The organism is Roseateles sp. GW821-FHT09G03 (genome assembly GCF_059416045.1).
Genome location: NZ_JBWKOK010000010.1, coordinates 1 through 115,343, shown reverse-complemented (window position 1 = coordinate 115,343; position 115,343 = coordinate 1). Strand labels below are relative to the sequence as shown.

93 protein-coding genes and 2 tRNA genes (1 of these 95 running past the window's edge) are annotated in these 115,343 nt (G+C 68.0%); 44 read left to right on the top strand and 51 right to left on the bottom strand.

Annotated elements, in window-relative coordinates; genetic code table 11:
• The 3 genes in view from fliP to fliR are tightly spaced (at most 50 nt apart) and all read left to right on the top strand, a layout consistent with a single transcriptional unit that may run on beyond the window.
• Nucleotides 1-641 carry the 3' portion of a flagellar type III secretion system pore protein FliP gene (fliP, locus tag AC07OZ_RS27205; protein WP_495470163.1) on the top strand. 172 nt of this gene lie to the left of the window's left edge, so the window shows 641 of its 813 coding nt (coding positions 173-813); its start codon lies beyond the left edge, outside the window; it ends in the stop codon at nt 639-641.
• A 50-nt stretch (nt 642-691) separates the two neighbouring features.
• Nucleotides 692-961 carry a flagellar biosynthesis protein FliQ gene (gene fliQ, locus AC07OZ_RS27200; RefSeq protein WP_377161290.1) on the top strand — a complete coding sequence of 90 codons (270 nt, stop codon included), beginning with the start codon at nt 692-694 and terminating at the stop codon, nt 959-961.
• A 22-nt stretch (nt 962-983) separates the two neighbouring features.
• On the top strand, nt 984-1,748 hold the full coding sequence (fliR, locus tag AC07OZ_RS27195; RefSeq protein WP_495470162.1) for a flagellar biosynthetic protein FliR: 765 nt from the start codon (nt 984-986) through the stop codon (nt 1,746-1,748).
• Between the two features lie 55 nt (nt 1,749-1,803).
• On the opposite strand, the gene AC07OZ_RS27190 is transcribed toward fliR, so the two are convergent.
• The 6 genes from AC07OZ_RS27190 to AC07OZ_RS27165 all read right to left on the bottom strand — a co-directional run bounded on the left by AC07OZ_RS27190 (nt 1,804) and on the right by AC07OZ_RS27165 (nt 8,264).
• Complete coding sequence (locus AC07OZ_RS27190) at nt 1,804-3,120, bottom strand: ABC transporter permease (protein ID WP_495470161.1); 1,317 nt, start codon at nt 3,118-3,120, stop codon at nt 1,804-1,806.
• A gap of 2 nt (nt 3,121-3,122) precedes the next feature.
• Nucleotides 3,123-4,292 carry an ABC transporter permease gene (locus tag AC07OZ_RS27185; RefSeq protein ID WP_495470160.1) on the bottom strand — a complete coding sequence of 390 codons (1,170 nt, stop codon included), beginning with the start codon at nt 4,290-4,292 and terminating at the stop codon, nt 3,123-3,125.
• Between the two features lie 27 nt (nt 4,293-4,319).
• On the bottom strand, nt 4,320-5,015 hold the full coding sequence (locus AC07OZ_RS27180; RefSeq protein WP_495470159.1) for an ABC transporter ATP-binding protein: 696 nt from the start codon (nt 5,013-5,015) through the stop codon (nt 4,320-4,322).
• 64 nt (nt 5,016-5,079) lie between these two features.
• Nucleotides 5,080-6,297, bottom strand: a complete 1,218-nt coding sequence (locus AC07OZ_RS27175) for an efflux RND transporter periplasmic adaptor subunit (RefSeq protein ID WP_495470158.1) — start codon at nt 6,295-6,297, stop codon at nt 5,080-5,082.
• 162 nt (nt 6,298-6,459) lie between these two features.
• Complete coding sequence (locus AC07OZ_RS27170; RefSeq protein ID WP_088403375.1) at nt 6,460-7,107, bottom strand: response regulator; 648 nt, start codon at nt 7,105-7,107, stop codon at nt 6,460-6,462.
• Nucleotides 7,104-8,264 (bottom strand): hybrid sensor histidine kinase/response regulator, encoded by a 1,161-nt coding sequence (locus AC07OZ_RS27165; protein ID WP_495470157.1) that lies wholly within the window; start codon nt 8,262-8,264, stop codon nt 7,104-7,106. Before AC07OZ_RS27165 ends, AC07OZ_RS27170 begins: the two co-directional genes overlap by 4 nt.
• Before the next feature lie 282 nt (nt 8,265-8,546).
• On the opposite strand from AC07OZ_RS27165, the gene AC07OZ_RS27160 reads away from it, so the two are divergent.
• From AC07OZ_RS27160 to AC07OZ_RS27120, 9 genes are all read left to right on the top strand, one after another.
• Complete coding sequence (locus AC07OZ_RS27160; protein WP_067276237.1) at nt 8,547-9,005, top strand: hypothetical protein; 459 nt, start codon at nt 8,547-8,549, stop codon at nt 9,003-9,005.
• 121 nt (nt 9,006-9,126) lie between these two features.
• Complete coding sequence (locus tag AC07OZ_RS27155) at nt 9,127-9,489, top strand: response regulator (protein WP_067068294.1); 363 nt, start codon at nt 9,127-9,129, stop codon at nt 9,487-9,489.
• Between the two features lie 19 nt (nt 9,490-9,508).
• Nucleotides 9,509-11,650: a chemotaxis protein CheA gene (locus AC07OZ_RS27150; RefSeq protein ID WP_495470156.1), complete on the top strand. Its 2,142-nt coding sequence runs from the start codon at nt 9,509-9,511 to the stop codon at nt 11,648-11,650.
• A 71-nt stretch (nt 11,651-11,721) separates the two neighbouring features.
• Nucleotides 11,722-13,632 carry a methyl-accepting chemotaxis protein gene (locus tag AC07OZ_RS27145; protein WP_495470155.1) on the top strand — a complete coding sequence of 637 codons (1,911 nt, stop codon included), beginning with the start codon at nt 11,722-11,724 and terminating at the stop codon, nt 13,630-13,632.
• 21 nt (nt 13,633-13,653) lie between these two features.
• Nucleotides 13,654-14,199 (top strand): chemotaxis protein CheW, encoded by a 546-nt coding sequence (locus AC07OZ_RS27140; RefSeq protein ID WP_297531341.1) that lies wholly within the window; start codon nt 13,654-13,656, stop codon nt 14,197-14,199.
• A gap of 146 nt (nt 14,200-14,345) precedes the next feature.
• Nucleotides 14,346-16,451, top strand: coding sequence for a methyl-accepting chemotaxis protein (locus AC07OZ_RS27135; protein WP_495470154.1), 2,106 nt, complete (start codon nt 14,346-14,348; stop codon nt 16,449-16,451).
• A gap of 139 nt (nt 16,452-16,590) precedes the next feature.
• Nucleotides 16,591-18,654 carry a M3 family metallopeptidase gene (locus tag AC07OZ_RS27130; protein ID WP_495470153.1) on the top strand — a complete coding sequence of 688 codons (2,064 nt, stop codon included), beginning with the start codon at nt 16,591-16,593 and terminating at the stop codon, nt 18,652-18,654.
• A gap of 141 nt (nt 18,655-18,795) precedes the next feature.
• Nucleotides 18,796-20,808 (top strand): hypothetical protein, encoded by a 2,013-nt coding sequence (locus AC07OZ_RS27125; RefSeq protein ID WP_495470152.1) that lies wholly within the window; start codon nt 18,796-18,798, stop codon nt 20,806-20,808.
• Between the two features lie 323 nt (nt 20,809-21,131).
• Nucleotides 21,132-22,568, top strand: coding sequence for a C80 family cysteine peptidase (locus AC07OZ_RS27120; RefSeq protein ID WP_495470151.1), 1,437 nt, complete (start codon nt 21,132-21,134; stop codon nt 22,566-22,568).
• A gap of 27 nt (nt 22,569-22,595) precedes the next feature.
• Here AC07OZ_RS27120 and AC07OZ_RS27115 read toward each other — a convergent pair whose 3' ends face one another.
• The 3 genes from AC07OZ_RS27115 to AC07OZ_RS27105 form a co-directional block, all read right to left on the bottom strand.
• The gene (locus tag AC07OZ_RS27115; RefSeq protein ID WP_495470150.1) at nt 22,596-25,793 is read right to left on the bottom strand and encodes an EAL domain-containing protein; all 3,198 of its coding nucleotides are present in this window, start codon (nt 25,791-25,793) and stop codon (nt 22,596-22,598) included.
• 11 nt (nt 25,794-25,804) lie between these two features.
• Entirely contained in the window at nt 25,805-26,479 is a 675-nt protein-coding gene (locus tag AC07OZ_RS27110; RefSeq protein WP_495470149.1) for a FecR family protein, read from the bottom strand.
• Between the two features lie 83 nt (nt 26,480-26,562).
• Nucleotides 26,563-29,703 carry a CHAT domain-containing protein gene (locus tag AC07OZ_RS27105; RefSeq protein ID WP_495470148.1) on the bottom strand — a complete coding sequence of 1,047 codons (3,141 nt, stop codon included), beginning with the start codon at nt 29,701-29,703 and terminating at the stop codon, nt 26,563-26,565.
• 181 nt (nt 29,704-29,884) lie between these two features.
• On the opposite strand from AC07OZ_RS27105, the gene AC07OZ_RS27100 reads away from it, so the two are divergent.
• Nucleotides 29,885-30,853, top strand: a complete 969-nt coding sequence (locus tag AC07OZ_RS27100) for a hypothetical protein (RefSeq protein WP_495470147.1) — start codon at nt 29,885-29,887, stop codon at nt 30,851-30,853.
• A gap of 45 nt (nt 30,854-30,898) precedes the next feature.
• Here AC07OZ_RS27100 and AC07OZ_RS27095 read toward each other — a convergent pair whose 3' ends face one another.
• From AC07OZ_RS27095 to AC07OZ_RS27060, 8 genes are all read right to left on the bottom strand, one after another.
• Nucleotides 30,899-32,101 (bottom strand): MFS transporter, encoded by a 1,203-nt coding sequence (locus AC07OZ_RS27095; protein ID WP_495470146.1) that lies wholly within the window; start codon nt 32,099-32,101, stop codon nt 30,899-30,901.
• Nucleotides 32,098-33,504: a DNA recombination protein RmuC gene (locus AC07OZ_RS27090; protein WP_495470145.1), complete on the bottom strand. Its 1,407-nt coding sequence runs from the start codon at nt 33,502-33,504 to the stop codon at nt 32,098-32,100. Before AC07OZ_RS27090 ends, AC07OZ_RS27095 begins: the two co-directional genes overlap by 4 nt.
• Nucleotides 33,505-33,517: 13 nt before the next feature.
• The gene (locus tag AC07OZ_RS27085) at nt 33,518-34,501 is read right to left on the bottom strand and encodes a 2-hydroxyacid dehydrogenase (protein WP_495470144.1); all 984 of its coding nucleotides are present in this window, start codon (nt 34,499-34,501) and stop codon (nt 33,518-33,520) included.
• A 109-nt stretch (nt 34,502-34,610) separates the two neighbouring features.
• A complete protein-coding gene (locus AC07OZ_RS27080) occupies nt 34,611-35,330 on the bottom strand; it encodes a nitroreductase (RefSeq protein WP_495470143.1) in 720 nt (239 codons plus the stop codon).
• On the bottom strand, nt 35,327-35,773 hold the full coding sequence (locus AC07OZ_RS27075) for an acyl-CoA thioesterase (protein WP_495470142.1): 447 nt from the start codon (nt 35,771-35,773) through the stop codon (nt 35,327-35,329). Before AC07OZ_RS27075 ends, AC07OZ_RS27080 begins: the two co-directional genes overlap by 4 nt.
• A gap of 80 nt (nt 35,774-35,853) precedes the next feature.
• Nucleotides 35,854-38,166, bottom strand: a complete 2,313-nt coding sequence (locus AC07OZ_RS27070; RefSeq protein ID WP_495470141.1) for an ATP-binding protein — start codon at nt 38,164-38,166, stop codon at nt 35,854-35,856.
• A gap of 434 nt (nt 38,167-38,600) precedes the next feature.
• The gene (locus AC07OZ_RS27065) at nt 38,601-39,056 is read right to left on the bottom strand and encodes a cupin domain-containing protein (protein WP_495470140.1); all 456 of its coding nucleotides are present in this window, start codon (nt 39,054-39,056) and stop codon (nt 38,601-38,603) included.
• 26 nt (nt 39,057-39,082) lie between these two features.
• The gene (locus tag AC07OZ_RS27060) at nt 39,083-40,021 is read right to left on the bottom strand and encodes a histone deacetylase family protein (protein WP_495470139.1); all 939 of its coding nucleotides are present in this window, start codon (nt 40,019-40,021) and stop codon (nt 39,083-39,085) included.
• 231 nt (nt 40,022-40,252) lie between these two features.
• Here AC07OZ_RS27060 and phaP point away from each other — a divergent pair, with 231 nt between their 5' ends.
• Entirely contained in the window at nt 40,253-40,810 is a 558-nt protein-coding gene (gene phaP, locus AC07OZ_RS27055; protein WP_088403355.1) for a TIGR01841 family phasin, read from the top strand.
• 219 nt (nt 40,811-41,029) lie between these two features.
• Here phaP and AC07OZ_RS27050 read toward each other — a convergent pair whose 3' ends face one another.
• Nucleotides 41,030-41,758, bottom strand: a complete 729-nt coding sequence (locus AC07OZ_RS27050) for a TetR/AcrR family transcriptional regulator (protein ID WP_495470138.1) — start codon at nt 41,756-41,758, stop codon at nt 41,030-41,032.
• 179 nt (nt 41,759-41,937) lie between these two features.
• Here AC07OZ_RS27050 and AC07OZ_RS27045 point away from each other — a divergent pair, with 179 nt between their 5' ends.
• Together AC07OZ_RS27045 and AC07OZ_RS27040 are read left to right on the top strand one after the other, a co-directional pair.
• Nucleotides 41,938-43,476, top strand: coding sequence for a methyl-accepting chemotaxis protein (locus AC07OZ_RS27045; protein WP_495470137.1), 1,539 nt, complete (start codon nt 41,938-41,940; stop codon nt 43,474-43,476).
• An 83-nt stretch (nt 43,477-43,559) separates the two neighbouring features.
• Nucleotides 43,560-44,129, top strand: a complete 570-nt coding sequence (locus AC07OZ_RS27040; RefSeq protein ID WP_495470136.1) for a YdeI/OmpD-associated family protein — start codon at nt 43,560-43,562, stop codon at nt 44,127-44,129.
• Between the two features lie 47 nt (nt 44,130-44,176).
• Here the strand turns inward: AC07OZ_RS27040 and AC07OZ_RS27035 are convergent, their stop codons facing one another.
• Nucleotides 44,177-45,160 (bottom strand): patatin-like phospholipase family protein, encoded by a 984-nt coding sequence (locus AC07OZ_RS27035; protein WP_495470135.1) that lies wholly within the window; start codon nt 45,158-45,160, stop codon nt 44,177-44,179.
• 106 nt (nt 45,161-45,266) lie between these two features.
• On the opposite strand from AC07OZ_RS27035, the gene AC07OZ_RS27030 reads away from it, so the two are divergent.
• On the top strand, nt 45,267-47,660 hold the full coding sequence (locus AC07OZ_RS27030; RefSeq protein ID WP_495470134.1) for a penicillin acylase family protein: 2,394 nt from the start codon (nt 45,267-45,269) through the stop codon (nt 47,658-47,660).
• Nucleotides 47,661-47,720: 60 nt separating this feature from the next.
• Here AC07OZ_RS27030 and pncB read toward each other — a convergent pair whose 3' ends face one another.
• Nucleotides 47,721-48,935: a nicotinate phosphoribosyltransferase gene (gene pncB, locus AC07OZ_RS27025; protein WP_495470133.1), complete on the bottom strand. Its 1,215-nt coding sequence runs from the start codon at nt 48,933-48,935 to the stop codon at nt 47,721-47,723.
• Between the two features lie 74 nt (nt 48,936-49,009).
• On the opposite strand from pncB, the gene AC07OZ_RS27020 reads away from it, so the two are divergent.
• Nucleotides 49,010-49,843, top strand: coding sequence for a hypothetical protein (locus AC07OZ_RS27020; protein ID WP_495470132.1), 834 nt, complete (start codon nt 49,010-49,012; stop codon nt 49,841-49,843).
• Between the two features lie 21 nt (nt 49,844-49,864).
• On the opposite strand, the gene AC07OZ_RS27015 is transcribed toward AC07OZ_RS27020, so the two are convergent.
• Nucleotides 49,865-50,290 carry an Lrp/AsnC family transcriptional regulator gene (locus AC07OZ_RS27015; RefSeq protein ID WP_377161224.1) on the bottom strand — a complete coding sequence of 142 codons (426 nt, stop codon included), beginning with the start codon at nt 50,288-50,290 and terminating at the stop codon, nt 49,865-49,867.
• Between the two features lie 181 nt (nt 50,291-50,471).
• Here AC07OZ_RS27015 and ocd point away from each other — a divergent pair, with 181 nt between their 5' ends.
• On the top strand, nt 50,472-51,551 hold the full coding sequence (gene ocd / locus AC07OZ_RS27010; protein WP_495470131.1) for an ornithine cyclodeaminase: 1,080 nt from the start codon (nt 50,472-50,474) through the stop codon (nt 51,549-51,551).
• A gap of 93 nt (nt 51,552-51,644) precedes the next feature.
• On the opposite strand, the gene AC07OZ_RS27005 is transcribed toward ocd, so the two are convergent.
• A complete protein-coding gene (locus AC07OZ_RS27005) occupies nt 51,645-52,661 on the bottom strand; it encodes a hypothetical protein (RefSeq protein WP_495470130.1) in 1,017 nt (338 codons plus the stop codon).
• Between the two features lie 168 nt (nt 52,662-52,829).
• Between AC07OZ_RS27005 and ybiB the strand changes: the two genes are divergently transcribed.
• The 9 genes from ybiB to AC07OZ_RS26960 all read left to right on the top strand — a co-directional run bounded on the left by ybiB (nt 52,830) and on the right by AC07OZ_RS26960 (nt 61,727).
• Nucleotides 52,830-53,750 (top strand): DNA-binding protein YbiB, encoded by a 921-nt coding sequence (gene ybiB, locus AC07OZ_RS27000; RefSeq protein ID WP_495470129.1) that lies wholly within the window; start codon nt 52,830-52,832, stop codon nt 53,748-53,750.
• 211 nt (nt 53,751-53,961) lie between these two features.
• Complete coding sequence (locus tag AC07OZ_RS26995) at nt 53,962-55,659, top strand: nitrite/sulfite reductase (protein WP_495470128.1); 1,698 nt, start codon at nt 53,962-53,964, stop codon at nt 55,657-55,659.
• 13 nt (nt 55,660-55,672) lie between these two features.
• Nucleotides 55,673-56,173, top strand: a complete 501-nt coding sequence (locus tag AC07OZ_RS26990) for a DUF934 domain-containing protein (RefSeq protein ID WP_495470127.1) — start codon at nt 55,673-55,675, stop codon at nt 56,171-56,173.
• Nucleotides 56,174-56,175: 2 nt separating this feature from the next.
• Nucleotides 56,176-57,042 (top strand): phosphoadenylyl-sulfate reductase, encoded by an 867-nt coding sequence (locus AC07OZ_RS26985; RefSeq protein WP_495470126.1) that lies wholly within the window; start codon nt 56,176-56,178, stop codon nt 57,040-57,042.
• A complete protein-coding gene (gene cysD / locus AC07OZ_RS26980; protein ID WP_495470125.1) occupies nt 57,039-57,998 on the top strand; it encodes a sulfate adenylyltransferase subunit CysD in 960 nt (319 codons plus the stop codon). The genes AC07OZ_RS26985 and cysD overlap by 4 nt, the downstream gene beginning before the upstream one ends.
• The gene (locus tag AC07OZ_RS26975; RefSeq protein ID WP_495470124.1) at nt 57,998-59,317 is read left to right on the top strand and encodes a sulfate adenylyltransferase subunit 1; all 1,320 of its coding nucleotides are present in this window, start codon (nt 57,998-58,000) and stop codon (nt 59,315-59,317) included. The genes cysD and AC07OZ_RS26975 overlap by 1 nt, the downstream gene beginning before the upstream one ends.
• A 35-nt stretch (nt 59,318-59,352) precedes the next feature.
• The gene (gene cobA, locus AC07OZ_RS26970) at nt 59,353-60,147 is read left to right on the top strand and encodes a uroporphyrinogen-III C-methyltransferase (protein WP_495470123.1); all 795 of its coding nucleotides are present in this window, start codon (nt 59,353-59,355) and stop codon (nt 60,145-60,147) included.
• Nucleotides 60,148-60,242: 95 nt separating this feature from the next.
• Nucleotides 60,243-60,566 (top strand): ferredoxin FdxA, encoded by a 324-nt coding sequence (gene fdxA, locus AC07OZ_RS26965; RefSeq protein WP_067276314.1) that lies wholly within the window; start codon nt 60,243-60,245, stop codon nt 60,564-60,566.
• A 57-nt stretch (nt 60,567-60,623) separates the two neighbouring features.
• Nucleotides 60,624-61,727 (top strand): NAD(P)/FAD-dependent oxidoreductase, encoded by a 1,104-nt coding sequence (locus AC07OZ_RS26960; RefSeq protein ID WP_495470122.1) that lies wholly within the window; start codon nt 60,624-60,626, stop codon nt 61,725-61,727.
• Nucleotides 61,728-61,862: 135 nt separating this feature from the next.
• Here AC07OZ_RS26960 and AC07OZ_RS26955 read toward each other — a convergent pair whose 3' ends face one another.
• Nucleotides 61,863-62,501: a hypothetical protein gene (locus AC07OZ_RS26955; protein ID WP_495470121.1), complete on the bottom strand. Its 639-nt coding sequence runs from the start codon at nt 62,499-62,501 to the stop codon at nt 61,863-61,865.
• Nucleotides 62,502-62,769: 268 nt separating this feature from the next.
• Here AC07OZ_RS26955 and AC07OZ_RS26950 point away from each other — a divergent pair, with 268 nt between their 5' ends.
• From AC07OZ_RS26950 to AC07OZ_RS26940, 3 genes are read left to right on the top strand one after another with little or no spacing between them, the layout of a single operon-like run.
• Nucleotides 62,770-63,519 carry a hypothetical protein gene (locus AC07OZ_RS26950; protein WP_495470120.1) on the top strand — a complete coding sequence of 250 codons (750 nt, stop codon included), beginning with the start codon at nt 62,770-62,772 and terminating at the stop codon, nt 63,517-63,519.
• A 16-nt stretch (nt 63,520-63,535) separates the two neighbouring features.
• Nucleotides 63,536-64,540, top strand: a complete 1,005-nt coding sequence (locus AC07OZ_RS26945; RefSeq protein WP_495470119.1) for a hypothetical protein — start codon at nt 63,536-63,538, stop codon at nt 64,538-64,540.
• A gap of 2 nt (nt 64,541-64,542) precedes the next feature.
• Nucleotides 64,543-65,052 carry a DUF7716 domain-containing protein gene (locus AC07OZ_RS26940; RefSeq protein ID WP_495470118.1) on the top strand — a complete coding sequence of 170 codons (510 nt, stop codon included), beginning with the start codon at nt 64,543-64,545 and terminating at the stop codon, nt 65,050-65,052.
• Here AC07OZ_RS26940 and AC07OZ_RS26935 read toward each other — a convergent pair.
• From AC07OZ_RS26935 to AC07OZ_RS26895, 9 genes are all read right to left on the bottom strand, one after another.
• A complete protein-coding gene (locus AC07OZ_RS26935; RefSeq protein ID WP_495470117.1) occupies nt 65,041-65,250 on the bottom strand; it encodes a hypothetical protein in 210 nt (69 codons plus the stop codon). The genes AC07OZ_RS26940 and AC07OZ_RS26935 overlap by 12 nt on opposite strands.
• 16 nt (nt 65,251-65,266) lie before the next feature.
• Nucleotides 65,267-66,820, bottom strand: a complete 1,554-nt coding sequence (locus AC07OZ_RS26930) for a DHA2 family efflux MFS transporter permease subunit (RefSeq protein ID WP_495470116.1) — start codon at nt 66,818-66,820, stop codon at nt 65,267-65,269.
• Nucleotides 66,821-66,842: 22 nt separating this feature from the next.
• Nucleotides 66,843-68,039, bottom strand: a complete 1,197-nt coding sequence (locus AC07OZ_RS26925; RefSeq protein ID WP_495470115.1) for an HlyD family secretion protein — start codon at nt 68,037-68,039, stop codon at nt 66,843-66,845.
• 82 nt (nt 68,040-68,121) lie between these two features.
• Nucleotides 68,122-69,561 carry an efflux transporter outer membrane subunit gene (locus AC07OZ_RS26920; protein WP_495470114.1) on the bottom strand — a complete coding sequence of 480 codons (1,440 nt, stop codon included), beginning with the start codon at nt 69,559-69,561 and terminating at the stop codon, nt 68,122-68,124.
• 200 nt (nt 69,562-69,761) lie between these two features.
• Entirely contained in the window at nt 69,762-72,683 is a 2,922-nt protein-coding gene (locus AC07OZ_RS26915; RefSeq protein ID WP_495470113.1) for an ATP-binding protein, read from the bottom strand.
• A gap of 158 nt (nt 72,684-72,841) precedes the next feature.
• Complete coding sequence (locus AC07OZ_RS26910) at nt 72,842-73,093, bottom strand: hypothetical protein (RefSeq protein WP_495470112.1); 252 nt, start codon at nt 73,091-73,093, stop codon at nt 72,842-72,844.
• Nucleotides 73,094-73,299: 206 nt separating this feature from the next.
• Entirely contained in the window at nt 73,300-73,632 is a 333-nt protein-coding gene (locus AC07OZ_RS26905) for a DUF4148 domain-containing protein (RefSeq protein WP_495470111.1), read from the bottom strand.
• 258 nt (nt 73,633-73,890) lie between these two features.
• Nucleotides 73,891-74,142: a hypothetical protein gene (locus AC07OZ_RS26900; RefSeq protein WP_495470110.1), complete on the bottom strand. Its 252-nt coding sequence runs from the start codon at nt 74,140-74,142 to the stop codon at nt 73,891-73,893.
• A 205-nt stretch (nt 74,143-74,347) separates the two neighbouring features.
• Nucleotides 74,348-74,680, bottom strand: a complete 333-nt coding sequence (locus AC07OZ_RS26895; RefSeq protein ID WP_495470109.1) for a DUF4148 domain-containing protein — start codon at nt 74,678-74,680, stop codon at nt 74,348-74,350.
• A 175-nt stretch (nt 74,681-74,855) separates the two neighbouring features.
• Between AC07OZ_RS26895 and AC07OZ_RS26890 the strand changes: the two genes are divergently transcribed.
• Nucleotides 74,856-75,443, top strand: coding sequence for a hypothetical protein (locus AC07OZ_RS26890; protein ID WP_495470108.1), 588 nt, complete (start codon nt 74,856-74,858; stop codon nt 75,441-75,443).
• Between the two features lie 147 nt (nt 75,444-75,590).
• Here the strand turns inward: AC07OZ_RS26890 and AC07OZ_RS26885 are convergent, their stop codons facing one another.
• The 4 genes from AC07OZ_RS26885 to AC07OZ_RS26870 form a co-directional block, all read right to left on the bottom strand.
• On the bottom strand, nt 75,591-75,842 hold the full coding sequence (locus AC07OZ_RS26885) for a hypothetical protein (RefSeq protein WP_495470107.1): 252 nt from the start codon (nt 75,840-75,842) through the stop codon (nt 75,591-75,593).
• A gap of 205 nt (nt 75,843-76,047) precedes the next feature.
• Nucleotides 76,048-76,380, bottom strand: a complete 333-nt coding sequence (locus tag AC07OZ_RS26880) for a DUF4148 domain-containing protein (protein WP_495470106.1) — start codon at nt 76,378-76,380, stop codon at nt 76,048-76,050.
• Between the two features lie 259 nt (nt 76,381-76,639).
• Nucleotides 76,640-76,891, bottom strand: coding sequence for a hypothetical protein (locus AC07OZ_RS26875; RefSeq protein WP_495470105.1), 252 nt, complete (start codon nt 76,889-76,891; stop codon nt 76,640-76,642).
• A gap of 205 nt (nt 76,892-77,096) precedes the next feature.
• Nucleotides 77,097-77,429, bottom strand: a complete 333-nt coding sequence (locus tag AC07OZ_RS26870) for a DUF4148 domain-containing protein (protein ID WP_495470104.1) — start codon at nt 77,427-77,429, stop codon at nt 77,097-77,099.
• A gap of 485 nt (nt 77,430-77,914) precedes the next feature.
• Between AC07OZ_RS26870 and AC07OZ_RS26865 the strand changes: the two genes are divergently transcribed.
• From AC07OZ_RS26865 to AC07OZ_RS26840, 6 genes are all read left to right on the top strand, one after another.
• Nucleotides 77,915-80,158, top strand: coding sequence for a TonB-dependent siderophore receptor (locus AC07OZ_RS26865; RefSeq protein WP_495470103.1), 2,244 nt, complete (start codon nt 77,915-77,917; stop codon nt 80,156-80,158).
• A 36-nt stretch (nt 80,159-80,194) separates the two neighbouring features.
• Nucleotides 80,195-80,270 (top strand) — tRNA-Asn (locus AC07OZ_RS26860).
• 103 nt (nt 80,271-80,373) lie between these two features.
• A tRNA-Asn gene (locus AC07OZ_RS26855) sits at nt 80,374-80,449 on the top strand.
• A gap of 195 nt (nt 80,450-80,644) precedes the next feature.
• Nucleotides 80,645-81,487 carry an ankyrin repeat domain-containing protein gene (locus tag AC07OZ_RS26850; RefSeq protein ID WP_495470102.1) on the top strand — a complete coding sequence of 281 codons (843 nt, stop codon included), beginning with the start codon at nt 80,645-80,647 and terminating at the stop codon, nt 81,485-81,487.
• Between the two features lie 167 nt (nt 81,488-81,654).
• Complete coding sequence (locus tag AC07OZ_RS26845; RefSeq protein ID WP_495470101.1) at nt 81,655-82,239, top strand: hypothetical protein; 585 nt, start codon at nt 81,655-81,657, stop codon at nt 82,237-82,239.
• Nucleotides 82,240-82,330: 91 nt separating this feature from the next.
• Nucleotides 82,331-82,960 (top strand): DUF4124 domain-containing protein, encoded by a 630-nt coding sequence (locus AC07OZ_RS26840; RefSeq protein WP_495470100.1) that lies wholly within the window; start codon nt 82,331-82,333, stop codon nt 82,958-82,960.
• Between the two features lie 25 nt (nt 82,961-82,985).
• On the opposite strand, the gene AC07OZ_RS26835 is transcribed toward AC07OZ_RS26840, so the two are convergent.
• The 3 genes from AC07OZ_RS26835 to AC07OZ_RS26825 are packed head-to-tail and all read right to left on the bottom strand — an operon-like array spanning nt 82,986 to nt 84,869.
• Nucleotides 82,986-83,615 carry a hypothetical protein gene (locus tag AC07OZ_RS26835; protein ID WP_495470099.1) on the bottom strand — a complete coding sequence of 210 codons (630 nt, stop codon included), beginning with the start codon at nt 83,613-83,615 and terminating at the stop codon, nt 82,986-82,988.
• 42 nt (nt 83,616-83,657) lie between these two features.
• Nucleotides 83,658-84,419: a YoaK family protein gene (locus AC07OZ_RS26830; RefSeq protein WP_495470098.1), complete on the bottom strand. Its 762-nt coding sequence runs from the start codon at nt 84,417-84,419 to the stop codon at nt 83,658-83,660.
• A 57-nt stretch (nt 84,420-84,476) separates the two neighbouring features.
• Nucleotides 84,477-84,869 carry a response regulator gene (locus AC07OZ_RS26825; RefSeq protein WP_495470097.1) on the bottom strand — a complete coding sequence of 131 codons (393 nt, stop codon included), beginning with the start codon at nt 84,867-84,869 and terminating at the stop codon, nt 84,477-84,479.
• A gap of 141 nt (nt 84,870-85,010) precedes the next feature.
• Between AC07OZ_RS26825 and AC07OZ_RS26820 the strand changes: the two genes are divergently transcribed.
• Together AC07OZ_RS26820 and AC07OZ_RS26815 are read left to right on the top strand one after the other, a co-directional pair.
• Complete coding sequence (locus tag AC07OZ_RS26820) at nt 85,011-86,060, top strand: LacI family DNA-binding transcriptional regulator (protein WP_495470096.1); 1,050 nt, start codon at nt 85,011-85,013, stop codon at nt 86,058-86,060.
• A 500-nt stretch (nt 86,061-86,560) separates the two neighbouring features.
• Nucleotides 86,561-88,942, top strand: coding sequence for a TonB-dependent receptor plug domain-containing protein (locus AC07OZ_RS26815; protein WP_495470095.1), 2,382 nt, complete (start codon nt 86,561-86,563; stop codon nt 88,940-88,942).
• A 105-nt stretch (nt 88,943-89,047) separates the two neighbouring features.
• Here the strand turns inward: AC07OZ_RS26815 and AC07OZ_RS26810 are convergent, their stop codons facing one another.
• Nucleotides 89,048-89,470 carry a cold-shock protein gene (locus AC07OZ_RS26810; RefSeq protein ID WP_495470094.1) on the bottom strand — a complete coding sequence of 141 codons (423 nt, stop codon included), beginning with the start codon at nt 89,468-89,470 and terminating at the stop codon, nt 89,048-89,050.
• Nucleotides 89,471-89,673: 203 nt separating this feature from the next.
• Nucleotides 89,674-91,662: a S9 family peptidase gene (locus AC07OZ_RS26805; protein ID WP_495470093.1), complete on the bottom strand. Its 1,989-nt coding sequence runs from the start codon at nt 91,660-91,662 to the stop codon at nt 89,674-89,676.
• Between the two features lie 253 nt (nt 91,663-91,915).
• On the opposite strand from AC07OZ_RS26805, the gene AC07OZ_RS26800 reads away from it, so the two are divergent.
• Together AC07OZ_RS26800 and AC07OZ_RS26795 are read left to right on the top strand one after the other, a co-directional pair.
• A complete protein-coding gene (locus tag AC07OZ_RS26800) occupies nt 91,916-96,022 on the top strand; it encodes an RHS repeat-associated core domain-containing protein (protein ID WP_495470092.1) in 4,107 nt (1,368 codons plus the stop codon).
• Nucleotides 96,019-96,594, top strand: coding sequence for a tetratricopeptide repeat protein (locus AC07OZ_RS26795; RefSeq protein WP_495470091.1), 576 nt, complete (start codon nt 96,019-96,021; stop codon nt 96,592-96,594). The genes AC07OZ_RS26800 and AC07OZ_RS26795 overlap by 4 nt, the downstream gene beginning before the upstream one ends.
• A 30-nt stretch (nt 96,595-96,624) precedes the next feature.
• On the opposite strand, the gene guaD is transcribed toward AC07OZ_RS26795, so the two are convergent.
• Both guaD and AC07OZ_RS26785 read right to left on the bottom strand, forming a co-directional pair.
• Complete coding sequence (guaD, locus tag AC07OZ_RS26790; protein ID WP_495470090.1) at nt 96,625-97,950, bottom strand: guanine deaminase; 1,326 nt, start codon at nt 97,948-97,950, stop codon at nt 96,625-96,627.
• An 83-nt stretch (nt 97,951-98,033) separates the two neighbouring features.
• Nucleotides 98,034-98,993, bottom strand: a complete 960-nt coding sequence (locus tag AC07OZ_RS26785) for a LysR family transcriptional regulator (RefSeq protein WP_495470089.1) — start codon at nt 98,991-98,993, stop codon at nt 98,034-98,036.
• A gap of 96 nt (nt 98,994-99,089) precedes the next feature.
• Between AC07OZ_RS26785 and xdhA the strand changes: the two genes are divergently transcribed.
• Both xdhA and xdhB read left to right on the top strand, forming a co-directional pair.
• Nucleotides 99,090-100,613, top strand: coding sequence for a xanthine dehydrogenase small subunit (gene xdhA, locus AC07OZ_RS26780; protein WP_495470088.1), 1,524 nt, complete (start codon nt 99,090-99,092; stop codon nt 100,611-100,613).
• Nucleotides 100,610-103,033: a xanthine dehydrogenase molybdopterin binding subunit gene (gene xdhB, locus AC07OZ_RS26775; protein ID WP_495470087.1), complete on the top strand. Its 2,424-nt coding sequence runs from the start codon at nt 100,610-100,612 to the stop codon at nt 103,031-103,033. Before xdhA ends, xdhB begins: the two co-directional genes overlap by 4 nt.
• Before the next feature lie 72 nt (nt 103,034-103,105).
• Here xdhB and AC07OZ_RS26770 read toward each other — a convergent pair whose 3' ends face one another.
• From AC07OZ_RS26770 to AC07OZ_RS26735, 8 genes are all read right to left on the bottom strand, one after another.
• A complete protein-coding gene (locus tag AC07OZ_RS26770) occupies nt 103,106-103,633 on the bottom strand; it encodes a YbjN domain-containing protein (protein WP_495470086.1) in 528 nt (175 codons plus the stop codon).
• An 11-nt stretch (nt 103,634-103,644) separates the two neighbouring features.
• Entirely contained in the window at nt 103,645-104,481 is an 837-nt protein-coding gene (locus AC07OZ_RS26765; RefSeq protein ID WP_495470085.1) for a hypothetical protein, read from the bottom strand.
• A gap of 13 nt (nt 104,482-104,494) precedes the next feature.
• Complete coding sequence (locus AC07OZ_RS26760) at nt 104,495-106,279, bottom strand: putative porin (protein WP_495470084.1); 1,785 nt, start codon at nt 106,277-106,279, stop codon at nt 104,495-104,497.
• A 42-nt stretch (nt 106,280-106,321) separates the two neighbouring features.
• On the bottom strand, nt 106,322-107,038 hold the full coding sequence (locus AC07OZ_RS26755; RefSeq protein WP_495470083.1) for an energy transducer TonB family protein: 717 nt from the start codon (nt 107,036-107,038) through the stop codon (nt 106,322-106,324).
• Between the two features lie 10 nt (nt 107,039-107,048).
• The gene (locus tag AC07OZ_RS26750; protein WP_495470082.1) at nt 107,049-107,459 is read right to left on the bottom strand and encodes an ExbD/TolR family protein; all 411 of its coding nucleotides are present in this window, start codon (nt 107,457-107,459) and stop codon (nt 107,049-107,051) included.
• 2 nt (nt 107,460-107,461) lie between these two features.
• Nucleotides 107,462-109,258: a DUF2341 domain-containing protein gene (locus tag AC07OZ_RS26745; RefSeq protein ID WP_495470081.1), complete on the bottom strand. Its 1,797-nt coding sequence runs from the start codon at nt 109,256-109,258 to the stop codon at nt 107,462-107,464.
• Nucleotides 109,259-109,310: 52 nt separating this feature from the next.
• The gene (locus tag AC07OZ_RS26740) at nt 109,311-110,951 is read right to left on the bottom strand and encodes a ShlB/FhaC/HecB family hemolysin secretion/activation protein (protein ID WP_495470080.1); all 1,641 of its coding nucleotides are present in this window, start codon (nt 110,949-110,951) and stop codon (nt 109,311-109,313) included.
• Nucleotides 110,952-111,199: 248 nt separating this feature from the next.
• On the bottom strand, nt 111,200-115,343 hold a 4,144-nt coding region (locus tag AC07OZ_RS26735; protein ID WP_495470079.1), incomplete at its 5' end, for a filamentous hemagglutinin family protein.

Genomic DNA, 115,343 nt, shown 5'->3' with positions numbered 1-115,343 from the left:
CGGGCGGCAACAGCTACTCGGTACCGATCCAGACGCTGCTGTTCTTCACCGCGCTCGGCTTCCTGCCGGCAGTGCTGCTGATGATGACCGGCTTCACCCGGATCGTGATCGTGCTGTCGCTGCTGCGTCAGGCGCTGGGCACGCAGGCGGCGCCGCCGAACCAGGTGATCGTCGGGCTGTCGCTGTTCCTGACCTTCTTCGTGATGAGTCCGACGCTGGACCGCGTCTACGCTGAGGCCTGGCAGCCCTACCAGGCCGGGCAGATCGGCTTCGAGGTTGCCCTCGACCGCGCCCAGGTGCCGATGCGCGCCTTCATGCTGAAGCAGACGCGCCAATCGGATGTCGCGCTGTTCGCCAAGCTGGCCAAGCTCGAACCCAACGTCGCGCCCGAGAACGTGCCCTTCCGCGTGCTGGTGCCGGCCTTCGTGACCAGCGAGCTCAAATCCGCGTTCCAGATCGCGTTCCTCATCTTCATCCCGTTCCTGGTGATCGACATGATCGTCTCCAGCGTGCTGATGAGCCTGGGGATGATGATGCTGTCGCCAGTGCTGGTGTCGTTGCCGTTCAAGCTGATGCTGTTCGTGCTGGCGGACGGCTGGAACCTGCTGCTGGGATCGCTGGCGGCCTCGTTCGCGCAGTAGCGGCACGCCCGTTCGACAGCGATTGGAACAGCGACTCCAAGGACAAGCTCATGGATGCTCAACAGGTTTTCTCCATCGGTCAGCAAGGGCTGTATGTGCTGCTGATGGTCGCCGCCCCCATCCTGCTGACGGTGCTGGCGGTCGGGGTGCTGGTGTCGGTGTTCCAGGCGGCGACGCAGATCAACGAATCGACGCTGTCGTTCGTGCCCAAGATCGTCGCCGCAGTGCTGGTGCTGGCGGTGGCCGGCCCCTGGATGATCACCACGCTGGTCGAATACATCCAGCGCACGCTGCAGAGCATCCCGCAGGCACTGGGCTGAGTCTTCCGCCGCCTCGATCCCGATGATCTCTTTCAGCGAAGCGCAACTGCTCGCCTGGATCAGCCCGATCCTGTGGCCGTTCATCCGCACGCTGGCGCTGTTCGCCGGGATGCCGGTTTTCAGCCAGCGTCAGGTGCCGGCACGCGTGCGCATCGGGCTGGCGCTGTTCATCGCCGTGGCGGCGCAGCCGTCGCTGCCAGCCATGCCGGCCATCCCGCTCGATTCGCTGCCGCAACTCCTGACGGTGACGGCACAACAGTTGCTGATCGGACTGGCGATGGGTTTCGCGGTGCGAGTGGTGTTCGCGGCGCTCGAATTCGCCGGCGAACTGATCGGCCTGCAAATGGGCTTGAACTTCGCGGGCTTCTTCGATCCGTCGACCGGCTCGCAAGGCACGTCGACATCGCGCTTCCTCGGCTCGATGGTGGCGTTCCTGTTCGTCGCGATCAACGGACATCTGATGCTGATCAACTCGCTGGTCGAGAGCTTCCAGGCCTTCCCGGTCGGCGAGGAACCCTTCCGCTTCCTGCGCATCGCGCAGCCGCAGGTGTGGGGCGCCGAGATCTTCCGCATGGGGCTGTGGATCGCGCTGCCGCTGATCACGATGCTGATGTTCGTGAACCTCGTGCTCGGCATCATCTCGCGCGTGGCGCCTCAGCTGAACGTGTTCTCGGTGGGTTTCCCGCTGACGGTCAGCATCGGCCTGGTCGGTCTGGTCGCGACACTGCCGCTGATGCATCAGCCGTTCATGATCGCGCTGGAGCGGATGCTCGCGGCGTTCAACTGATCACCGCGGCACTGCCGCCGGCCGATGCTTCCCCGCATCGACCGGCACTTTCATGTCAAAGCTCGCGCAGTGCCGTCGTGACCGGCAGGCTCGCCGCCCGCACCGCGGGGAACAGGCCACCGATGAAGCCGATGGCCAGGGCCCACTTCAGGCCTTCCCACAGCAGCTGACCGGAGACCCGCAGCTCGAAGCTCAGCTTGCCCACGGACCCGGCCGCCATCGTCGACGCCGCATGCCCGTTGAAGATCAGGTAGGCGATCCCGCCGCCGATGATGCCGCCGATCGCGGCCAGCAGCATCGTCTCCAGCATCACCGCCACGACCACCGGCAGTCCGGGGAAACCGATCGCGCGCAGCGTGGCGATCTCGCGGGCCCGCGTCGCAACAGCCGCGAACATGGTGTTCAACGCGCCGAACACCGCGCCAACCGCCATGATCGACCCGACCACGATCCCGATGATCCGCAGGATCTTGGTCATCTGCTCCGACTGCTTGGCGAAGAACGCCAGCGTCGTCGTGGCATCGACCTTCAACTGCGGATTGGCTTCGAGCGCCGCCTTGAACTCCTTGAAGGCCTTCGCATCGGTCAGCTTCACCGTCACCGAATTGCGGCTCGCGCCGCGCCGGTAGGTCTCGGCGACAACCGGCGCATCGGCCCACAGCTCCGATTCCATCGAGTCTCCCGACGCGAACACGCCCGTCACGGTCCACATCTGGCTGCCCAGGCGGATCTGCTTGCCGGGCTCCATGCCCTCGAACTGGCGCGCCGCGCCCTGGCCGACAATCAGTTCCTTCAGCCCCGGCTGGAACTTGCGCCCGGCGACGATCTTGACCTGCGGCCGCACCGCGAAAGCCTCGTCGCCGACACCACGCATCTGGACGCTGCCCTCCTCGTCGGTCTTCGTTCCCTTGACCGGCAGGTTGGCCGCGACCACCGTCTCGGCGGACAGCAGCGGCTCGCCCTTCGCGGACTTCGCGACGCCTGGCGCCTGCCCGATCTGCGTGATGTCGTCGCGCGTCATGACGGAGGCCACCTCCGCCGCCGAGGCGCCGCGCAGCACGATGGCCGTGTCCTCGCTGCCGGACTTGCGCAGCGTCTCCGAATAGCCCTCGGCCATCGCCAGCAGCGCCACCAGCACGCCGACGACGCCCGCGATGCCCACGACGATCACCGCCGACGAGCCGATGCGCTGCGGCAGCGTGCTCACGCCGACGCCGGTCACCGAGCGCGCCTGCGCACCACGTCGCGTCAGGAACATCCACAGCGCCAGCAGCACCGCCAGGCCGAGCGCACCGGCCCACGGCAGCATCACCCACGCCACCAGCACGAGCACCAGCAGCAGCACCAATCCCAGGTTCTTCAGGAATTTCATGGTCAGGCCCTCCCCGCCAGCGCATCGGTGATGTTCAACCGCATCGCATTCAAGGCCGGCAGCGCGCCGACGATCACGCCGAACAGCACCATCAGTCCGACGCCCGTGGCCCAGCTGTTCAAGCCGGCCGCCGGCAGGTTCAGCGTGCCGCCGCTGCCCGCGCTGACCGCCGGTCCGATGACGCTCGCCAGTCCCAGGCCGATGACACCGCCGATCACCAGCAGCAGCACCGACTCCGCCAGCACCATCGCCAGCACACTGCGGCCGGAGAAGCCGATCGTCTTCAGCACCGCGATCTCGCTGGTGCGCTCGCGCACGGCCTGCATCATCGTGTTGCCCGACAGCAGGAGCAGCGTGAAGAACACCGCCCCCATGATCGAGCTGACGATCAGTCCGATGTCGGCCACCTGCTTCATCCACGAGGCCATCGCCGCCTGCTCGGTCTGCGTGCGGGTCTCATGGTCCGAGTTGGCCGAGATCGCGTCGATCGCCTTGGCCACGCGGTCCGCCTGGTTCGCGTCCGCGACCCGGGTCACGTACCAGCCGACGGCGCCCTGGTTGTAGGGCGTCGTGTCGTCGAAGTACTTCCAGTTCAGCAGGAACATCTGGTCGTACCAGCCGCCGGACTTCTTGTCCGCGGCATGGATCAGGCCGACGATCTCGAACTGCCAGTTCTTGCTGCCGTTGCGGTCCGGGAAGATCGTCGACTGCAGCGGGATCTTGTCCCCGACCTTCCAGTTGAAGCGCTTGGCGAGGCCCTCGCCGACCAGCGCGCCGATGCGCGTCGTCGCGAAGGCCTGCCTGGCCTGATCGGTGACCTGCATCTCGGGATACATGTCGAGATAGTTCGGCGCGACGGCGAAGCTGAAGACCTGGTTGTGCGGATCCTGGTACGCCCCGCCGAACCAGTTCGCGTGGGTCACAAGCTTGACGCCGTCCACGGACTGGATGCGCTGCGTCAGCGCCATCGGCAAGGTCTGGATGAATGACAGCCGCGAGCCGGTCTGCAGCCGCGACGCGCCGTTGGCCGACTGGCCGGCCTGGTCGAAGGAGGTACGGACCGCGTCCAGCAGCCCGAACAGCAGGAACGCGGTGATGATGGACACCAGCGTCAGCACCGTCCGGAGCTTGCGCCGGAACAGCGCCGCCCAGATGAGATGAAGGTATTTCATGGCGAGCCTCTTCTTGGCGCCGCGGGGTCAGGCGGTCGCGGACACGGTCTGCTCGACCAGCGTGCCCTTGTCCAGGTGCAGCGTCTGGCGGGCACGCTCGGCGGCCTTCGGATCGTGGGTGACCATCACGATGGTCTTGCCATGGTCGCGGTTGAGCGCCTGGAGCAGCGCCAGCACGTCCTCGGCCGATTGACGGTCCAGGTCGCCGGTGGGTTCGTCGCAGACCAGCAGCGTCGGATCGGACACGATCGCCCGCGCGATGGACACGCGCTGCTGCTGGCCGCCGGAGAGTTCCGTCGGCTTGTGGCTGGCGCGGTCCGACAGACCCACCAGCTGCAGCGCGATCGCGGCGCGCTTCTTGCGCTCCGCCGCGGAGAGCTTGGTCAGCAGCAGCGGCAGCTCCACGTTGCGTTGCGCCGAGAGCGTCGGCATCAGGTTGTAGAACTGGAACACGAAGCCGACCCTGGCCGCGCGCCACTTCGCCAGCGCCGCGGAATTGAGCTGGTCGATGCGCTCGCCGCCGATGGCGATGCTGCCGCCGCTGGGCTGGTCGAGCCCGCCGATCAGGTTCAGCAAGGTCGTCTTGCCGGAGCCCGACGGGCCCATCAGCGCCAGGAACTCGCCTTGCTGCACGTCCAGGTCGATGTGGTGCAGCACCTCCACCTTCTGCTTGCCGCGGGTGTAGACCTTGGACAGGTCACGGATCTCGATCAGATTGCTCACGGTGACTCCTCGCTTCGGTTTCCAGGTACTCCGGCAGGGACGCTGCGTCCCCGCACTGTCGGCTTCACTTGCCGGCCGCCGGCTTGATCTCGCCGCCATCGCGCAAGGCTTCGGGCGGATTGAGGACGACGGTCTCGCCGGCTTTCACGCCGTCGAGCACCACCGCCTGATCGCCGACCGGCGTTCCCTGGCGCACCTTGCGCTGGGCGACGGCCTGGCCGTTCACGACGAACACGATGTCGCCGCCGTCGCGCGACGCGACGGCCGACTTCGGCACCAGCACGCCAGGCGGCGGCGCGGTCTGGGCACTTTCCTTGGCGGCCAGGAAGGACACGCGCACGCCCATGTCGGGCACGACGCGCTGGTCCTTCTGTTCGAGCGCCACGCGGACCTTGACGGTCGCCTTGCCGCGGTCGGCCGAGGGCACGACCGCGATCACGTGCGCCGGGATGCGCCAGTCGGGATAGGCGTCCAGCACGGCCTGGGCCGACATGTCGGCCTTGACCTGCCCGATATAGGCCTCGTTGACGTCGACGTCCACCTCCAGCGAGTCCATGTCGACGATGGTGCCGACGCCGGTCCGTGTGAAGCCGCCGCCGGCGGACAGCGGAGAGACGATTTCGCCGACCTGCGCGGCCTTGGCGGTGATGACGCCGGAAAACGGCGCCTTGACGACCGTGTAGTCGAAATTGACCTGGGCCTGCGTGGCCTGGGCGGCCGCGGCGTCGGCTTCGCGCCGGCGCGCTTCCAACTGCGCGGCATAGGCATTCACCGCCGTGCGGGCCTGTTCGGCGGATTGCCTGGTGGTCATGCCGCTGAGCGCCAATTCGTCCTGGCGCTTGAGATCGGACTGTGACTGCAGCCACTGTGCGCGCGTCGCCTCGATGTTGGCCTGCGCGCTCTTCACGTTGGCCCGGGCCATGTCCAGCGCGGCACGCAACGCGTGGTCCTCGAGCCGTGCCAAGACCTGACCCTTCTGGATCTTGTCACCTTCCTCGAACAGCACCTCGGTCAGTGTGCCGGTGATCTGCGTCGACACCGTCGCGGCACGACGCGCCGTCACGTAACCGGTCGCCTGCAGCACGGCGGTGCCGCCAGCGCCGCCACGCGCCTGCGCCGAGGCCGTCTCGACCTCCGGCACCTGCGACTGCCGCCACCACCACCAGCCGCCCGCGGCCAGCAATGCCAGCACCACCAGCGCCGCCAGCAGCCCCCAGACCCACCTGGGCGGTCCGCCGCCATGGTCGTCGCGCTCGTTCCCCTGGATGCGCAGCTCTTTCAACAGTGCGGTATCGATGACGGCCCCCTGTGTGTCAGTACGGGGCGCATTCTCCGAGGCGCCCCCTCCTCGTCAATGCTGACTTGCGATGAATGGCGGCTGGCTGGCGTGAACGTCCCCGGATGACGACGAACGGGGATGGCGGATTTCGACTTCGCCCCTGATTCAGCTTTCGACCAGTCCGTTGCGGATGGCGTAGACGGTCAGCTCGGAATTGTTGGACAGCGCCAATTTCTCCAGCACCCGCGCTCGATACACGCTCACCGTCTTCGGGCTGAGCATCAGTTCCTCGGCGATGTCCGACAGGCGCTTGCCGGAGGCGATCATCACCAGCGTCTGCAACTCGCGATCGGACAACTTCTGATGGGCCTGCTCCGGCGCCGGCGCGGTCAGGCTCTCCACCAGCATCTGCGCGATCTCGGGCGTCACGTACTTGCGACCCTGCGCCACCGTGCGCACCGCCTGCACCAGCAGTTGCGGATCGCCGCCCTTGTTCACGTAGCCGAAGGCCCCGGCGCGCAGCGCGCGGATCGCGTACTGGTCCTCGGGATACATCGACACGATCAGCACCCGCGTCGTCGTGCCCTCGTCCTTGAGCACGTGCAGCACGTCCAGGCCGCTGCGTCCCGGCATGTTGATGTCGAGCACCAGCACATCGCACTGCTTGTCGACCGGCAACGTGCGCATCAGGCTGCGCAACTCGCCGTAGTCGCCGGCCTCGCCGACCACCTCGATGTCGGGCGCATCGGACAAGGTGTCGCGGATCCCGCGGCGGATCAGCGCGTGGTCGTCGCAGAGGATGACTTTGATCATAGGGCGCCCCACGAGGAGGGATCATGCGCGGCACCGGTCGGGATCGGCTCCCCGTCGTCATCGAATTCGAAGTCGCCGATCATGCCGCGCAAGGGCACGGAGAGGATCAGTGCCGTGCCCTGCAGACCGCTGCTGAGATCCACCCAGCCGCCCACCGTCGCCGCGCGTTCACGCAAGCCGCGGATGCCGAAACTTCTGGCCTTGCTCAGGTCGCCCGGCGCGACGCCGTGACCGTTGTCCTTGATCTCCAGCGTCAGCACGCCGCCCTCCATGCTCAATTCCACGTCGACCTTGGTCGCCCCGGCATGCTTGGACACATTGGTCAGCGCCTCCTGCGCGCAACGGTAGGCCACCAGCGGGACGCCCGCCGGCAGTTGAAACTGTTCGCCGACATGCCGCACCGCGGTCGCGATGCCGGTCCGGCGCTCGAAGCGCGCCGCCAGCCACTGCACTGCTGCCAGCAATCCTTGTTCCAGGATGGCCGGCCGCAGGTTGTGCATGATGCGCTGGCTCGATTCGATGGCGCTGGTCACCGTCTCCAGCGCCGACTGCACGCGCTGCTGGACGTCGTCGTCCTTGCTGTGCCGCGCGATCCAGGCCAAGTCGAACTTCAGCGCCGTCAACGAGCCGCCCACGTCGTCGTGGATCTCCCGGGCGATCGCCGCCCGCTCCATTTCGACACTGGTCTGCAGGTGGCCCGCCAGCTCGTGCAGTTGCTGCTTGGACTTGAGCAGTTCGCGGTCGGCTTCCTGCCGCGCGAGTTGAGCCTCGCAGGACTCGATCGCGTGCAGCAGCGCCGGCGCCAGGCGCGCCAGGTTGTTCTTGAGCAGGTAGTCCGACGCACCGGTGCGCATTGCCGCGACCGCCGTGTCCTCGCCGATCTCGCCCGACACCAGCACAAACGGGAGCACCAGTTGCCGCTGCTTGATCATGTCCAGCACGACCAGGCCCGAATACCCCGGCAGGTTGTAATCGGAAATCACCGCATCCCAGGTCCGGTCAAGGGCTGCCTCAATATCGGGCAGCGTGTCCAGCCGCGTGATCTCGAATCGCAATCCGGCCCGTTGCAACTGGGCCAGGATCAGTTGGTGATCCAGGTCGGAATCCTCGATATGAAGCAGGCGCAGAGAGCGCTCGGCCAGGGGGAGAGTCGGCATGGCCGGGAGTATGCCAAGTTTGTCGCGTATCCCTCATCTATGCAGGGAGCCCCCACGCTTTATTCATCTGGAAACCGTAGAGTCTTGGGTTTACCCTTATCGAGATTTGTCACGGTCAAGTCGATGACCCACCGATCTGACCTATTGGGACGACTTTGCACGGTTAGTCCCGTCGACAGATGCGTGGCAAAAGCCGAAGATTCTTGCCAGCCGACAAGTCCGGGCGCATGTCTGAGTTGGGCAGACATGAAGACGCACCAGGACACCCTAAGTGGAGCCAAGATGCAAATCGATGAGACGTCGGTCGAGCCGGAAGGCACAGGACTGATGCCGCTGCTCGCCGCTGCCGAGCTGCAGGACCATCTGATGACGGTCAACAACGATCTCGAGCGCCTGCAGCGCCTGCTCGACGACGCCTGCGAGGCGTTGTCGACACATTTCTTCGGCGCGTCGAGCCTGGTGGACCAGATGCGCGAGCGTCTGCCGGAAGCCAAGGATCAGGATGCGCTTCAACAGCTGATGCTGCATCTGGCCGGTGCGATCACCGCGCTGCAGTTCCAGGACATGTCGACGCAGTTGATCGCGCACACCAGCCAGCGGCTGCGCAACTGTTCGGACCAGCTCGCCCGCGACACTTTCGGGGACGACGAGGACGGCATGGCCGTCGTCGAAACCGCGCCCCTGCGGCCCAATCCCGTCACGCAGGACGAGATGGATGCAGGTTCGGTCGAACTCTTCTGAATGTTCCCTCGATCCGTCCGTTAGGTCACGAAATCACCGGGCACCGTCACCAGACCGCCCTCAAGGTCCTCAAGAATCTTCAGGTCCACCCGAAAACCGCTTGTCATCCGGAGAACTCAAAATGCCCTCGATCCTCGCCGTAGACGATTCGGCCTCCATGCGCCAGATGGTCTCGTTCACCCTCAAGAATGCGGGTTTCAACGTCGTGGAGGCGGTGGACGGGCAGGATGCCTGGGAGAAGTCGTCTCAACGCGATTTCGACCTGGTGCTGACCGACCAGAACATGCCCCGGATGGACGGCATCAGCCTGACCAAGAAGCTGCGCGACAACCCCAAGTTCAAGACCACGCCGATCCTGATCCTGACCACCGAGTCCAGCGATCAGATGAAGCAGGCGGGTCGCGCGGCGGGCGCCACCGGCTGGCTGGTGAAGCCTTTCGACCCGGCCAAGCTGATCGAAGTGATCGGCAAGGTGATTCGCTGAAGGCTAGCTGGAGAGATTCATGGGAGATATGACCTCCGAGGGCGCAAACCTGGGCGCAGGCATCGACCTGAGCCAGTTCTACCAGGTCTTCTTTGAGGAAGCCGGGGAGAACCTCGACAACATGGAACAGCTGCTGCTGAATCTGGACATCGAGAATCCGGATGATGAGCAGATGAACGCGATCTTCCGCTGCGCCCACTCGATCAAGGGTGGCGCAGCGACGTTCGGCTTCAACGACGTGGCCGAACTGACGCATCAGATGGAGACGCTGCTGGACAAGCTGCGTCGCCATGAGCTGGCGCCGACCTCGCCGATGGTGGACGTACTGCTGCAGTCCGGCGACGCGCTGAAGGCGCAACTGGCCCGGCATCAGGGCTCGGGCGCCGACGCGGTGGACACCTCCGCCCTGCTGAGCAGCATCCGCACCCTGGTGGAAGGCGGCACACTGGATGGCACCCGTGCTCCCGCACCCGCTCCGGCCGCCTCGGCCGCGCCCGCCGCAGCCCCCGCGGCTCCTGCAGCGGCGCCGCTCAAGTCGAACGTCCGTCAGCTCGAGTTGCTCGTCGGCCCCCTGAGCAACACGGAACAGGCGGACAACCTCGTCGAACTGTTCAAGGAAATCACCGACCTCGGCACGATCGAGCCGCTGGACGGCGGCATCTCCGCCGACGGCATGCGTCGCTTCAAGGTGCTGACCAGCAGCACTGACAACGACCTGCTGGATCTGTTCACGTTCCACGTCTCGCGCGAGCAGGTCAAGCTGCTGCCGTTGAGCGAAGGCTTCGGCTTCCATGAAGGTGCGCCCGGCGCGCCGGTGGAAACCAAGAAGGACGAGGACCCCGGCTACGGCTTCTTCGACGACGCCCCCGGTGTGCCGGAAGCGACCGCCGCAGAAGCCAAGGCCGAAGCGCCCAAGGCCAACGTGCCGGCGCCCACCGCCAAGCCGGCCGCGCCCGCGCGCACCGACGTCGCCCCGCGCGCCGGCGGTGCAAGCCCGGACCAGTCCACGCTGCGCGTGTCCGTCGAGAAGGTCGATCAACTGATCAACCTGGTCGGCGAGCTCGTCATCACGCAGGCGATGCTGGCGCAGAACAGCCGCAACCTGGACCCGGGCCTGTACCAGCAACTGGCCTCCGGGCTGGCCGACCTGGAGCGCAATACACGCGACCTTCAGGAATCGGTCATGTCGATCCGCATGATCCCGATGTCGGTCGTGTTCAACCGCTTCCCGCGGATGTTGCGCGACCTGGCGGCCAAGCTCGGCAAGAAGGTCGAGCTGGTCACGCAAGGGGAAGCCACCGAACTCGACAAGGGCCTGGTCGAGAAGATCACCGATCCGCTGACCCACTTGGTGCGCAACAGCTGCGACCACGGCATCGAGTCACCCGCCGACCGCGTCGCCAAGGGCAAGCCCGAACAGGGCACGATCACGCTGGTCGCCTCCCACCAGGGCGGCTCCATCGTCATTGAAGTGCGCGACGACGGCCGCGGACTGAACCGCGAGAAGCTGATCCGCAAGGCCCGCGAAAAGGGCATCGACGCGCCGGACACCATGACCGACCAGGAGGTCTGGGGTCTGATTTTCGCGCCGGGCTTCTCGACGGCCGATCAGGTCACCGACGTTTCCGGCCGCGGCGTCGGCATGGACGTCGTGAAGAAGAACATCACCTCGCTCGGTGGCACGGTGGAGATCGACTCCGCCGAGGGTTACGGCATGAAGGTCTCGGTCCGCCTGCCGCTGACGCTGGCCATCATGGATGGCATGAGCGTGGGCGTCGGCGAAGAGGTCTACATCCTGCCGCTGTCGTCGGTGGTCGAGTCCTTCCAGGTCCAGTCCGACACGATCAAGACGGTCGGCGGATCGGGCCGCGTGGTCGAAGTCCGCGACGAGTACATGCCCGTCGTCGAACTCGAACAGGTGTTCAACGTGCCACGCTTCGACTTCGAGCATGTCAGCTCGATCATGGTCGTCGTCGAGGCCGAGGGCGGCCGCGTGGCGATGCTGGTGGACGAACTGCTCGGCCAGCAGCAGGTCGTGGTGAAGAACCTCGAGGCGAACTACCGCAAGGTGACGGACGTTTCCGGCGCAACCATCATGGGCGACGGTCGCGTGGCGCTGATCCTGGACGTGGGCAGCCTGGTGCGCCGCTCGCGTCATTGAGATTCCCGGGCGTTTTTGAATCAGGGCGGACGTCGGCCGGAAGGCCGGCGTTCAACGTATAAGAGGTAGACATGAATTTCAGCGCGTTGATGCGTCAATTCAGCATCCGGACTCGCATGATCGGCGCGATCGGCATCGTGCTGGCGCTGCTGATGGTGGTCGGCAGCGTGGGCCTGTTCGGCATGCAGTCGATGCGCGGCCAGACGCAGGAGTTCCTCGAGAAGTCGACCGCTCGCGGCAATCTGCTCGGCGACCTCGCGGGCACGATGGGCAAGCTCCGTGTCCACGAGAAGGACATGATCATCAACTACGAGAAGCCCGAGGTGGTCAAGGATCGCCACGCCAAGTGGGATGCCGCCCGCAAGAAGGCTTCGGAACAGTTGGCCGAGCTCGCCAAGCTCAGCGGCGCCGACGATCAGGACGCGATCAAGAAGCTGCAGACCGCGTTGGAAACCTACGCGGCGAAGTCTTCGAATGTGGTGACGCAGTTGGAAGCCGGTGCGTACGACCACGCCGCAGTGGCCGACCGGCTGCTGCAGCCGGCCAAGGACCAGGTGGTCGAGGCCGAGAAACAGCTCGATGAACTGGCGACGCGCCTCGAGGCCCAATCGGAATCGATGCGCAAGGGCATGGAAAGCACTCAGGGCGGCGTGCTGTGGACCTTCGGCCTGGTGCTGGTGTTCGCGGCGATCGTCGTGGTGCCGCTGACGCTGCTGAACATGCAGACGATCTGCGCCCCGCTGGCCGACGCCGAAGCCCTGGCTGCCGCGATCGCCGAAGGCGACCTGTCGCGCACGATGAAACCGGTCGAAGGCATCGATGAGGCCTCCAAGCTGATGCGCTCGCTGCACCACATGCAGGAAGCGCTGCAATCGATGGTCGGCCAATTGCGCACGGCCGCCGATTCGATCCGCACGGCCTCGGTCGAGATCGCCACCGGCAACCAGGACCTGTCCAGCCGGACCGAGCAGACCGCCTCCAACCTGCAGGAAGCCGCATCCTCGCTGGTCCAGCTGACCGGCACCGTCAAGCAGACCGCCGACTCGGCACGCACCGCCAACCAGCTGGCCTCCTCCGCGTCCGGCGCGGCGGCCAAGGGCGGCGAGGTGGTGAGCCAGGTCGTCTCGACGATGGACGAGATCAACGCCAGCTCCAAGCGCATCAGCGACATCATCGGCACGATCGACGGCATCGCGTTCCAGACCAACATCCTGGCCTTGAACGCTGCCGTGGAAGCCGCGCGCGCGGGCGAACAGGGCCGCGGCTTCGCGGTCGTGGCCGGCGAGGTCCGCTCGCTGGCACAGCGCAGCGCCGAAGCCGCCCGCGAGATCAAGACCCTGATCGGCGCCAGCGTCGAGCGTGTCGAGACCGGCTCGCGGCTGGTGCAGGAAGCCGGCAGCACGATGAGCGACATCGTCTCCAGCGTGCAGCGCGTGACGGACATCATCGGCGAGATCACCGCCGCGTCCAGCGAGCAGAGCGACGGCATCAGCCAGGTCAACCAGGGCGTCAGCAACCTGGACCAGATGACGCAGCAGAACGCCGCGCTGGTCGAGCAGTCCGCCGCTGCGGCCGAAAGCCTGAAGGACCAGGCCGAGCGACTGGGTGGCGTGGTCGACCGCTTCCGCGTGTCGGGCCATGCGCCGGCGCTGTCGGCGACGGCATTCACGGCCAAGTCCGACATCGCGACGAAGCCGGCCGCAGAGTCGACGCCGACGGCGCACACCGCCACGACCACGATGGCACCGGTCAAGCCCGCCGCGAAACTCGAAACGAAGGCCGCGCCGGCCAAGCCCGCTGCCGCGAAGACCGCGTTCAAGGCCAAGCCAGCCGCGACCACGGCCAAGTCCACCACCAAGACGGCGGCCAAGCCGCCCGTCGTCAAGCCCGCAGCCTTGCCCAAGGCCGCGCCCGCACCGTTCACTCCCAAGCCGGCAGCCCCGGCCACCACCGCCGACGACGGCGACTGGGAAACCTTCTAATCAGCCGCACGAGGTCAACACATGGAAATCGTCCAACAAACCGGCACGCAAGTCGTGCAAGCGAACTCTGGCGCGCTGGTCCCGCAAGGTGCCGCGAATGCCGCCCCCGCCAGCGGCGAGTACCTGACTTTCCGTCTGGGTCAGGAGGAATACGGCATCGACATCCTGAAGGTCCAGGAAATCCGGTCGTATGAGCAGCCGACCCGCATTGCCAACGCGCCCGATTTCATCAAGGGCGTCGTGAACCTGCGCGGCGTGATCGTGCCGATCGTCGACCTGCGCCTGAAGCTGGGCTGCGCGACGGCCGAGTACAACAGCTTCACCGTCGTGATCGTGCTGAACGTCAAGAACCGCGTCGTCGGCGCGGTGGTGGACTCGGTGTCCGACGTGCTGGAACTGAATCGCGACGTGATCCGCCCGGCGCCGGAACTCAGCGCCAGCACCGTCAATACCAGCTTCATCATGGGCATTGGCGCGGTCGCCGAACGCATGCTGATCCTGATCGACATCGAGGGTCTCATGTCCAGTGCGGACATGGGATTGATGGATGCGGTCACGATGGCCTGATCGAACGACGAAGACGCCCGGCCCGACCGGGCGTTTTTTCTGGTCGGTCCGCGCCGTGATGGCGCGTCAAGAGAGAGCGTGTTACGTGGGGGAATGGCGCCAGAGAGCGTGATGCCCGGCGCCGGCTACAGCCAAGGAGCCCGTTCATGTTCGACTCGATCAAGACCCGGCTGATCGCGCTGGGCGTCGGCATCGTCGCCCTGACGCTGCTGGCGATCACCGTCGCCAACTACGTGACCGTACGGGGCCACACCCGCCAGCAGGTCTCCCAATCCCTCGACGAACTGGCCGCGGCGCGCTCCGATGCGATCCGCCAGTGGGTCCGCTCGCAGCGCGACATCGTTGCGTCGCTGCAGCCGGCCGTCGCTGCCGCCGACCCGGTGCCGCTGCTGCAACAGGCGGCGAAGTCGGGACGGCTCGAGGCCGCCTACGTCGGCTTCGCCGACAAGAAGATCGTCTTCAACACGCCGCAGAACCTGCCGGCCGACTACGACCCCACCGCGCGCCCGTGGTACACGGGCGCCACCGGCGCATCGGGCACGGTCCTGACAGCGCCCTACATGGACGCTTCCAAAGGCAGGCTGGTCGTGACCTTCGCGGCGGCGGACAAGAGCGGCGGCGGCACCAAGGCCGTCATCGCGACGGACGTGTTCCTGGACGACGTCGTCGCGACGGTCCAGGCGATCAAGCCGACGCCCGGCGGCTTCGCCTTCCTGATGTCGAAGGACGGCAAGATCGTCGCGCACCCTGACGCCAAGCTGGCGCTGAAGGACGCCACCGCCATCTCCGGGCAGTTGACGCCGCAGGCGCTGGCCACGGCGCTTGACCCGGCGGCAGGCTGGGTGGAAGCGACCGTGGGCGACGATGTCTTCCTGGTCAGCGGCACGCCGATCGCGGACACCGACTGGCAGCTGTTCGTCGCCGCCAGGAAGGACGAGGCCCTGGCCTCGTTGAGCGCCCTGCTGCGCACGGCGGTGATCACTGCGCTGGTCATGATGGCGGTCGCGGCGCTTGCGATGACCGGCACGATCAGCGCGATGCTGCGCGGCGTGGAACGCGTGCGCGCCGCGCTCGACGACATCAGCGCCGGCGACGGCGACCTGACGCAACGTCTGCCCGCGGGCGGCCGCGACGAGGTCGGCCGTATCGCGGCTTCGTTCAACCTGTTCGCCGAGAAGATCCAACGCATCCTGCTGGACGTACGCGCCGCCAGCAACTCGATCACCACGGCTTCCAGCGAGATCGCGATCGGCTCGCAGGATCTGTCGCAGCGCACCGAGGAGACGGCGTCCAACCTGCAGCAGGCGGCATCGTCGATGGAAGAACTGACCGCCACGGTTCGCCAGACCTCCGATGCGGCCCAGACGGCCAACCAGCTGGCGTCGAGCGCTTCCAGCGCCGCGGCGCGCGGCGGCCAGGTCGTCGGTCAGGTGGTCTCGACGATGGACGAGATCACCGCGAGTTCGAGAAAGATCAACGACATCATCGGGACCATCGACGGCATCGCGTTCCAGACCAACATCCTGGCGCTGAACGCCGCCGTGGAGGCGGCGCGCGCCGGCGAGCAGGGCCGCGGTTTCGCCGTGGTCGCGAGCGAAGTGCGCTCGCTGGCGCAGCGCAGCGCCGAGGCCGCCAAGGAGATCAAGACGCTGATCGGCGCGAGCGTGACCAGCGTCGAGGCCGGTTCGCGGCTGGTGCAGGCAGCGGGCGAGTCGATGAACGACATCGTGGGCAGCGTGCAGCGGGTGACCGACATCATCGGCGAGATCACCGCCGCGTCGACCGAGCAGAGCAGCGGCATCGCGCAGGTCAACGATGCCGTCGTGCAACTGGACCGGATGACGCAGCAGAACGCGGCCCTGGTGGAGGAATCGGCGGCGGCCGCAGAAAGCCTCAAGGACCAGGCCCACCGCCTGACGGAGATCGTCTCGGTCTTCCGCCTGGGCGCGGAAGGAATGGCATCGATCGCGCGGCCTGCGAAGCCCGCACCGGCGTCCCGACTGGCGACGTCCGCCGCGTCATCGACTTCGTCGTCGAAGTCGCCGAAGTCCAGCGCGCCGATCGCGGCGCCGAAGCCGGCGTCCAAGGTCATGGCCACGGCCGCGGGCGGTGCCGTGCATGACGCCGTCAAGCCTCCCCCTTCTACGCCGAGGCCGGTGTCGAAGCCAAACCCGAAGCCCGCAGTGGCGACGGCCCCGCCGCCACCCCGACCGGCGCCGGCGGCCGACGACGGCGACTGGGAGACGTTCTGAGGCAGAGAATGCAGGTCTCGTCCGCGGCGCGTCCGGCTTGATAGCGCGGACGCCGCCCCCACGATAGAAACCTCCCGCGCAACCGCGCGCGAAAGGCTGAGACACTGTCCCGGCATTTCGTCAGACTCACGAGGCCTGCATGACCGACTCCACCGCCGCCGCGCCCTCCGCAGCGAACCCCCTGCTCTCCACCGCGCCGCTGCCTGATTTCGCCGCGATCGATCCTTCGCACATCCAGCCCGCCATTGCCGAGCTGCTGGCCGAGGCCCAGAAAGCCCTGGACCAGGTCACGGCCCCCGACGCCCCCGCCGACTACGACTTCCTGTCCCGCACGCTGAACATCGCCTCCGAGCGACTGGGCACCGCCTGGGGCGCCGTGGGCCATCTGAACGCGGTCGCCAACACGCCTGCACTGCGCGAGGCCTACAACGCCATGCTGCCCGCGGTCACCGAGTTCTACACCGCGCTCGGTGCCAACGAGGCGCTCTACGCCAAGTACAAGGCGATCGCCGCCCTGCCCGGCCTGACGCCCGAACGCGCCCAGTTGCTGAAGCACTCGATCCGCGACTTCGTGCTGTCCGGCGCCGAGTTGCAGGGCGAGGCCAAGGAGCGCTTCGCGAAGATCCAGGAACGCAGCGCCGAACTCGGCCAGGCCTTCTCCGAGCACGTGATGGACGCCACCGACGGCTGGAGTTACCTCGCGAAGGCCTCCGAACTGAAGGGCGTGCCGGCGGACGTGATCGCCAACGCGCGCGCCGCGGCGGAAAAGGACGGCAGCACCGATCCAGATACGCACAAGCTCACGCTGCACTTCCCCGTCTACATGCCGGTGATGCAATATGCCGAGGACCGCGCGCTGCGCGAGCGGCTGTACCGCGCCTACGTGACGCGCGCCAGCGAGCTCGGCGACAAGCCGGACTGGGACAACGGCCCGCTGATGCAGGAACTGCTGATGCTGCGTCAGGAAGAAGCCCGCCTGCTGGGCTTCGCCAGCTTCGCCGAAGCCTCGCTGGTGCCCAAGATGGCCACTTCTCCCGCGCAGGTGCTGGACTTCCTGCGCGACCTCGCCGGCCGTGCCCGTCCGTATGCGCAGCGCGATCTCGACGAACTGCGCGACTTTGCCAGCGCGGCGCTGCGCATGGACGACCTGCAGGCCTGGGACCTGCCGTTCGTGTCCGAGAAACTGAAGGAGGCGCGCTACGCGTTCTCCGCCCAGGAGGTGCGTCAATACCTGACCCTGCCGCGCGTGCTGGATGGGCTGTTCCGCATCGTCGACCGCCTGTTCGGTGTGCAACTGGTGCCGGCGCAGGCGTCGGTGTGGCATGAGTCGGTGCAGTTCTGCGAGCTGCGCCGCGACGGCCGACTGATCGGTCAGGTCTACCTCGACCTCTATGCGCGCAATGGCAAGCGGCCGGGCGCCTGGATGGACGAGGTCCGCAGCCGCTGGGCGCGGCCCGATCTGGCAGGCACGGGCACCGAGCAGATCCCCGTCGCGCACCTGGTATGCAACTTCCCGCAAGGCGCGGATGGCAAGCCGGCGCTGCTGACGCACGACGACGTCACGACGCTCTTCCACGAATGCGGCCACGGCCTGCACCATCTGCTGACGCGCGTGTCGGAGCTGGGCGTGTCGGGCATCTCGGGCGTCGAATGGGACGCCGTCGAGTTGCCGAGCCAGTTCATGGAGAACTTCTGCTGGGAATGGGAAGTGATCCAGCAGTTGTCCGCGCACGTGGACACCGGCGAGCCATTGCCGCGCGCGCTGTTCGACAAGATGCTGGCGGCGAAGAACTTCCAGGCCGGGCTGCAGACCTTGCGCCAGATCGAGTTCTCGCTCTTCGACATGCGCCTGCACGCGGAGCCGGGCACGGAGACGCGCGTGCAGGAGTTGCTGGACGAGGTGCGCGGCGAGGTCGCCGTGCTGCCGCCGCCGACATTCAACCGCTTCCAGCACAGCTTCTCGCACATCTTCGCGGGCGGATATGCGGCGGGCTACTACAGCTACAAGTGGGCGGAGGTGCTGTCGGCCGACTGCTGGAGCGCATTCGAGGAAGAAGGCGTGTTCAACCCGGCGACGGGTCGGCGCTATCTCGACGAGATCCTGTCCATGGGCAGCGTTCGCGACGCGATGGACAACTTCAAGGCCTTCCGCGGTCGCGAGCCGCAGATCGATGCGCTGCTGAGGCACCAGGGCATGGCCTGAGAGGTTGAAGCGGATGAGCAGGTGCGGGGCGCACCTGTTCGCTGATCGGTACGCAGCGTTCGACTCTCGGCCATCGACGTCGTCGAATGAACATCATCGCGTCGGTTCAGCACGCAGGCTCCCTTTTCCAAGGAGTTCTGAATGCCGCCTACCGTCTCCGCTTCATCACCGGCCGCGCACGTCGAGTTGGATCCAGACATCGACTTCGACTTCGGCGTCGACGCTGAAGGACCACCGATTCGCGGGAAGCTCAGCGGGGCCTGTGCCCAGGCCGTCCACGAGTTGACAAAGCTACAACTGGCCATCACGCGGTCCCTCAGTCGGGACGATGGCGATCCCCGCTTCGATCCGGGCTGGGTCCCGATCGACTGGCAGGCGGGCGTGGCGGAGTTGCTCGATGCTCGAGGCGACGTGCGCACGCAACTGTGCGTCGCACCGGCGGAGTCGGCGACAGACCCCGAGGCGATCGACAAGGTCGCGCGAGCCTTCACACGGTTGCTCCAAGGCGCTGCTGGCCCGTTGAGCCTGCGCGCTGTCTACGATCGGCAGTGCACGCTGTGGCCGATACCGTCGACGGTCACCCTGGACGGCGACGTGCTGCGGTTCGACCGTTTCGTGATCGGCCGAAGGCTCTCCAAGCCTGATCCCGAAGGACCCTTCTGGGCCATGCGTCCCGATGTCGGCGAGATCCAACACTTGATGTTGCAGCGTCCGGCGCGGGATGCGACATGGGTCGCCGCCAATGGCGTCGATCGGTATCCCCTTCCGACGTTCGATCATCAGGCCCCGGCATCGACGCGCAAGCCTGGTCGGTTCGATGAGACATGGGTGTTCGACATCGCGGGGGATGCGGATGTCGCGACGGTGCTGGCGAACTCGCGAGCGGAACCGACTCGGCTGTTCCGCCTCAGCCGTCAGCCGGCGCCAGTGCTCGACGAGATGGCGCTGCGGGAAATCCGGCGTGACGAGAACGCGTCACCAGCGGCGGCGGGAGATGACGCTGCCACTCGCGTGGCCCCCGCCGGACCCGCGCCAGAGCGCCGGGTCCGTGCCATGGTCCTGGGAGATTCAGCGCGGCACGAAGGCTCGGCGCAGCCTCGGGCCGGCGACTACGACGCGCCGTCATTGGCGCGAGCGCTGAAGACAGCCTTCGGCAAGATCGCCGACATGGACGCGACCGCGCCAGTCGTCCCGACGCACGTGTCGATCCTCAGTTCACACCACGAGTCGGAGGCCTTCCGATCCGACCCCGAGATCGGGGAGCCTTCTTTCGGCACGTCCTTCCTGAAGACCGCGGTCGAGCTGTTCGACGCCCCGGCGATGACCGCCTCCCTGCGCAGGGACGGCTTCCGCGTGGCGAGCCAGCGTCCTCGCCCACTGCTGAACAAGAACGGCGAGCGCACGCTCGAATTCGGCCACAACGTGGTCCAGACGTCCGTTCCCGATCTGGACGGCCGGAAGTTCGTTCGCAGTTCCGCCGGCGATTATCTGAACAAGGCACCCGGGGGCACGGTCAAGCTCTGGCGCGCGGACGATGGCTCGATCCGAAGCGCCGACAAGTACCCGGATCTCGGCCAGACCCACGTGAGAGACACCGGGCAAGACGCCAGTTCCTTGATCGCCTGGCTTCATCAACGATCGAGCTTGGCGGCTCGTCCGTCGGCAGGGACCTCGCCCGGACCGGAGCCCTTGCCTGGCAAGTCACCCTCGACACCTCCACCACCGACCCTGCCGCTCCTCCTGGGCGAAGTCGAGATGCAACGCTCGCTGCTACGGCGCATGGGCTGGCGCGATGACGGCCGGCGCCTGGACGTGCCGGATGCATTCCTGCGACTGCGTTTCGCCCCGGACGCGCTCATGGCACTCATCGACGGCGGCACTGCGCCTGAGCGCATCGCGGCGCTTCGTCTGCTCCGGCAGATGCTCCGGGCTGGCTTGTCGATGTCGACGATCTGCCAACCTGATGCAAGCAGTGCTTCAAAGGCGCAGATGCCCGCCGCCCTGAATCTGCTGCTGACGCTCAAGCTGGCGCTCGACGACGACCTGATGCTGCCGGTGTCGCTCTGGGAAGCGCTCTGGCGCGGCTCGCCGCCACCGCTGCCGCAGCGGGTGCCGGGAAAGGGAATGGATCTCAGGTCACCGCGTGTTCGTTGACTGGACGATGGGCATCAGCCGAACCTCCGTGGTTCGAGCGCGACTGATGGGCCTTCCGTTTGAAAGCCCGTCTCGTGCGCATCACAGAACTTCCCTCCCCCATCGCGAACGCCGATCCTGAGACCGCGGCGGCGGCGCCGGCTGAGCCCGCAGCGTTCACGGACCTCTGCCGCCATTTCGGTACCTCCGGCCGGATCGACTGGGGGACAGGCGTCGCCCAGCTCGACCGGGCCGCACACCGCGCGTCGTTGACGCTGCGGTTCACACCTCGCGGCGATGGATCGCCGGCAGATCAGGCTCGTCAGTCCGCGGCGCTCACCGGCTTGATCGACGGTCTCACCGACGTGCTTCGTCAGGCCAGGCATTGGAAAGCGCCTGACGACTGCAAGCTGCCACGCTCCTTCGAACTGGACGGCGACGTGCTGCGAGTCGAGGAACTCGTGCTGGCGCGCCGGGAAACGGATGGGACGGGATGGCGCTGTCATATCCCCCCGCAGGAACTCCACGCGCTGCTGAGCTATTTCGATCCGAACGGTGTGCGGGGCGACGGCGCCAGTCTGGGATACGAGACGGAACCCCTGCGTGGCGACCGGTCGGCCACGACCGCCGACGCGAGCATCTCCGCAGCCCGTCGCGTCATCTTTCAGCACTGGGGCCATGGCGGGGCTGCGGCCGACCTGGCCTCCAAGCACGCGGCGTCGTCGCGACTCCTGTCGCTGAGCCGACTCGGCAAGGTGCGGGAAGCAGAAAACTCCGGACCTCTGGCGCGGCGACCGGGGGAGGATCAACGCCCGCTGCGCGTGACCTGCGTCGGCGGCTCAACGCCGCTGAGCGGCGAGGCGAGCGAGATGACGATCAGCCGGATGACGCCCGAAGATCTCGTGCAGCAATTCTCCCGAGTGCTGGAGACGATGACTCCGGACGGCGAGACGACAGAAACACCGTCGCATGTGAGTCTCGTGAGTTGCTTCCTGGACTCTCCGCTGGTCGACGGGAACTACGGCGGCGACGTCGTTCGCGAGCTCTCCAGGAAGTACGGCCGAACAGACATCACGGTCAGCGTGCGGAGCGGCGCGTACGGCATCGACGTGCAAGGGCGAAAGTACGTCCGCACGGCCGAGGGCGACTTCATGCATCGCCGGCCGGGCTCCGTGGCGGTGCTCTCGCTGAATGCCGACGGCACGATCGCCCGCAAGGACAAGTACCCGGACCTGGGACAGGGCTGCATCTGGGACCGGGCGCCGTCACCGGCGCCGCTGCTGAGCTGGCTGGACACGCCGGGCCGCGGCGCGGAAGGCCCCGGCGATGCACAAGCCCCCGGGGCCGACACTTGGGACGCACAGGCGCAATGGCGGATGGGCGAGGTGCCCGTCTCGACGCTGCTGCTGGGACGGATGGGATGGCTCGCGCCGGGTGAACATGCCTCGGATCCGGCAGCGCTTCATCGCCTGGAGTCGTGGCGCGAGGCACGCTTCGACGCCGGCCGGTTGACGACCTTCCTGGCCACGGACGGCCACGCGCCGCAGCGCATCCACGCGATACGCCTGCTCAAGCAGTTGATGCGCAACGGCGCGACGTCGGACCGTCTGCTGAGGTCATCGGGATCGCCGTCGGCTCAGCACGCGGCGCGCCAACTGCTTCGCGCCATCGATGCCGCCGTGGACGCGGATCTGCATCTCGCACCCGCGTTGTGGCTGCGCTTGTGGGCCCCAGGGACCGCGCCAGCGTTGCCCCTGCGCACGATGGAAGCGTCCGCGTAGGCCGGGCAGACAGCCCCGGGCGGTGAATCAGCCCGGCTTCTTCCACGGCACCGTCTGGATGAGCCGCTTCGCGTCCTCGGGTGGCAGCGCCTTCGCGAACAGCCAGCCCTGCGCCACCTGCACGCCGAGTTCCTCCAGCAGCGCGGCCTGCGTCTCCTCCTCGACGCCTTCGGCCAGGGTCTGCTTGCCGAGCGCGTCGGCGAGGCCGACGATGGTCCGCACGATCTCCCGCGACTCGCGACCGGCGCCCAGTCGCATCACGAAGCTCCGGTCGATCTTCAGCGTGTCGAACGGGAAACGGTGCAGGTAGGCGAGCGACGAGTACCCCGTCCCGAAGTCGTCGATCGAGAGCTTGAAGCCCATCCGCGCGAGCTCCTGCAGCACCTCGGCGCTGCGCTGCGGATTGGCCATCGCCATGCTCTCCGTGACCTCGAGCTTGAGCTGCGCCGCCGGCACGTCGCCGAGCGCCTTGAGCGTCTTGCGCGCGTCGTTGAGCAACTCGTCGTCCCGCTCCAGCTGCACGCCCGACACGTTGACCGCGATCTCGCCCTTGAAGCCGATCTCGCGCCAGCGGCGCAGTTGCAGGGCGGCCTCGATCAACGTCCAGCGGCCGATCTCGACGATCTGGCCGCTCTCCTCGGCCACGGGAATGAAGTCGCCGGGCATCACCATGCCACGCGTCGGATGCTTCCAGCGGATCAGTGCCTCGAAGCCCAGCAGCGCACGGTCCGACAGCCTCACGAAGGGCTGGTAATGCAGCTGGAACTCGCCCGCCTCCAGGCCGCGCGCGATGTTCTCCTTCACCCAGCGCCGCGACTGCTCGACCAGTTGCTGCGCCGGATCAAAGAGGCGTGCGTGGCCGGCGCCGGCCGCCTTGGCGCGAGCCAGCGCGCTTTCCGCGGCGGACATCAGGTCGTCCGGACTGAAGTTGCCCTGCCCCGTGAACGCCCAGCCCGCGCAGGCGGTCAGGCGATGCGCGCCGGTGCGCGCGGCCGACGTCACCGGACTGACCGGCACCGCCGGGACGGCCGCGAGCGCCTCCGCGCCCGGACCCGCGTCGAGGTGCTCGAACAGGAAGGGCTCCTCGATGCGCGCCAGCGCCCACTCGGGCACGCGATCGACGAGCGCGCCAGCCTCGATGCGGGCCTCGAAGAGCACGCCGAACAGGTCCGCGCCCAAGCGCGCGACCACGCGGCCGGCACGCGCCGTGCGACCTGTTCCGCCGGCCAGTCGCCGCGCGCTCTCGACCAGCACGGCATCGCCGGCGATCAGGCCGTGGCGCTCGTTGAACGCGCGGAAATCGTCCAGGCCCACCATCGCGACGCCGATCGGCACGCCGGGCGTGGGATTGGCCAGCCGTTGCGCGAGCAGTTCGACGAACAGCGCGCGATTCGGCAGCCCCGTGAGCCGGTCGTGCAGCGCCTCGTGCGCGACCTGCGCCTGCAGGCGTTCGTTCTCGCTGATGTCGGTCAGCGAGCCGGCCATGCGCACCGGCTTGCCCTCCTCGCGCACCGCCACGCCGCGAGCCAGCAACGCGCGCGTCTGACCGCCCTGCTCGAAGTGCAGCACATGGTGGAACTGGAAACTCCGGCCTTGCAGGTGCGCGTCGAGATCGGCGCGGAACAGCCCCGCCGCCGCCTCGTCCAGCGGTCGCGTGAAGCGTTCGATGCTGCCGCGCGTCATGTCGGAGGAGACGCCCCGCTTCGCGCGATGCCAGAAGCGGCGCTTCGCGCCGCCCGGCGTCTCGTCCGGCGCCCGCGCGTCGCCCATCAGCGCGAGCCAGCGCGCCGACACGTCCAGCCGGTCCGCGGCGATGTCCCAGTCCCACAACCCGTCATTGGCGCCCAGCGCGGCCAGCGCATAACGCTCCTCGCTCACGGTCAGGCGGCGGAGTGCCTCGCGCCGGCGGGACTGGTCCGCGAGCGCACGCAGCGTCAACGCGGCGAGGCTCGCCGCGGCCACCGCCAGCAGCGGATAGGCGAGCGCCAGGACCAGGTGCTCTTCCTCGAAGGCCCACTGCGCCGCGTAGAGACCGCCGCCGACGAGCAGGACCACGACCGGCAGTCCGCGCCACAACGATCCGCGCGCCAGCAGCAACGCGCACAGCAGCGGCAGCGCCAGCAGCGCGGCCAGCTCGGCGAGCGAGGCCCACGACGGCCGCGTCAGCGTGCGGCCGGTCAGGAGGTTGTCCACGACCGTCGCGAGCCGCTCCATGCCGGGCAGGCCGGCGTCGAAGGGACTCGGGAAATGGTCGCCGGCGCCCAGCGCCGACACGCCGATGATCACGATGCGGTTGCGCAGCGCTTCCTCGGGCACCTTGCCGTCGACGAGGTCGGCCACCGTCACCGACGGGAAGGTACCCGCCGGGCCGTAGTAGTTGACGCCCTGCCGCGAGAGCAGATCCAGCGGCACGCGCAAGGAGCCCCAGCGCAGGTCGCGGCTCCAACGCAGCGTGGCCTCGGACCACGGCTGGCGCATCGCGTCGCCGGCGATGCGCACGGCCAGCGACGGATAGACCTCGCCGTCCAGCGGCAAGGCCGGCAGGTCGTGGCGCAGGGTGCCGTCGACCTCGCGCTCCGCCTGGACATGGCCGAGCGACTTCGCCGCCGACAGCAGCGGCTCCGGCGGGGCGTCGGCGCGCTCGGGCAGCAGCGCGCTGCGCGGTGCCCCTTCAGCGCGCATGAAAGCCTGCGCCAGCAGGCCCGGCGGCACGCTGGCGGAAGGCGCCGAGGCGGCACCGGCTGCGGCCCCGCCAGGGCCACTGCCCGGGATCGCATTCGCACCGCCGGCACCCGGCGGCATCGCGAACGGGAGCAGCACCGGCGCGCCACCGCGCATCGCGGCCGCGAGCAGCGCGTCGCTGTCCGGCTTCGCGTCCAGCAGCAGCATGTCGACGGCGATCAGGCGCGGCTTGGCTGCCTGCAGTTTCGTGATCGCATCGGCCAACAGCGGACGACCTGGGGCCATGCCACCGAAGCGCGCGGCGCTGGCGTCGTCGAACCGCACCAGCGTGACCGGATACGTCGTGCCCGGCGCGAGCCTGCCGCGCCACTGCGCCTGCGCGTCCTGGACGAGGCCGTCCAGTCGCGCCAGCGGCCCCGCCTGGAAGCGCGAGAGCCACAGCATCGCCACAGCCGCCGTGACCAGCAGCGCGACGATCATCTGCGCCCAGGCCCAGCGCGATGGCCAGTGCAAGGCGCCGCGCTGCCGGGAGCGGGAACTCATGCCCGACGCCATCAGACCCCCGACAGACGGTCCAGCGCCGCGCGGACCCGGTCCGCCGGCCACGTCGTCGCAGCGGTGCAGCCTTGCGACACCTCGCAGTCCGTGCCGCCGGCGCGGTCGACGACGACCGGCAACTGCGCCCCCAGTCCACGCGTGCGGCCTGCCGCGCGCGGTCCCGGCAGCACGGCGACCTGGCCGGACTGCACGTGCACCGAGGTCTGCTCGTTGTCGCCGACCTCCACGAGGAACTCGGTGCCGCGCACCGCGGTCACCGCCGACGGGGTGCGCACTTCCCACTTGCCCGAGCTCGACGGCGTGACCTTCTGTCCCAGCAGACCGCGTTCCAGCAGCAGCGATACATCGCGAGCGCCGTCCGCATAACCGGGCGTGCCGCCGGTGCCGAGGTTCAACTTCGTCAACGTCAGCTGGCTGCGGTCGCCGACGACCAGGCTCGACCCGTCGGGGCAGCGCAGCCGCACGCGGCCGCTGTCGCCGGTGCGCAGCTGGGCGCCCTCGCCCACCGGCTCGCCGAGCTTCAGCGGCTGCGCCCGGCCGGCGACGACGCGCGTCGCGTCCCCCGCCAGCGCGGCGACCTCGCAGGCCTGCGCCCGCGCGGCCAGCGAGACCATCGTCATCGCCGCGATCAGCGCGGCATCCCTCATCACGTGTTTCATCGTTGTCGTCATCGTTGTCGCCATCGTCGTGGTCGTGGTCGTGCTTGTTCTCGTTCTCGTGCGCCCATCGCGGGGGGATGCGGCGGGCGCCATCATCACTGCGCCGGGTCGCCGAACAGCGCGTAGGCCGCCCAATAGTACGGATGCGTCCAGCGGCCCTGCCCGTCCCCGCCATCGGCCAACTGAAGCTGCGCACGGCGAAGGCCGCCGGCACGCGTGTCGGCCGGCTGCAACGCGGCGCTGGTCAGCGCGGCGGCGGAAGCGGACTCCACCGCCCAATGCGTCGCCAGCACCGACCGCGCCCCGGCGAAGAAGAAGCCGCGCACCAGCCCCGACATCGCCGCGCCGCCCTGCTCGCCGGCCGCCGTGTTGCACGCGGACAGCAGCACCCACTGCGCGTTCATGCGCAGCGTCAGCACGTCGTCGAGCTCGAGCAACGGCGACGCGCCCGGGTCCGTTTCGGCCGCGAGCGCCAGCGCCGGTTTCGAAATGCCCGGCAGTTCGCCGGGCATCAGGCCGTGCGTCGCGAAGGCGAGTACGCGCCGGTCGGCCAGCGGCATCGCCAGCACGGCGCTTCGTGTGGCGGCAGCGCCCAGACGCAGATCGGCGACCGGATCGGCGCCGAGCGTGCGCGCGATCGCGAGCAGTTCCGCGCGCGTCTCCGGCAGCGGCGGGATGTCGGCGTAACGGAAGCCGAGTTGCGCGTCGTAGCTGCCGGCGGCGCGCGTGGGGGTCGGCGCGAGCAGATGGCGCGCGTTCGCGCCGGACTGGGTCTGCGGCGTCCGCGATGTCTGCGGGCCCGGCGAGGTCGGCGCGCTGGCGCCGCGATCGAACGCCGGATCGCCGAAACCGAGAAGCGCCTTCGGCGCCGCGGTCGGCGGACCGGCGCGGCGCAAGGCCTGCAGCGAGGCGCCCGACGGCAGTTGCACCACCGCGTGTTGGCGCAGCAGCCAGGGCACGGGCTGTCCGGCGGTGGGCGCCTCGGTCACGAGCGCCGCGAGCGGCAGGCCCGCCAGCGGTCCGTCGCCCGCGACGATCAGCGTCTGGATCCCCTGCCGGTTGAGCGGCGCCAGCAGGTCGCGATGGAGCGCCTGCAACTCCGGCAAGGCCTGCGCCAGCGGCGTCTCGCGCCCTGCCGGCATCGCGCTGAGATCGAGACGCTGACGCAGCGCCCTCACACGCCGGGCCAGCGCGGTGGCGCCTTCCGGCACTGCGCGGAACTGCGCCGGCGCATCGGCGCGCAGCAGCCAGACCAGCGTCTGGTCATCGAGCGCGTGCACCACCAGCAGTCCCTCGCCGGCGCGCAGCCGACCGCTCAGCGCGACCGCGCCGGGCGTCGCCGGCGTGATCAGGTCCGCGTACGCGGGATAGGCCGCGGCCACCTTCTGCCGCTGCGCCGCGAGCGACTCGCGCGCCGTGGCGGCCACGCCCTGCTGCGCTAGCAGTTGCTGGCGCAGCGCCTTCAGCGCGTCCTCGCGCGGCTTGCGCTGTTCCTTCGGCAGCGCCTTGAACGCCTCGCCCGACAACTCCTTGCGCAGCTTGTCCTCCTCCGCGATCAAGGCGGCCACCTGGCTGTACTGGCCGGACGCGGCCTTGCGCAGCGACTGCTCCTGGTCGAGCAGACCGCGCAGTTCAGGCGTCGCCGCCAGCATGCGCGCCGTGCTGTCGGCCAGCGCGCGTTGCGTGCTGCCGAGCTTGCGCCGGTCGGCGATCTGCAACGCGCGATCGACCATCGCCGGCGGCAGCGTCTCGCCCGCGACCGCGCGCCGCGCCGCATGCGCGAGGAACTCGTCGAAAGCCAGTCCGAGCACGAAACCGCGGAAGCCGCGCGCGTCCAGGTCCACCCAGCCGTCGCTGCGATCCAGCGTCGCGGCGAAGAGCTGCTCGTAGTCGCTCATCGCGCCGCCCGCGTCGCCGCGCAGCAGCCGCACGACGGCGCGCACGCCGGCGCTCTCGCGCGTCTGCGGGTGGTCCTGGCCGTAGATCCGCGTGCGGTAGCGCAGCGTCCGCTCGGCTGTCTCCAGCGCCTCGTCGAGCCGGCCGGCCTTGGCCGCCAGCAGCGCGCTCAGCCGGTTGTCCTGCGCCCGGCTGCGGGCGACGCCGTCGCCACCGAGCTCCTCGAGGAACTGGCGATAGGCCTGGTCGGCCTCGACCCAGCGCTTGAGGCCGAGCAGCGCCCGCACGATCTCCTGCCGCGCGAGCCAGCGCGTCTGGCTCGCCGCCGAGGCATTCGCCTTGGCGAGCATCGACTCCGACTGCCGCGCGGCGGCCAGCGCCTCCTCGTGCTGCTGCGACGCGTTGAGCGCCGTCGCGGCGCGGTAGTGCCAGCGCGCACCGGGACCGTCCTCGAGCTGACCGGCCCGCCACAGCGCCAGGTTGTCCTGCGCGACGTCGGCCGCCTCGCGCGTGCGCCCCTGCGCGACCAGCGCATAGACCAGCATCCCCTGCGAGCCGTCCAGCCAGCCTTGCCATTGCCGCAGCGTGTCCGGGGCGACACGCGATTCGCCGCCGGTCCGGAGCAGTTCCCGCGAGCGCGCGACCGCCTGCCGCAAGGTCGCGACCGCCGCCGCGCCATCGCCGGTCAGGCGCTCGACCTCGGAGCGCACCTGCAGCCGGTCGATCGTCAGCGGCAATCCTGGCTGCTGCTTGAGCGCCTCCGCGGCCAGCGCGTCGGCCCGGCTCCAGGCACGCAGCATCACGTTGCGGTCCTGGCCGCCGTTGGCCAGGAAGTAGGTCTGGCGCAGCGCGACGCCCGCTCGCGCGGCCGGGCTGAGCTGCCGGTCGGCCAACAGCGGCTCGCACGCCGCCAGCGCGGTGCCGGAGCTGCCCCAGGTGTACTCGGTGATCAGGTAGAGCCGGATCCAACCCTCACCGTCGGGCCGTCCGCGGCCCAGCGTCATCAACGCCTTCGCGATCTCGATCTGGCGGGCGCGGTCCTCGATCCGTCGCGCGGCCGGCCATTGCCGTTGCAGCAGCGCATAACGCGCGTCAGGCGCATCGGGCAGCGGCTCGGCGAGCAGGCGACGTGCCTCCTCCGCGCTGAGCCCGCTGGCAAGTCCGTCCTGCGCGTCGACGTCCTCGGCGGTCGCCGTGCCGGGCGCCTCTTCCTGCGCGAGCACGACGCCAGCCAGCGGACCGAGCACCGCGCAAGCGATCGCCCACGCGCCCAGCCGTCGTCCGAAAGATCGTGTCGGCGCGCATCGACGCCGCGTCGGTGTCCGGCGCGTTCCCAACATCTTGTGCGGCTCCTGCCCGGCCTGCGCCGGGCTGGTGAGCATCCTAGGTGAACGCCGGCAGGCGCCCAACACCGCGAGTGCGGTGTTGAAGCACGAGGGGACGCGGCCTTGTCCGACAGACCGTCTCCGCGCCCGGTCTTAAGGTGGATCAACGGCCCTAGCGCCAGCGATGGAGTTCGCCATGCGTTCGTTCCCGCACCTTTCCCATCCGCACCTCGGCCGGATGTTCCGGCAGTCGAAACACCCGGCACCGCATCATGGCGCGTTGTTCTGGCTCGCCCACGCGGCCGTGCTGCTGGGCCTGCTGCTGATCGCGACCGAAGTCTCCGCGCAACAAGGGGCCGGGCTGCGCGCGCAGTACGACCAGCTCTCGCCGCAACTGTCGAAGAGCCCGTTCCAGAAGCCCATCGTGCTGAGTTCCGCCGACGACACGGAGCGGCCCACCGGCGAGATGCACGCCGTCGTCGAGCATCCGTTCGGGGCGCTGTCCGGCGCGCTTCGAAACGCCGATGCCTGGTGCGAACTGCTGACGCTGCCGGCCAACGTCAAGCGCTGCGCCGTCGAGGACGATCCGGCGCCGGGCGCGACGCTGCACATGGCCGTCGGCCGCAAGTTCGACCAGCCCATCGAGGACGCCTACGCGCTCGATTTCCGCTTCCAGGTCCTGGCGGCTCAGCCGCAGTACCTGCTCGTCGAGATGAGCGCGAACAAGGGCCCCATGGGCACCAGCAACTACCGCCTGACCTTCGAGGCGGTGCCGCTCGACGCGAAGCGCTCGTTCGTGCGGCTGCGCTACGCCTACATGAACAACCTCGCGGCGCGCGTCGCCACCAGCGCCTACCTGTCCACCTCGGGTCGTGACAAGGTCGGCTTCACCGTCGTCGGACGCGACGGGGACGGTCAGCCGCGTTACGTCGGCGGCATCCAGGGCATCGCGGAGCGCAACACGATGCGCTACTTCCTGGCGATCGAGTCCTACCTCGACACGCTGCCCGCGCCGCCCGAGCAGCGGCTCGACCGGAGGCTGCGCGACTGGTTCGCGGCCACCGAGCGTTATGCGCGCCAGCTCCACGAGCAGTCGCTCGACGAGTACGTCGCGATGAAACACAAGGAAGCGCGCCGGCAGGTCGCCATCGCGCCGGGCGAATGAACGAATGAACGAATGAACGAATGAACGAGTGAGGCGCGTGAGGTCTCAGGGCGCGCCGCGCGCCGGCGACTCGATCTGACGCGCCGCCCACTGCGCGCCCACCAGGATCGACGCCATCAGCCACAACGGCGCGGCTGCGACACTGGCCGCGGCCAGCACGCCGAAGCCCAGCGGCATCGCGACGGTGGCGCCGTTGGCGGCCAGCATCCGCAGTCCGAGCGCCTGGCCATGGCGGTCCGGCGGCGTGACCTGATGCATCGTCGCGAGCACCATCGGCTGCACCGCGCCCAGCGCCAGCCCCAGCACGGCGGAACCGAGCATCAGTCCGAGCGTGCCCGGCAGCCACGCGTAGACGAGGAGCGTGAGGGTCGCGACGGCCATCGCGGCGCGCAGCGCCTTCACGTCGTCGATCCGGTGGGCCCAGCGGACGATGGCCAGCCGGACCAGCGTCGCCGCCGCCGCGAAGCTGCCCAGCACCAGGCCGATGCTCGAGGCCGACAGGCCCTTCGCATGGCCCACGACGGGCACGACGAAGCTGTGGGCGTCCCAGCACGAGGACATCGCGACATTGACGATCAGCAGGTTGCGCAGGCCGCGGTCCTTCAACAGGTCCCAGGCGGGACGCGGCTTGACGCCAACCTTGGCGGGCGCGGGCTCGTGACGCGGCACGCGCCGTGCGATCGCCCACGCCGCGAGCGGCAGCAGCGTAGCCAGCACCAGCGCGGCGGTGAATCCGGCCGTGTCGATGACGATGCCGGTGATGACCGGCGCGAACGCGTTGGACAACGCCGGACCGAGCGCCACCCAGCTGAACACGCGCTTGAGTTGCGAGGCGTCATGCGCCATCAGGCCCGCCTCGCGCTGGATCGCGACGGCCGCGACCGCCACGGCGCCGCCGCACAGGAGGCAACCCGACGCCAGCAGCCAGACCCAGCCCAGCACCTGCGCGCACAACGCCAGCACCGCGCCGGCGAAAGCCATCGCAACGCCTATCCCCACCGGGCGATGGAAACCGTGGCGGTCGGCCAGCCGACCGGCCCACAACGACAGGCCGAGCGGCGCGACCGCGAACAGGCTGAGCAGCACGCCGACGAATCCGCCACCGTAGCCCTGATGCAGCACCCACAGCGTGGCCGCGACGCGCGTCGTCGCCATGCACGCGTGCACCGCGACCAGCGAGGCGATGACGGCCACGAAGCCGGCATTCAAGCCGGTATAGCCCTTGGCCGCCGATGCGTCGTGGCTCATCCCGCGGCGCCCTCGTCGTCGAGATCGGACTCGCCGTCGGCACCGACTCCCGCACCGCCACCGGCAGCGTTCGCTGCGCCCGCACCGACGCCGACGCCGAGCTTCAGCACGCGTGCGGCCTCGTCGTCCGGCAATGCCTCGACGGACTTCAGCTCACGGGTCATGACGCGGGTGCGCCGCTCCGCGAGCTCGATGTTGTTGCTGGCCTCGTCGAGCTTCTTCTTCGTCTTGGCCAGCACGTCGCCGAACTTGCCGAACTCCGTCTTGACGGCCCGCAGCACGTCCCACACCTCGGCGGAGCGCTTCTCCAGGGCCAGCGTGCGGAATCCCATCTGCAGGCTGGACAGCGTCGCCAGCAGCGTCGTCGGACCGACCAGCATCACCTTGTGCTCGCGCTGCAGCGCCTCGCTCAGGCCGGGGCGTCGCAGCGCCTCGGCGTAAAGGCCCTCGGTGGGCACGAACAGCAGCGCGAAGTCGGTCGTGTGCGGCGGGCCGAGATACTTCTCCCGGATGCTCTTCGCTTCCAGACGGAGCCGGGTCTCGATCGCGCGGCCGGCCAGTTCCGCCGCGGGAGCGTCGGCGCGCTCCTGGGCGTCGAGCAGGCGCTCGTAATCCTCGCGCGGGAACTTGGCGTCGATCGGCAGCCAGATCGGCTGGCCGTCGTCGCGCTGGCCCGGCAGCTTGAGCGCGAATTCGACGCGGGCGCCGGTGCCGGGCACGGTCTCCACGTTCGACGCGAACTGCTCGGGCGTGAAGACCTGCTCCAGCAGCGCCGCGAGCTGCACCTCGCCGAAGATGCCGCGCGTCTTGACGTTGGTCAGCACCCGGTTCAGCGAGCCGACATCGCGCGCCAGCGTCTGCATCTCGCCGAGGCCGCGATAGACCTGCTCCAGCCGCTCCGCGACCTGCTTGAAGCTCTCGCCCAGGCGATGCTCCAGCGTGGCGTGCAGCTTCTCGTCGACGGTCGCCCGCATCTGCTCGAGCTTCTTCTCGTTGTCCTGCTGGATGGCCTGCAGGCGAGCCTCCACCGTGCGCCGCGTCTCGGCCATGCCGGCCTCGTTGCGTTGCGCGAGCGCCTGCAGCTGTTCAGTCATCACGGTCGTCATGCGGGACGCGGCAGCGTCCTGCGACTCGCGTGCGCGCGTCGCCTGCTGGCCCAAGGCCTGCTGGAACTGCGTCAGTGTCGCCAGCGTCTCCTGGCGCAGCCCGGCGTTGCCGCGGCTGAGCTCATCGCGCAGCGCGCGCTCCAGGCGCTCGAGTCGCTCGCCCGACTGCTGCATCAGCGGCGCCAGCGCCGCTGCCGTGTCCCCGTCCGAGCTCCGCCGCCGGGTGAGCAGCACCACGACAAGGAGGATCAGGATCAGCCCGGAGAGGGTCAGCTGCAGCAGGTCGGGAAAGGACATGCGTCCGATTCTCTCAGCGCTTGAGCACCTCGGGATTCAACGCCGTCGGCGGCACACCGCCGGTCAGCGCGGCGATCAGGTTGTCCACGGCCAGATCGCTCATCGCGCGCCGCGTGGCGATCGTGGCGCTGGCAATGTGAGGCGTGAGCACGACGTTCGTGCAGGCGAGCAGCGCCGGATGCACCGTCGGTTCGCCCTCGAACACGTCCAGGCCCGCGGCGGCGATGGTGCCGGCCTGCAGCTCGGCGGCCAGCGCCGCATCGTCGACCACGCCGCCACGAGCGATGTTGGTCAGCGTCGCGGTCTTCTTCATCAGGCGCAGCTCGCGCTGGCCGATGAGGTGGTGCGAGGACGCGCTGTACGGCACGACGATGACCAGGTGGTCGGCGCGCTGCAGCAGTTCATCCTTCTCGACCCATTGCGCGCCCAGCGGACCTTCCTGGTCGGCCGGCAGCTTCGAGCGGTTGTGATAGATCACCGGCATGCTGAAACCGAGATGCCCGCGCCTGGCGATCGCCGCGCCGATGCGGCCCATGCCGAGCACGCCCAGCGTCGCGCCATGGATGTCGGCGCCGGCGAACATCGTCACCGACCACTGCTTCCACTCGCCGCGGCGCAGGAAGTGTTCGCTCTCGGTGATGCGGCGCGCGGTGGCCATCATCAGCGCGAAGCCGAAGTCGGCGGTGGTCTCGGTCAGCACGTCCGGCGCGTTGGTCACCACGACGCCGCGCGCCGTGCAGGCTGGCACGTCGATGTTGTTGTAGCCGACGGCCATCGTGCAGATGGCCTTCAGGTCAGGACAGGCGTCGAGCAGCTTTGCGTCGATCTTGTCGCCGCCGGCGATGTACGCGCCGGCCTTGCCCTGCAGGCGCCGGATCAGCTCGTCCTGCGACCAGCCGGTGTCGCTGTCGTTGGTCTCGACTTCGAAGTGCGGGCGCAGCCGGTCGACGATGTCGTCGAAGGTCTTGCGGGCCACCAGGACGCTGGGCTTGCTCATGGACGCATCTCCTTGCAGGGAAGCGCCAACTGTAGGGTGGACGCTCCAGTCACCCGCTCGCAAATCGCCCATGGATCGCCCACGGGCATCGGACATCAGCCCCGGCGTGTCACTCCAGAAAGCGGGTGAACGACGCGACCGCGTCGCGCTCGGTGATCAGTGTGTTCTCGACTGCGGCCGGATCCGCGTACCCCAGCGACATGCCGCAGACCAGCTGCTGCTGTGGCGACAGGCCGAGTTCTTCCGCGATCACACGGTGGAACTGGGTGAACGCCGCCTGCGGGCAGGTGTGCAGGCCGCGGCCGCGCGCGGCGACCATGAGGTTCTGCAGGAACATGCCGTAGTCCAGCCAGCTGCCCTGCTGCATCACGCGGTCGATGGTGAACATCAGGCCGACCGGCGCGTCGAAGAAGCGGTAGTTGCGGCCGTGCTGCTCATGCATGCGCAGCTTGTCGCCCTTGGTGATGCCCAGCAGGCCGTACAGGTCCCAGCCGACCTTGCGGCGGCGGTCGATGTAGGGCGAGACCCATTCGCGCGGGTAGTAGGCGTACTCCTCGCCGTGGGTCGCGAGTTCCTCGGGATCGTCGTAGACCGCCTGGATGCGGTTCACCAGACGCTCCTTGGCCGCGCCGGTCAGCACGTGGACCTGCCAGGGCTGCGTGTTGGTGCCCGACGGCGCGCGGGCCGCGACGGCCAGCAGCTCCTCGATCAGCGCGCGCGGCACCGGCGTCGGCAGGAACGCGCGCATCGAATGCCGCGTCACGATCGCGGCCTCGACAGCGGCGGACTGCTCGGGCGTCGGCGGGACGAAGGGATCGGGGAAGGTCATGGCATCTCCAGCGCGCTCAGCGCTTTCACATAGGACTCGGGCAGTTGCGCCACCGGGCGGCGCGTCTCGCGATCGACATACACGTGGACGAAGTGCCCACGGGCCGCGCACAGCGGCTCGCCTTCGGCGAACAGGCCGATCTCGTAGCGGACGCTGGACCGGCCGCGCGTCGCGACCCGCAGACCGGCCTCGACCTGTTGCGGGAAGGCCAGCGACGCGAAGAAGTTGCAGTGGGTCTCGATGACCAGGCCGATGACCTCGCCATGGTGGAGATCCAGCGCGCCCTGCTCGATCAGGTAGCGGTTCACCGCCGTGTCGAAGAGGCTGTAGTAGACGACGTTGTTCAGGTGGCCGTAGAGGTCGTTGTCCATCCAGCGCGTCGGGACCGGGACGAAGTGGGCGAAGGATTCGCGTGGCTCGGGACTGGGGCGCTCGTTGCTCATGAACAGCGATTCTTCCATCTGGGTCGGGTAAAAGGCTGTCGCCTCTGGTATCCCATGCCATCGTACGTTCGAGCGTCCCATCAGGCCGTTTCGGCGACCTCAACCATCTCATCAAAGTGCTTCTTGTCCACCTCTTCAATCCACTGGAAGATGTTGTTCACAACACTATGACTCTCACCCGCAAGGTTCTCGGCTGACTCCTCGGTGATTTCAATCACATCGCTGTGAGAGTACTTGTTGATGAACCTGTAAATCTTCTCCTTAAGCTCCGCAGTGGTCACGGTGCAGCCAGCCAGACCCGCATCCATGAGAGCACTTACATCGCTCCGCCCCCTGGGGAACTTGAAGGTAAAGAATGACTCCAGCAGCTTTCTAGCAAGGTTGGCGGTCAAGAACGCCTCGTCGCGATTCAAGGTCGTTTGAGCTTTGTAGGCATAGAGCTTCTTGAAGATGTAGTGATACTCAGATCCGTAATTCTTAAGCGACTCGTCTGCATCAACGAGCGACGAATGACGGGGAGATCCTGGCGGGGCATCGAGCCTGTAGAAAAATGCGACCGGCGCCTTCGGTGGATTTTTTCTTGCCCTGTTCCTGTTCGTCGTCGCAAACCAATCCCTCACCAACTTGAAATAGGTGAAGTTGTGGGTGAGGACGAACAGTTGCTTGGCGTCAATACATTGTGTTTTAAGAAACGAATAGGCATGGAACAGGTGATTGGAGTCAAAGCTTGAAACAGGGTCGTCCACAACAACAATCGTGTCCGTGATGTTGTTCCCGTTCTCCCGCAGCTTTGTGATGAAGTAGACGAAGGCAATCGCGGTCTTCTCGCCTTCGCTCAGGTTTCCGTCATGCTCGCCTCCCCCATTGCGAATAATTTCGTAGCCCTTCTTCTCTTGATTGAAGCTCAAGCACAGTTCCGAGCGACCGATGAAGCGATGCAACACATCATTGAATTCCTTGGCTCCAACGGTTTCATTGGATAGTAGAGCCTCAAGGTCGTCGACCTTCAATTGAAGCTCGTTAATCGCCTTCTTATCGATGTTGGCGGCCTCCTGCAGATCCTTACACTTCTTCTCATTGCCCGCATAGTCAAACTCTTGAATTTCCGCCGCAGCAAAATGAAGCTCAAGTGCCTTTTTGGCCTTTGAGGTTTCCGCACTAAAGTTGTCGGTTTTATTGTTGTGCTTTTGGACGACGGCAACAATGGACGACAACACGGCATTGAAAGCCGCCACATCGCCCTCGACCACATCCGTTATCTGAATGTTGGTTTTAGCTGGGTCTGTAACTTTCGCTTTGAGGGCCTCCCGCCACCCATCAATCTGCTGATTTATTTTCTCAGCAGCGACTTTGTACTCGCCTTCCAGTTTGGTCGCATCAGCAGCAAATTCCTTATAGAAGCTGGTCGCTACAGGTAGCTCGTTGGCTGGCGCACCTTGGGATTGCATCCAAGTCGCTGCATCATTCAATCTCGTTTGGAAGGCGGTAAATTCCTTGCTGAAATGAGCCGCTAAAGCTTCAGCACGAGCCTCCGTGAACGGCTCGCCGCAGAATTCACACTTCTCCGAATGATGATGCTCATGGATTTCCAAGCCCTTCTGCACCCAGTCGCGGATATCGGGATTATCAGCAAGTCGCTGAATTGCCTGATTAACTGCGGTTGTGGCAATCAGGTCACGGATACGACCCGCAGCCTTCTTGAAGTAATCTTCGGGAATGAGCGTCGCAACAAATGTGATGATGGGCAGATGGTCGGGTTTGGCTGCATTAGTCAACTCAATGACCTTGTCTTCGCTTAGCACCGACTCTTTCTTTTCAACCGCTTCGCCGTTCCCCTCGATAAACTTTGAGAGCTTGCGGCGGTCATAGTTGAGGTAATAGCTATCGCTGGTGTCAATTGCCTGAAGACCAATCTTCATCTTCTTGGCAGCACTGGTCAGGAATTTCTCCAGTCCTTCAGTCTTGGTCTTTATGTCGTTCAGCTTGGCACTATAGGCAGTTTTCTTGCCACCAAGGTCAAGCTTCATCTTTTCCAAGGTTTGTAGGTCTTCGATCTTCTCCTTCGCAATCAGGAGAATGCTCTTGACCGACTTATCCCAGTCAATATTGTCGCGGATAAAACTTTGATTGAAGACATGGATGTTCAACTGCGAAGCTGCCAAGTTGACTTCCGTGATTGAAGAACCATCTTCAAGTGCGATATTGAACTGAGATCCTGAGAAGCGGGGAATCAGTGAACGACTTTCAAGACAAGAAAACACATGAGACAGGGTTGACTTCCCCGTTCCGTTCCAACCATAGATGAGGTTGAACTTGCCAAACTGCTGAATGCCTGAACCGTTGTAGTCGGCAAAGATGCCGAATTGCCGAAGGCGATTGATGCGATGAATCACTTTTAGAGGCTCCCTCAACCGTGTGCCCGTCAAGTGCAGGCATTGCCAAGTTGTGACCTCTATATGTAAGCGAGTGCAATGAGTTTGTGGCGACAGCCAAAGCTAACGTAAACCCTAGGCAATGGCTTCCTCTTGCCCCAGACCCAAGCACCGAGGGGAGAGGAAAACCTGCCCACCCCCTTTGGGCTACGAAAGGTGACCCCCGAGCATGGGCAGTAGCCCTGCGGCGCCTGGATCTTGTCCAAGGGCTCCGTAAGGTGTTGTTTTATAAAAAGATCAACACTTGTCCATCCAGCGCTTCGGGGCCGGGAGGAAAAGGGCGAAGGCCTCGCGCGGCTCGGGGCCGGACGTGTCCCGGCGTGGCGGCAGAGGAGGCGGTGGCATCGGCGCTTGCGCCGATTCTCGACCGCGGTGCGGGGTCAGGTGTTGCGCGGCTACTGGAGCGGGTCGAGGACCGTGTTGCCGCCCTGCCAGTCAGCCGGCACGACATCGAGCAGCTTCAAGAGCACGCGAGGTTCCCCGACCTTGACGCCGTAATGCCGCTGGAGGATGGATTCGGCAATCACCACTCCAGGCCCGAAGACCTGCTCTTTGCGCGTGCCGATTTGGACGACGCGAAGATGCCCCTCCACGACCCAGCCAAAGCGCGGAAAGGGATGGTGGTGCTCCGCCAGGGGTCTCGCGTCGGTGATCGCGAACGTCTGGGCGATGAGCCTGTAACGGTCGGGCCATGGCAGCGGCTGGCCGGTCCAGGTCCGCTCGATCTTCCTGGCCTCCTCGACCATCATGGCCTTCTCCGTTTCGGAGATCGGTGGCAATGCGTTGGCGGACGTCGCGTGGTAAGCCACACAGTCGTGGGGCATGGGAAGGCTGACCTCGGCTGAGAACATCGGCGCTCCTTGCAGTGGAAAACCCCTCAGTCGCTCTGCCACCGCTCCCAGGCACAAGCGGCAGCCTCCAACGTCCTCATCTGCACGTCGACGGTGACGTTCAGGTCCTCGCCGTAGCCGCCGGCCATGCTCAGCGCGACCGGGATGCGGCGCTCGAACAGCGCATCCAGCACGATGCGGTCGCGGCGCAGCAGGCCGTCGGCGCTGAGCTTGAGCCGGCCGAGCCGGTCGCCCTCATGCGGATCGGCGCCGGCCAGGTAGAAGGCCAGCCCCGGCGGCCAATCCTCCATCCGATGCCAGACCTCGGCGAGCGCCGTCTCCAGCGCGTCGAGATAGACCGCGTCGCCGCAGGCGTCGGGCAGTCCGACATCCAGGTCGCTGGACTCCTTGCGGAAGGGGAAATTCTTCTCGCCGTGGATCGAGAGCGTGAACACGCTGTCGTCGTCGCGGAAGATGCTCGCCGTGCCGTTGCCCTGGTGGACATCCAGGTCGACGACCAGCACGCGCAGGCCTCGGCGGTCCGGATGGCGGCGGTGCCATTCGGCCTGCATCAGCCGCGCCGCGACCGCGACGTCGTTGAACACGCAGAAGCCGCTGCCCTTGTCCGCATAGGCGTGGTGCGTGCCGCCCGCAAGACTGGCGGCGACGCCCTCCTCCAGGGCGGCGCGAGCCGCGGCGATGGTCGCTCCGACGGAGCACATCGAGCGCCGCGGCAGTCCCGGCGCCCAGGGGAAGCCGATCTCGCGCTGCGCCGCGGCGCTCAAAGTGCCGTGCAGGACCGCATCGATGTAGTCCGGCGTGTGGACCAGCGAGAGTTCCTCCGGCCCCGCCGCCTCCGCCACCTGGGGTCGCATCACGCCGGGTGCGCGCTCCACCCGCTCGCGCAGCATCTGGTACTTGGACTGCGGGAAGCGGTGACCCGGCGGCAGAGCCAGCGTCAAATGGTCGTAATGGAAGGCGAGCATGGTGGGCACCCTAGCAGAGCGCCTGCCGCCCCGCTCCAGCACGCCGGGAGGCGTTCCTGGAAGCCTTCACAGAGGACGGAACCCGAACTTTGCTGCGATGCACAAAAAGTGCTTGCAATCATCGCCGGCGGTCCTATACTGATTCCATGCTGCACCGCAACAAATGTGTGGCGACGGCGCTCAGCCCGCCGCGTTTTCCCCGGCTGACCTCATTCCTCAAGGAGATTTCGCATGCTGACTGCTGACCAAGTGCTCGACCAACAAAAGAACCTGCAAGCTTCGTGGTTCGGCCTGACCGCCAAGGCCTTCGAAGGCTATGAAAAGCTGGTCGAACTGAACCTGCAAGTCGCGAAGACTGCCCTCGGCGAAGCCGCCGAAACCGCCCAGCAAGCCATCACGGTCAAGGATCCGCAGGAACTGTGGGCCCTGCAGACCGCGCTGCTGCAACCGTCGGCTGAAAAGGCCGTGGCCTACAGCCGCCACCTGTACGACATCGCCACGTCAACCTCCTCCGAGTTCGTCAAGCTGGCCGAGTCGCAAGTGGCTGACGCCCAGGTCAAGTTCGGCGCCGTCGTCGACAACGCGACCAAGAACGCTCCGGCTGGCACGGAAAATGCTGTTGCTTTGGTGAAGTCGGCGGTGGCTGCGGCCAACAACGCTTACGAAAGCCTGCACAAGGCCGCCAAGCAAGCCACCGACATCGCGGAATCCAATTTCAACGCCGTGACCAGCACGGCGGTGAAGGCGACCCAGACCGCCGCCCGTAGCGCCAAGCGCGCCACGGCCTGAGCGAGCGAGTTGCCGTATCGGTTGTCTCCTCGGTACCCAAGGAAGTCAAGCTTCCCAAGTGCCCTTCAAGCCCAGCTTCATGCTGGGCTTTTTTTCGCCTGTACGACTCGGGACGCCGGTCGGAGCGCTGAGGGCTCGCCCCACTCGGCATCAGGAGCACCGGCGCGGTGCTCCGGCAATCGCCCGGATGCCCGGAGCGCGGGCATCCCAACCGGAAGCTCAGTTCGAGCCCGTCGGCGACGCATCCGAGGACGCCGTCTCCACAGAGGTAGGCCGGACGCCCGACGCATGCTGTGCGAACTGGTCCGCCACGTCGCGCAACACGCCCTGCACGGTGAACTCGCGCAGCGCCTCCCGGTCGTAGAGCGGGTAGCGGGGCAGCCCGATCGTCATCATCATGAAACCCATGGTGCGCACCGACATCTGGTCGCACATCGACCGGATCACCGTCTCGCCCGGCTCGAAGCCGGCCGGCGCGCAGGCCGCGACCCGCTCCCGCATCAGTCCGAGCAGCCGGTTGTAGACAGGCTGCTGCGCCTGGCCGATCTCGTCCAGCGTGCCGGTCTGCGTCAGCGACATGTAGATCATGCGGAACTGTTCCGGGTGCCGCTCCCAGAAGTCGAGCAGGCAGCGCGTGTGCGCCTCCAGCACCTTGCGGGGACCGCGCTGGTCCTTGGAGGCATCCAGCAACTCGTCGGTCAGGGACTCGAACACCTCGATCCACAGGCCGTCCAGCAGGGCCTTCTTGCTCTCGAAGTAGCTGTAGATCGCCATCGTCGAGATGCCGAGCTCCTGCGCCAGCCGGCGCATGCTGAGCGCCTCGACGCCTTCGTCGCGGTAGATCTTGCGTGCACGCTCCAGCATCTCGCGCTTGAGCGCGGCCATCTCGGCCGGACCGCGGCGCAGCCGGGGCCGCTCGCGGTCGGAGTCCTGATCGGTGTTTCGCACGGCGTTCCTGTCCCTAGAAGTTATTGTCGGCGTACGTTATCTCATACCAAGGGTCACGTTAAATACTAACGAACCCTGGTTGTTAAGCAGCATTGCTGCTTACGTACAAGTACGAAAATAGCTGCAAACGGCATGCCCGCGCCTCTTTGCGGGTTTCTCCACCTGCAAAGAGTTCCCTCATGCTCGACCGCCTGTCCGTGGGCGCCAAGCTCAGCTTGGCATTTTTCTGCGTTCTCCTGATCACTGCCCTGCTGGGCGTCCTGGCCCTGTTCCAGCTGGGCCGTGTCAACGACACCGCCACCGACATGGCGTCCAACTGGCTGCCGTCGTCCCGCGCGGCGCAGTCGATCAACCAGGAGGTCACGCGCCTGCGCACCCGGGAGTACCGGCTGCTGCTGACGGAGGGCAATGCGCGCGCCACCTACGCCGAGAAAGTCGCGCAAGGCCGCCAGGGCATCGAGCAGCGCCTGAAGGCGTATGAGCCGATGGTCTCCTCGCCGGCCGAGGGGGAGAAGCTGCGGCAGATCCGCGCGCTGTGGACGACCTACGACGCGCACAACGTCAAGCTGGTCGAGGCCGCGGTCCGCGGCGATGATGACACGGCCAAGCGCCTGCTCGCCGTCGACAGCCTGCCGGTCTATGAAGCCATGGGCAAGGCGGTGGACGAGCTGGTCGAGATCAACACCACCGGCGCCGCCGCGGCCGACGCGCTGGGCGACCAGATCTACGACCGCAGCCGCTGGATGATCATCGGCATGACGCTGCTGGCCGTCGTGATCGGCGCGACGCTGGGCTTCGCCATCACCCGCAAGATCACGCGGCCGTTGGCGGCCTCGGTCGCGATCGCCGAAGCGGTGGCCTCGGGCGACCTGACCCGCACGCTGCGCGTGCAGGGCCGCGATGAAGTTGCGCAGTTGCAGACCGCGCTGATGCGCATGGTCGGCCAGTTGAAGTCGGTGGTCGCGCAGGTGCGCGACGGGGTCGAATCGGTGTCGAGCGCCTCCTCGCAGATCGCCGTCGGCAACCAGGACCTGTCGGCGCGCACCGAGCAGACCGCGGCCAACCTCGAGGAAACCGCCTCCAGCATGGAGCAGCTGACCAGCGCCGTCGGCCAGTCCGCCGACACCGCGCGCCAGGCCAACCAGCTGGCCGGCAGCGCCGCCGAGTCGGCCGCGCGCGGCGGCAAGGTCGTCGGACAGGTCGTGTCGCGGATGCAGGAGATCAGCGCGTCCTCGACCCGCATCGCCGACATCATCGGCACCATCGACGGCATCGCGTTCCAGACCAACATCCTGGCGCTGAATGCGGCGGTCGAAGCCGCTCGCGCGGGCGAGCAGGGCCGCGGCTTCGCCGTCGTCGCGAGCGAAGTGCGGTCGCTGGCGCAGCGCAGCGCCGAGGCGGCCAAGGAGATCAAGACGCTGATCAACCGCTCCGTGGAGACGGTGGAGGCCGGCACTTCGGACGTCGCCGAGGCGGGCCGCACGATGGACGAGATCGTCCACGGCGTGCGCCGTGTCACCGACTTGATGGGCGAGATCGCCGCGGCCGCCACCGAGCAGCGCGACGGCATCGCGCAGGTCAACCAGGCCGTCTCGAACCTCGACCAGATGACGCAGCAGAACGCCGCGCTGGTCGAGGAATCGACCGCCGCCTCCGGCTCGCTGCGCGAGCAGGCGCAACGGCTGTCGGAAGTCGTCTCGGTCTTCAAGGTCGCCTGACGGCGAACGCCGCTGGCCCTCGCCCCGGCCCGCTTCCGCAAGCGGGAGAGGGGGCAAGAAGGCGCGGGGCATACTTCCGGCCCATGGCCACCCGCACCCCGATCTTCTTCGCCAGCGCCGCGGCGTTCCGCGCCTGGCTCGACGAGCACGCCGCCACGGCCACCGAGGTCCTGGTGGGCTTCCACAAGCGCGCCACCGGCGAGCCCAGCCTCGCCTGGCCGGAGTCGGTCGATGAGGCGTTGTGCCACGGCTGGATCGACGGCGTGCGCACCCGCATCGACGACAAGCGCTACAAGATCCGCTTCACGCCGCGCAAGGCGGTGTCGATCTGGAGCGCCGTCAACATCGGCCGCGCCGAGGCGCTGATCCAGGAAGGCAGGATGAAGCCCGCCGGCCTCGCGGCGTTCGAGCGGCGGCAGGAGGAGCGCTCGCGCGTCTATGCCTTCGAGCAGCCCAAGGAACTGGTCGAGTTCTCGCCGTCGCACGAGGTGATCTTCATGCGCGACGCGAAGGCCTGGGCCTTCTTCCAGGCCCAGCCGGACGGCTACCGCCGCACCAGCATCTGGCACATCCTCAGCGCGAAGAAACCGGAGACGCAGCTCGCGCGTCTGGAGAAGCTGATCGAGGCGAGCGCGCGCGGCGAGCGGCTCTGAACACGGACACCGTCGATCGCCTGTGTTTGAAGACGCTCAGCGCGCGATCATCGGGTCCTGGCCGCGATCTTCTTCCTGATCTCCGGCAGCATCGCCGTCGCCACGTCGCGTCCGAGCGCAATGGCGCGGCGGCGCGTGGTGAAGTCCGATCCGCTGAAGCCGTCGAGCTTGGGCCTCAGCACCACGTCCGCGCCCTGCAGCTCGTACTGGTTGATCGACTTGCCCATGATCGAGAAGGTCTGCAGCAGCATGCGCATCGCATCGCCGGGGATCTTCGGATCGGGCGGCTCGCCGATGTCGACGGCGATGACGAACTCGGCCCCCATCTGCTTGGCGAAGCGCACCGGCACCGGCGCGACCAGGCCACCGTCCACGTACTCGCGGTTGCCGATCTTGACCGGCTGGAACACCGCCGGCACCGCGCTCGACGCGCGCACCGCCGTGCCCACGTCGCCCTGGCGGAACAGGATCGGCGAGCCGTCGCCCAGGTCCGTCGCGACGATGCCCAACGGCAGCGGCAACTGCTCTAGCCCGCGGTTGCCCGTCATCTGGCGCACGTATCGCGCCAGCGCCTCGCCCCGGATCAGTCCGCGCATCGGGAAGGTCCAGTCGGTGATGGCGCCTTCGTCCATGGCCTCGGCCACGGTCTGCAGTTCCTTGCCCGTGCGTCCCGCGGCATAGAGCGCGCCGACGAGGCTGCCCGCCGAGGTGCCGCAGACCAGGTCCACCTTGATGCCGTTCTCCTCCAGCACCTGGATCACGCCGATGTGCGCGAAGCCGCGCGCCGCGCCGCCGCCCAGCGCCAGCCCGACGCGCGGCGGCTTGGGGATCGGCTTGGGGGTGACGGGCGTGGGCAGCTCGGGGTCGGGTGTTGTCACGACCGGCGGCGGCGCCGACGACGGGGTGAACGTCGAGCACGCACTGAGCGCGCTCAATCCCAGCGCGCCGGCGGCGGTCAGCCAGCGGCGGCGGGAAGGCAACGCCGGCATGGCAGGGACAGGCTTGGTATGGTCGCGGTCGTCTCGGGGCATGGCGCGGGATTCTAGGGAAGCTCTGTAGCAATGCTGTTGCAGCGCGCACGCACAATCGCGGCCCGGCAATCGAGGCCCAGGATCGATGCCCGAATGAGGAGAGCACATGAGTGGAAAGAGCGCGCTGCGGCGTTGGACCGTGCGGGGCCTGGTCGGGCTGCCGTTCCTGCTGGTCGCGCTGGTCGTCGCGGCCTGGGCCTGCGTGCGGGCCAGCCTGCCGCAGCTGGACGGCGACGCCGAGATCCCCGGCCTGAGCGCGCCGGTGAGCCTGGGTCGCGACGCGCTGGGCACGCTGGTCGTCGAAGGCCGCACGCGACTGGACGTGGCGCGCGGCCTGGGTTTCGCCCACGCGCAGGAACGCTTCTTCGAAATGGACCTGACGCGACGCTCGGCCGCCGGAGAACTGTCCGCGCTCTTCGGCGCCAAGGCGCTGGAACGCGACCGCACCCGCCGCGTCCACCGCTTGCGCGCGCGGCTGACCGACCGCTTCGAAAGTCTCTCCGGCGAGGACCGGCTGCTGCTGCTCGCGTACACGGAAGGCGTCAACGCCGGACTGCATGCGCTGCCGATGCGCCCCTGGCAGTACCTGCTGCTGCGCGCCAGGCCGCAGGACTGGACACCGGTCGACTCCTTGCTGGTGATCTCGGAGATGTACTTCATGCTGCAGTCCGGCAGCTTCGACGCGGGCTTCGACCGCGCGACGCTGCGCGAGCACGCTGGCGACGCCCTCTTCGACTGGCTCAGCCCGCGCGGCGGCCGCTGGGACGCGGCGCTGGACGGCAGCCAGTTGCCGCCGCCGCCGATGCCGACACCCGCGCAACTCGACGTGAGCCGGGCGCGGACTCCCGAGTCGCCCGCCTCGGCGGCCAGCGGCCCGGCGAGCGCTCCGGCCAGCGCCTTGTCCAGCAGCCCCTCCAGCCCCGATCTGCCGGTCCTGGGCAGCAACAGCTGGGCGGTGGCCGGCTCGCGCTCGACGCACGGCGGCGCGATCCTGGCCGACGACATGCACCTGGGTCTGGGCGTGCCCAGCATCTGGTACCGCGCGCAGTTCCAGATCGGCGCCGGTCCGACCGGCCTGCGCGCCGCCGGCGTGACGCTGCCCGGCCTGCCGGCGCTGGTGGTGGGGTCCAACGGCGCGGTCGCCTGGGGATTCACCAATGCCTATGGGCAATGGTTCGACTGGATCGAGGTCCCGCCGGACGCCAAGGTCTCGACGCGCACCGAAACGATCGAGGTCCACGGCGGCCCGGCGGTGACCCTGGACGTGAGCGAGATCGACGACGCGCCGATCGTGACCGTTGAGGGCGGGCGCCGCTTCGCGCTGCACTGGATCGCCCACCAGGGCGCGGCCTACAACCTGGAACTCGACCGCATGCTGCAGGTGCGTCACGTCAGCGATGCGCTGGCGCTCGCGCAACGCGCGGGCATGCCGCACCAGAACCTGCTGGCCGCCGATCGCGACGGCCAGATCGGCTGGACCGTCGCCGGACGGCTGTGGGCGCAGCCGGGCCTGCCCGAGGGGTACGGCCGGTTCATCGCGCCGTCGGCGATGCGGCGCGACTGGCTGGCTTCCGATCGCGCGCCGCAGGTGCTGTCGCCTGCGCAGGGTCAGCTGTGGACCGCCAACAACCGCCAGCTCGACGGCGCGCCAGGCGATCTGCTCGGCGACGGCGGCTTCGACCTGGGCGCCCGCGCGCAGCAGATCCGCGATCGGCTCTCGGCCCGGGAGAAACACGACGAGGCCTCGATCGGCGCCATCCATCAGGACGACGAGGCGCGCTTCATGAAGACCTGGGCGGCGCGCCTGCTGGCGGCGGCGCGCACCGATGCCGGCGCGAATCCGACGCATCGGGCCTTCGTGCAGTTGCTCGAGAACTGGAACGGCCGCGCCGATGCGGATTCAGCGGCTTACCGCCTCGTGCGCCAGGCGCGGCTGCGCGTGCTGGACACCCTGTGGGACGCGTGGACGCTGCCGTCGCTCGGCGAGCGGCAGCTCGATCCGGCGCGGCGCATGCGCTGGCGCAACCAGTTCGAGTACAGCGCCACGCGCGCCCTCGACGAACGCCCGACACACCTGCTGCCTGCCGCGTTCGCGAACTGGGATGCGCTGCTGCTCGCGCAGCTGGACGGCGCGGTGCGCGAGATCGCGCCGGACGGCAACCTCGGCGGCGCCACCTGGGGCGCGCAGAACGCGAGCCGCATCCAGCATCCGCTGGCCAAGGCGATCCCGGCCTTGTCGCAATGGCTCGACATGCCGTCGGTGCCGCAGGGCGGCGACAGCAACCTGCCTCACGTCGCCGGCCCCGCCTTCGGGCAGTCGGAACGGCTGGTCGTGTCGCCGGGTCGCGAGGAACAAGGCTGGCTGTCGATGCCTGGCGGCCAGAGCGGGCATCCGATGTCGCCGTTCTACGGCGCGGGCCATCAGGACTGGGTCGAGGGGAAACCGACGCCGCTGCTCGCGGGGCCGGTGATCCATCGGATCACAGCCCACCGCGATTGAACGCGCGCGGCATGGCCGCGATCCATGGTCGCGGGCCGTCGCGGCATCCGATCCGAACGATCAGACCGGCGGCGGCACGTTGAACACCTGCCGCAGGTAGGCCAGGAAGGTCTGGTCCTCGCACATGGTCTTGCCGGGACTGTCCGAGAGCTTGGCCACCGGCTGACCGTTGACGTGGGTCAGCTTGATGACGATGTTCAGCGTCGGCAGGCCCACGTCGTTGCTGAGCTTGGTGCCGATGCCGAAGCCCAGCTGGACGCGGTCCGCGAAGTGGCGGTACAGCGCCAGCGCCTTCGGCATGTCCAGCGCGTCGGAGAACACGAGCCGCTTGGTGTTGGCGTCGATGCGCAGCTGGTCGTAGTGCGCGAGCGCCTTCTCGCCCCATTCGACCGGATCGCCCGAGTCGTGGCGCAGCCCGTCGAAGAGCTTGGCGAAGTAGAGGTCGAAGTCGGCCAGGAACGCGTCCATGCCGATGACGTCCGTCAACGCGATGCCGAGGTCGCCGCGGTACTCCTGCACCCAGTCCTCGAGCGCGGCCTTCTGGTGGTCGCGCAGCCGCACGCCGGTGGCCTGGTAGGCCTGCAGGTACTCGTGCGCCATCGTGCCGATCGGCACCAGGCCGAGCTCCTTGGCCAGCAGCACGCTGGAGGTGCCGCGGAAGGTCTCCGGCAGTTCGTCGCGCAGCGTGCGCAAGACCTCCTCGTGCCACGCGCCGGAGAAACGACGCCGCAGCCCGAAGTCGAAGAACTGGAACGGATGGCGGCGCGGCGCCTCCTCCCGCGTGAAGGTCCGGATCAGATCGATCTTCTGCGCGAGCCGACGACGCCCCTCCTCGATCGCGGCCGTCTGGTCGAAGCGGCGGAAGTACAGCTCGTTGACCATCGCCAGCACGAAGATCTCGAACGCCATCACGTGGACCTGCGGGCCGCGCACGACGATCTCGAGCTTCTCGCCGTCCGCGCGCACCGCGATGAACGCGCGCTGGAAGCGGAAGATGCGCAGCAGGTCGATGAAGTCGGGCTTCATGAAGCGCAGTCCGCTCAGGTACTCGAGCTCGTCGGCGCGGAAGGTCAGCGCGCAGAGGTGGTCGATCTCGCGCTCCAGGTCCGCGACCAGTTCCGCCAGCGGGTACTGCGGCGTGTTGCGGCACGCGAAGCGGTACTCGGCCTGCGCCTGCGGATACCGGTGCAGCATCGCCTGCCACATCGTGAACTTGTAGAGGTCGGTCTCCAGCAGGCTGCGGATCACCGGGGGCGTGGCGTCGGGACGGCTCATGGGCGGGGACTGTACCCGGGGGCCGCGCGGCTCGGCGATGATCGCGGCTTCGCCACACGCCGAACCCGACCTTCGTGCACGAGCCCCTCGCCCACCTTCGCAGCCTTGGCATCCTTCGTCGCCTTGGCGCCGCCGCCCTGCTGCTGATCGCCGGGGCGGTGCGCGCGCAGGTCCCTGTCGCGATCGACAAGCCGCCCGATGCCGCGGCAGCGATGAAACTGGTCTACGGGGGCAACACCTGGCGCCACGAGCGCGCGGCGGCGTTCTTCGGCGGGCGTTCGCCGACGCTGCGCGCGGAGATCCGCGAGGTCTTCCGCGGCCGCTATGTCGAATCGGACATCGACAAGCTGATGCTGGTCTACCAGCTGACGCCGGGCCCGCGCGACCAGTTCCGCTGCGCGGCGTGCGTGCCTGCGCTGGGTGCCGCCGTGCTCGCCGCCGACGAGGCCGGCCGCTGGAAGCTGCGCGCCAAGGGGCTGCTGCTGATGCCGGGCGCGCCGGGGTCCGGCGACGAGGATCTGCAGCTGCTGCAGATCGCCGACGAACACTGGATCCTGCGCAGCCGCCGCTACGACGTCGACCGCGGCCGCGAAAGCCGCACCGAACGGCTGGTGCTGGAGCGCGATGGCGAGTTGCAGCTCGGCGCGGAGCTCGGCTTCGACAACAAGCCGGGGCCGCTCGCCTGCGGCGCGACGGCGGCCCCGCAGACCTCCGGCGTCAGCGTGCTGAGTCCGGGACGTGGCCCGCGCGTGGAGATCGTGCTGCGCTTCAACGAGGGCGCCTGCAATGCGCTCCGGGCGGTGGTGCAGCGCACGCGCATGGAGCTGCGCGACGGCCGCTTCCAGCTCGAACCGGATGCACCCGAGCCGGACGACGACGACGCGCCGGCCTCCACGCCGAAACGCTGAGGCGCCTCGCCGCGCGGGCGCTCACGCCAGCTTGTACGTCTGCAGGTGGATGCTGGTCTCGGTCGCGCCGATGCCCTTGATCAGGCGCACGCGTTCCAGGATCTCGGCCAGTTCATTGAGGCTGTCGGCGCGCAGCTCGGCCAACAGGTCCCAGCGACCGTTGGTGTCGAACAGCCCCGCCACGCCGGGCTCGCCCAGCAGGATGCCGACGACCTCGCGCGTGCGGTTGCCCTCCACCGCGATGCTCATCCATGCGGTGATGTGCGGCTGGACCACGTCGGCCCGCAGCTTCACCGTGTAGCCGACGATCTGCCCGCTGTCCTCCAGCCGCGTCAGCCGGTTCGTCACGGTCCCCCGCGACACCTTCAGCTTGTGCGCCAGCGTCGCGATGCTGGCGCGGGCGTCCTGCCGCAGCAGCGCGATCAGTTGATGGTCGAGTGTGTCCATGTTGGTGCATCGACGGCCCCGCTGCGCGCGGACCGCCCAGGGTTAACCCCAAATTCACGGCAGAACGTCAGAGTTCCCTGACGAAATGCACAAGGCACTTCGATTATTGATCAGTTCTCTGGCTTCCTGCTGACACGAGGATCCGAAGAATGGAGGCATTCCCACTGCCAAGAGCCCGCCGATGACGACCCGCCTCCTCCTCACGCCCGATGTCGCCCGCGTCGTCCGACACGACGGCATCGCCCGGAGCTTCCAGACCCTCGCCCGCTACATCGCCGACGACTACGTCCGATGGAGCGAATTCGACAAGAGCGCCCGCGTCGCCAACCATTCGGACGAGGGCGTGATCGAGTTGATGCCGATCTCCGATGCCTCGCGCTACAGCTTCAAGTACGTCAACGGCCACCCCAAAAACCACCTCGTGGGCCTGCCCACCGTGATGGCTTTCGGCGTGCTCGCCGACGTCGCGACCGGCACGCCGCGGCTGCTGTCGGAGCTGACACTCAGCACGGCGCTGCGCACCGCGGCCACCTCCGCGCTGGCCGCGCAACACCTGGCACGTCCCGGCTCGCGCAAGATGGCCCTGATCGGCAACGGCGCGCAGAGCGAGTTCCAGGCGCTGGCCTTCCACCACCTGCTGGGCATCGATGAGATCCGCCTCTTCGATGTCGACCCGGCCGCGACCGACAAGCTGGTCCGTCATCTGTCGCGCATCGACGGGCTGACGCTGGTCCGTTGCCGCGATGCCGCTGAAGCATCACGCGGCGCCGACATCGTCACGACGGTCACGGCCGACAAGCGCAACGCGACCATCGTGACGCCGGACATGATCGAGCCCGGCATGCACGTCAACGGCGTCGGCGGCGACTGCCCCGGCAAGACCGAACTGCACCACGACGTGCTGGCGCGCGCCAACGTGTTCGTCGAGTACGAGCCACAGTCCCGCATCGAGGGCGACGTGCAGCAGATGCCGGCGGACTTCCCGGTCACCGAGTTCTGGCGCGTGCTGCGCGGCGAGGCTGCCGGCCGGCGCAGCGCCGACGAGGTCACGGTCTTCGACTCCGTCGGCTTCGCCCTCGAGGACTTCGCCACGCTGCGCTGGCTGGGCGACCGCGCCGAGGCGCTCGGCCTGGGCCGGGAACTCGCGCTGGTGCCGGAGATGGACGATCCGAAGGACCTGTTCGGGGAACTCGGTCTGCCCGCCCTGCCGCAGGCCGTCGCCGCCGACCAGGCCGCGGCATCGGAGCGCGCACTCGCCTGACGACATCGGCGACCCGTCGGCGGCGTCGCGTCTCCGACGTGCCCAACGAAAAAGCCGGCCCTCGGGCCGGCTTTTGCTTTCACGCGTACCGCATCAGGGCTGCGGGCACTGCAAGGCGAGGTTGTCGACGTTGCAGACCCAGACCCACTCGACGTCCGTCATCGAGTTGGTCAGCCGGACATTGAACGACGCCCCCGGTGCCGTCAGCGACATGTTCAGCAGCTCGCTGGTGTACACGAGGTCGCTCGCCGGCGGCACGTTCCGGCGCCACGGATCGATCTTGGGCCAATGCCCCAGCTTCATCGTGAACTGGCTGTTGGCCAGCAGGTACGGCAGGTTGCTGCGGACATAGCTGCCCACCGCGAATCCCGCGATGTTGGCGTTATCCGGAATCAGGGTCAGCAGGCCGACGACCGTCTGGCCGAGGTTCGCATCCTGCCCGTACAACAGCGACCCTTGCGAGTCCGCCATCAGCTGAACGGCGCCCGCCAGGATCTTGTCGTCGATCTTGTTGGCGGCGTAGTCGATCAGCAGGTCGCCGATGAAGGGCAGGACCCAGCTCAGGTTGGAATCGCATTCGGTCGACGAACCGACCTGCCCGGTCATGCCGACCGTCGGCGCGGACACGGCGCCCGTACTCGCGCCGTACTGCGCGCGGATCGTGATGTTGCTGATGGTCGCGGTGTTGATGCAGTCGAAGGTGATGACACCGAACTTCCTTCCGCTGTATTGGGTCGTGCCGCGGAAGGACAAGCCCGACAAGGTGGCCTGCATCGCGCCGCCGACCGGCTGGATGGTGATCGACAGGTCCCCGGACACGGTGCCGCCCAGATAGTTCAGGCCTTGCGCCACGGCCGCCGCCTTGAGCCGCTCGTTGAGCGCGGACTCCAGACGGGTGTTGACGCTCGCCAACTGGCCCGCCAGTCTCGGCAGCGGCTTCGGCGTGAACGTGTTGTCGACGTCCGTGTAGGAGAATGCCCCCGAGCCGGTGGACACCGTGGCGGTGTAGCTGCTCGTGCCGCCACTCGGCACCCAATGCGCCTGCGCGGCCGCTGCCACGACGCAGCCCAAGGCTGCGGCGATCGTTTTCAAAGTCTTCGAGATTTTCAAGATCACTCCCTCTTTGCGTGTGGCCTCGACGCCAGGATGGCGCCGGGCAGCAAGCGGTATAGCGGCTTCGCGCGCCGGGAGGTGCTGCGAGGATTGACATCTGGTCGGCCGTTGGCGTCCGTGGTACCGAGGCCGCCTCTAAGATGACCGCCTTCAAACGGGACCTGCATGGACTACGCCCCCCTCCTCAAGGAAATCGGCCGCGGCGCTCGAGGCGCCCGCGACCTGACGCGCGAGCAGGCCCGCGCGCTCTTCGCCGCGCTGCTGGCCGGCACCGTGCCCGATCTCGAGCGCGGCGCCATCCTGATCGCGATGCGCATCAAGGGCGAGAGCCTCGACGAGCTGCTCGGCTTCGTCGAGGCGATGCAGGCCGGCGCCGCCCGCGTGGCGGCACCGGCCGGCCCCCGGACCGTCGTGCTGCCAACCTTCAATGGCGCGCGCAAGCAGGCCAACCTGATGCCGCTGGTGGCGATGCTGCTGGCGCGCGACGGCATTCCGGTGCTGATCCATGGCCGGCACGACTTCGACAGCCGCATCAGCCCCTTCGAACTCTTCGAGGCCTTGGCACTGCCCGTCGCCAAGGACGTGGACGAAGCCGGTCGACATCTGGCCTCGAATCGCCTCGCCATCCTGCCGACCGAGGTCATCCATCCCGGCCTCGACGCGATGATGGCGCTGCGCCCGCGCATGGGCCTGCGCAACAGCAGCCACAGCGTCGCCAAGCTGCTGGACCCGTTGCCGGGTCGCAGCGTGCGCGTGGTCGCGGTGACGCATCCGGAATACGTGGACAGCATGGGCGAGGCGCTGCCTCAGCTCAGCGCCGACGACGGGCGGGCGCTCCTCATGCGCGCCAGCGAGGGCGAGGCCTACCTGCACCTGCGCCGCAAGGCCCACCTGCAAGGCTTCGCGAACGGGCAAGGCCTGGATCTCAACCCGGCAAGCAACGAGGATCTGGACTGGCCGCTCTCGACCGCCTGTGAGCCGGCTGCCAACGCCGACCTCATCCGCGCGATCCTGGCCGGCACGGAGCCTCTGCCGCCGCGGATCACCGATCAGATCGTGGCTCTACGCCGACTGGCGACGGGCTGAGGGCGCGGCCTGTGGCCGCCATCCCACCTTCGCCCTGCCTTTTGCAGGAATCTTCATATGCTTATCTGGCCATAAGCAATCTACGAATTTGTAGTTCTCATATATATAAAGCGTTCATAGAGTGCAGACTCCCGGCCAGCCCTGGGCCAGCCGCGGTGTCTCTGACGCGCGGCGGGCCCCTTGAGAAACCCGGCCGGGTCCAGCCGACGCCATGTACGCCTATACCGATTTCGACCGCCAGTTCGTCCACGCCCGCGCGGCCCAGTTCCGCGACCAGCTCGAACGCCATCTGGCCGGTCAGCTCCCCGACGACGACTTCCGCGCGCTGCGCCTGCAGAACGGCTGGTACATCCAGCGCCATGCGCCGATGCTGCGCGTCGCCGTGCCGTACGGGGTGCTGGACAGCCGCCAGTTGCGCCAGCTGGCGCGCATCGCCCGCGAGCACGACCGCGGCTACGGCCACTTCACGACGCGCCAGAACCTGCAGTTCAACTGGATCCCGCTGCCGCAGTCGGCCGACGTGATGGACCTGCTGGCCGATGTCGACATGCACGGCATCCAGACCAGCGGCAACTGCATCCGCAACATCACCAGCGACGTCACCGCCGGCGTGGCGGCGGACGAGCTCATCGATCCGCGCCCCTACGCCGAAGTGCTGCGCCAGTGGTCGACGCTGCATCCGGAATTCGCCTTCCTGCCGCGCAAGTTCAAGATCGCGATCTCGGGCGCGAAGGAAGACCGCGCCGCGATCGCCTGGCACGACATCGGCCTGCAACTGCGCAAGAACGAGGCCGGCGAGATCGGCTTCCAGGTCTTCGTCGGCGGTGGCATGGGCCGCACGCCGATCATCGGCCAGGAGATCAGCCCCTTCGTGCCGTGGCAGCACATCCTGCTGTACCTCGAGGCGATCGTGCGCACGTACAACCGCTTCGGCCGCCGCGACAACATGTACAAGGCGCGCATCAAGATCCTGGTGAAGGCCGAGGGCCAGGCCTACTTCGACGCGGTCAACGCCGAGTACCAGTCCATCCTCAGCGACGACACCGGCAGCCACGAGCAGATCATTCCCGAGGCCGAACTGGCGCGCGTCGCCGCGAGCTTCGTCGAGCCGCAAGGCGTGACCCCGGTGCCGGGCGTCGACATCTTCGACGGCGCTTCGCCGGCCTACCGCCGCTGGCTGGAACGCAACGTCCACGCGCACCGCGTCAGCGGCTACCGCTCGGTGACGCTGTCGCTCAAGCGCGTCGGCCTGCCGCCGGGCGACATCACCGACGCGCAGATGGACGCGGCCGCCGCGCTGTCCGACGCGTACAGCCACGGCGAACTGCGTGTCTCGCACGACCAGAACCTGCTGCTGCCCTGGGTGCGCGAGAGCGACCTCGCCGCGCTGTTCGAGGCCGCGAAGGAACACGGTTTCGCCACGCCCAACATCGGCCTGCTGACCGACATGATCGTGTGCCCTGGCGGCGACTTCTGCGCGCTGGCCAACGCCCGCTCGATCCCGGTCGCGGCCGAGATCACCGACCGCTTCCAGGACCTCGACGAGCTCTGGGACATCGGCGACATCGACCTGCACATCAGCGGCTGCATCAACAGCTGCGGCCACCACCACAGCGGCCACATCGGCGTGCTCGGCGTCGACAAGGACGGCAGCGAGTGGTACCAGATCACACTGGGCGGCTCGGACGGCTCGACGCTGTCGGGCGCCGCGGTGCCGGGCAAGGTGATCGGTCCGTCCTTCGCCGCCGACGAGGCCGCGGATGCGGTCGAAGCCGTGATCGCGACCTACCGCCGCGAGCGCGAGGCCGGCGAACGTTTCCTGCAGACGGTCCGCCGCATCGGCCTGGACGCCTTCAAGCAGGCGACCAACGGCATCCGCCGCACCACTGCCAAGCAGACCACCGACTGACCGCCGCCGCACCATGAAGTTCGTTTCCAAGGCCCAAGACCCCTGGCACACCTGCGCGGGCGAGGACGGTCCTCAACCGCATCCCGCCGCCGCCGACCACAAGCTGCTGACGCTGGAGCAGTGGCACGCCGTGCGCGACACCTGGCCGGAAGGCCTCGCCACCGGCGTGATCCTGCCCAACGACATCGACGTGCTGGATCTGAAGACCGACCTGCCGCGCCTCGCGCTGGTCGTGCTGCAGTTCCCGAAGTGGGTCGACGGCCGCGCCTACAGCCAGGCGCACGTGCTGCGCTCGCGGCTGCGCTACGCCGGCGAGGTCCGCGCGATCGGCGAGGTCCTCGTGGACATGCTGCCGCTGCTGCAACGCTGCGGCGTCGATGCGGTGCAGATGCGCGGCGACCAGAACCAGGAAGCGGCCGAGCGCGCCTTGGGTTTCTTCCCCGGCCACTACCAGGCGGACGTCAACGAGACGCGCCCGCTGTTCGCCCGTCCGGGGCAGAAGACCGAGGTCTGAGCATGAGCGGCGAGGTGTCTTCGCTGGACTTCGCGACTATCGGCGGAGCGTCCGAGAGTGCATCGGCCGGTGTCTCTGCGCTGCCTGGCTCCGATGCCGGCGTCGGATCGGCCATCGGCCTGTACGCCCGCAAGACCGCCGGTTTCGACGAGCGCGTCGCGCGCACGGTCGAGGTGTTGAAACAAGCCGCGGCGGACTTCGGTCCCGGCGCGCTGCAATCGACCTCGCTGGGCGTCGAGGACATGGTCATCACCGACCTGATCGCGCGCCACGGCCTGCCGATCGCGCTGGCGACGCTGGACACTGGCAAGCTACATGCGGAAACGCTCGCGCTGATCCCGCGCATCCACGACCGCTACGGCATCGAGGTGGAAGTCTTCGCGCCGGTGAACGAGCAGGTCGTCCACTTCGTCCGCGCCCACGGCGAAGAGCCGATGTACCGCAGCGTCGAACTGCGCAAGGCCTGCTGCGGCGTGCGCAAACTCGAGCCGCTGTCGCGCATGCTGGCCTGCCGCACCGCCTGGATCACCGGCCTGCGCCGCGAGCAGAGCGCCAACCGCGCCGAGGTCCCGTTCCGCGAGGACGACGGCCACGGCCGCACCAAGGTCAACCCGCTGGCCGAGTGGAGCTGGGCCGATGTCTGGCACTACGTGCAGCAGCACGTCGTTCCCTACAACCCGCTGCATGACCAGTTCATGCCCAGCATCGGCTGCGCGCCCTGCACCCGCGCGATCGCCGTCGGCGAGGACTTCCGCGCCGGCCGCTGGTGGTGGGAAGACTCCTCCAAGGAATGCGGGCTGCACGCCACGCACACCGAATCTGAACCCGAAGTGTCCCCCCCGACATCGACCTCCGGAGCCCCGGCATGAACGCCCCCGTGAACCTCGAACAACTGCTGCCGCTGGCGGACCACCGCCACCTGGACCACCTCGAAGAGGAGGCCATCTTCATCCTGCGCGAGGTCGCCGCGGCCTTCGAGCGCCCCGCCCTGCTGTTCTCGGGCGGCAAGGATTCGTGCGTGGTGCTGCGCCTGGCGGAGAAGGCCTTCAAGCGCCGCATCGCCGGCAACGACTTCGCCGGCAAGCTGCCCTTCCCGCTGGTGCACGTCGACACCGGCCACAACTTCCCCGAAGTGATCGAGTTCCGCGACCGCCGCGTCGAAGAGATGGGCGAACGCCTGGTCGTCGGCCACCTGGAAGACTCGATCAAGAAGGGCACGATCCGGCTGGCGCATCCGCTGGAATCGCGCAACGGCCACCAGACGGTGACGCTGTTGGAGACGATCGAGGAACACCGCTTCGACGTGCTGATCGGCGGCGCCCGCCGCGACGAGGAGAAGGCGCGCGCCAAGGAGCGCATCTTCAGCCACCGCGACAGCTTCGGCCAATGGCAGCCGAAGGAGCAGCGGCCCGAGCTGTGGAACCTCTTCAACACCCGCATCCGTCCGGGCGAGCACTTCCGTGCGTTCCCGATCAGCAACTGGACCGAGCTGGACGTGTGGCTCTACATCGCCCGCGAGAACATCCCGCTGCCGTCGCTGTACTTTGCGCATGACCGCCAGGTGATCCGCCGCAAGGGCCTGCTGGTGCCGCTGACCGACGTGACACCGCCGGAAGCCGGCGAGACCGTCGAGACGGCGCAGGTGCGCTTCCGCACCGTCGGCGACATGACCTGCACCTGCCCGGTGGAGAGCCCGGCCGCCAACGCCGCCGACATCGTCGCCGAGACGCTGACGGTCACCGTCTCCGAGCGTGGCGCGACGCGCATGGACGACCGCACCTCCGACGCCTCCATGGAACGTCGCAAGAAGGAAGGCTACTTCTGATGTCCGCCGTCCTGAACCCAGTGAATTCCCCCGCCGTGACCAAGATCCATCAATCCGACGTCGACACGACGCACCGCGCGCTGCGCTTCCTGACCGCCGGCAGCGTCGACGACGGCAAGAGCACGCTGATCGGGCGCCTGCTCTTCGACAGCCGCGCGATCCTGGCCGACCAGCTCGACACGCTGGCCAAGCGAGCCGCCGGCCAGCCGATAGACCTGAGCCTGCTGACCGACGGCCTCGAAGCCGAACGGGAGCAAGGCATCACGATCGACGTTGCCTACCGCTACTTCGCGACCAAGCAACGCAAGTTCATCATCGCGGACGCCCCCGGTCATGAGCAGTACACGCGCAACATGGTCACCGCCGCCGCGGGCAGCGATGCCGCGGTCGTGCTGGTCGACGTGACCAAGCTGGACCTGACCGTCGACGACGTCCCGCTGCTGCCGCAGACGCGCCGTCACAGCCTGCTCGCGCACCTGCTGCGCGTGCCGAGCATCGTCTTCGCGATCAACAAGATCGACGCCGCCGCGAACCCGGGCGATGCCTTCCGCAAGGTCTCGCTGGCGCTGGAGAAGTTCGCTTCGGCGGCCGGCATCCGCGTGACCGCGGTCGTGCCCGTCTCCGCGCTGCGCGGCGACAACGTGACGCAACCGCTGGAATCGGACTGGTACGACGGCCCGTCGCTGCTGCAGGTGCTGGAGTCGCTGCCGACCGTGCAGGAGACCGTCGAGGCGCCCCTGGCGCTGCCGGTCCAGTACGTCGCCAAGGACGGCGACGGCACGGGCAACAACCCGCGCGTGCTGTGGGGCCGCATCGCGCAAGGCCAGGTGCAGGTCGGCGATGAAGTGCAGATCCTGCCGAGCGGCCAGACCGCCATCGTCGGCGAACTGCGCCGCGCCGGCGAACCGGTGGCGACCTCGGTCGCCGGTGAATCCGCCGGGCTGCTGCTGGACCGCCAGGTCGACGTCTCGCGCGGCGACTGGATCGTCGCGCCGGGCGCGGCCACGCCCCGCCGCACCTTCGAAGCCACGCTGGCGTGGATCGATACCGAGCCGGCCGTCCTCGGCCGCAAGTACTGGGTGCGTCACGGCAACCGCTGGGTCCAGGCCCGCATCGCCGCGATCGATCACCGGCTCGACATCCAGACGCTGGCCGAGACCGAGGCGCACGAGCTGTCGGTCAACGAGATCGGCCACGTCACCATCGAGCTGCAGGCCGAGCTGCCGCTGCAGCCGTACGCGGACAACCGCGTCGGCGGCGCGCTGATCGTCGTGGATCCCACCAGCAACCGCACCAGCGGCGCGCTGCTGGTCCGCTGACCCGCCCACCCGAACGACCGCCAGGAGCCACCGCCATGGGACGTGTCCTCTTCGTCAGCGCCGGGCCCGGCGCCGCCGACCTGATCACGCTGCGCGGCGCGCGGGCGCTCGCGCAGGCGGACGTCGTGCTCTTCGACGCGCTCACCGACCCGGCGCTGCGCGAGCTCGCGCCGCAGGCGAAGTGGCTGGACGTCGGCAAGCGCGGCTTCTGCCATTCCACGAAGCAGACGGCGATCAACGCCGCGCTGGTCCGGGAGGCCAAGGCGCATGAGGTCGTCGTCCGCCTGAAGGGGGGAGACGCGAGCGTCTTCGGCCGCCTCGAGGAAGAGCTGCTGGCGCTGGCCGAAGCGCACATCCCCTACGAGATCGTGCCCGGCGTGACCGCCGCGATCGCGGCCGCCGCGCAGACCGGGCGTCCGCTCACGCGTCGTGGCGCGGGCCGCAGCGTCGCGCTGACGACCGCGATGACGCGCGAGGGCGAGCTCCAGGCCGGCAGGTCCGCCGACACCGAGGTGTTCTACATGGCCGGCCAGCAGTTGGCCGCCCTCTCCCGCCGGCTGCTCGCCGCGGGCTGGGACGCCTCGACACCCGTGAGCGTCGTGTCGCGCGCAGGCTGCGCCGATGCGCTGTCGAGCGAGCACGAGGTGGCCTCACTGGGCGCGGCGTCGATGCTGCACAAGGGACGGCCGACGGTGGTGATCGTCGGTGCGGGCGCAGCCCCGCTGGCCGGGGCTCCGGACGCCGATCTGGGCGATTACGCGACGCCGTCCTCACGCCAAGACCTTGAGCCGCGCGGGCCGGAAACCCTGGTCCAAAGCCCGAACGTTTAAAATCTCCCGTTTTCCGTCAGCGCGACCTCGCCGTTTGCCAGGGATCGCTGATTTTCGAGGGCCCATCCGCCGGCCCCGTCACTAGAAGAGCCGCCATGACCCACGTCGTCACCGAAGCCTGCATTCGCTGCAAATACACCGATTGCGTCGATGTCTGTCCCGTCGACTGCTTCCGCGAAGGTCCGAACTTCCTGACCATCGATCCCGATGAGTGCATCGACTGCGCGGTCTGCATCCCGGAGTGCCCGGTGAACGCGATCATGCCGGAGGAAGACGTGCCCGGCGATCAGCAGATCATGATCAAGCTGAACGCCGACCTGGCGAAGAAATGGCCCAGCATCACCAAGCGCAAGGCCCCGCTCCCGGACGCCGAGGAGTGGAAGGACAAGACGGGCAAGATCGATCAGCTGGTCCGCTGACCGATCCCCTCATCTCGCGGCGTCGGGTCCTGCTGCCGGCGGCCGCCCCACACAAGAATGGAAACGCAAGTGACTGAAGCGACCTCCGCCCCGCACGCGGGCGTGATCGAGACCGACGCCGTCATCGTCGGCGCGGGCCCTGTGGGCCTGTTCCAGGTGTTCGAACTGGGCCTCCTCGAGATCAAGGCCCACATCATCGACTCGCTGGCCTATCCCGGCGGCCAGTGCATCGAGCTGTACCCGGACAAGCCGATCTACGACATCCCGGCGCTGCCGGTGGTGACGGGCAAGGAGCTGACCGACAACCTGATGAAGCAGATCGAGCCGTTCGGCGCGACCTTCCATCTGGGGCAGGAGGTCACGACGGTCGAGAAGCAGGCGGACGGTCGTTTCTTCGTCGCGACGAGCAAGGGCACGCAGTTCCTGACCAAGACCATCTTCATCGCGGGCGGCGTGGGTTCCTTCCAGCCGCGCACGCTGAAGATCGAGGGCATCGACAAGTTCGAGGGCTCGCAGGTCCATTACCGCGTGCGCAACCCGTCGCAGTTCGCCGGCAAGAACCTGGTGATCATCGGCGGCGGCGACTCGGCGCTGGACTGGGCGCTGAACTTCTGCGGTGGCAACGCCGACGGCAACCCGCACAAGGCGGAGAGCGTGATCCTGGTGCACCGCCGCGACGGCTTCCGTGCCGCGCCGGCCTCGGTGGCCAAGATGCGTGAGCTGTGCGATGCCTACGAGATGCAGTTCATCGTCGGCCAGGTCAGCGACCTGGACGAAGGCGAGGACGCGCTGAAGGGCCTGAAGATCACCGGCGGCGACGGCGTCACGCGTGTCGTGCCGGCGGACCAGGTGCTGGTCTTCTTCGGTCTGTCGCCGAAGCTGGGCCCGATCGCCGAGTGGGGTCTGGCGCTGGAGAAGAAGCAGATCCAGGTCGACACCGAGAAGTTCCAGACCAACGTGCCGGGCATCTTCGCGGTGGGTGACATCAACACCTACCCGGGCAAGAAGAAGCTGATCCTGTCGGGCTTCCACGAGGCCGCGCTGGCCGCGTTCGGCGCGATGCCGATCATCAACCCGGAAAAGCGCGTCCACCTGCAGTACACGACCACCAGCCCGAAGCTGCACAAGGTGCTGGGCGTCGAGACGCCGAACTTCGACTGAACGTCCGTCGAACGCTCCCACGGAGCGCTTCGGAACACGAGCCCGCCTGGCGAAAGCCGGCGGGCTTTTTCGTTGCGCGGATGCGCGAGCTTGTGAATGCTCAATGCGCGCCGTCGATGCCGGCAGGTTCCTCACTCACCCCGCCAAGCGCTTCAACCGCGTGCGCAGCATGCCGACACCCGCGAGGCGCCAGGGGGCAACACCTGTCACCAAGGTCGATTCCACCTGCTGCTGCAAAGTGGCGATGACGGCGCGCTCCTGGTCGTTGACGGCGATCGCGGGGTCGGCACGAAGCCGTCCCATCACATCGGCCGTGTGACGGCGCATCGCGTCGTCGGAGCGCAGCCAGAGGTTGCTGAAGAGCGCGTCGTACAGCAGCACGCCGCGCAGTTGGCCGTTGTCGAGATCGGTGACGAGCTTGTACTGCCGCAGCGACTCCACCGCCGCTTCCCAGCGCTTGGTCTCCGAGTTGCGGCCATTGAGCACGATGTAAACGGCCGCCACGACCAGGCCCAGCGCCATCGCCGCGACGGGCGATTCCTGCGCCACGCCGAGCAGCAGGATCAGCACGCCCCACAGGCGCAGCGACAGGTAGAAGATCCGCGGCCGCAGGCCGAGCCGCTCCGCGATGTCACCGACGATGCCGGTGATCACGCCCGCCGCGAGGAAGTCCTGCAGCTGCGTCATGCCCGGGAACACGCGGCCGAGCAGGACGAGGATGGCAATGGCGATGCCGGCGCAGAGCGCGCCGGTGATGTTGAAGACGAGGATCAAGTGAGGGCTCCCTGGGTGTCGGCAGGGCCTGCGCGAGGGGCGCGGCCAGCTGCTCCGGTTGTCTTGCGCGCCCGGTCGAGCGGGCGCGGCGCATTGTCTGTCCTGCGAAAGCGACACCCGGCAACAGGAAAACCCGAACCAGCGACTTTTCCCCGGATCCGGCCAACCCGCCAAAGGGATACTCCCGCCCGATCCGGAGCCCAGAGAGCCTCAAGCGCACGGCCGGCCCGGAAATCAGTACGCGCTGACCAAGGGAGGGCCACGGGCCATGTTCATCGTCTGGGGGCGCAAGATCGTGCGCCGCAAGCTCGGCTTCGTCGCCGATTTCTGCCCGATCTGCCGGGCCGTTACCGCGCACCGGCTGGGGCGCATCGGCTCCGCCGGGCACGTCTACTACCTGAGCTTCGGCGAAGGCCGGCTCGTGGGTCACGAGCGGACCTGCCAGCACTGCAAGACGACCTCGATGACGGAAGAGACCCGCTACGGCACGCCGGAAAAGAAGCTGCCGGCGGTCGAGATGCTGATCATCAAGACCTTCCCGACGATCCGTGCCCATTACGCCGATCGCCTGGAGCTGGAGAACCGCATCAAGCTCGGCCCGACGCATGTCACCGCCGAGGAACGCTCGGCGCTGATCGCCTCGCCGTTCCTGGTGCTGTCGCAGATGGTGGAGGAGCGCTTCGCCCGCACGCAGTTCGACCGCTACGGCGCGCTGGCAATCGTCGCGATGGTGGTCCTGCCGCTGGCGACATCCGGCATCGCCAACCGCTTCGCGCCGAATCAACTGCCCGAAATGGTGTTGACGGCCCTGGTCATCGGGCTGGGCCTGGTGGTCTGGCAGATCATGGCCGGCGGCAAGCGCTACATGTCCGAGGAGATCGTCCCTCGCCTGGCGACGGCACTGCGCCCGCTGCGTCCCTCGCCCGACGAGATACGCGGCGTGCTGACGGAGCTGACGGCGCACAAGCACAAGCTTGGCAAGAAAGTAGATCCGACGCTGCTGGTCGCGGCGATGTGAGCGACAAGGCGCTGATGTGCTGAACCTCGAAGAGATCCGGATCAACGCCCCGGGAGTTCGATCCCTCGTCTGGGAGGGCGACTACCTTGTCGATTGGGTGGGAGGCGGGAGAGCCTTCGCACTCGATGGCAGCAGCGCCGACGGCTACGTCCGGTTCGCGTATCCGTTCGACACCGCGGTGGCGTTGCCAGACGGCTCCTTTGCAGTCATCTACGCCAACGCAGGCACGAAGGGCCTGATCCTGAAAGAAGGAAAGGTCCTTCGCGAGATCAACCGCAGCTTCTATCACGCGAACGCCTACGACTGCCCCGCCGCTGTCTTGCGGCTGCCATCGGGACGACCGGTGCTGGCGCATTGCCCGGACCACTACAACGAACTGCAAATCGAGGATCTCGAGACCGGCGAGCCGCTGACGCGCAGCCCGTCCCGGAAGGCGCGGGACTTCTTCCAGTCCCGGCTGATCGCATCGCCTGAGGGCCGGTATCTCGTCAGCGCGGGATGGGTGTGGCATCCGGTGGACGAGATCGTGGTGTTCGACGTGGAGGCGGCACTGCGCGATCCGACGCACTTGGACGCAGACGGCGTCGGCGTCGGCGTCCAAGCGTGTGCCGAAGAGAGCAGCGCCACGTTCGTTGCCGACGATCGTCTGGCCATCGCCCTGTTCGATCAGGGCGAGAGCTGGAACGACGACGAGATACCGCTCGGCGTCACGGAGATCCGAAGCATCGACTTGAGTCGGCCGAAGGAGTTCAAGGCGGTCCGCGTTCCAGGCCGCGTCGGACAGATCATCGCGGTCGGAGAGCACCACGTACTTGGCCTGCATGAACACCCGCGACTGATCGACCTGCGCGACGGCCGCATCGTGCAGCGCTGGCCTCACATCGCCTCTGGCAACCGGACCGGTCCGATCATGGGGAACTCCTCCACGACGCCGCCTATGGCGTTCGATCCGATCAACAAGCGCTACGCCTTCGCCGACAGCGAGGGAATCACGGTGCTGCGCGTCGACATCAGGCTCTAGTCATGCCCATCACGCGCATCTCAACGCTTCGCGAGGTCCTGCGCCAAGCCTCCGCCAAGACGCTGGAGGATGGATGGTTATTCCTGGCGGAGCGGGACGACGTCACCCTCGGCGCTGCCTGCCTCATGGTCTCGGGTGCCGATGACTGCCACGCCGAGGCGGCGCCAGCCGGCTTCCCGCACGAGGGCCTCGACACTGCATTGTTGGAGGATGTGGCCGGCTGCGCCTCGATGTTCGAGTTGAATCCAACGGACGACCTGCTGCTCGAATCATTCCTCTACTACTGGCGACACGACGCGTGGCTGCCCTTCCCCGGCGCCCCTGATCCTCCGCCGCCCGAGGAAGCACAACGGATCGCCGACCAAGAGTTCCTCGACCGGCTGACCCCGCGAAGCCAGTTCCTGTCATGCCGAATGGCGGGGTGCCAACAAGGCGCCGTCGAACACAGCGCTCTCTGCAAGCTGCATCACTTCGAGTCGATCTGGAAAAGGCCACCATCCTCATCGACCTGAGGCATCGCCCTGTTCCCCGGCCAACTCCCGCGCCAACCCCTCCAGCAGCGACGTCGCATCGCTGAAATCGAAGCTCTGCCCTGTCGCCAGGTTCTCGACCCGTCCGCTCACCTCGCCTCGCGCCAGATCGGCCTGCCGATCCAGCTTGAGGACGTAGTGGCGGCGCACCGGATGCAGCGGGTCCTGGGTCAGGGTCATGGCCGTCCTCCTGCGATCAGTGCCCGGCCTCGCTCATCGCCACCGCGCGGGTGGGCCGCGGCGCGAGCCAGATGGCGAAGGCCGAGATCACGAACATCGCCGCCACGATCCAGAAGATCTGGTTCGTTGCGAGCATCACGCTCTGCCCGGTGAGCAGGTTGTCGAGCATCGCGTTGCGCGCGTCCGGCGCCAGACCCAGTCCGGTGAGCGAGCGCATCACGTCCCCCGACCTGTCCAGTGAACCGACGAGATCCGCATGGATCGCCGTCGTGCGGTTCTCCCAGCTCGTGGTGACGAGCGAGGTCGCGACCGCGCCGGCCAGCGTGCGCATGAAGTTCTGCAGCCCCGCGGCGGACGCGGTCTCGTGCGGCTCGACGCTGCCCAGCGAGAGCGCCGTGAGCGGCACGAAGAAGAACGGCATGCCGACACCCATCAGCAGCAGCGGGAGGGCGACCTGCCAGTAGCCCATCTGCGTCGTGCCGACCGTGCGCAGCATCATGACGCCGCCCAGCCAGGCCAGCCCGAAGAACACCAGCGGCCGCGGATCCATCTTGCCCGCGAGCTTGCCGGCCAGCGGCGCCGCCGCGACCGCCAGCACGCCGGACCAGGCCGTCGCCAGACCGGCCCAGGTCGACGTGTAGCCCATGAAGCTCTGCAGCCACAGCGGCGTGAGCACGTTGGCGCCGAACATCGCGCCGAACCCCAGCGCAATCGTCAGCACGCCGACGGCGAAGCCGCGGTGACGGAACACCCGCAGGTCGACGATCGGATAGGGCTCCGTCAGCTCCCAGATCAGGAAGGCGACAAAACCGACCGCGGCGACCACCGCCAGCGCGATGATCTCGTTGGACTCGAACCAGTCCTTCTCCTTGCCCAGGTCCAGCATCAGCTGCAGCGCGCCGACGAAGACGATCAGCAGCAACAGCCCGACCTTGTCGATCGGCTTGCGTTCGAGCGGGGTCTCGTAGCGGCGCAGCAGGCGCGCCGCGATCGGTGCGACGGCGAGCGCGATCGGCACGTTGATGAAGAAGATCAGCGGCCACGAGAACGCGTCGCAGAGCCAGCCGCCGAGGATCGGCCCGAGGATGGGCGCGACCAGCGTCGTCATCGCCCACAGCGCCATGGCGCTGCCGGCTTTCTCCTTCGGGAACACGCGCAGCAGCAGCGTCTGCGACAGCGGCATCAGCGATCCGCCCGACAGGCCCTGCAGCACGCGGCCGGTGACCAGCAGGCCGAGCGTCGGCGAGAGCCCGCACAGCGCGGAGCACAAGCCGAACAGCACCATCGCCGTCGAGAACACGCGCACCGCGCCGAAGCGGCCCGCGATCCAGCCGGTGAGCGGCACGATGCAGGCCTCGGCGACCGCGTACGAGGTGATGACCCAGGTGCCCTGGCTCGAACTGATGCCGAGGCTGCCGGCGATGTCGGGGACGGAGACGTTGGCGATCGTCATGTCCAGCACCGCGATGAAGTTCGCGGCGGCCAGGACGATGGCGGCGAGCCACAACTGCCCGCCCTCGAGCGGGCGGTCCTTGGCGTCAGCGTTGTTGGGAAGGGCGGCGGCGGTCATGGCGCGACTCCTTGACGGCGGCTCACTCGGCGCGCGTGTCGACGGTGGCGCTCATCGACAGGCCGACCTGCAGCGGCCGCTCGGCGAGCTCGCGCGGGTCCAGCGCGATGCGCACCGGCACGCGCTGCACGACCTTGATCCAGTTGCCGGTCGCGTTCTGCGCCGGGATCGCGGCGAAGGCCGATCCCGTGCCGCCCGACAGGCCCTGGACGGTGCCGTGATAGACGACCGAGCGCCCGTAGAGGTCGGACTCGATCTCGACGCGCTGCCCGATCCGGACCTTGTCGAGCTGCCCTTCCTTGAAGTTGGCGTCGACGTGCACCTGCCCGATCGGGACGATGCTGAGCAGCGGCGTCCCGGCAGCGACCTGCTGGCCGAGTTGCACGGCGCGACGAGCGACGACGCCGTCCACCGGCGCGCGCAAGACCATGCGTTCGAGGTTGACGCGGGCCTGGTCGCGCTTGGCGCGGGCAAGCGCGACCTCGGGATTGGTGTCCTCGTTGACGCCGGCGATCAGCGTGGCATTCGCGTCGCGCTGGCCGACGGCCGCAACGCGGTTGGCGGCGCTCTGCGCGGCGGCCGCCTTGGCGGCGGCGAGCGCGGCGCTCGAGGTCAGGAAGGCGTTGCGGGCGCGCGTGATCTCGTCGGCCGAGACGGAACCCGAATCGGCGAGCGCCTCGCGCCGCTGCAAGTCGACGCGGGCGCGGTCGAGGTCGGCGGAAGCGGAGGCCAGTTGCGCCTCGGCGCGGGTGCGATCCGAGTCGCGCGCGGAGATCTGGGCGGCGAGGCTGGCGTCGTTGGCGACGTAGCCGCGCACGCGGCGCTGCGCACGGCCGAGCTCCGCCTCGGCCTGGTCCAGCGCGAGGCGCGCGTCGGTGTCGTCGAGCACGACCAGCACGTCGCCGCGCTTCACGGCCTGCGTGTCGGAGACCCGCACGTCCTTCACGATCCCGCCGACGAAGGGCGTGACCTGCGCGGTCTCGGCCGCGGTGTAGGCGTTGTCGGTGGTCACGTAGCGCGACGCGAAGAAGTGCTCGTAGGCGAAGACGCCGACCGCCGCCGCGACGACCGTCAGCGCGAGCACGGTGAACAGCTTCTTGCGCGCCTCGGGACGCGCCTGTGCGGCGGGCGCGGCGTGGGCCGGTTGCTCGACGGCGTGCAGGTGCTGCGACTGATGTTGAGGTTGATGCGGCTGGGCATCGAAGACGGCTTCGGACATGGCGGGACTCGCTTTCTCTCTCGGGCTTCTTGTCGGGGGAACGGATTCGGGTGCTGGTGCGGGCACGCGTACAGGCTGGAACTCAGGACTTCGGCGTGGCGCTGTACCCGCCACCGAGGGCGCGCTTCAGCGACACGTCGAGCGTGAAGGCACGCGAGCGCAGGTCGGTCTGCGCGCGGCGGTTGGACAGCCACGCGTCCTCCGCGGTGAGCACTTCCAGGTAGGTGGACAGGCCGCCGGTGTAGCGGCGCTGCTGGATCTCCCAGGCCTCTCGCGCGGCGTCGACGCCGGCGTCGGTGCTCGTGAGCTCGCCACCGAGGGACCGTGTGCTGGCGGCGATGTCGGCCACTTCCTGCAGCGCTTGCACGACGGCCTGGTCGTAGCTGGCGACGGCGGCATCGGCGTCGGCGCGGGCGCCGCGGAACTGCCCGCGCAGCCGGCCGCCGTCGAAGATGGGCAGCGAGATCGCCGGGCCGATGCTGCCGATGAACGCGCCGCCGTCGGTCAGCTTCGACAGTCCGAGCGACTGCATGCCGGCGAACGCGGTGAGGTTCACGTCGGGATAGAACGCCGCCTTGGCGGAGTCGACGCGGCCCAGCGCGGCTTCGACGCGCAAGCGCGCCGCGACGATGTCGGGGCGGCGGCCCAGCAGTTGCGCGGGCAGGCGCTCCGGCAGGCCGAACTCGCGGGCGACGTCCAGACGCGGACGGGTGAGTGTCATTCCGCGATCAGGACCGGCGCCGGCCAGCGCCGCAAGGCGATGCCGCTGCAAGGTGAGCTGCTCGCGCGCCGACAGCAGGTCGGCCTCGGCCATCGCGCGACGGGCTTCGACCTGGCGCACGCTGCCCAGCGTCTCCAGTCCGTTGTCGCGGCGCATGCGGAACAGCTCGACGGTCTTCTCGCGCACGGCGAGCGCGGCCTCGGCGGTGTCCTGCACGGCCCAGAGCCGGGCGAACTCGGCATAACCCGAGGCGATCGACGCGGCAAGCATCAGCCGGGCCTGGGCCGCATCGGCCTTGGCCGCTTCGGCATCGGAGAGCGCCGCCGCCAGCGCCGCCCGGTTGCGGCCCCAGAAGTCGAGATCCCAGGAGAAGTCCAGCGTCGCGCGACCGTAGTCCTTCCAGCCCTCGGGCACGGCGGCGCGCGGCGTCAGGTACTCGTAGCTCTGCTTCTGCCCGGTGATCGAGGCGTTGCCGCGCAGCTGCGGCCGGTCGGCGGCGCGCGAGGTCTGCACGGTGGCCTCCGCCCGCGCCAGGCGTGCCTGGGCGGTGGCGATCGACGGCGAGCCGACCAGGGCCTCATCGATCAGTTGATCGAGCTGCGCGTCGCCGTAGCCGCGCCACCAGGCGTCGGACGGCCAGTCGGCACGGGCGGCGGCGAGCGTCTGGGTCGACGCGTAGCCGTCGACCGGCCGCGGGGTGGTGAGCGGCGGCACGTCGGGCAGCGCGGCGCAAGCGGCCACCGCGAGCGCCACGGCCGAGACCAGCGCGGGGCGGGCAAAGCGGCGAAGGCAGGGGGACATCGTCATTTCTCCAGGTCGTCACGGTCGGCGCGGAAGGCGCGGCAACCATGGACTGAAGCGTAGGGACGACGGTCAGGGAAGTCGTTCGGGAACGGTCGGGGAACGGTCTGGAAACGGTCGGGAGGCGAGCCCGCGCGGCAGGGACAGGGCCGCCCAGGACCCCCACACGAGTCAGGCCAGATCAGCCCCGGGCGGACCGGTCAGCGGCCGGACGCGAGCAGCGCGTCCGCGCGCGCGAGCACGGGCCACGGCAAGGCATCCCGCCAGCGCGAGCGGACCTCGCGCAGGGCGTCGAGGTCCACGGCCGTCGCCTCAGGCAGCTCGCAGAGCGTCACCCGGGCGACGAGTTCCGCCGTCAGCGCACCCTGCTCGCGCGCGATGCGGGCCGAGGTCTCGGCCGCCGTGCGCGCACCGGCGTCATCGCCCTCCTGGGCCGCCAGCAGGGCGCTGGATACCCACAGGTCCGGCAGATGGAGCGTTTCGCCCAGCCGTTGAGCCATCTCGAAGCCGTCCGCCAGGTGGCGCCGCGCCGCGTCCAGGTCGCCGGCGGCGAGCGCCGCATCGACGGCCATCCGCCGCAGCCCCGAGGCCTCGAACCAGGCGCCGGTCGCCGCATGGGCGACGCAGCCTGCCTCCACCTCGCGCAACCCCTCCACTGCATCGCCCGTGCAGGCACGGGCCCAGCCGAGCATCGCCAGGCTCGGCCCCTCGCCCTGACCCAACTGATGCTCACGCACCAGCTCCCGCATGGGCAGCGTTCGGGCCATCACCGCTTCGGCGCGATCGAAACGCACGTCGACGATGCTGGCGCAGCGCGCCGTGAAGCCGCGCATCACCGGCAGTCCGACCTTGGTCGCATGGGCGACTGCGGCATCGGCCCACTCGGTGGCGATCCTGCCGCTTCCAACGCAGGCATGCGCCACCGCACCGACGCCGAGCGCCAGCGCTGAAGGGTCGTGCAGCACGGTCGGCGGCAGGCGCGGATGGCCCAGCGCCTCGGTGAGCGCACGCGCCTCCTCGGCCAGCGGCAGCACCTCGCGGAGGCGTCCGCGCTGCAGCAGCGTGACTGCGAGCGACACGGCGCCCGCCGCGCGCAGCAGGTCGTCGTCGAAGGCATCGGCGGCGTCGCGCAAGCGCAGCGCGATCGCCTCCGCCTGCAGGTACTCGCCGCAGGCGATGAACATCCAGACCAGGCCCGTCATCACCCAGGCGCGTGGCCGGGTCGGCGGCAGCATCTCGCAGAGCGCCGCGCAGCGCAGGTAGGCCTCGCGGCCCGCCGGCGTCGTCACGCCCGTGGACTGGGCGAGCGACGCGCCCCGCATCTGCTGCAGCGCCAGTTCGGCTACGCAGCGGGGTTCCCCTTCCGGGCAGCGTTCGAGCAGCGCCAGACCGCGCGTGGCGAGCAGCAGCGCCTCCCGCGGCGCGAAGCGTCCGAGCGCCCGCTCGCCCGCCGCGGCGTAGGCGCTCATGGCGGCCAGCGCCTCCAGTCCTCGCTCATGGTGCAGCGCGAGCGCGGCAGCGAAGGCCCCGATCCGGTCGGCGCGCAACTGCGCGAGCGCGGCGGCGGCCCGCCGATGCAGCCCCACGCGCGTGGACGGCGCGATGCGCTGATAGAGCGCCTGCCGGTACAGCGCATGGCGGAACGCGAACCGCGCCTCCAGCGTGCCGTCGGCCAGCGTCTCCAGCACCGAGTGCGCGAGCCAGGCCTGATGCCGCGCCAGTTCGTCGCACCGGGTCGCCACGGCCGCAGCATCCAGGCCCAGCATCGCGGCAACGATCGAGCACTCGAACTCGACGCCGCAGACCGCGGCGGCTTCCAGCAACGCGGCCGCGTCCGGCGCGAGCCGGGCGCGCTGACGCTCGATGACGCCGGCCAGCGAATCCGGCACGGGCCAGTCGTCCGAGGACGCGGCCTCGCTCGACGCCGCGGCGAGTTCATCGATCGCATTGGCGACGAAGAGCGGCAGTCCGTCGGTCTGCCGATGCAGGCGTCGCACATGCGCTTCGTCGGCGACGAGGCCGGGCCGATGGCGCGCGAGGTAGACGGCGAGTTCCGCCTCGCTGAACGGGTCGAGGAGCAGTTCCTCGCAGAGTTTGCGGGCGCGCAGCTCATGGCGCAGCCCGTTGAGCGGATGCTCGTTGGCGACGAGTTCCGGTGTCCGGTAGGTCGCGATCCACATCAGCCGCGCGGGCGGCCGGCGACGCGCGACGTGGTCGATCAGGCGGACGGTCGCCTCGTCGCACCAGTGCAGGTCCTCGGTGACGAGCAGCAGCGGACGCACGGCGGTGAGCTGCTCCACGAGTTCCGAGAACTCGCGCAGCATGCGGTCCTGCGTCGAGTTCGCGAGGCCGGCCTGCAGGCGCTCCTGCTCGTCGCGGTCGATGAGCCAGGGCAGCTGCAGCAGCCAGGTGGGCGCGACACGGCGCAACAGCGTGATGAGCGAGGCGTCCGTCCGCGCGAGACCGGCCAGCGCGTCCAGCACGGGCAGGTAGGGCTCGCCCTCGCCGACCTGTTCGATGCACTGGCCGTGCGCCATGGCCGCGTCGCCGAGCGCGGCGACGAAGGCATCGATCATGGCGGTCTTGCCGATGCCCGCCTCGCCGGCGACGCAGCACAGTTGGCGTTGGCCGCCGGAGGCGCGCGCCCAGGCGGCGTGAAGTCGCGCGAGTTCGGCATCGCGGCCGATGAGCGTGGAGGAAGGAACCGTCGACGTTGCCCCTTCGCGCTCATCTCCGCTGTCGACATCGCCCTGTCGATCGTCCCTCTGCTCGCCCTTTCGCTCGCCACTCCCCTGGCCCTCGATCGGGCCGATGAAGCGATACCCGCGGCGCGAAGCGGTCTCGACCCAGCGCGGGCTTTTCGCATCGTCGCCGAGGGCAGCACGCAGCTCGCTGACCGTCGTCTTCAGGACCGATTCGCTGACGTGGCGATGACCCCAGACGGCATCGAGCAAGGCGTCCTTGGTGACGAGCTGGCCGCCATTCCGTAGCAGTTCCGCGAGCACGCTGAAGGCCTTGGGCGCCAGCGCGACCGGCTGGCCGTCGGCCAGCAGCCGCGCATCCGCCTCATCGAAGGCGAAGGCGCCGAAGCGCAGTGACAGAGGAGCTCGGAGATCGTCCATGGCGGCGGAATTATCGACCTGCCCGGACGCCGGCGCAGGACCACGAGCAGGGGTCGACAGAAAGCAGAACGCCCGGCACGGGCCGGGCGTTTTCTGGGAGCGGGGAAGGCGGCGTCAGCCGGAGACTCGCTCCATCGATACAGCGAAACCGTCAGGCCTCACTGGGCCGAAGCGACTTGGACCGCATCGGCCGACGTGTCGCGGCGGCCGGTGATGTAGACGGTGGGCAGCTGTTCGCGCTTGGCGGTGATGACCACCGGATCCAGCGTGATGATGGCGGCGCGCATCTCGCGCTGGCCTTCGGCGTGGGCGATGCCCAGGCCCAGCACCACGGCAGTCACGGCGCCGAAGAGGACGGCCTTGACGGTGGTTTCGGTGGCGGAAGCGATGTGGAAGCGGCTGGTGGTCATGTCGTTCTCCTGAAGCGGTTTGCTGTGTCGATGGAGTCAGTGTCGTCATCGACCCGGCTGCTTGCGAGCGACAGGAGACGAAGCCGCATGGCGGCGGCGTGAACTGCATCTGCGCCGGACGAACGGGAGCGGTTCCCGGCGGTCCTCAACGGGAAACGCCGCCAGGACCTGCGTCCTGACGGCGCTGTGCGGGGCAAGCTCAAGGCTCAGCGGGCGGACACGCCTTCCGTGACGGCGCCCTTGCCTTCCTTGGCGGCGAAGCGCTGCACCAGCGCGGCGTACTTCGGCGAGGCCTTGAGTTCGGCGTAGCGAGCTTCGGCCTTGGCGCGCTGGTTCAGTTCCAGCGACGAGTCTTCGGTGCGGTCGACGGCGGCCAGGCCCGACTCGCGATAGATCTCCAGGTCGGCCAGCACTTCAGCGCGGCTCTTCTGGGTCTGGGTGATCGGATCGAGGTGGCTGTAGCTCTGCGCGAAGACCGGCGAAGCGGCGGCCGACAGGGCGATCAGGGCGGAGGCGATCAGGGTCTTGGTGGTGGTCATGATGGTTTCCTTTGAGAGAGCGTTGGATCAGGGTGTCTGGGGTCTTGGGCCGGCTTCGTTTGCCGATGACTGAAGGTTAGGCGCGGGCCTCGTTTGGATAAACGAGGCGCGTCGCAATGGGCCGTTGTGATCGCGGCAACAATCGCACGCGCTCTGCACAAAGCAAGACGCCCGGCATGAGCCGGGCGTCTTGCATGGGAGCGAACCGAAGGCGTCAGCCCGTGGATCGCTCCATCGACACAGCGCGACCTGCGACGTTCACTCGGCGGAGGCGACCCGTGTGTCGATCGAGTCGGTGCTGCGACGGCCAGTGATGTAGACAGTCGGCAGTTGCTCGCGCTTGACGGTGATCACCACCGGATCCAGCGTGACGATCGAGGCGCGCATCTCGCGCTGACCTTGTGCATGAGCGATCCCGAGGCCCAGGGCCAGCGCCGCGATGGCACCGAAGGCAACGGCCTTGACGGTGGTGCTGGTGGCGGAAGTGATGCTGAGGCGGGTGGCGTTCATGTCGATCTCCTGAAGGGGTTTGCTGTGTCGATGGAGTCAGTGTCGTCGTCGACCCGCCCGCTTGCGAGCGACAGGAGACGAAGCTGCACGGCGGCGGCGTGAACTGCATCTGCGGCAGACAAACGGGAGCGGCTGCTGATGGTCCCAATGGCAAACGCCGCCAGGACCTGCGTCCTGGCGGCGCTGAGCGGGGCGAGCTCAAGACTTATCGGGCCGACACGCCTTCCGTGACGGCGCCCTTGCCTTCCTTGGCCGCAAAGCGCTGCACCAGCTCGGCGTACTTCGGCGAAAACTTCAGCGCCGCGTAGCGGGCTTCAGCTTGGCTACGCTGGGTGGCGTTCAGCGCGAAGTCTTCAGTGCGGTCCACGGCGGCCAGGCCGGATTCGCGATAGATCTGCAGGTCGGCCAGCACTTCGGCGCGGCTCTTCTGGGTCTGGGTGATCGGGTCGAGGTGGCTGTAGCTCTGCGCGAAGGCCGGCACGGCCACGGCGGACAGGGCGATCAGAGCAGAGGCGATCAGGGTCTTGGTGGTGGTCATGATGGTTTCCTTTAAGAGAGCGTGGAGGTGGGTGTCTGGTATCGGGGCCGGCTTCGTCTGCCGTTGACTGAACAATAGAAGCCGGCCCGCTCTCCATAAATACGGGCGCAAGCAATGGACGGATGCAGGGGGGGCAACAATCCGATCCAAGACCCGCTCATTTCTGTCTCACGACATGCCCGCAATCAGCATCCTTGTAGATGGCGAACCGATCGCCACCGCCAACACCGAAGGCCTCAGCGTCTTGTCGGCCCACGTGCAGGGATCGCGAAGCGACGAGGAATTCGCGAGCGTGGACCTGCACGGCACCACGTCGGAAGAGTCAACCTTCCTGATCTGGATCGGCAGCCTGACGCTGCACGCAGGTCAGCAAGTCGAGGTGCGTTTCCTGGAGGTGGGCGAAACAGCGCCACCGGGCAAGACGATCGAGGAGCTGTTCCCCGATGGGCCCGACGACGAAGAACCGGACGACGAGCCGTCGGAGGCATCAGCGTTCGAGAAAATCCGTGCGAAGCCGCTTCATCGCGTGGGGTACAGACTGGCGTTCAGCAGCTCGTGCGGCGTTGCTTTCGAAGGCCGGACCGAGGAGGACGATCACGCCTTCGCGTTCCACGTCGCATGGAACATGCACCGTCCCGATCGCGCCCACCTGTCGTTGCACGCATACACGCTCGCTGAGCTGGAACGTCGCGCAACCCCTCGCGACATGGTGCGCGAATACCTTCATGCGCCACGCACTGTCACTCTGCGGGTTTCCGACTGATCCGCCTAGAGCCGTGACCCGAAGCTGAATCGCAAGAATCGCTCGTCAGAAAGCACAACGCCCGGCACGGGCCGGGCGTTTTTTGAGAGCGGCAGAGGCGGTGTCAGCCGGAGACTCGCTCCATCGATACAGCGCAAGCGTCAGGGCTTACTGGGCCGAAGCGATCTGGGCGGCGTCAGCCGAGGTGTCGCGGCGGCCGGTGATGTAGACGGTCGGCAGTTGCTCGCGCTTGACGGTGATCACCACCGGATCCAGCGTGACGATCGAGGCGCGCATCTCGCGTTGGCCTTGTGCATGAGCGATCCCCAGGCCGAGCGCCAGCGCCGCGATGGCACCGAAGGCAACGGCCTTGACGGTGGTGCTGGTGGCAGAAGTGATGCTGAGGCGGGTGGCGTTCATGTGGATCTCCTGAAGGCGTTTGCTGTGTCGATGAAGTCAGTGTCGTCATCGACCCGGCTGCTTGCGAGCCTCAGGAGACGAAGCTGCGCGGCGGCGGCGTGAAGTGCATCTGCGCCGGATAAACGGGAGCGGCTCGCGGCTGTCCTCAATGGCAAACGCCGCCAGGATCTGCATCCTGGCGGCGCTGAGCGGGTGACTTCAAGTCTCAGCGGGCGGACACGCCTTCCGTGACGGCGCCCTTGCCTTCCTTGGCCGCAAAGCGCTGCACCAACTCGGCGTACTTGGGCGAGGACTTCAGCGCCGCGTAGCGGGCTTCAGCTTGGCTGCGCTGGGTGGCGTTCAGCGCGAAGTCTTCGGTGCGGTCCACGGCGGCCAGGCCGGACTCACGATAGATCTGCAGATCCGCCAGCACTTCGGCGCGGCTCTTCTGGCTCTGCGTGATCGAATCGAGGTGGCTGTAGCTCTGCGCGAAGGCCGGCACGGCCACGGCGGACAGGGCGATCAGGGCAGAGGCGATCAGGGTCTTGGTGGCGGTCATGATGGTTTCCTTTGAGAGAGCGTTGGATCAGGGTGTCTGGGGTCTTGGGCCGGCTTCGTTTGCCGATGACTGAAGGTTAGGCGCGGGCCTCGTTTGGATAAACGAGGCGCGTCGCAATGGGCCGTTGTGATCGCGGCAACAATCGCACGCGCTCTGCACAAAGCAAGACGCCCGGCACGAGCCGGGCGTCTTGCATGGGAGCGAACCGAAGGGTGTCAGTCCGTGGATCGCTCCACCGATACAGCGCGACCTGCGACGTTCACTCGGCAGAGGTGACTTGCGTGTCGACAGCGTCAGCACTGCGACGGCCGGTGATATAGACCGTCGGCAGTTGCTCGCGCTTGACGCTGATCACCACCGGATCCAGCGTGACGATCGAGGCGCGCATCTCGCGTTGCCCTTGTGCATGAGCCATCCCGAGGCCCAGAACCAGCGCCGCGACGGCACCGAAGGCAACGGCCTTGACAGTGGTGTTGGTGGCGGAAGTGATGCTGAGGCGGGTGGCGTTCATGTCGTTCTCCTGAGGCGGTTTGCTGTGTCGATGGAGTCAGTGTCGTCATCGACCCGCCCGCTTGCGAGCGTCAGGAGACGAAGCTGCGCGGCAGCGGCGTGAAGTGCATCTGCGCCGGATAAACGGGAGCGGCTGTTGATGGTCCCAATGGCAAACGCCGCCAGGACCTGCGTCCTGGCGGCGCTGAGCAGGGCGAGCTCAAGACTTATCGGGCCGACACGCCTTCGGTGACGGAGCCCTTGCCTTCCTTGGCAGCGAAGCGCTGCACCAACTCGGCGTACTTCGGCGAGGACTTCAGCGCCGCGTAGCGGGCTTCAGCCTGGCTGCGCTGGGTCGCGTTCAGCGCGAAGTCTTCGGTGCGGTCCACGGCGGCCAGGCCGCACTCGCGATAGATCTGCAGGTCGGCCAGCACTTCAGCGCGGCTCTTCTGGCTTTGGGTGATCGGGTCGAGGTGGCTGTAGCTCTGCGCGAAGACCGGCGAGGCAGCGGCCGACAGGGCGATCAGGACGGAAGCGATCAGGGTCTTGGTGGCGGTCATGGCGGTTCCTTTGAGAGAGCGTGGAGGTCGGTGTCTGGAGTCGTTGCCGGCTTCGTCTGCCGTTGACCAAACAATAGAGGGCGGCTCGAATCCCATAAATGCAGGCGCCGGCAATGGGCGGTTGCTGACGCAGCAACAATCAATCGAGCGGCAACCGCGGGGGAGACCTCCGCTTCCCATCAGGCGATCCCCGCCGATGTCGCTTCGGCTCAGCCGCTAGAATCACCACCGCTCGCCGGCCTGTCCGGCGAGTTTCGCTAGGGGTGCTGGTCCGATCGATTCGTCGATGGAACGGCTGAGAAAGTCCCTTTGAACCTGATCGGCGGCTTCGGCCGCCAGGCCCGCAGGAGTCATGTCTTGCAGGCCCGAGGTAATCCTCGCGCAGGGAAGCATGCCTTCGACACGCCTCGTGTCCCGCACGCCGCCTTCTCATCGGCGTGCCCGGTTTGCCGACCTGCCATCGCATTTCTGGCTTCGGCACATCGATGGCAACTTCGTCCGCTCTGAATTCCTTCCCGCTGCACCGGCTCGTGATCGCGCTGATCGCCGGCGGCGTCTCGGTCCATGCCGTTGCGCAGTCGACGACGTCGACCGCCGCACCGGCCAACGCGTCGGCTAACCCGGCCACCAACACGTCGACGACCTCCCCTGCCCTGCCCAGCGTCGTCGTCAAGGGCACGTCCGAAGCGCCGGTGATGGTCGGCGGCTTCGGTGACACGCCGGTCGCGAAGCTCCCGATGCAGGCCAGCATCGTCAGCGCCGAGCAGCTCACCGATCGCGGCCTGTTCAACCTCGCCGGACTGACGCTGCTCGACGCGAGCGTGGGCGACTCGTACAACTCGGCCGGCTACGTCTCCTATCTGAAGATCCGGGGCTACGACCTCGACAACCGTTTCAACTACCGCCGCGACGGCCTGCCGATCAACGCGGAGACCGCGCTGTCGCTCGCCAACAAGAGCAGCGTCGAAGCCATCAAGGGCACGACCGGCATCCAGGCCGGCACCAGCGCCCCGGGCGGCCTGGTCAACCTCGTCGTGAAGCGTCCGACGGTGGAACTCACCAGCGTGCGCCTGGGCGTGAGCGAGCGCGGCACGATCGAGTCCGCGATGGACTGGAGCCACCGCTTCGGCGACGGTCACGGCAACGACAAGGCCTTCGGCCTGCGCGTCAACATCGAGGCCGCCAAGCTGCGCCCCGAGCTCCGCGACGCCGATGGCAGCCGCTGGTTGATGGCCGTCGCCGGTGACTGGCGCGTCACGCGCGACACGCTGGTCGAGGCCGAAGTCGAGATCAGCCGCCAGTCCCAGCCGAGCCAGCCCGGCTTCAGCCTGCTCGGCGACAAGCTGCCCGACGCGAAGGCCATCGATCCGCGTATCAACCTGAACAACCAGTCGTGGAGCCAGCCGGTGGTCTTCGAAGGCCGCACCGCCTCGTTGCGCGTGCAGCATCAGCTGAACGCCGACTGGAAGCTGCAGGCGCACGCGGCGATCCAGCGACTGGTGAACGACGACCGCCTCGCCTATCCGTTCGGCTGCACCGCGGGCGACGGCACGTATTACCCGAGCACCTACTGCCCCGACGGCACCTTCGACCAGTACGACTTCCGCAGCGACAACGAGCATCGCAACAGCGATGCGCTCGACCTGTCCGCACAAGGCAAGCTGCGCCTGCTGGGTGTCGAGCATCAGGTGACGACGGGCGTGCTCTTCTCGCGCTACAAGAGCCGGCTGCAAGGCCAGGCCTACAACTGGGCGGGCACCGGCAACATCTGGGGCACCCTGCCGACGGTGGCCGACCCGACGCTGGGCGCGACCAACACGGACCGCACCGAGCGCAGCACCGAGTTCTACTTCCGCGACGCGATGCAGTTCAGCGCGCAGTGGCAAGGCTGGCTGGGCCTGCGGCACACGCGGCTGAATCGCGATTCGTTCCAGGTCAACGTGCCCGCCGGCGAAGACAACCAGGCGACGAGCTACCGCCAGTCGGTCACGACGCCGTGGCTGGGCGTGAGCTACGCCATCGACCCGCAACTGCTGGCCTATGCGAGCTGGGGTGAAGGCGTCGAATCGGCCGTCGCGCCCAACCTGCCGATCTACGCGAATGCGGGCCGGCCGCTGGCGGCGATCCGCAGCAAGCAATGGGAGATCGGACTGAAGTCGGGCAGCCGCACGGTGGACTGGTCGATCAACTACTTCGACATCAGCAAGCCGGCGACGAACGACGTGCCGGTCGTGGTCGGCGGCGAAGACAAACTCGAGAGCCGCATCGACGGCAAGCAGAACCATCGCGGCGTGGAAGCGCAGGCCGACCTGAAGTGGACGGGCGGCGGCCTGATGGTGAGCGGCATGAAGCTGCACGCGCGCCGCGACGGCAGCGCGGATGCGACGCTCAACGGCCTGAAGCCGACGAACGTGCCGGAGACGGTGCTGAAGCTGCAGGCGCGGCACAGCGCGGGCCTCCCGGGGCTGGAGCTGCAGGCGGGCGTGGTCTACGAAGGCAAGCGGATGGTGGTGCCGGACAACTCGGTGGCGATTCCGAGCTGGACGCGACTGGACCTGGGCGCGCGCTACGAGCAGAACGTCGGACGGCAACTGCTGATCTGGCGCGTGGGCGTGGACAACGTGACGGACCGTCGTGCGTGGCGTGAGTCGCCTTATCAGTACGGTCACGTCTACCTGTACCCGCTCGCCAATCGCACATGGCGGGCGTCGGTGGAGTGGGTCTTGTGAGGGTCTGATTTTTCTGTGTATACTCTTAGGCTCTGATCCCCGATAGCTCAGTCGGTAGAGCGCCGGACTGTTAATCCGTAGGTCCCTGGTTCGAGCCCAGGTCGGGGAGCCAAGATCAGACAACGAAGGTCTCCGGACCTTCGTTTTATTTCAGCCAGTGTCCTACCGAAGATGCTGGCCCAAGAATTCAGGTCGATTGGATCTGAGCAGACTTTTCCTCGATAGCTCAGTCGGTAGAGCGCCGGACTGTTAATCCGTAGGTCCCTGGTTCGAGCCCAGGTCGAGGAGCCAAAATTGAAGCCCCGTCATCGCGAGATGCCGGGGCTTTTTCTTTTGGCGCGATGTAAGGGCCTCTCCGGAACACCCCTTCTGCACGTTTCGCCTATGCTCGGCCAAAACTTGGAACGAGACATAGTCAGACAGGGAACAGCCCGCAAAACTAGTGTCGAATACCATCTATTCCAAGAGTGATAAACGGAGGGACGTATGTTCAGGACAATCATCCTCGCAATGCTGATAGGCCCGTGGGCCTCTTTTTTCGCCCACGCCATTGGCGACAGTGGCGGCTGTGGGGACTTTCCAAGAGGGCCACTCGGCCTTGCCTTGAGATCAGGCTCGCCCCTGGATGTTGATACAGAAATCCTTAAAATGGTCAATGCGCAGGCGCCACGTATCAGCCTCTCATATCGACGCGACCAAGCGATTCTGGACTTGATTCAGGGTTCGTACAAGAAGTCGCCGGCGTGTGCGCCGGGCGCGCTACTCCCATTCGCAATCGAAGCGGGCAATTTGGAAGTTGTACGCCATCTTTTAGGTAAACCGCTCGGTGTTTCACCTCAGTTCCCACCGGATATCCTCTTCAATTGCGAAGGTCGTCGATTTCATCTCCCCGAAACGCAGACATCCGCCGCTGCACGGCGCAACACATATGCAGTTCTGATCCAAGAATATGGGGCAGACGTGCATGCCCTATATGGTCGTGAATCATTGCTGACATATTGCAAGGACCCCGAGTTGATTGAGCTCTTTATTGAGTCCGGCGCGCACGTCGACAGGGAACTTCAATTCGTCACGGGACCGTGGACTGCCTTGCAGGTAGCCATTCTCGACGCACTTCAATTTGAAGAAAATGGCTATACCGCCAAGCGGCTTCATGCCCTTGAACGTATTAAGCTGTTTATTCGCCATGGGTCAGCGCCGATCAGTCAAAAAGATCGGGATTTGATCCAAAAATCCTGCAGCCGGGAACCCCAGTGGAAACCCAAGACCTGCCAGGAACTCCGAGCATTAGGCTTGGCGGGCCCGCCAGCCGACTTACAGGAAGAATAATTCCCTGGGCTCACAACGAGCCTGGATTGAAGTCCCATTCGTGCAAGCGAGTGGGGGGTTTTCTTTGTCTCCGACCGGCGCTGGCACGGCCAGCTTCCGCTGACCTTTGTCACCTCCCTCGCGCTTTTGGCTGAAGAGAATCCTCGTCATCTCAGGAAAGGCGCACGATGGACGAACAGCCCACACCGAAAGTCGAGCAGCAGGTCGAAATCGACATGAAGACGGAATCGATCTCCCTGGGCGCGCTCCGGTTCCTGGTCTCGGGCACCTTGCACTTCGTGGCTATCGGCCCCCTCGTGGCTGCGCTGGGCTTCATCGTCTACACAGGCTTCAACCTGGCAGACAACGCGTTTCCGCTGTTCTCGGTCACGCTCTTCAGCTACCTCATCGGTCTTCCATACGCGCTCCTGTACGGGTTCCTTTGCTGCCTCGTGCTGCTCGCATTGACGGCGATCTGGCCCGCCCTTGCCCACTCAAGTCGCCCCCTCACGCAATGCGCAATTGCCATCGCTGTCGGATTCGGGGTGACGGGCGTGCTTCAGTGCCTGCGGTACGTCCCCGCGCTGTTGCGAGGCGCCCTCACAGTGGACGAGGCATGGGGGAGGACAGACCTGGCACTCGTGTTCGCCATCTATCTGAATCCCACGCTGGTGGCTGCAGGCTTCGTTGGATGGAAGTTGGTCCCGAAGCTGCGGAAGGCTCACCGTGAGCTGCCCCTGACTCCTTCAGGGGCGGGAACGCAGCGGGCGTGAGATCGATCGGCGGTTCAGAACACCCTTCGCAACACCTGCAGTCAACTGCTTCGTCCCGCCGTGCGTTCGATTCGTTTCAGGGAGACATGAAATGCAGAAGATCCATCTGGCTGTCATCGGCGGATTGCTCGCCGTTTTGGCCACGACCGGAGCCCACGCCCAAGTCTGGAAATGCACCACCGCCGACGGCAAGACCCATTATTCGGACCAGCCCTGCGCGGCCAAAGGCGAGCAGATGAAGTCGCACGCGCTACAGAGCAATGTCATCGACACGTCTGCGGACCGTGCTGCGGCGGAGCGCGCCAGAGCAGCCGCTGAACAGCAGCAACAGCAGCAGCAAGCCAACGCGGCTCAACCCACCGCGCAGACCGCCCCATCCAACTACTGCCCTTCCGACCGCGACATCGCCGCGATGGAGACCAAGGCCAGCTCCATCTCGCTGAGCGCCGATGCCAAGCGTTTCGTCCAGGACGAGATCCGCCGCGCGCGCCAGTGCCAGAAGGGCCAGGGCAGCTACTCCGCTTCGGATTGGAACGTGAGCAAGCAGGCCGTCGACGCTCAGAGCAGCCTGACCGGCGGCGCCGACGCACGCCGTCGCGCCGAGGCGATGCACAGCGCCGCCAACGCCAGCGAGGGCGACCGCATCGCGCGTCAGCGCGAAGTCGACGACCGCAACGCCCAGCGGCGGCTGAACCAGCAACAACCGCAGCGCGATCGCTGAGGTCGGATGAGATCCCGGCTGCCGCTCAATGCGTCAGCCGACTCTTCCGCCAAGCCAGATAGCTGACCAGTTCCGCGAGCGGCAGGAACCCCTCGTCATCGGGGTCCGGCGGAGTTTCGCAGACCTCCACCAGGTCGACGTCCGTCGCGGCCGCCTTCTCTCCGAGCGCGGTGTCCAGGATCAGCAGCAACCCGTTGGCGAATTCCTCTTCCTGGTCGTCGTTGAAGCCAGGAACCGCGACGCGCAGGCCGAGCACCTCCGGCGCTTCGGGATCGACCAGCGGCTCGAACCACATGTCTTCCGGGTTCAGTTCCAACCCTCGATATCCGATGCTGAAGCCGAAGCCCATCGCCGGCTTCAACGCCACCGCCGTCCATCCCGGCAACTCCGGCGCCACCGAGACCATCGCCTCGACCAGCGGGAACAGCTCCCAGTCGCCTTGAGCGGTGATCACCAACTCGCGGTCCTCTTCGCTGGCCGCCGAGACCTCGAACCACAAGCCCTCATTCACTGCTTGAAGGCGTGCGAGCAGTTCATCCCAGAAGGGATCGTCCGGCGATTCCAGGGCATTCAGGTCCGACTGGCGCGACACCAGCCAAGCCCAGAAGGCGTTGATCTTCTGAGGGTCGAGGTCGACGTCGAGGTGGTCTTGCATGCGGGGCTCCAATCCGCGCGATTGTGCCGTCGGCGCAAGGCGTCAACGCCCTCTCGTCAACAACTCCCGCCACCGCCCCCAATCCTTGGTGACCGGCGGCAACGCCAGCACGAACAGCACCGCCGCCAGCGGCACCACGCACACGAACCCGAGGTACTTGAACCCGAGCGCCCCCGCGCCCCCGCCGAGCACGAACGCCGCCAGCAGGCCACCCGCCCGGATCGCCCGCTGCCGGTCATGCCGCACCGCCGCGCGCCTCACCGACGGCTGCCGGTTCCAATAGAGCATCTTGCCGAGCTCCATCCCGAGGTCGGTGATGTTCCCCGTCATGTGGGTCGTGCGGACGCTCCCGCCCGAGGTCTTGGATCCCACCGCGTTCTGCAGTCCCATGATGAACGCCAGCAGCAGCACCGTCAGCGGCACGGCGAACGGCGTGTGCCAGGTCAGCGTGATCGCCCCCATCAGCCCGAACGGGAACAGCAGCGCCGCCTCCAGCATCAGCGGCAGCGCGTAGACGCTGCGCAGGCCGTGCTGCCGCGCCCAGTTCACCATCACCGCGCACACCGCCGCGCCGGCCAGGAAGGCCAGGATCGCCCCCAGCGCGTTCAGCACCAGCGTCCCCTGCCCCATCACCGCGCCGTCCGCCAGTTGCGAGGCGAAGCCCGTCATGTGCGAGGTGTAGCGCTGCAGGACCAGGAACCCGCCCGCGTTCACCGCCCCCGCGTTGAACGCGAGCAGCAGCCCCAGCGCCTGGTTCGTGGACGGCGCGCGATGGCGGCTCGTCAGGTGCAGCAGTCGCCTCACGGCGCCTCCCGATGTCGATCAGAGTGCGACCGATGATACGGGCGCTCCGGCGCCTGCTCAGGGCGTCGCGGGCTGGCCGGTGAGCTTCGCGCCGTATTTGGTCAGCGTCTTGTGCAGCCGGCCGAAGTCGATCGGCTTGACGAAGTAGTCGTCGAAGATCAGATCCTCGGCGGACTCGAAGTCCGTGTTCAGCGGCGTGCCGCTGACCGCGATCGCGATCAGCGCCGGCAGGCTCAGCTTCAGCCGTCCCGTCAGGTGCCGGCCGTCGGCGTCGGGCATGTCGATGTCCGTGATCAGGATGTCCGGCTCCCACTTCAGCCCGATGCCGATCGCCTCCAACCCGCTGCGTGCGACCCGCAGTTCGAAGTGGTAGACCGTGAGCAACTCGCGCAGCAGATCCAGCGAATCCGGCTGGTCATCGGCGACCAGCACCTTGAGGCGTTCCGACATGGCTTGGCAGAAATGACAGTTGGGGCGGCTAGAGCAAGCGGCGAGCCTGCTCCGGCGCGAGAGCCGCGCCGGCAACGAGGACCATTCTTCCACCAGACGTCCGCGGGAGTAGGATCGACAGGTTTCTGAAAGCGCTTTCCCATGAAGAGAAAGAAGCCCCTCCTGTCGACGTCCAGCGAGGTCACGCTGGGCATGGTGGCCACCGCCAGCGGCGTGTCGCCGAGCACCGTCTCGCGCGTCCTCAGCGGCGCCGCGCAGGTGAGTTCGGACAAGGCCGAGCGCGTCCGTCGCGCGATCGACCAGTTGGGCTTCGTCCCCAACACCATCGCCCGCGCGCTCGCGGATGGTCGGACGTTCAACGTCGGGCTGCTCGCGCAGTACTTCGAAAGCCCGTTCTACGCGCTGATGCTGCGCGGCATCGAGGAAGTGCTGACGCCCGCCGGCTACGGACTCGTGGTGGCGAGCGGGCACTGGCAGCCGGATGAAGAGCAGCGCTGCATCGCCTCGCTGCGATCGCGGCGCGTGGACGGGATCATCGTGTTGACCGGCGGCCTGAGCGATGAGTTCCTCGCCGCGCTTGCGCGGGAGCTGCCCGTCGTCGTGACCGGCCGCGCGCTGCAGGCGGACGGACTTCATGCGCTGAAGACGGACGACCTCGAAGGCGCCCGCGTGGCGACGCGGCATCTGATCGAGCGGGGTCACACACGCATTGCCTTCATCAGCGGCGATCCGGCGCACGCGGATTCGTCCGAGCGCGAGCGCGGCTACCGCGCAGCCTTCGCCGAAGCGGGTCTCGCCGTCGACGAGTCCCTCATCGGCAGCGGCAACTATTGCGAAGTCGGCGGCGCCACGGCGATGACGCGGATGCTCGATCACGGCGCACAGTTCACGGCGGTCTTCGCCGCCAACGACCAGATGGCGGCCGGCGCCGCGCGCGTGCTGCACAGCCGCGGCTTCCGCGTGCCGGAGGACGTCTCGCTCGTCGGCTACGACGACCTCCTGAACACCGCGCATGCCAGTCCGCCGCGCACGACGGTCGACGTCCACATCGCCGAACTCGGCCGTCGCGCGGCGTCCGCGATGCTGGACCTGTTGCGCACCGGCGGCTCGTCGGTCGAGCCGCCCGCGCCGCAGCTGATCGTGCGGGAGTCGACCCGGCGCCTCCAGTCGACGGCAGCGAGCGCCTGTTGATCAGCCTGCGAATGGGCCAGGAGCGCGGCCCGTCGCCATCAATGAACTGAGCTGAACTTCCCTTGCTTTTCGTCAACTGCCCGTCACAAAACCTCGGCAGAATGCAATGCATCCGAGGCAACAACCGGCTGCACTACTGGGCAGAAAGCTGGAACCCGTCACCAGCGTCACGGATACCCTATTCAGAAACGAAGCCACCCACTGGGTGGCTTCTTTCATTGGGGATCGCGGCAGTGATCAGCGCCCGCAATCCCCCAGGCGAAGGGCCTGATCCCCGGGGTTTCCCCACCCCTCCGTCGCGCCCGCCCATCACCTTGGGTAAAGAACTTTGAAAGTCCACGCTCACCTCCGTCACGAAACGTACAGCGTGCGATCCTTTCGACCGATCCGCGACGACACGCCTTCCGCCGTCGTCCGCGACCTCCCCACAACCCTGTTTCGCGCTTCCGTCCCAGCCATCGCCAGATCGGGCCGCGCTTGCTCCTGCCATTGCTCATTCGATGACAAGCACCCGCCGACCTGCCCTGCATCCCCTGTCCTTCGCCCTGATGCTGGGCCTGAGTGCCTCCGCCTGGTCCCAGACCACGCCCCCCGCCCCCGCCTCCCCGCCCGCGAAAGCCCCCGCCCCGACGCCTGAGCGCTCGCGTCCCGCCGCACCGCCGCCCGCCACCAAGCAGGCCGACAGCCCCACGCAGCTCGACCGCGTCGAGGTCCAGGGCACCTCGCGCGACGACGACCAGCGGCGCGCCTCCACCGCCTCCAAGATCATCATCGGCCGCGAGGAGATCGAACGCTACGGCGACTCCACCATCGGCGAAGTGCTCAAGCGCCTGCCCGGCGTCACCACCGGCGGCCGCCCCGGCCGCGGCGGCGAGGTCCGCATGCGCGGCATGGGCGGCGGCTACACCCAGATCCTCGTCAACGGCGAACGCATGCCGCCGGGCTTCTCGCTCGACGAGCTCCCGCCCGAACAGATCGAACGCATCGAGGTCATGCGCGCCCCCACCGCCGAATACGGCGCGCGCGCCATCGCCGGCACCATCAACGTCGTCCTGCGCGAAGCCATCCAGCGACGGCTCAACGAGGTCCGCCTCGCCACCGCCTTCGAACGCGACCACGTCACGCCGCACTTCAACTGGACCCGCAACGACAAGATCGGCGACAACGGCGACGCCTACAACTTCACCGTCAACGCGATGCAGCACAAGCGGCTGGACGACATCGACTCGCAGTCCTTCACGCAGCGCTTCGACACGGCCACCGGCGCGCCCCAGAGCCAGACCCTGCTCCAGACCCGCGGACAGACCGCCGACGAGCGCAAGTCGCTCAACATGACCGGTCGCCTGCAGCTGCGCCTGGACGGCGGCGACACCATCGCCCTGCAGCCCTTCGTGATGGTCAACCGCGGCAGCGGCGGCAGCAGCTCCCGGCAGACCCAGTCCGCGGTGCCCGACGAGAACGCCTTCGAACGCATCAAGTACGACACCGCCACGAACGACAGCACCAGCCGCTCCGCGATGGCGCGTCTTAACCTGCAGTGGAACAAGCGCATCGACGAACGCACCCGCATGGAAACGCGCCTGGGCGCCGGGCGCATGACGATGAACAGCAGCGCCCATCGCGAGGAAGACCTCGACGCCACGCCCGGCGTCTTCTATCGCACGCAGGACGACACCACGAAGAGCCGCGACACGCAGTGGAGCGTCAACCTCAAGCTCACGCATCAGATGGAGAACGAGCACAACCTCGTCGCCGGCGTCGAGGGCGAAGGCACCGAGCGCAACCAGACGCGCGGCTGCTATGAGGTCTTCGGCCAGAACATGCGCGGCAACAACTGCGCGTTCCTCGCCGACTTCGGCGAGAACGTCAGCGCCTCCACGCGCCGTCTCGCCGTCTACGGTCAGGACGAATGGAGCGTCGGCAAGCAGTGGGGCTTCTATGCGGGCCTGCGCTGGGAAGGCATCCAGACCGACAGCACCAACAACCAGGGCCCGGTGAAGAACACCTCCAGCGTCCTCACCCCGCTGCTGCATGGTGTCTACAAGATCGACGAGAAGAGCCGCGAGCAGATCCGCGCCAGCCTCACGCGCAGCTACAAGGCGCCCAACCTGAACGACGTCATCGGCCGGCTCAGCATCAACAACCAGTTCACCTGCCAGCCGCCGGACGTCCTCTGCGGTCCCAACCTGATCAACTATCCGGACCGTTTCGGCAACCCCGACCTGAAGCCCGAGATGGCCACGGGTGTCGAGATCGGTTACGAGAAATACCTTTCGAAGGGCGGCCTGCTCAGCGCCAATTTCTTCTACCGCCGCATCACCGACCTGATCCGCAGCCAGGCGCAACTCGAGACCGTGCCCTACGCCACCGAGCAACGCTGGGTCATCCGTCCGCGCAACATCGGCAACGCGAAGACCTACGGGGTTGAGCTCGAGGCCAAGTTCCGCCTCGACGAATACCTGACCGACGCGATCCCGGTCAACGTGCGCAGCAACCTCTCGCTGTTCCATTCGGCGGTGGACGGCATCCCCGGCCCCAACAACAAGCTGGACCAGCAGCCGCGCTACACGGCCAACCTCGGCGCCGACTACCGGTTGCGCTCGGTCCCGCTGACGCTGGGCGCGTCGCTCAACTACACGCCGACGACGCTGCTGCAGCAGAGCGACCAGGTCCTCAACGACATCGACAAGAAGCGCGTCATCGACCTCTCCGCGATGTGGACCTTCTCGCCCACCGTGGCCGTGCGCGTCGCCGCCAGCAACCTCGTGCCGCTGACCTTCGGCAACGGCAGCATTGCCACGACGCCGGGCCGCATCGTCACCAGCGAGAGCACCGGCCGCAGCTTCACCGTGTGGACCGTGCGCCTCGAACTGAAGGTCTGAGGACGCAAAAAAGGCTGCCCGCGGGGGCAGCCTGAAAAATGCGGAGCGAGAGGGCCTCCGCGAGGGCGACGGGGCTGCAGGTGCCAGCCCCAAGGAGTCAACTTGTCAGCGGCGCGCCTGGCTCGGGGTCAGGTCTTGTGCCTGGCTCAGGAACTTGCCGCCGATCGCATGGCTGGCCGGTGCCCACACGGTGGCGCCGACGCCCAGCACCAGCAGGGCCAGGACCGTCCATGTCAGCGGCGACGTGCGGCGGCGCGCGATCGGCCGCGGCGGGCGCGAGCCCGTGCGCGCGGGACGCAGCTGCGACGGCAGCTTGTATTCCTGCAGGCGATGCACCCGCACCGCCTGTTTGCTGCCGTCACTTCTGGACACAACCTCGAAGCTCAGGCGCTCCCCTTCCCGCGGCGGCTGGCCGTCCATCGGGAAGGCCGACACATGCACGAACAGGGCATCGCCGCCCTGCTCCGGCTTCATCATCCCGTGGCCGCGCTCGGCGTACCAGCTCTCCAACGTGCCATCGAATCGCATGATCTGATCCCCCATCGTGTAGAAGCCCGACGAGCCCCCGCAGGCTCGTGACCTGCGAGAGGCGTCCTGGACCGGGCGTTTCTCGCTCTGTCTGGACAAAAAGGCCCGGCACTTGGCCGGGCGCTTTCTGCTTGTGGGGGCATCCTGCCTATGCCGGCGCGAGGCGCGGCAACAGCCTGTAAACCGTGCAACTTCGCACGGATTTAATTCTTCAAGCCGGGCTTCAGGTACTTGTCGAGGAATTCGAGCATCTTCTGGTTGGCCTCGATCTGGTTCTTCTTCTTCGAGAAGCCGTGGCCCTCGTCGTCGAAGACCACGTACTCGACCGGCACGCCGTTGTTCTTCACCGCGTCGACGATCTCGTCGCTCTCCGGCTTGATCACGCGCGGATCGTTCTTGCCCTGGATCACCAGCAGCGGCTTGCGGATCTCCTTGGCGTGGAACAGCGGCGAGGTCGCGACCAGGAAGTCCTTGTCCTTCACCGGATCGCCGATCTCCAGGTACAGCGCCTTGCGGAAGCTCTCCCAGTACGGCGGGATGGACTCCAGCGTGCGCAGCCAGTTGGACACGCCGAAGATGTCGATGCCGACCTTGAAGGCCTCCGGCCGGAAGGCCATCGCCGCCAGCGTCATGTAGCCGCCGTAGCTGCCGCCCATGATGCCGATGCGCTCGGGATCGATGACCCCGGTGCCGGCCAGGTAGGTCTTGGCCTCGATGCAGTCCCACAGCGGCTCGCGGCCGTGCTTGCCGTCGTCGGCGGTGAAGAAGGTCTTGCCGTAGCCGGAGCTGCCGCGGTTGTTGATGCCCAGCACCGCGTAGCCGTGGTTGACCAGGTACTGCACCATCGCCGCGTAGCCGCGCGTGGTCTGGCCGCCGGGCCCGCCGTGCACCATCACCACCGCCGGCACCTTGTTCGTCGGCGACGCCTCCTTCGGCTCGTAGTAGACCGAGGGGATCACCATCCCGTCGAACGAGCGGAAACGCACGATGCGGCCTTCGACGAGTTCTTCCGGATCGATGTCCTTGGACAGCGTGCGCGTCAGCTGCTTCACCTGCTTCGTCCCGAAGTCGTAGACGTAGAGGTTGCTCGGCGAGCGGTCGCCGTTCAGGTAGAACGCCATGCGCTGGCTGCTCTTCGAGAAGGTCACGCCGCGCAGCTCGCCGCCGGGCAGCTTGGGCAGCGTCACCGGCTTGCCGTCGGCGGTCTGCACGATGCGCAGTTCCAGGCTGGCGTCGGCGTTGACGCCGGTCACGCGGTAGCGGCCGTCGCGCGAGTAGCTGCTGTAGACGATGTCCCAGTCCGCCTTCTCCAGGTCGCGCTTCTGGCCCGAGGCCAGGTCATAGGCGATCAGGCGCTGGAACTCCGAGCCTTCATTCGACAGGATCAGCAGCGTCTTCGATTCCGGATCGAAGTCTGTCGTGCTGAACGAGGCCACGCCCTGGTGCGGCGTCAGGTGCTTGGTTTCCTTGGACTGCGTGTCGTACAGGTAGACGTCCGAATCCGCCGTCGTGTTGGTCTTGCCCAGCGCCACCCAGCGGCCGTCGCCGCTGACGTCGAACACCGCGTTGCCGTCGTTGTTCTGGTAGATCAGCGTGCGGGCGTAGGTCTTCGCGTCGTAGCGGTAGACGTCGATGTAGCGCGCGTCGCGCTCGTTGGTCGTGACGAAGAAGGCGTCGCCGTCGCGGCTCCAGCCGGAGAAGCCGGCCTTGACCTTGTCGCCGGGGGTCAGGTCTCGCTCGCTGCCGTCGAGCTCGCGCACGATCAGGTGGTTGTTCTCGTTGCCGCCCTGGTCGCGGGTGAAGAGTACGCGGTCGTCATTGCGGAAGTAGCTGACGGCGTAGTGGCTCTCCGTCGTCGACTTGGTCAGCGCCACCGGCTCGCCGCCGTCGACGGACTGGCTGTAGACGTTGAAGATCCCGGTCGCATTGCTGCTGAACAGGATGCGGCGCTCGTCCTGCGAGAACGACGCGCCGCGGACGGAGGTCGTCGCCATGAACTGCTCGATCGTGTAGGGCTTGGCCGGGCGCGGCTGCGCGGGCCTGGCCTGCGCCTTCGCCGTGGCGGCGGTCGCGGGGGTCTTCGCGACCTTCTCCGTCGCGGCCAACGCCGGCATCGCCGTCGCGGCCGTCAGTGCCAAGCACAGGGCCGTCAGCGCCAGACGCGACACGCCCATCGGGGACAACTTCGTCATCGGGGATCTCCTCTCCTGATCGGTCCCGGGGACGTCCCGGGAACAGCGCACTTTATGCCGGGGGCAGGACTTGCCAATCCTCCGCAGACGACACGCTGATCGAGCCGACAAACGGTGCAATGCGCTGGCCGAGTTGCAACCGCGCCGGAATGCGAAGGAAGCAATACGAGGGGAACCACCAGCGCCATGAGCGCGGGAGGGTCGCGATACTCCGCCGCCTTGGGGAGGAAATATGAATAAATGTAAAGCGCGAATGAGCGCTCTGGTTGCGCTCGCCTTTCTTCAGTCGACGACGGCAATGGCCGCTGCGACTGAGAAGCCCTTGCCGACGGTTCCCGTGGAATCACCGGAAGCGCCACCCGTGCCCGACGCCACTCTGCCTACGTCCGTCACCGATGGCACTCGCCCGCCTCCGCCGTTGCCTCCGGACCGCCCACCCGCCGGGCGTGACATCACCGATGGCGGCGCCGGCCCCGGCGGCAGTGACCCCTCACCGGGCCAGCAGCAAGCGGCGCCAGCAAAGGACAACGCCAAGGCAGAGAACCCGTGCGAAGGCGATGGGAAGGGAAAGAACCCCACCACCGGCAACCCCGTCATCATCGCCACTGGCGAGAAGATCAAGACCGAGGTCGATTTCACCTCCGCCGGCCTTTACGGTCTGAGCCTCTCTCGTCATTACCGCAGCATGCCGGCGACCTACGGCGCCAATGGCATGTTCGGCCCTAAGTGGTTTTCCAGCCTGTCGACGCTGAAGCTCATGACCGCCGGGCAGGTCAACAATCCGGACTGGGGAATCATTCCGCAGACGGTGAACCTCTGGAATGCCGACGGCTCGCGTGAACACTATCGGTTGATCCCGAGTGCGTCAGACCCCTTCATCTACACGACAGGCGCCGCGAGTGGCGGCACCTTGGAGTACCTGCCGTACTACGGCTATCTGCTGACAAAGGGTCAGACCGTCTATTTCTATTCGGACGACGGCTACCTGCAATCGGTGACTGGTCCTCAAGGTCAACGGACGCAACTGCAATACGGCGCGCCTGGGCAGGTCAGCACGATCACGAACACAGTCGGGCAATCCGTGGTCTTCGAATGGTCGGCGGGACATGTCACCGCGGTGACCGATCCTGCCGGCAATCGCTGGACATACGGCTACGACGGCAACGGCATGCTGGCGTCCGTGACTTCGCCCGGGCCCAATCCCGACATCAGGACGTATCACTACGAAAGCCCGGTGGGCCCGACGTTCCTGACCGGCATCTCGATCAACGGCATCAGGCACACGACCTATGCCTACTACGGCGATCAGCGCGTCAGCTCGAGCGGTACCACCAACGGGGAAGCGCGCGACACCTTCACCTACAACACCGGCAACAGCACGGTGACCGTGACCGATCGCGCCGGACAGCCGACGACCTACGCCTATCAATGGACGGGCGACGCCTATCGGCTCATCAGCACCTCGCAGGCCCAGACCAGCAGTTGCGCATCGAGCATCGCGTCGATGGGCTATGACGCCTATGGCTACGTCAATCTCTCCGTCGATCGCAAAGGCAACCGGACGGAGTACCAGAACGACAGCGCCGGCAAGCTGATGAAGGCGATCTACGCCGCCGGCACAACGGACAAGCTGTCGCAAGTGAACACCTGGTCCGGCAATCGTCTGAGCGAGACGACGTTCCTCAATGCCAACGATCTGGCTTATCGCAAGATCAAGTACACCTACGTATCGTCTGGATCCGCGAGCGGGGAGTTGGAGACACAAACTGTTGTTGATCTCCTCACGTCCCGGGAGAGAAAGCTCACCTACGGCTACACCTTCCATCCGAGCGGCGCATTGGCCCAGCGCTCGACGACGGTCACGCTACCGGCCGGCCCCGTCACCACGAGCGTCAACTATGACGCCTCTGGAAATCTTGCATCGACGGTCAACTTCGCGGGACAGACCTCGACCTGGTCGTCGTACAACGGCCTGGGAAAGCATGGTCGATTCACCGACGTCAACGGCGTGAGCATCGACTATCTGTACGACGCGAAGGGCAATCAGACTCAGCGGACTCAGCGCCTGCCGACGGGTAATCGGACGACAACGATCGCCTACAACAACAATCGGCAGCCGGAAAAGATCCAGAATGCCGACGGCACTGGCACGACCATCTTCTACAACAGCGCAATGCGCGCCATTTCCGTAGGAGACCTGTTTGGGGATAGCGTCCAGTTCGACATTTGGATCGAATCGAACTCTGAAGAGACTTCGTCGTATCGGGAGCGGCCGTACCTGAGTGGTCAAACTTTGGCCTCTCGCGCGGGCGGGAAGTTTTCGAGCCGCCTGTATAGAGATAGCCGTATGCGCGACTGGAAGCGTTCGGGCAACAACGGGCAACTCTGGACTTATGGCTATGACGCCAACGACAACCTCACATCGACGACGGACGCCGTAGGAAACACGCAAAGCTTCAGCTACGACAGCCTGGATCGTCTCAAGACCAGCGAGACGGGGGATCACGGGGTCACGGCGTTCGGTTACAACGCCGAAGGACAATTGGCGACAGTGCAGGATCCACGAGGCCTGACCACGAGCTATGAGAGCAACGGCTTCGGTGAACGTACCAAGGTGACCAGTCCGGATACCGGCGCCACGACCTTCGGTTACGACGCGGTCGGTCGGTTGCAGACGATGACGCGCGCCAATGGCGTTGCAACGACGTTCAGTTGGGACACCCTGAGTCGAATGACCAGTCGATCTTCGGGCGGCGTGACCGAGACACTGGCGTACGACCAAGGCTCCTATGGCAAGGGACGGCTGACGGGTTTCAGCGATGCCTCGGGATCGACGTCCTACATCTACAACGCGGACGGTCAGCTGTCGTTCCAGGGCGTGAATGTGGCGGGACAGGATTTCGGCTTCTCATGGAGATACGACACATTCGGTCGCCCCATCAACATGACCTACACCAACGGGATCTCGCTGAGCTATACGTATGACAACCGCGGGCGCGTGAGTCGTATCAGCAGCAATCACACGGGAGCCTGGTCGACGCTGGCGGATCAATTCCTCTATCAACCCGCGACGGCACGCGTCTTCGGGTGGCGCTTTGGAAATGGACTGGCCCGCATGGTGACCCTCGACCTGGATGGACGCATCATGGCGTTGTCGAGTCCGGGAGTTCACGGCTTGGATTTTTCGTATTACGCGACGGACACGGTCCAGCAGATCGCAGACAGCATCTACCCCAATCAGACGGCTTCGTTCGGATACGACGCCACGGATCGACTCACCAGCGTGGCACGCAGCGGCGACGACCAGAGCTTCGTTCTGGACAAGATGGGCAATCGGACCAGCTATACGAGACAGGGCAACAGCGCAGCTCTCACCCTGCAGCCGTCGACCAACCGGCTCGCATCGGTCGGCGGCTCGCAATGGAGAAACATGGGTTACGACGCGATGGGCAACCTGTCAACGGAAAGTCGGTGGGATGGCGCACGCGGATACGGCTACGACGCTTTCAATCGGCTCTCGAGCGTGACCGTCAACGGTGTGACGGTGGCCCAGTACGCGAGCAATGCCTTCAATCAGCGGGTCTACAAGCACACCGCCCAAGGAGACACGCGCTACTTCTATTCGCCCTCAGGAGACTTGATCTACGAGGCGGGGCCACAACAGACGACGATGTACATCCGGGCGGGAGGGGAGTTGCTCGGCATCTTCCGCAACGGACAGTTCTATGCCAGCCACAACGACCATCTGGGACGTCCTGAAGTGCTGACCAACTCCTCTGCGCAAGTCGTGTGGCGCGCGGTGAACTCGGCGTTCGATCGTCAGGTGGTGACGGACTCCGTCGGTGGACTCAATGTCGGATTCCCCGGTCAGTACTGGGACCAAGAGACGGGGCTTTGGTACAACTGGAATCGGTATTACGACTCCATGTTGGGCAGATATACGCAGAGTGATCCAATCGGCCTGTCCGGAGGAATCAACACGTATGGTTATGTGGAAGGCAATCCAATTCACCGCGTGGATCCAGACGGACTGCTCTTCATGTCCACTGTTGGTGGCGTTCAACGCGGGACGACGCTCGGACAGGCCGCGACCTACGGTGTCGCAGGGAATGCTGCAATGACGGCGGGGGCGATTGGATCGATTGGGAGTGCTTCAGCGGCCTATGGTGCCTACGCGTACTTCGGTCTACTGCCCGCAGCGGCGCGCACTGCTATCTCTGTCGCGCGAGGAATCGATGAAGCAGCGCTCCCTCCACCGATTCCGCCGCGGCCTCCTCTGATTCCTCGTCCTCCTATCTGCAGACCCGGTGATCCGACGCCCCCACCACTTCCGGAATGGATCAAGCCAACAGGACCATGAAGCCCCATTCCACAACCGACGATCTCGCGGCTGCCGAATCGGCGTATCGAAGGCATGACTTCGCAGCGGCCTTCGCCCTCTACTCGCAGCTCGGCGAGGAAGGCCACGTCGACAGCCAGCTGATGGTGGCCTGGCAACTGCTCAATGGTCTTGGCGTCGCCCAAGATGAAGCGGGCGCCGCGCGTTGGTTCGAGCGGGCGGCGGCGCTCGGCTCGCCGCAGGGCAACTTCTATTGCGGCCGCTATCTCACTCGCTCAGGCCGGCACCAGGAAGCAAGAGCTCGCTACGCCATGGCGGCGGAAACGGGCCACTTGCCGTCGCTGTTCTGGCTCGGTTATGCAACCGCGCGAGGCAAAGGCGTCGAGGCCAATCCCGTCGAGGGCTACCGATACCTGATACAGGCCGCAAAGCGCGGACACATGCACGCGCTCCGAGAGATCGCGGTCCTGGATCTCCGAGGCCACCGCGGGCTGCCTTGGCGGCTGATTGGCCTCGGGGAATACCTCGCCGCAGTTCTCGGCGCGTTTGTCTTGTCTCTCGTTGACCGCCAGTCTGACCGTCTCCGTGCGTAGTCGATCCATCGCGGATCGGAATCTCACGCATCAGCTCGCTGCAAACCCCCTGCGATAACGCGGCACGCCGGCGACGTAGCTCGCCACCAGGTTGCGGTCGTCCGACAGCGTCATCCACGCGAAGGCGCGCTCATGCGGGTCGCGCGCCAGGGCCATGCGCGCCTCGGCGACCGGGCCGGCGGCCCAGTCCCAGATGCAGACGTCGGCCAGGGTCTTCGCGCCGAAGTGGCCCAGCTCGTCCGACAGCCCCAGCGCCTCCGCCGCGCCGAGCGTCGCCGCATGCAGCCCCGCCCACGCCGTCAGGCGCTGGCCGTTGAGCGCCTGCACCTTGTAGCCGTCCGCCAGCGTGCGCTGCGCCGACAGCGAGGTGCCGCCGCCCACGTCGCTGGCCGCGCTCACGCGCACGCCCGCGGCGAGCGCGCCGGGCCAGTCGAACAACCCGCTGCCCAGGAACAGGTTGGACGAGGGGCAATGCGCGATGTGGGCACCGGTCCGCGCGACGACGCGGCGATCCTCGTCGTCCAGCCAGATGCCGTGCGCCAGCACCGCGCGCGGATGCAGCAGGCCGACGCGGTCGTAGACGTCGAGGTAGCTGCGCGCTTCGGGGAAGAGCTTGGCCACCCACTCGACCTCCCCGCGGTTCTCGGCCACGTGCGTCTGCATGTAGAGGCTGGCATCCGCGCGGCACAGCGCGCCGGCCATCGCGAGCTGCTCGGGGGTGCTCGTCGGCGCGAAGCGCACGGTGACGGCGTAGGAGAGCCGCTCGCGGTTGTGGTGCTTCGCGATCAGGTCGAGGCAGTCGCGCTCGGCCTGCACGACGTCGTCCCGCAGCGCCTCGGGCGCGTTGCGGTCCATCAGCACCTTGCCGGTGATGAGCCGCATGCCGCGCTCTGCGGCGGCATCGAACAGCGCATCCGCCGAGACCTTGTGCACCGTCGGATAGACGACCGCCGAGGTCGTGCCGTGCGCCAGCAGCGCGTCCAGGAAACGTCCCGCGCCGATGCGCGCGATCTCGGGATCCTGATAGCGCTGCTCCGCCGGGAAGGTGTAGGTGTTGAGCCAGTCCAGCAACTCCGTGCCATAGGACGCGATCACGTCCAGCTGCGGGCTGTGCACGTGCGTGTCGACGAAGCCCGGCAGGATCAGCCGCCCGCTGTGGTCATGGCGGACCCAGCCCTCGCCCGGATCCTCGGGCTGCGCACCGACGATGCGGCCATCCTCGATCAGCAGCCAGTGATCCGGACGGAAGCGCACGGCGGGGTCGTCCACGCGCGCCCACTGCGGCGCGGCGGTGAAGTCCAGCAGGTCGCCCTTCAGGGCCAGGCTTGCGGGAGCGGCGGATCGGTCGGTCGTCATGCGTTCAGCGGAAGGAGATTCGAAGAGAGGAAATCGGCGGAAGGAACTCAGGAAGCGATTCAGGCGCGGCGACTCAGAAGCCCCTATTTCACGAGCTCGCGCGCGACTTCGCGCACCTGCTCGCGCAGCCAGCGCAGTGGCGCGCTGTTGTGGCTGACGTCGTGCCACAGCTGGTAGTACGTCATCGGCGGGAACTGCACCGGGCAGCGCAGCACCGTCACCGGCAGTTGGTCCAGGTAACGGTTGCAGAACAGCCGGCCGGTGGTCAGCACCAGCAAGCTGCGCGCCACCATCTGCGGCAGCTGTCCGAAATGGGCGCAGCGCACCGAGATGCGGCGCTCCAGCCCGAGCGAGGCCAGGTGCTGCTCGATCACGCCCGGCTGGCCGCGGCTCAGCGGCATCGGCGCCAGATGCTGGCAGTCGAGGTAGCGCTCCTGCGTCCACGCGCGCGGCGTCATCCGTGCGGCGGGATGGTCCTTGCTGACCAGGCACACGACCTCGTCCACCAGCAGCCGGCCCATGTGGAGTTCGCCGGGCGGCTCCAGCCAGTTGCCGATCACCAGGTCCACCTCGCCGCGGGCGAGCGAGGCCCGGTAGTCGAAATCGGCGTTCAGCGGCTGCAGGTCGAGCTGCACGCCCGGCGCCAGGCGCTGCAGGTGCGCCACCAGCATCGGCAGGAACAGCGGATCGAGGTAGTCGCTGGCCGCGACGCGCAGGCGCAACTCAGCGGTGGAAGGGTCGAAGCCCGATTTGCGCAGCCGCGCGCCGAACAGTTCGTCGGCCTCGCGCAACAAACGTTCAGCGGGGGCGAGCAGTTCCAGCGCGGTCGCGGTCGGCGTCATCCCGGCGCCGCTGCGCACCAGCAGCGGATCCCCCGTCAGGGTGCGCAGACGCCGCAGCTGCGCGCTCAAGGCGGGCTGCGTGCTGCCGAGCCGCATGGCGGCCCTGGACACACTGCGCTCGGAAATCAAGGTATGCAGGACCCGCACCAGAAGGAGGTCGATCTTGTCGAAGTTCAGCGCTTCCGACATGTCAGATGGCATATGAATGTCATAACACCCATCGTATAACCATAGCGCCGTCGGAGGAGTACCGTTCTGGTTAATTGCATCCGTGCGCGCCCCAGCCTGTTCCCGTCCATGACCTCTCCCCGTCCGATCCGCTTCTTCCACCAGGGTCAGCTGCAGTCCGTGACCGGTCTGCCGCCGACGACCACGGTGCTGCAGTACCTGCGCGAGCACGCCCGCTGCGCCGGCACCAAGGAAGGCTGCGCCGAGGGCGACTGCGGCGCCTGCACGGTGCTGGTCGGCGAGCTGGATGCGGACGGCCACGCCGTCGGCCTGCGCAACGTCAACGCGTGCATCCAGTTCCTGCCGATGCTCGACGGCAAGGCGCTGCTGACCGTCGAGGACCTGGGCGACAGCACCGACCTGAACCCGGTCCAGCAGGCGCTGGTCGACTGCCACGGCTCGCAATGCGGGTTCTGCACGCCCGGCTTCGCGATGACGATGCAGGCGATCTATGAGCGGCACCAGGCCTGCGGCACGCGGCCGGAGCGCCAGGCGCTCGCGGACGACCTGTCGGGCAACCTGTGCCGCTGCACCGGTTACCGGCCGATCCTGGACGCGGGCGAGCGCATGTTCGACGCGCCCGCGCGCACGATCGATCGCGCGCCCATCGTCGAGGCGCTGCGTGTGCTGGCCGAGGACCCGCCGCTCCATTACGAAGCGCCCTCGCGCGCCGGTTCGCCGCAGCGCGTCTTCGCGCCGCGCTCGATCAACGCGTTCGCCGCGTTGCGCGAATCGATGCCGCAGGCGCGGCTCGTTGCTGGCGCGACCGATGTCGGACTCTGGGTCAACAAGCAGCAGCGCGAACTCGGCGACGTGATCCTCACGGGGAGCGTCGAGGAACTGCGCCGCATAGACACGATCACGGTGCAGGAGCGCACCACGCTGCGCATCGGCGCCGCGGTGACGCTCGAAGAGGCCTGGTCCGCGCTGACCGCGCACGTGCCCGCCCTGCGCGAGCTGTGGCTGCGCTTCGCATCGCCGCCGGTGCGCCACGCCGGCACGCTGGGCGGCAACATCGCCAACGGCTCGCCGATCGGGGATGGCGCGCCGGCGCTGATCGCGCTGGGTGCGCGCATCGTGCTGCGCCGTGGCGCGACGCGGCGCACGCTGCCGCTCGAATCCTTCTATCTGGACTACATGAAGAACGCGCTCGAGCCCGGCGAGTTCGTCGAGGCGCTCGAGGTCCCCACCCCGCCGCCCGGCACGCGGCTGCGCGGCTACAAGATCGCCAAGCGCTACGACAGCGACATCTCCGCCGTCTGCGCGGTGCTGAGCCTGCGGCTCGAGGACGGCGTCGTGCGCGATGCCCGCTTCGCCTTCGGCGGCATGGCCGCGATCGTCAAGCGCGCGGCGAAGGCCGAGGCTGCGGTGACCGGCCGCGCCTGGGACGAGGCTGCGTCCATCGCTGCGGCCGCCGCGCTTCGCGAGGACTTCAAGCCGATGACCGACCTGCGCGCGAGTGCCAGCTACCGCGAGCGCACCGCCGCGAACCTGATCCGCCGCTTCTGGCTGGAGACCCGCGCCAACGCGCCGATCGCCGCCGAGGCGAGCAGCGTCTGGCAGGCCGTCAACCTGCAGCGGAGCGTCGCATGAACAAGCCCTCGGAACTCCCGGTCGGCTTCAGTGTCGAGGAGCCCATCGATGCGCCCCCCGCCGCATTGCAGCCGCAGGTCGGCGTCAGCCGCGCGCACGAGGCCGCGCACCTGCACGTCAGCGGCGAGGCCACCTACATCGACGACATCGCCGAGGCCCAGGGCACGCTGCACGCGGCGCTCGGACTGTCGCCGGTGGCGCACGGAACGCTCGTGTCCATCGACATCGCGCTGCTGCGCCGTCAGCCGGGCGTCGTCGCGGTACTGACCGCCGCCGACATTCCCGCCGAGAACAACTGCGGCCCCCTGCTCCACGACGATCCCATCCTGGCCGACGGCGAACTGCGCTACGTCGGCCAGCCGGTCTACGCGGTGATCGCGACCGATCGCGAGCTCGCGCGCCGCGCCGCCGCGATGGCGAAGCAGGCCATCGTCAGCACGCCGCTGCCGGCGGTGCTGACTGCGCGCGAGGCCCATGCCATCGGGCAATACGTCATTCCGCCGATGCATCTGGCGCGCGGCGATGCGCAGGCCGCGCTCGCCGCAGCGCCTCATCGACTCGATGGCGAGTGGGCCGTCGGCGGGCAGGAACAGTTCTACCTGGAAGGCCAGATCAGCTACGCGCTGCCGCAGGAGAACCAGGCGCTGCTGATCCACTGCTCGACGCAACATCCGTCGGAGATGCAGCAGCTGGTCTCGCATGCGATGGGCTGGCAGTCCCACCAGGTCACGGTGCAGTGCCGGCGCATGGGCGGCGGCTTCGGCGGCAAGGAATCGCAGTCGGCGCTCTTCGCCTGCGTCGCGGCGATCGCCGCCCACCAGCTGCGCCGGCCGGTCAAGCTGCGCGTCGACCGTGACGACGACTTCCTCGTCACCGGCCGCCGTCACGGCTTCGACTACCGCTGGTCGGTCGGCTTCGACGACGAGGGCCGGATCCTTGGCGCCGAGATCGACCTGATCTCCAACTGCGGCCACAGCGCCGACCTGTCGGGGCCCGTGATGGCGCGCGCGCTGTGCCACTTCGACAACGCCTACTGGCTGCCGAACGTGTCGATGCACGGCTACGCCGCGAGGACGAACACGCAGAGCAACACCGCCTTCCGCGGCTTCGGCGGCCCACAGGGCGCGCTGGCGATCGAGATGATCCTCGACGGCGTCGCGCGGCGACTGGGCCTCGATCCGCTGACGGTGCGGCAGCGCAACTTCTATCGCGACGGCCAGGACGTCACGCCCTACGGCCAGCGCGTGGAGGACAACCAGATCCAGGCGCTCACGGACCACCTGGTCGAGACCTCCGGGTACCACGCTCGACGCGCGGAGATCGCGGCCTTCAACGCGGCCAACCCGGTGCTCAAGCGCGGGCTGGCGCTGACGCCGGTGAAGTTCGGCATCTCGTTCAACGTCGTCCACCTGAACCAGGCCGGCGCGCTGGTGCATGTCTACACGGACGGCTCGGTGCTGGTGAACCACGGCGGCACGGAGATGGGCCAAGGGCTCAACACCAAGGTCGCGCAGGTGGTGGCCCACGAGCTGGGCGTGTCGGCGTCACAGGTGCGCGCGAGCGCGACCGACACGAGCAAGGTCGCCAACACCTCGGCGACGGCGGCATCGACGGGATCCGACCTCAACGGCAAGGCGGCGCAGGATGCGGCGCGCAAGATCAAGCAGCGCCTGAAGCCGCTGGCGGCGCGGCTGCTCGGCTGCGATGAAGAGGCGCTCGTCTTCGACGGCGGCGAGGTCCGGGTCGACGGACGAGCCGATGGCAACGGCGATGGTCATCGCGAAGGCCTCGACGGTCCGAAGGCGATCAGCTTCAAGGAGCTCGTCGCCAAGGCTTACCTGGAGCGCATCCAGCTGTGGAGCGACGGCTTCTACGCGACGCCGGGCCTGCACTGGGACCGCGCGAAGCTGCAGGGCCGCCCGTTCTACTACTACGCCTTCGGCGCGGCGGTGTCGGAAGTGCTCATCGACACGCTGACCGGCGAGACGCGCGTACTGCGCGCCGACGTGCTGCACGACGTCGGCAAGTCGCTCAATCCGGCGCTGGACATCGGCCAGGTCGAAGGCGCGTTCGTGCAGGGCCAGGGCTGGCTGACGAGCGAGGAGCTCGTCTGGCATCCGCAGTCAGGCCTGCTGCTGACGCACGCACCCAGCACCTACAAGATCCCGACGGCCAACGACATGCCGCAGGACTTCCGCGTCGCGCTCTACGACGCGCCAAACGCGGCTGACAGCATCCACCGCTCGAAGGCGGTCGGCGAGCCGCCGCTGCTGCTGCCGTTCTCGGTGCTGCTCGCGATCAAGGACGCGGTCGCGGCCTGCGGGCCGGAACGCTGCGATCCGCCGCTGCGCGCGCCGGCGACGCCGGAGGCGGTGCTGGATGCGGTGGAGGCAGTGACGCAGGACCGCGCATCGGCATGAGCCGTCCTGGGCCGTCCAGGGCAATCCCGCGCCACATGGGGCCCTCCAGGAACGCCTGGGAGGCCCTGAGCGTCAGGCCGCCGCAGCCGCTGCGGCCTCGCCTTCCGTCCTGAAGTTCCTCAGGAACGCAAAGAACTGCCCCATCATCTGCGTCCACAAGCGCAGCTGAACATCGAGGTGGTCCTTCGAGACGCCGCCCACCGCGACGATGTCCATCTCCAGCACCACGTGATCGGCGTGCCGCGAGACGCGCGCGAAGCGCTTGGCGCGGTGCCACTCCGATTCCAGCGTGGCCGGCAGCGATCCGCCCTGCACGCGTAGCGGGCAGCTCAGCGTCAGGTCGGCCCAGCGGACCGCTCCACCGTCCTCGGCCGGCGGGACCGGATTGCCCCATAGCACCTGGAAAGCCACGCCGTGGCAGGCGCTGTGCAGATGCGACACGCCGTCCGGCGCCACCACCGGCGTGACGCCGCAGCCCGCGGCTTGGATCGCCTCGGTGACGACCCCCGCGTCCAGCAAGGTCAGCAGCTTCGTTTCCACGCGCGACTCCGTCGCGGCGGTCGTCGTCGGCTCGAGATCAATCTGCGTTGTTTCGGTCATTCATTCGTCCTTCAAGGGGTGGTGGCCGCAGGCGCGGCCGCCGCCGGTGCTTCCTGCGTCGCGCGCGGGTCGAAGCGGCCTTCGTACAGCTTGTCGCCGTGCTGCTGCGCGATCTCGTCGAGCCGCACGCGGCTCTTCGCCGCGAACGGCAGACGCGTCGCCAGAATCGTCCCCGGGCCGAGCGTCTCGTAGGCCTTCAGCACGTCCAGGCCCGCCTCGTACAGCTGCTGGTTCTTGGCCTGGCACTGCTTCATCGCCTGCGACCGCGCCTCGACGTCGAGGGCCAGGCGTTGCCGTTCCGCCTCGCTGGTCCGCGCCAGCTTCAGCAGCTCGTCGTAGGCGGCTCGCATCTGTGCGGCCTGCGCCGTCGAGCGCTCCGCCGCGCCCTTGGCTGCGTCGCGCGCCTCGGTCAGTTGCCGGTCCTGCTGCTCGCGCTGCTCGCGGGCCTCGCGCTCGCGGGACAGCGCGGCGCGCTGCTCGGCGAGTTCGCGCCGCAGCGTCACGACCTCCGCCGTGGTCGCCGCCGCTGTCGGTGATGGCGTGGCGCTCCGCGTCGCCGTGGCGCCCTTCAACAGCGCGAGCTCGTTCTGCGCCTGCTGCAGTTGCGCCGTCGTGGCGCGCAGCTGCGTGCGCAGCCGCTCCTCCATCGACGGCTGCTGCGCCAGCGCGGGCGCGACCAGCGTCAACGCACCGAGCGCGAGTCCGGCGAACAACGCGACGGGACCGGACACGAGCGGGCGTGATGCAGCCGACGAGCGCGACGATCCTGACGAGAGGGCCCGGCCGGATCGACCGGTACTGGTGGCCGGCCGCGACGGCGGACGCCGCGGCAAGAGTGTGGTGGGCATGGCGGCGTGCTCCTCAGAAGCGGGCGTTGAACTCGAGCTGCAGCGTGTCGATCGACAGCGGCGCGCCGTAGACCTCCTTCGACGACATCCAGCGTCCCGTGAACCACGCGTTCTTGTCGAACGCGTACGAGCCGCCGACGATGAAGCCGCGCGCGTTCGTGCCGCCGTTGTGGAAGGACGAATCGTTGTAGCCGTCGGGCAGCGCATCAGGCTCGATGCGCTTGTAGGCGGCCAGCAGGTTCCAGTCGCCACGCGCCTGCGTCACCGGCCAGCCCAGCGTCGCCTGCACCGTGTACGCCGAGCCGCCGCTGCGGAACGCCGCGCGCCCCACGCCGCCCGAGCTGTCGAAGTTGTTGAGGATGTTGCCGCGCGCCCGCGCGAACATCTCGTCGGCGTTGTAGGCCAGGTTGCGCAGGACGTTGCCGTCCAGCCGCAGCCCGAGCCCGCCAGCCACCTGTGTGTCCCAGCGCAGGTTCAGGTCCAGCAGCCGGAAGCGTGAGGCCAGGCCGAAGTACTGCGGCATCGGCGTGTTGGCCGGGTCGTCCGGATTCAGCGCGATGTCGCGCAGCGACATGATGGTGTTGCCGCGCTGCATGAACACCGGCCGGGACCAGTCGCTGCCGCAGTGGTCCTCGCCCGCGTACAGCGCGCAGGGCGCGGAGAGCTCGCCGCTGATGTTGCGGAAGTCGTAGCCCGCCACGCCGACGGTCACGCGGTTGGCTTGGTTGAGCTTCCACTTGAAGCCGCCCTGCAGCCCAAGCAGCCACTTGCTCTTGCTGGCCATCTTGTCCTGGCCGGTCTTGGGGAAGTCGTTGGAGAGGTATTCCAGCGGGATGAAGCCGGCGGTACTGAAGAGCTCCAGGTCCTTGTTGCTCTCGGGGACCAGGCGCGCCTGCGCCGCGACGCCGTCCATGTTCAGGTCGGACGAGAACAGCATGTCGGTCGACAGGAACGGGTTGCCGAAGCGGCCGCCCGTCACCGTCAGTCCCTTCATCGGCTTGTACGAAAGCCAGGCCTGGTCCAGCCAGATCGACTTCTTGTCCAGGCCGCCGCCCAGCGTCTGCGTCGTCGACACCGGATTCGCGTCGCTGCCGGTGGCCACGCGGATGCCGGCCTGCGTGTCCTCGGACAGGTCGGCCACGACGCCCAGCCGGGCCCGCACGCGCCACTGGTTGTTGCGGTCCTGGCGAGTGTTGATCAGCGGCGGCAGGCCGGCGGTCGTGTTCGGGTTGACGTCATACGGATTGCCGTCGTTGATCGCCGCGAAGTTGACTTCCTGGTTGCTGTTGTTGCCCGAGTACATGCGCGACTCGTTGCGCACGCGCACGTCGCCCTCGATGCGGATGCGCTTGGACCACTCCGGCGTCTCGTTGGGCGCGGCCCAGCCCTCGGCCTTGGCCTGCGCCATCACCTCGGTGCGCACCTCGTCGCGGATCTGGTCCTTCACGACCTGCGGCACGTAGGTCACGCGCACGTCGCCGCCCTCGGCCCGCGTCACCGCGGCGCCACCAGCTGCTGCGACCGCAGTGCCTGCAGCACCCGGCGCCGCGCGACGCTGCGCGGCCTGCGCCGCCGTCGCCTCGGCCTGCGCCTGCGCCAGCAGTGCATCGCCGACGTCCTTGGCCAGGGCACCGCTCTTCATCAGGCCTCGGATCAGCTTGACCATCGTGCTTTCCGCGGGCGCCGCAGCGGCGTCCTGCGCCATGGCCGGCGCGCAGACCATCGTCAGCGAGACGACGCAGGCCGCGGTCACGGCGTTCGCGGCCTTCGCGGCGTTCATCACCTTCAGTTGTTTCATGTCGATCTCTCGAGATTCGGAAAAACGGAGCACGCCGCCCGATCAGGGCCGCACGCCTTTCATGGAGACACGCATCGGGTACCGCAGCGACGCCGGTGGACGTTCATCCAAGGCGTCGAGCTCGCGCAGCACCGCCAGCACCAGCGCGTCGACGCGCGGCGTGCCGGAGCCCTGCACCAGCTCCACGCGCGATGTCTTGCCAGCCGCGTCGAGCCAGAGGTCCAGCCGGATGTCCTCGAAGGCGAGGTGCCGCGTGCGCGCGTCGCGCAGCAGCACCTGCTGCAGCCGGCTCGATACGTAGCGCGTGTACGAGCCTGCGCCGAGTCCACCGCCGCCACCGCCACCGGTGGACCCGCCGCCGCGTCCGGCCTGGATGCCGAAGGCGTCGTTGCCCGCCTGCGCATCGCCGGCGATCGTCACCGGGTCGGCCGCGAGGTCGCGGCTCGGCTCCGGCGCCTTGTCGTCCATCGGCTTCTCGGCGGGCTTCTCCGGCGTCGGGTCCGGCTCGGTGATCTTCTGGGGCTTCTCGGGCTCCGGATCGGGCCGCCGCTCGGGTTCCGGCGGCGGGGGTGGCGGAGGCGGCAGCGGCAGGCTCAGCAGCGCCGTCTGCGGCGCCTCGCGGCGCTGCGCCGCGGTGTCCGACATCAGATGCCACACCAGCCCCGCCGCAGCCGCCAGCAGGCCCGCGGCGATCGCCCAGCCGCCCCAGCGGCGCCACGCGGCCCGCAACGGCCTTGGGGAAAGACGGTTCGAGTCCACGCTGCGTTCCTCAGGACGGCTTGCCGGTGACCAGGCCGACCTGGCTCAGCTCGATGCGGCTCAGCAGGTCCAGCACCTCGACCACCTTGGCGTAGGGCACCGACGACTCGCCGCGCACGATCACCGGGAAGTCGGGCGTCAGCGCCTTCTCGGTGCGCAGCCGTTCCTCGAGCTCCGTCAGCGACACCGGGTACGCGTCCAGGAAGAGCCGGCCCTCGTTGTCGATCGTGATCGCCTTGGTCTTGGGCTTCTCCAGCGCGACGGACGAACTCGCCTTCGGCAGGTCCACCTTGATGCCGGGGATGCTGGCGTTGCTGGTCAGGATGAAGATCACCAGCACCACCAGCAGCACGTCGACGAAGGGCGTGATGTTGATGCCGCCCGAGCGCTTCTTGACGCCGAACTTCGCTGCGCGGGCCATGGTCAGGCGCTCCGCATCGTCGTCACCGGCGCGGGCGCCTGGCGGCCCTCGCCCTGCTCTTCGGCGAGGCGGGTGGCGAACTCGTCGACGAACACGGCCATGTCCGCGCCGATCGCGTCGGAGCGCGCCGACAGCCAGTTGTAGCCGAACAGTGCCGGGATCGCGACGCCCAGGCCCGCGGCCGTGCACAGCAGCGCCGCGGCCATGCCCGGCGCGACCGAGTTGATGTCCACCGCGCCGGCCATCGCCGCGACGACGAACACCAGCATGATCCCGATCACGGTGCCGAACAGGCCGACGTAGGGCGCGCCCTCGATCGTGGTCGACAGCCAGTTCATGCGGCGCGCCATCTTCTCGGACTCGCGCACCATCACGCCGTCCATCGCGGCGCGGATCGCGCCGATCGTGGACGCGGACACCGCGTTCACGTCGTAGCCGCGTTCATGGCGGCGGCGCAGTTCGTCGATGGCGACGGCATACAGGCGCCACAGCGGCGCGTCGGCCTTGACGTCCTCCGCCACGCGGTCGCCGCGCGACAGCGAGTCCAGCGCCTGGCCGGCAGTCTCGCGGAAGCTCGCCATGAAATCGGCGTTGGCGCGTTCCATCGCGCCGAACGCGCGGCCCTTGCCGATCATGATGATCCAGGACACGGCCATCATCAGGCCGAGGATCGCGACCACGATCCAGGCGTCCAGCGGCATCGCCGCGACGATGAAGCCGAAGTGGCTCTTGCCGGCCTGCTGCTCGTCGGGACCGAAACGCGTGAGGCGCGACTCGGCGCCCTGCGAGACGGCGTCCGCCATCAGCAGCGCATCGGGCCGGGCGACCTTGGACAGGCGCAGTTCGTCGATGGCGCCGCTGAACGCGTTGGCGGAGGTTCCGCCGGTGGCGCCCTGCCCCTGGCCGTCGCCGCCGATCGCGGCTGCGGTGTTGAGTGCCGGCAGACCGCCTGCGAGTCGTGTAGCCACGCGGCCGCCGACCAGCAGCGTGACGCTGTCGGACGTCGCCTTCACTGCCAGGTGCGACCACTGGCCGGCCTGGATCGGCTGGCCCGGCGCGCTGCGCTGGCCGTTGACCTCGACGAAGGGCACGCCCTGGTCGACGCCGATCACCAGGTGTCCGCCGCCGTCATGGCGGGCGTAGACGACCTGGCGCTCGCCCAGCGCTTCCGGACGGATCCACGCGCTGAAGGTGAACGGCGCCCGCGCGCCGACCGCCAGCGACGGCGAGGCCGGCAGCATCAGCGGCCCACGGCCCAGTTGGGCGCCGCGGCCGATCACGGTGCCTTCGGCCGGCGGTGTCGCGGTCTGCGCGTTGTTGCCGTAGGCGGTGGTGTCGCGCGCCGGGGCGCCGGTCTCGGCGAAGTGGTAGACCAGCGTGTAGTCCGGATCGAAGCTGCGCTGCCCGTTGCCCGCGGCCGGCGCCTTCTTGTTGCCGTAGTACATCCAGATCTGCTGCGGCGCGCCGGCCGGCAGCGCCGGCACGTCGATCCACACCAGGGCCATGCCCAGCAGCGCATCGAACTGCTCGATCTGGTGGTTGAGCACGGTCTTGTCGTCGGCGGCGACGAAGCGCAGGTCGGCGCCGTTCTCGGACACGCCTTCGAAGCTGAAGTTGCCGGTGTGCAGCCGCACCAGCACCGGCGCCCGGCCGGCGTCGCCGCCCAGGGCCGCGCCCTGCGGACCGGCGTCCAGCGTGATCGGCTTGCGATAGGCCCAGTCGGCCTGCCACCAGGCGTGGGACAGGCCCGGCCAGAGGGCGCCCATCAGCGTGAGCGCGAGAAAGAGGATGCGTCGCATGACAGAGGTCTCCGCGGAGGTCTTGGATCGAAGGAACATGGCGGTCGCCACCTCAGAAGCTGGCGTTGAGATTGAAGGTGAGGCGCGGGTCGTGGCGCTCGGTGCGCTCGCCGGCCCGCAGCGGATAGCCGAAGTCCAGCCGCCCGCTCAGGTACGGACCGAGACCGAAGCTCGCGCCCAGCCCCGCCGAATACAGCGTGAAGCGGCTCTGCTGCTCCGGCAGCGGATCGCGCAGCCGCAGGTGGCCGAAATCGAAGAAGGTGTAGAGCCGTGCGTTGTCGAGCGCGATGGCGTCGATGCTCAGCGGCGGCGTGCGCAGTTCGAAGGCGCCGACCAGGCCGACATCGCCGACGCGTTCGGCCGACAGGTAGCCGCGCACCGAGTTCATGCCGCCGGCGGCCATCTGCTCGGCCGAGACCAGCGCGGAGTCGCTGGCCTGCACGGCCACGCGCACGGCGGCCTGCGCGCCGCCCCAGAAGTTCTGGCTGGCGTTGACGTCGGCCTTGAGCACCAGGAAGCTGGGCGAGGCCTTGTAGCGCTTGTAGTCGAACTGCTGCCAGTCGCTGCCGTAGCCGAACAGGCTGCGCGTGCCGACCACCGCCGCGACGTTGAGCGCGAGCTGGTTGTCCTCGCCCTGGCGCAGGCCGGCATAGGCGAGCGTGAACGGCGCGTAGTCCAGCGGCACGTTGTCGCCGGTGGCGCCCATGCGCAGCGCTTCGCGGTTGCGCTTGACGTCCACGCCCAGGCTCAGCGCATGCCACCACGCGCCGCTGTCGGGCACCGTGTAGGTGGCCTTGAGTCCGGCCGAGTAGCCCTTGCCGAGCACGGTGGTGCCGCCGACCGTCGCGACGCTGCTGTCGGAGACATAGCCCGAGGCTTCGACGCTCCACGCGGTGTCGCGGATCGGCGCGGTGTAGGAGCCGGAGACGACGTTGGTCTGCTCGTAGTCCTGCGGCGTCGCGAACAGGCTCAGCGACGCGCTGTGGCCGGCCTGCCAGAGGTTGTCGTAGCCGATGGACAGGCTGGCGCGCAGCGCGCGCGTGTCGGCGCTCTTGTCGTTGTTGAGGCCGGCGCTGGCGCGCCACGGGCTGCGGTCGTCGACCTTCAGGTCCACGTCCATCGTGCCCGGCAGGCGGCCCGGGCGCACCAGGGGCATGACCTGACGCTGCGCGCTGTTGATCGCGTTGAGCTCGACCTGTGCCTGCTGGAAGTTGGGCACCTCGCCCTCGCGCAGCGACGGCACCTGCTCGCGCAACTCCGTCAGCGAGCTGTACTGGCTGCCGGTCACGCGCAGGCGGCCGACGCGCACCTCGCTGACCTCGATCACGACGACGCCGTCGGTGACCTGCTGCTCCGGCAGGTCCACGCTGATCGACTGGTAGCCGGCGGCCTGGTAGGCGGCGGCGAGCGCGTCGCGCGCGCCGTCGATGTCCTTGCGGGTGCGGCCCGGGCCGAGGAACGGGATCACCGCGCGCTCGATCGCGCGGGCGTCCAGCACGGTGTTGCCGCGCACCAGGTATTCGAAGACATCGACCTGGCGCGTGTCCTCCGCGGTCGCGGCGGCCGCCGCGGGCGGCGCTTCCGGCACCGGCGGCGCGGACTGCGCCTGCGCTGCCGCGGCCATCAGGCCGACCGACGCGGCACACGCCGCGCGGCCGGCCCACGCCGTCCTCCCGAGCTTTCTCTCCCTCATCTTCTTTTCCTCGCAGGTCACTTCCCGATACATAGACGGCCCGGGCTCGCCGAAACCACCGGGGGTCACGAAAACTTCATAAAAAAGTTCGGGAGGATTCGGAGCCCGGCAAGGCCTCATGACTGCCCAGACCCCGCGCGCTGCGCGCGCCCCTCACCCCTGCCCTCTCCCGCAAGCGGGAGAGGGAGAAAGAGCACCGAGCCTTGCGGGAGAGGGTGGGGGTGAGGGCCAGCGGCCTCGGCAGTCAATCAGGGCTTCGTCGGGCCCTTGTCCCGCTCGGCCAGCAGCGCCTTGCGCTCGGCCTCGGTCAACTGCGCCATCACGGCGGGATCGAGCGTCTTGCCGTGGCCGACCACCTGCACCGGACTGCGCGCGTCATAGGTCGGCGCCTGGCTCGTCGGCGATGCCGCCGGCTTGTCCGGCGCCGCCGCCGGGTCGCCGCCGGTGCCGACGACGCGCACCGTGAACACCGACGGCTGCTGCTGACGCGTCGCCTCCCGCTCGCGCTGGACCATGTCCTGCGCGGCGGTGGCCGCGGTGCTCGCGGCCTGGCTCGCGCTGGTCAGCGCGGACACGTTGACCGTGGCCACCGTCGGCAAGCCGGCGGACTGCCCCTTCACCTGGATGTTGGCGGCGTTGGCCACGTGCAGCGCGGCGATGTTGATGTTGCCGGACACGCGGATGCCGGCCTCGCCCGCGTCGACCGTGCCCAGCGGCGCGATCAGGTCGATGTCGCCGGGTTTGACCTCTGGCAGCGGATTGAGTGTCGCGATGCCGGCGCCCGTGCTCGGCACGTCCGGCGAGAGCCGCACGTTGCCGAACTCGTCGTACACCCGGCGCGGCGGCGTGAACACCAGCGTCGTCTTCGAGCCGCGGCCGGCGTTGATGTCGCCGCCGGCGGACCAGGCCAGGATGTCCCCGCCGAAGGTCGTCATCACGCGGCTCTGGCCCAGCAGGATGCTGCCGAGCGAGAACAGCTGGATGTCGCCGTCGCCGCGCGTGATCAGGCCCGCGGTCGACGGCGGGGCCGCGCCCTCCACACCGTAGGTCTGCGCGCCGCCCGGGGTCAGCACCTGGATGGAACCGCCCAGGTCGGTGTGGATGCCGGATCCGCCGTACATCAGCAGGTCCCCGCCGTTCTTGCCGCCGTCCACCACCGGGAACATCGCCGCGATCGCGTTGCGCCCGCGCAGGTAGCTGCCGGTGCGCACGCCGTCGATCGCGGTGAACTCGCGGCCGCCGGCCTTCAGCTCGGTGAAGAACACCTGACGCGCGAAGATGCGCTGCTGCTCGATCGGCAACGCCGCATAGACCGCGACGGCCTCGTCGGCGCTGCCGGCGAAGTCGAAGCGCGCCTTCAGCCAGTCGGTCAGTTCCGCGCGGTAGGTCTTGACGACCTTGCCCGGCTGGTCCGCCAGCGGCGTGCCCGTCGCGGCCTGGTTGGCCGGGTCCAGGTAGCGCTGGATGAAGTCCGCATAGTCCGCGCCCTTCGCGCCCATGCCCGCCTGGACGACGATGCTCGCGCCCGGCCGCGCATCCGACGCGACCGCGGGACCGGTGCTGTTCAGCACGCCCCGGTCGTTCTGGATCACGTTGCGGCCGGCCATGATCTCCAGCGTGCCGGGCCCCGCCACGTCGACGTTGGCGTAGAGGATGTCGCGGCCGGCCTGCAGCGTCGACACGTCGTTGCGGTTCGTGTGCACGATCAGGTTGCCCGACAGGACGGCGTTCTGGCGGGAGTCGCCGGTGAGCTCGCCCGTCACGGGCAGTGTGTCGCCGAGGCGGTTGCCGGTGTAGACGATGTCGCGGCCCGCCTTGATCGCGACCGGGCCGGCGGCCACGATGTCGCGCTCGCCGGTGCGGTCGCCGGCACCGCCGTAGGTCGCGACCGTGCCGGTGCGCAGACCGACGACGTCGCCCGCCACCGCATAGAAGCGCGAGGGCTCGGCGACCGTCGTGCGGACGGCGATGGCCTCGTCCAGCGTGTTCGCGCCGAACATCAGCACCGGATACAGACCGCGATCGATCGCGGGCGCCGTCGCGCCGCCGTTGGTGACGATGCGCGCGCCGTCCGCGTCGTAACCCGCGAATCCGGGCCGCTGCGGTGTCGCCATGATGGCCGTGTCCGCGCCGGAGCTGCTGATCGCGTAGCCGCCGCCGTACAGGGATTGCCCCGCCAGCAGCTCGATGCGGCGCTCGCCCAGCGGCGCCAGCAGCAGGCCGGCGTTGTTCCACTGGGTGGTCGCCGAGCTGACCGGCAGCAGATTGGCCGCGGAAGTGCCGTAGTAGACGCTGCCGCCGGGGGCCGTCGCGGCCACCTGGCCCGGGAGCAGGAACCAGCCGCCGTTGCTCGTGTAGTCGAAGTCGGCCACCGTGCGGTCCGCCATCGATTCGCCGGCGCGCGTGTCCAGCACCAGCTGCCCGCCCGCCGCCGTCATCTGCAAGGCCGTCCGGTCGGTCCACAGGCTGAACCAGGTCACGCCGCGCTGTCCGTTGCCGGCCATCGCGCTGAACGGCGTCGCATTGGGCGTGCCCACCAGCCCCGGATCGCCGGTACCGCCGAGCACCAGATCGCCGCGGCTGGTGATGCTCATGCCGGCGTCGCCGGGCATCAGCATCAGCCCGCCGGTGGCGCGGGTCATGGTCGACGCGTAGGGATCGGGCGCGCGCAGCTCCCGGGCGTCCTGCACGCCGCCGTAGAACTGCTCGACCGTGCCGATCTGGCCGGCGGACAGGTCGATCGCACCGCGCAGGTTCACCAGGGCGCCGTACAGCTCGTGCGTCTGCGCCGGCTGGTTGCCGCCGCCGCTCAGCCGGGCCTCGAGGTGGCTGTTCCAGCCGCCGCCGATGCGCACGTCCAGATCGCCGCCGCCGGTCTGCAGCACGCGGCCGTCGTCCAGCACGCGGCCGCTGCCGGCCACCGCCAGCACCAGCCCCTCGCCACGCGCCGCCTTGCTGTCGTTGCGGTTGCTCACCGCGGTGCCGGTGGTGCGCCGCGAGATCATGCCCGCGTCGCCGCCGACCTGGATGCGCGCGTCGCCGCCGCCCAGGGTGCCGATGCCGGTGAAGCCGGTGACCGTCGGCCAGTACAGCGGATCGCCGTTGACGTCGCGGCGGTCCTGGTAGACGTAGGTGCCGAAGTTGATCCACCACGCGGTGGGCACCTCAGCCGTGCCGCCGGTGCCTCCGCTGCCCTGACGCCACAGCCAGTTGCCCACGCCGGAACTGGCCGTCTGCATCTCGCCGCTCGCGGCCCACGAGTCGCCCGTGAGGTTCCCGCCCACGTCGACGTTCAGGTTGCCGCCGCGGTCCGGGTACCAGGCCTGGTACAGGCTGCCCGTGCCGGCCACCAGCGCCTCGTAGGCGGGGGCCTGCGAGCCGGACGCGTTGCCCAGCACCGTGCCGCCGTTGAGCGCGCCACGCGGCTGGTTGAAGCGCGCGTCGAGCGCCGCGTCACCCAAGAGAGCACCCAGACTGGTCGGCGTGCCCGCCGTGTAGACGCCGTAGGCCGACTTCATCGTCAGATCGCCGGCAGCCGCCAGCGACAGATCGCCGGTGCCGGTGCGCACGACGCTGTAGGCCGGCGCCTTGGCCGCGACCGTCGACGGCAGGTTGATCGTCGCGCCGTTGCCCAGGCCCAGTTCCCAGTAGTTGGACGGCAGGCCGAAGTCGGTCCACGAGAACGCGCCATACAGCGTGATCAGCTCGTTCTCGGTCTTGCCGACCAGTTCCGCGGGGCTGTTCATCCCCGGCGGCAGGCCGAACTGGTTGTTGAAGTCGTTCGCGCCCTGCAGGGTCAGAGTCATCTGGAGGTGACCCCGCGCGGCGTCCCAGAAGTCCATCGGCAGGCCGAAGTCGGCCCACGAGAACGCGCCGTACAGCTGGATGATCTCTTCCATCGTCTTGCCCAGCAGCGGCGTCCAGTCGCCGCTGCCGTCGGGCATGCCGACGTTGTTGAAGAGCTCGATCGCGCCGGCGGAGTTGAGCCCCGCCACCACGCCGCCCGCCGTGACCTTCACGCCGTAGTGCGTGTCGGCCAGCGTCAGCGTGCCGGTGCCGCGCGTGTTGCGCAGACGCGCGTCGGCGGCATCCAGGTCGGCGCCGGCAACCAGGCGCAGGCTCCAGGATTGCGAGCCGGCGGGCAGCAGGGGCGCGAGCGCCCAGTTCAGCGCCTGGCGTCCCGACGCATCGGCCGGACGCAGGTTCACCGAACTGGCGCCGTCAGGCAGGACGACGTTGGTGCCGGCGGCGATCAGCGCGCCCAGCGGCAGCGCGAGCCGGCCGGACTGCGTCATGTCGACCGGCAGCGCGACACCGCCCGGCCAGACCAGCCGCGCCAGCGGCACCGCCACCGGCAGCGTCGCGCCGGCACCCAGGCGCGCGCCGGCCGGC

Coding starts and splice junctions, on each gene's coding strand:
- AC07OZ_RS27085 (WP_495470144.1), bottom strand. CDS start 34,501: ATGAGCAAGCCCAGCGTCCTGGTGGCCCGCAAGACCTTCGACGACATC.
- AC07OZ_RS27115 (WP_495470150.1), bottom strand. CDS start 25,793: ATGAGTTCCCGCTCCCGGCAGCGCGGCGCCTTGCACTGGCCATCGCGC.
- AC07OZ_RS26770 (WP_495470086.1), bottom strand. CDS start 103,633: ATGACCGAAACAACGCAGATTGATCTCGAGCCGACGACGACCGCCGCG.
- AC07OZ_RS26750 (WP_495470082.1), bottom strand. CDS start 107,459: ATGGCCCGCGCAGCGAAGTTCGGCGTCAAGAAGCGCTCGGGCGGCATC.
- AC07OZ_RS26875 (WP_495470105.1), bottom strand. CDS start 76,891: ATGAACGCCACCCGCCTCAGCATCACTTCCGCCACCAACACCACTGTC.
- AC07OZ_RS26765 (WP_495470085.1), bottom strand. CDS start 104,481: ATGCCCACCACACTCTTGCCGCGGCGTCCGCCGTCGCGGCCGGCCACC.
- AC07OZ_RS27045 (WP_495470137.1), top strand. CDS start 41,938: ATGCTCGACCGCCTGTCCGTGGGCGCCAAGCTCAGCTTGGCATTTTTC.
- AC07OZ_RS26890 (WP_495470108.1), top strand. CDS start 74,856: ATGCCCGCAATCAGCATCCTTGTAGATGGCGAACCGATCGCCACCGCC.
- AC07OZ_RS27110 (WP_495470149.1), bottom strand. CDS start 26,479: ATGACGACAACGATGAAACACGTGATGAGGGATGCCGCGCTGATCGCG.
- AC07OZ_RS26910 (WP_495470112.1), bottom strand. CDS start 73,093: ATGACCACCAGCCGCTTCCACATCGCTTCCGCCACCGAAACCACCGTC.
- ocd (WP_495470131.1), top strand. CDS start 50,472: ATGACGACCCGCCTCCTCCTCACGCCCGATGTCGCCCGCGTCGTCCGA.
- AC07OZ_RS27145 (WP_495470155.1), top strand. CDS start 11,722: ATGAATTTCAGCGCGTTGATGCGTCAATTCAGCATCCGGACTCGCATG.
- AC07OZ_RS27130 (WP_495470153.1), top strand. CDS start 16,591: ATGACCGACTCCACCGCCGCCGCGCCCTCCGCAGCGAACCCCCTGCTC.
- AC07OZ_RS26985 (WP_495470126.1), top strand. CDS start 56,176: ATGAGCGGCGAGGTGTCTTCGCTGGACTTCGCGACTATCGGCGGAGCG.
- xdhB (WP_495470087.1), top strand. CDS start 100,610: ATGAACAAGCCCTCGGAACTCCCGGTCGGCTTCAGTGTCGAGGAGCCC.
- AC07OZ_RS27125 (WP_495470152.1), top strand. CDS start 18,796: ATGCCGCCTACCGTCTCCGCTTCATCACCGGCCGCGCACGTCGAGTTG.
- fliR (WP_495470162.1), top strand. CDS start 984: ATGATCTCTTTCAGCGAAGCGCAACTGCTCGCCTGGATCAGCCCGATC.
- AC07OZ_RS26825 (WP_495470097.1), bottom strand. CDS start 84,869: ATGTCGGAACGCCTCAAGGTGCTGGTCGCCGATGACCAGCCGGATTCG.
- AC07OZ_RS26915 (WP_495470113.1), bottom strand. CDS start 72,683: ATGGACGATCTCCGAGCTCCTCTGTCACTGCGCTTCGGCGCCTTCGCC.
- AC07OZ_RS27095 (WP_495470146.1), bottom strand. CDS start 32,101: ATGAGCCACGACGCATCGGCGGCCAAGGGCTATACCGGCTTGAATGCC.
- AC07OZ_RS26800 (WP_495470092.1), top strand. CDS start 91,916: ATGAGCGCTCTGGTTGCGCTCGCCTTTCTTCAGTCGACGACGGCAATG.
- guaD (WP_495470090.1), bottom strand. CDS start 97,950: ATGACGACCGACCGATCCGCCGCTCCCGCAAGCCTGGCCCTGAAGGGC.
- cysD (WP_495470125.1), top strand. CDS start 57,039: ATGAACGCCCCCGTGAACCTCGAACAACTGCTGCCGCTGGCGGACCAC.
- AC07OZ_RS26850 (WP_495470102.1), top strand. CDS start 80,645: ATGTTCAGGACAATCATCCTCGCAATGCTGATAGGCCCGTGGGCCTCT.
- AC07OZ_RS26960 (WP_495470122.1), top strand. CDS start 60,624: ATGGAAACGCAAGTGACTGAAGCGACCTCCGCCCCGCACGCGGGCGTG.
- AC07OZ_RS26990 (WP_495470127.1), top strand. CDS start 55,673: ATGAAGTTCGTTTCCAAGGCCCAAGACCCCTGGCACACCTGCGCGGGC.
- AC07OZ_RS27065 (WP_495470140.1), bottom strand. CDS start 39,056: ATGTTCTCAGCCGAGGTCAGCCTTCCCATGCCCCACGACTGTGTGGCT.
- AC07OZ_RS26865 (WP_495470103.1), top strand. CDS start 77,915: ATGGCAACTTCGTCCGCTCTGAATTCCTTCCCGCTGCACCGGCTCGTG.
- AC07OZ_RS26930 (WP_495470116.1), bottom strand. CDS start 66,820: ATGACCGCCGCCGCCCTTCCCAACAACGCTGACGCCAAGGACCGCCCG.
- fliQ (WP_377161290.1), top strand. CDS start 692: ATGGATGCTCAACAGGTTTTCTCCATCGGTCAGCAAGGGCTGTATGTG.
- AC07OZ_RS26820 (WP_495470096.1), top strand. CDS start 85,011: ATGAAGAGAAAGAAGCCCCTCCTGTCGACGTCCAGCGAGGTCACGCTG.
- AC07OZ_RS26925 (WP_495470115.1), bottom strand. CDS start 68,039: ATGTCCGAAGCCGTCTTCGATGCCCAGCCGCATCAACCTCAACATCAG.
- phaP (WP_088403355.1), top strand. CDS start 40,253: ATGCTGACTGCTGACCAAGTGCTCGACCAACAAAAGAACCTGCAAGCT.
- AC07OZ_RS27135 (WP_495470154.1), top strand. CDS start 14,346: ATGTTCGACTCGATCAAGACCCGGCTGATCGCGCTGGGCGTCGGCATC.
- AC07OZ_RS26840 (WP_495470100.1), top strand. CDS start 82,331: ATGCAGAAGATCCATCTGGCTGTCATCGGCGGATTGCTCGCCGTTTTG.
- xdhA (WP_495470088.1), top strand. CDS start 99,090: ATGACCTCTCCCCGTCCGATCCGCTTCTTCCACCAGGGTCAGCTGCAG.
- AC07OZ_RS27105 (WP_495470148.1), bottom strand. CDS start 29,703: ATGTTGGGAACGCGCCGGACACCGACGCGGCGTCGATGCGCGCCGACA.
- AC07OZ_RS26845 (WP_495470101.1), top strand. CDS start 81,655: ATGGACGAACAGCCCACACCGAAAGTCGAGCAGCAGGTCGAAATCGAC.
- AC07OZ_RS26885 (WP_495470107.1), bottom strand. CDS start 75,842: ATGAACGCCACCCGCCTCAGCATCACTTCTGCCACCAGCACCACCGTC.
- AC07OZ_RS27170 (WP_088403375.1), bottom strand. CDS start 7,107: ATGATCAAAGTCATCCTCTGCGACGACCACGCGCTGATCCGCCGCGGG.
- AC07OZ_RS27035 (WP_495470135.1), bottom strand. CDS start 45,160: ATGCCCCGAGACGACCGCGACCATACCAAGCCTGTCCCTGCCATGCCG.
- AC07OZ_RS27140 (WP_297531341.1), top strand. CDS start 13,654: ATGGAAATCGTCCAACAAACCGGCACGCAAGTCGTGCAAGCGAACTCT.
- AC07OZ_RS27100 (WP_495470147.1), top strand. CDS start 29,885: ATGCGTTCGTTCCCGCACCTTTCCCATCCGCACCTCGGCCGGATGTTC.
- AC07OZ_RS27185 (WP_495470160.1), bottom strand. CDS start 4,292: ATGAAATACCTTCATCTCATCTGGGCGGCGCTGTTCCGGCGCAAGCTC.
- AC07OZ_RS27090 (WP_495470145.1), bottom strand. CDS start 33,504: ATGTCCTTTCCCGACCTGCTGCAGCTGACCCTCTCCGGGCTGATCCTG.
- AC07OZ_RS27155 (WP_067068294.1), top strand. CDS start 9,127: ATGCCCTCGATCCTCGCCGTAGACGATTCGGCCTCCATGCGCCAGATG.
- AC07OZ_RS26905 (WP_495470111.1), bottom strand. CDS start 73,632: ATGACCACCACCAAGACCCTGATCGCCTCCGCCCTGATCGCCCTGTCG.
- ybiB (WP_495470129.1), top strand. CDS start 52,830: ATGGACTACGCCCCCCTCCTCAAGGAAATCGGCCGCGGCGCTCGAGGC.
- AC07OZ_RS27015 (WP_377161224.1), bottom strand. CDS start 50,290: ATGGACACACTCGACCATCAACTGATCGCGCTGCTGCGGCAGGACGCC.
- AC07OZ_RS26880 (WP_495470106.1), bottom strand. CDS start 76,380: ATGACCGCCACCAAGACCCTGATCGCCTCTGCCCTGATCGCCCTGTCC.
- AC07OZ_RS26950 (WP_495470120.1), top strand. CDS start 62,770: ATGTTCATCGTCTGGGGGCGCAAGATCGTGCGCCGCAAGCTCGGCTTC.
- AC07OZ_RS26995 (WP_495470128.1), top strand. CDS start 53,962: ATGTACGCCTATACCGATTTCGACCGCCAGTTCGTCCACGCCCGCGCG.
- AC07OZ_RS26940 (WP_495470118.1), top strand. CDS start 64,543: ATGCCCATCACGCGCATCTCAACGCTTCGCGAGGTCCTGCGCCAAGCC.
- AC07OZ_RS27165 (WP_495470157.1), bottom strand. CDS start 8,264: ATGCCGACTCTCCCCCTGGCCGAGCGCTCTCTGCGCCTGCTTCATATC.
- AC07OZ_RS26760 (WP_495470084.1), bottom strand. CDS start 106,279: ATGAAACAACTGAAGGTGATGAACGCCGCGAAGGCCGCGAACGCCGTG.
- fdxA (WP_067276314.1), top strand. CDS start 60,243: ATGACCCACGTCGTCACCGAAGCCTGCATTCGCTGCAAATACACCGAT.
- AC07OZ_RS27080 (WP_495470143.1), bottom strand. CDS start 35,330: ATGACCTTCCCCGATCCCTTCGTCCCGCCGACGCCCGAGCAGTCCGCC.
- AC07OZ_RS26895 (WP_495470109.1), bottom strand. CDS start 74,680: ATGACCACCACCAAGACCCTGATCGCCTCTGCTCTGATCGCCCTGTCC.
- AC07OZ_RS26975 (WP_495470124.1), top strand. CDS start 57,998: ATGTCCGCCGTCCTGAACCCAGTGAATTCCCCCGCCGTGACCAAGATC.
- AC07OZ_RS26900 (WP_495470110.1), bottom strand. CDS start 74,142: ATGAACGCCACCCGCCTCAGCATCACTTCCGCCACCAGCACCACCGTC.
- AC07OZ_RS26785 (WP_495470089.1), bottom strand. CDS start 98,993: ATGCCATCTGACATGTCGGAAGCGCTGAACTTCGACAAGATCGACCTC.
- AC07OZ_RS26920 (WP_495470114.1), bottom strand. CDS start 69,561: ATGTCCCCCTGCCTTCGCCGCTTTGCCCGCCCCGCGCTGGTCTCGGCC.
- cobA (WP_495470123.1), top strand. CDS start 59,353: ATGGGACGTGTCCTCTTCGTCAGCGCCGGGCCCGGCGCCGCCGACCTG.
- AC07OZ_RS27150 (WP_495470156.1), top strand. CDS start 9,509: ATGGGAGATATGACCTCCGAGGGCGCAAACCTGGGCGCAGGCATCGAC.
- AC07OZ_RS26795 (WP_495470091.1), top strand. CDS start 96,019: ATGAAGCCCCATTCCACAACCGACGATCTCGCGGCTGCCGAATCGGCG.
- AC07OZ_RS27040 (WP_495470136.1), top strand. CDS start 43,560: ATGGCCACCCGCACCCCGATCTTCTTCGCCAGCGCCGCGGCGTTCCGC.
- AC07OZ_RS27075 (WP_495470142.1), bottom strand. CDS start 35,773: ATGAGCAACGAGCGCCCCAGTCCCGAGCCACGCGAATCCTTCGCCCAC.
- pncB (WP_495470133.1), bottom strand. CDS start 48,935: ATGAGCCGTCCCGACGCCACGCCCCCGGTGATCCGCAGCCTGCTGGAG.
- AC07OZ_RS26810 (WP_495470094.1), bottom strand. CDS start 89,470: ATGCGATTCGATGGCACGTTGGAGAGCTGGTACGCCGAGCGCGGCCAC.
- AC07OZ_RS27060 (WP_495470139.1), bottom strand. CDS start 40,021: ATGCTCGCCTTCCATTACGACCATTTGACGCTGGCTCTGCCGCCGGGT.
- AC07OZ_RS26815 (WP_495470095.1), top strand. CDS start 86,561: ATGACAAGCACCCGCCGACCTGCCCTGCATCCCCTGTCCTTCGCCCTG.
- AC07OZ_RS26835 (WP_495470099.1), bottom strand. CDS start 83,615: ATGCAAGACCACCTCGACGTCGACCTCGACCCTCAGAAGATCAACGCC.
- AC07OZ_RS27190 (WP_495470161.1), bottom strand. CDS start 3,120: ATGAAATTCCTGAAGAACCTGGGATTGGTGCTGCTGCTGGTGCTCGTG.
- AC07OZ_RS26805 (WP_495470093.1), bottom strand. CDS start 91,662: ATGACGAAGTTGTCCCCGATGGGCGTGTCGCGTCTGGCGCTGACGGCC.
- AC07OZ_RS26740 (WP_495470080.1), bottom strand. CDS start 110,951: ATGAGGGAGAGAAAGCTCGGGAGGACGGCGTGGGCCGGCCGCGCGGCG.
- AC07OZ_RS27160 (WP_067276237.1), top strand. CDS start 8,547: ATGCAAATCGATGAGACGTCGGTCGAGCCGGAAGGCACAGGACTGATG.
- AC07OZ_RS26870 (WP_495470104.1), bottom strand. CDS start 77,429: ATGACCGCCACCAAGACCCTGATCGCTTCCGTCCTGATCGCCCTGTCG.
- AC07OZ_RS26935 (WP_495470117.1), bottom strand. CDS start 65,250: ATGACCCTGACCCAGGACCCGCTGCATCCGGTGCGCCGCCACTACGTC.
- AC07OZ_RS26745 (WP_495470081.1), bottom strand. CDS start 109,258: ATGCGACGCATCCTCTTTCTCGCGCTCACGCTGATGGGCGCCCTCTGG.
- AC07OZ_RS27030 (WP_495470134.1), top strand. CDS start 45,267: ATGAGTGGAAAGAGCGCGCTGCGGCGTTGGACCGTGCGGGGCCTGGTC.